Genomic DNA, 82,779 nt, shown 5'->3' with positions numbered 1-82,779 from the left:
CGCCAATGCCGTAATCAGGTCCGGACAGCCTTGGAAAGGCGCTAACGCCTCTTGACAGCTAACACGGTAGATCCCGGCTCAAGGCCGGGACGACGAGTGGAGAGGACTAGGAAACGCATTGGCAGCTACACATGCCCCATCATCCGCCGCTCCCGCGCATAACGCACCAGGGCGACGAACCGATAAATGCCATGCACAAATTTGCCATAGGGCATGGTGACGAACAGCGAGAACACCACGCCGAGATGCAGCGCCAGTAGCGGTCCCATCGCCGGTGTTGCGCGCAGGAACAAGAGCGCCATGCCGGTCAGGCTGGTCAGGAACAGCATCACGATGAACGCGACATCCATGCCGAGGCGTTTTTCATCGACCAGCACAGGATCGCGCTTCCATTTTTCGAGGAGCAGTCCCACGGGTCCAATCAACAGCCCAATGCCGCCAAGCGTGCCCAGCACGACAGGCAGGTCCCACCACGGGTAGGGCGCCTGACGCGCCAGAAAATAATGATAGAGCGTCGCGACACTGGTCGAGGCAAAGCACAGTCCAAAACCGTAGAAGGTGAGGTGGTGATAGATCTTGCGGCGGTCGGTCGGGCGGTCGTCCTCGTTGAAGCAGCCGACGCCGCCGCCATCGAGATAACGCAACTCGCCGGCGTCGCGGATCGCCTGCCAAATCGAGCCCGCATCGGCGCGCATGCCGACGGGCTCGCCGATATCGCGCCAGAACGCGCGCACGCCCATGAAAAGCGCCACGATCGCATAGAGGAAGGCGGCGCCGAACAGCGCCGCCATCGCATTGTGCGGCATCAATTTGTAGAACGCGCCCGGCCCGGTGTGGACGCCGAACAGCACTTGCCGGTCGTGGAAGGCGGCAAAGCCGAAGACGAAGGCGGCGACACTGAGCGCGGCAACGATGCTGATCACGAGGCCGTTGCGCGCGAAGGCGCCGGAGAAAGCACGCGGCCAGACATAGGCGGCGTAGGATTCGTTCCGCGCAACGGCCAGCGTCTGCGGCACATTGACGTTGAATTCATGCGGCGGCGAGAACTGGCAATCGGTGTAGCACGCGCCGCAGCTATGGCAGAGATTGGCGAGATAATTGAGGTCGCCGTCGGAAAACGCGCGGCGCATTTCCATCGCCGGAAACACCGCGCAGAGCCCCTCGCAATAGCGGCAGGAATTGCAGACCGTCATCAGGCGGTCCGCCTCCTCCAGAATTCTCGTTCCGTGCATCGCGCGGTGCTCTCTTCCCAAACGTGTCTGTTACTTGGTGAGACCCTTGCCTTCGAGCCATTTCTGGATCAGGGCCGCAACCTCGGCATTGTTCTTGTCCATCATCACCATGTGCGAATTGCCCTTGATGCCGGCTTTCGGCAGGTCGACGACATCGACGCTGCCGCCGGCCGCCTTGAGGCTTTCCGCAAAGGCGACGCCGGTGGCGCGGATCTTCGGCCAGCGCGAGTCCTGCTCGATATAGTCGCCATAGACCATCAGCGTCGGGATGTTCTTCAAGCTTTCGACCATGGCGGGATCGCCGACACCGGCGGGCTCGATCGCGATCAGCGCCTTGACCTTGTCGGGCCGCGCCTGCGCCACCTTGAAGCCGAAGCTGCCGGCCTGGCTGTGGAACAGGATGATGGAGGGCCCGACGCGGTCGATCTCGGCGATATAGGCGGCAATGATCGCATCATCCGTAGTGGTCCAGCGCGGCACGTTCTGCTTGACGAAATTCTCATAGCCGTCGTTGGGAAACTGACTGCCGGGCATGAGCTTGCGCTTGGCCGGATCGGCATCGTAGGAACCGGCGCCGTCGCCGATGCGAAAGCGCTCGAACGGATTGGCCGTGGTGAGGAAGACCGGCTCGCTCTTGAAGATGTCGGGATATTGCGCCCAGCCGGCGCGGCCGCGCTCGACGGCGTCGGAATTGTAGACGGCCCAGCCCTTGCGCAGAAAATAGTTCAGCCAGCCTTCGCGTCCGTCCGGCGTGGTCTCGTAGGTGACGCCGGTCAGCCCGCCGCCATGCCACATCAGCAGCGGATAGGCGCCCTTCTCAACGGCGGGCAGAAAATACTGCACGTACATCTGCTCGACCTGGTAGGTGCCGTTCGGATCGACCTTTGCGGGCACGCCGCCCGGCGTGAACGTCACTTCCTTCACCGGCTTGCCGGAGATTTCGACCAGCCGTCCGCCGACATGGAACGAGCCCATGTCGCGCAGCGCGATCGGCTCGGCGGCATTGGCCAGCGTTGCAGACATCAGAGCCGCAACTGCAGAAAATATCGCTACGCGTATCATCAAGCCTCCCATCGTCGTTATCTCCCTCTCCCCGCCCTTCGCGGGGAGAGGGTCGGGGTGAGGGGCTGTCTCCACAGACCGTGCTCGCGGAGAGAGCCCCTCACCCGGATTTGCGCGCGCAAATCCGACCTCTCCCCGCGAAGGGCGGGGAGAGGTAACTCACTAATTCCGCGCATTCTTGGCCGCTTCCCGTCCCGCCACCCGTCCGAACACGCTGCCGATGGTCATGCCGATGCCGGCCGCGTAGCCCTTGCCGAGCACGTTGCCGGCCATGATCTCGCCGGCGGCGAACATGTTGGCGGAAGGCTTGCCGTCCTTCATCAGCATGCGCGACTGCTTGTTCACGCGGGTGCCGAGATAGGTAAACGTAATGCCGGGCCGCACCGGATAGGCGAGGTACGGCGCGGCCTCGATCTTGCGCGCCCAATGCGTTTTTTGCGGCGTGATGCCTTCGGTGCGGCAATCGTCCAGGATGGTGTGGTCGAACGTGCCGGGCTGCACCGCGGCGTTGAAATCGGTGATGGTCTTTTCCAGCGCGACCGGGTCGAGCTCAAGCTTGGTGGCGAGCTCGGCGATGGTGCCGCCCGCGATCGGCGGGAACAGCGTCGGCATGAAGCTCGTGACGACAGCCGAATCGAAAATGATGTAGGCGATCTGGTCGGGCTGGGCCGCCACCAGCCGGCCCCAGATCGCGTAGCGCTTCGGCCAGATGTCCTCGCCCTCGTCGTAGAAGCGCTGGGCGTGCTTGTTGACGACAATGCCGAACACGACAGAGTCGTGTCGGGTGATGATGCCGCCGTCGAATTTCGGCGCGCGGGCGTCGATTGCGACCGCATGGCATTGGGTGGGATCGCCGATGTCCTGCACGCCCTTGGCCAGCAGCATTTTCAGGATCGAGCCGCGATTGTAGGGCGTGCCGCGAATGAGAAAGTTGTCGGCGGCCTCGCCCCAATATTCCTTGAGCCATTCGATGTTGGCTTCAAAGCCGCCGGCGGCGGCGACCAGCGCCGAGGCGCGGATTTCGGTGGCCCCATCGATCGGCTGCTTCAGGTGAGCCGCCAGGAACATGCCGTCCTCGATGTGGAGGTCGGCAACCTCGGCGTCATAGATGATCTGGACGCCGAGCTGTTCGGCGGTCAGATACAGCGCGTTCAGCATCGCGCGGCCGCCGCCGAGGAAGAACGAATTGGTGCGGCCGAGGCTGAGCGTGCCGCCGAGCGACGGCTGCCAGCGCACACCCTGTTCGACGATCCAGTTCAGGATGTCCTTGGACTCCCGGATCATGAATTTTGCCAGTTCTTCGTCGGTCTCGCCGCCGGTCACCAGCAACAGATCCTGCCAGAATTCCTCTTCGGTGTAGGGCCCGGTGAGAATGTCGGTCGCCGCGTCATGGGCGCAGCGCATGTTGCGGGTGTGCCGGGTATTGCCGCCGCGATAGAATTTCGGTGCGCCTTCCAGCACCAGCACCGAGGCGCCGGCCCGGCGGGCAGAGATCGCGGCACACAGCGCGGCGTTGCCGCCGCCGATCACCAGAACGTCGAACCTGCGTTTCAAATCCACCATGCGCTCTTGTTATCGTTGTTTGCATGGAAATCAAATTGGCTGCCGCGCGACATGCGACAATGTCGGATGCCGCACGCATCACGGAATTATCCGTTACAACTCCTGCGCCGCCGGGCAGTCCATTGCCCGGCGCATCCCGGTAATGCTCTACGCGGGAACAGCGTCGCGGGTCGCGATCGTTTCTCCGTCGCGATAGATGGCGAGCGCTGCGATGATGCCCAGCGCCGCGGCGCACATCAGCCAGTAGGCGGGGGATGCCTTGTCGCCGGTGTGACCGATCAGCCAGGTCGACGCAAATGGCGTAAACGTCCCGAACAGGCCTGCGGCGAGCGCAAAGGCCAGCGAGAAACAGGTGGTCCGGACGTTCGCCGGCACCACCTCGACCAGCGCGCCCAGCATGGTGCCGCTGTAAACGCCGAAGTAGAACGAGAACATCATTTCGACGGCCAGCATCTTGCCGAAGGTGGGCGCCGCGATCAGCCAGTGCAGCGCCGGATAGGCGGTCACCAGGGACAGGCATGCAATCGCCAGCAATACCGGCTTGCGCCCGATCCGGTCGGACAGCGCGCCGCCGACCGGATTCCAGATGAAATTGGCCACGGCCACCAGGAGGGTGACGAGGAGGGCGTCCGGCGTGGACAGCTTCAGCACGGTCTTGCCGAAGGTCGGCGTGTAGACGGTGACGAAGTAGAAGGTCGTGGTGGTCAGCACCGCCATCATCATGCCGAGAATGACGATGCGCCAGTTTGCCACCGCGGACGCGAACACTTCCGATGCGGTCGGATGCGTCTTCATGGCGAGGAAGGCGGGCGTCTCTTCGAGCGTCCGCCGCAGCACGAAAATGAAGGGAATGATGAGGCAGCCGATGAAGAATGGAATGCGCCAGCCCCACGCCGCAACCGTTTCTGCCGGCATCACCTCGCTCAGCACATAGCCGAGGATCGCGGCAACAAAAATGGCGACCTGCTGGCTGGAAGATTGAAACGAGGTGTAGAAGCCCCTGTTGCCGGGGGTGGCAATCTCCGCCAGGTAGACCGAGACACCGCCGAGTTCGACGCCGGCGGAAAATCCCTGCAGCAGCCGGCCAAGCAGCACGATGACGGGAGCGGCGATGCCGATCGTCTCAAACCCCGGACAGAAGGCGATCACGACCGTCCCGATCGCCATGATCCCGAGCGTCACGATCAAACCCCGGCGCCGGCCGATGCGGTCGATATAGGAGCCGAGCACGATGGCGCCGACCGGGCGCATCAGCGCGCCGAGCCAGAACACCCCGAACGCATTCAGCAGCGCCGCCGTTTCGTTCTGGGCAGGAAAGAACGCCTTCGCGATTGCGCTGGCGTAAAATCCGAACAGGAAGAAATCGAATTGCTCGAGGAAATTGCCGCTGGTCGCGCGCAGGATGGCGCCGATACGCGATTTGATTTGCGGTATTTCCGCACCACTTGCCTGCGCCATGACGCCGTCTCCCTGCTGTGTTGCCGCCGGCGCAAAAAGTCTCGTTCCCCGAGACAGTTAGCCTGCTTGATGCGACAATTTGGCACAGTGGGGCGTGGCGACAACCCGCAAAACGGCGGAGGTGCCCTGAGAACGCGGAATGTCGGCCTTTCAGGGCTTGTTCTGTACCGAGGCAATCAGCCATTGCCGGAACGCCGACAGTTTTGGCGGGTCCGTTCGTCCCGCGGGCGAGACCAGATAGAACCCGGCATCGGTCGGCAGCGTGATCTTGAAGGGCACGACGAGGCGGCCCTTGGCGATGTCGTCCTCGACATAGGCCGAGCGGCCCATCGCGACGCCGAGGCCGTCGATGGCGGCCTGCACCGTCATGAAGATGAGATCGAAGGTCACGCCCGGCTGCTTGGAAAAGTCCGCGGGCAGGCCGGCCGCTGTCAGCCACAGCCGCCAGTCGTCGCTGTTGAAATTGCTGGTGTGCAGCAGCACGTGGTCGCGGAGGTCTTCCGGGCATTTCAGCGGCTTGCTGCCCTTCAAGAGGTCCGGGCTGCATACCGGGAAAAGCTCGTCCGCCATCAGCCAGTCGGCGCGCAATCCCGCCCATTGGCCGCGGCCGTAGCGGATCGCGGCATCGACATTGTCGCGCTGGAAGTCGACCAGATTGGTCGAGGTGGTGATACGCACATCGATGCCGGGATGCGCTTCCTGGAACGCGGAAAGGCGCGGCAGCAGCCATTTGGCGGCGAGCGAGGCCAGCGTCGAGACCGTCAGCACGTGGTCGTCGTCCTTGCGCAGCAGCCGATCGGTGGCGAGCCGCAGGTCGTTGAAGGCGGCGCGGATGCCGGGCAGGTAATCCACCGCCTGCGGCGTCAGCGTCAGCGCCCGGTTCTGGCGCACGAACAGGCGAACACCGAGCTCTTCTTCCAGCCGTTTGATCTGATGGCTGATCGCGGTCTGCGTGACGTTCAGCTCGGCCGCCGCCTGCGTGAAACTCAGATGCCGGGCGGCAGCCTCGAAGGCGCGCAACCCATTCAGCGACGGCAGCCTGGTGGTCATCTCCAGCACTTCCCCAATATATGAGTTTTTATCATCCGAAGCGGTACAAAGTGTCGTTTGTGAAAGGCCTTGGGAGCGCAGATATTAGCGTCAACAGATTAGAGATAGGAGCTTCAAATGTCTACTTTCACACATGAATCGATGATAAATCATCATGGACAGAGCCTTTTCAGCCAAGTCGCCGAACTGATCCATGTCTGGCGGCAGCGCTCCGCGGCTCGCCGGGAACTGGCCAACTGGTCCGACCGGGAGCTCCACGACATCGGCGTCTCCCACGGCGATGCCATCTACGAAGCCTCAAAACCATTCTGGCGGGCTTAAACAGCAGCCAGGCCGGCGTCGCCTCATCAGGGGGACGCCGGCCATTTTTTCGGGAGCAATGGGAGCGTGCGATGACGACAATGCGTTTCGACGATCTCAAGCAATATTCGGACCTGCTGCGCGCGCGCAGCGGCGAGGCCCTGACCGTGCGTTTCGTCGAGCCGCGCGATGCCGAGGCATTGCAAAGCTATTTCCGCGCGCTGACCATCCGCTCCCGCTACAACCGCTTCCTCGGCGCCACGCGCGAACTGCCGCCGTCGGTGCTCGAGGATTTCATCCATATCGGCGAAGCCGATCGCTTCAGCGTGGTCGCGAGCATGCTGGTCGATGGCCATGAGATCATCGTCGGCGAAGCCCGTTACGCGTTCGAGGACGGCAGCATCGAATTCGGCATGTCGATCGACGACCGCTGGCAGGGCCACGGCATCGGCAAGGCGCTGTTGAAAAATCTCGAATGCCGCGCCGCCTCATTCGGCGCTGACCGTTTGTTCGGCGATACGCTGCGTTCCAATGAGGCCATGATCGGCCTCGCCCGCAAATCCGGCTACGCCTTCATGCCGACCCCCGGCGACTGGAAGCTGGTGCGCTTTGAAAAGCATATCGACGTCGAACCGCAAGACATCCCCTGTGCAAGCTGGCGGCTCGCCGCCCTCTCCCGCCAGGCCACTATGTCCTCGGTTGCGGTTTGACGAAACTAAGCCCGGTTCTGGCTGACCAGAACCGGGCTATTTTTATGCCTGCGGGTTCAGCAACATTTACGCAGCCTCTTCAGTCCAGTCGGTCGAGGTCGAAACCTCGCGCCAGGCCGCGAGCTCCTTGGATTGAAAATCGCGCCGGCCCCGTTTAGCCTTGCCCCACCGAGCGGAGGGCGGCGCATGTCAGTCGATGCTGAATTCGTGCGGAAGATCTTTGCCGGCCTCGAGCATGGCGATGGCGCAGCATTCTTTGGCCATGTCGCTGACGATGTCGACTGGATCGTGATGGGCACGCATCCGCTCGCGGGCCACTACACATCAAAGGCCGATTTCATTGCCGGGACCTTTGCGAAACTCGGCAAGGTGTTGCCCAATGGCGCGCAATTGCACGTCGACAATCTGATCGTGGCTGACGACGTGGCGATTGTGGAGCTGCATTCCGAAGCGACCGCCAGGAACGGATTTCGCTTTGACAACCATTATTGCTGGGTCTGCTATTTCAAGAACGACAGAATCGTGCGCGTGCGCGCCTACCTGGATTCGGTGATGGTGGCGCGGCTGTTTGACGAAAACCCGATAAGCTAAGTTCTCAGCCGCCCCTGAACACCGGCTTGCGCTTTTCGATGAAGGCTTGCACCGCCTCCTTGTGATCCGCTGTCACCTGGGTGCGGATCATGCGTTCGGCTTCATGGTCGCGCGCGGTGGCGAAATCGAACATCAGGGCTTCGTCGAGATTGTCCTTCATATAGCGGATCGCGATCGTCGGACCTTCTGCGATCGATTTGGCGAGCGCAAAGGCTTCGGCCTGAAGCTTGTCGTCCGGGACCACGCGGTTGACGAGGCCGATCGTCTCGCACCTGGCGGCGTCGACCCGTTCGCAGGTGAACATCAATTCGCGCGCCCGCGCGGTGCCAACCAGCCGGGTCAACAGCCAGGCGATGCCATAGTCGCCGCTCAGGCCCACCTTGAGATACCCGGTGGAAAGGAAGGCCGATTGTGCGGCGATACGGATGTCGCAGGCCATCGCGAGGGCAAGCCCGGCGCCGACTGCGGGGCCGGGCAAGGCCGCAATGGTCGGCTTGCGCACCGAGACCAAGGCGCCGGTCAGCAGGCGTTGCCGTTCCTGCAGATCGGCGACTCTTTCGTCATGCGACATTTCGAGCTTCTTCTTGTCGCGATTGGCGCCCATGCCCTTGACGTTGCCGCCGGCGCAAAATGCCGTGCCGGCGCCGGTGAGCAGCAGCGCGCCGACTTCCGGATTCTCGCCGCAGGTCTTGATCATGTTGCGCAGCGCCGGCGTCAGATTATCCGACATCGCGTTGCGCGCCTCGGGTCGGTTCAGCGTGATGATGGCGACGCGGTCGCGGATCACGCAGAGCAATTCATTGGTGCCGGTGTCGACGGTGATTTCGGTCATGTTTCCCCCAGTATTTCTTCTTGTTCGTCATTCCGGGATGGTGCGTAAGCACCAGACCCGGAATCTCGAGATTCCGGATTCGATGCTTCGCATCGCTCCGGAATGACGGTGTGCTAAAACTTCTCGACCCACGGCCGCAATTCCAGCTCCCAGGTCCAGGCGCTGCGCGGCTGCTGCAGCACGTTCCAGTAGCTCGAGGCAATGGCGTCAGGATCGAGCATCGAATCCGGCCGGTCGGCGGGCTCGGTGCGGGCGGCGCTGCGGATGCCGCCGTCGATGACGAAATGCGCGACGTGAATGCCTTGCGGCGATAGTTCACGCGCCATGCTCTGGGCAAGGCCGCGCAGTGCGAACTTGCCCATCGCGAACGGGGCTGACTGCGGATAGCCCTTGACGCTGGCGGAGGCGCCGGTGAACAGGATCGCGCCATGCTTGTTGGGCAGCATGCGCAACGCCGCCTGCTGCGCCACCAGGAAACCGCCGAAGGCGCTGACCGCGATCGCGTTGGCGACGTCGGCCGGCACCAGGTCGGTGAAGGGGCCGCGCGCCCGCCCGCTGGCGTTATAGACAACGAGATCAGGCGTAGCGATCTCGCGCTCGACCTGACCGAACAGCCGTTCGACCTCGTCGGCGTTGGTGGCGTCGCAGGCATACGCGCGGGCGCCGGTTTCGGTGCACAGCGCGCCGAGTTTTTCGATTTTGCGGGCGGCCAGCGCGACGCGGATTTTTTCGCGCGCGAAGAGCCGCGCCAGCGATGCGCTCAATCCCTCGCCGGCGCCGACGATCAGGGCGGTCTTGTAGGTTGGCGGGGTCGGCATGGCGGCTCTCCAGAAATGACCGGGAACACGTATTTAGGGGCGTAATTCCGCCAGACAACCCGCCGGGTCATGGCGAGGCTGATATCCGTCCGCCATGGGGTGACCCTCCAATTATGCTTGTTGACGGCTTGATCGCCTGCGTTATCGGTAGATGATCAATATCGGGCGGAACGAACAAGAGATAAAAATGCAGCAACCCCTCACGCATGATCGCAGCACGGCTCCGGCCGACAAGCCAGGATTGCTTGCGCCTGATACCTCGGGGATGAATTTCTACCGGGCCGATCCGGCGCTGACGGATCTGCTGCGGCTGCATTTGCCGGAGCCGCTGTTTCGCCACATCGAACCGCATCTCGACCGGCTCGGCGGGCTTGCCGGCGGTCATCTCGACGAATGCGCGCGGCTCGCCGATCGCCACACGCCGGTGCTGCACCAGCGCGACCGTTTTGGACGCGATTCCCAGTATATCGAATATCATCCGGCCTATCGCGAACTGGAGAAGGCCGCATTCGGCGAGTTCGGCATTCACGCGCTGTCGATCCGCAAGGGCATCATGGGATGGCCGGACAAATATCCCGTTGTCGCCAAGCACGCCTTTACGTTCCTGTTCAATCAGGCCGAGTTCGGGCTGGGCTGTCCGATCAACGTCACCGACGGCTGCGCCAAGCTGTTGAATAATTTCGGCAGCGAGGCCCTGAAGGCGCGATATCTCGACGGCCTGACGCAAACCGACATGAGCAAGCTGACCCAGGGCGGCCAGTTCATGACCGAGAAGGAAGGCGGTTCCGACGTCGGCACGCTCACCACGACGGCCGTGCAGGAGGGCGATCACTGGCGGCTGCATGGCGAGAAATGGTTCTGCTCCAATGCCGACGCCGAAGTGGTGATGTTGCTGGCACGCCCGGAAGGCGCAGGGCCCGGCACGCGTGGCGTCGGTCTGTTCCTGATGCCGCGGCGGCTCGAGGATGGGTCGCAAAACCACTACCGGATCGTCCGCCTGAAGGACAAGCTCGGCACCCGCTCGATGGCTTCGGGCGAGATCAAGCTGGAAGGCGCGATTGCCTATGCCGTCGGCAAGCTCGATCGCGGTTTCGTGCAGATGGCCGAGATGGTGAATTCGTCGCGGCTTTCCAACGGCGTCAAATCCACCGCACTGATGCGGCGCGCCTGTCATGACGCGATGACGGTGGCGAAAAATCGCGTGGTGTTTGGCCAGCGCATCATCGATCTGCCGCTGGCAAGGCGGCAATTGATGAAGATCATGCTGCCAACCGAACAGGCGTTGTCGATGAGTTTTCTCACCGCTGACGCGCTTGATCGCGCTGAAGCCGGCAGCCAGGACGCGGCAGCATTGCTGCGCATCCTGACGCCGACGCTGAAATTCCGCGCCACCCGCGATGCCCGCAAGGTCTGCGGTGATGCGCTCGAGATGCGCGGCGGCATCGGCTACATTGAGGAATTCGCGACCCCGCGCCTGTTGCGCGACGCACATCTCGGTTCGATCTGGGAAGGCACCGGCAATATCGTCGCGATCGATGCGCTGAAACGCGCGGTCGGCCGCCACGGCGCCGATGCGGCGCTCGCCGCCGATCTGCACGCCCGCCTCGATGACAGCGCCAATGTGCCGCAGGCCTGGCGCAACCGCCTGCGCGAATTGACCGACCGCGCTATCGGCTTTGCGCGCGAGGTCGCCAGCAAGTCGGATAACGAAGGCGATGCGCGGCGTGCGACCAGTCTGCTTTATCATGTCGCCAGCGCCGTGGCCTTGGCATGGGAGGGCGGCCGCATCCATGAGATGCGCGGCGATGCGAAGCGGCTGCTGCTCTCGCGCATGGTGATCGATCACCGGGTGGCCGCGTCTGATCCGTTCCGCTTGGCGGAAAATGCCACGCAGCGTGCGATCACGGAGCACCTGCTCGGCGAACGCGCGGTGGGCATGGCCGAGGTTGGCGAATTGCTCACCGCAGCGTAGGCTTCCGACCACGCTGATATTCAAGAAAAACAATCAAGGGAGTACCCGATGAAGGCCGCCGTTCTGCATGAAGTCAATCAGCCGCTCGTGATCGAGGATGTCAGCGTGCCGAATCCCGGCCCGCGCGAAGTCCTGATCCGCACCCGCGTCGCCGGCCTCTGTCACTCTGATTTGCATTTCATGGAAGGGCTTTATCCGCATCCGCTGCCTGCGGTGCTCGGCCATGAATCGGCCGGGGTGGTGGAAAAAGTCGGCTCCGACGTCACCTATGTGAAACCCGGCGATCACGTCGTGACCTGCCTGTCGGTGTTCTGCGGCACCTGCGACAATTGCACCACCGGACGCACCGTGCTCTGCACCGACACGACGGTAAAAATGCTGCCGGGCGTGTCCAACCGGCTGTCCTGGGCGCGCTCGGAGAAACTCAACCAGTTCCTTAATCTGTCGTCGTTCGCCGAGCAGATGCTGGTGCACGAAAACGCCATCGTCAAAATCCGCAACGATATGCCGCTCGAACTGGCCGCGCTGATCGGTTGCGGCGTCATCACCGGCTACGGCGCGGTCGTGAACACGGCCAAAGTCACCGCCGGCGAAACGGTCGCGGTGATCGGCTGCGGCGGCGTCGGCATGGCCGCGATTAACGGCGCTGCGATCGCCGGCGCCGGCCGCATCATCGCGATCGACACCAATCCCGCCAAGCTGCAGCTTGCGACCAAACTCGGCGCCACCGACATCGTCGATCCCCGCAACGGCGACGTCGTGCAGCAGGTGCGCGAACTCACCAAGGGCGGCGTCAACCATTCCTTCGAAGTGCTGGGCCGCAAGGAGACCGCGGAGCAGTCGTTCGCGATGCTGGCCGCCGGCGGCACCGCGACCATCGTCGGCATGATACCGTTCGGCCAGAAGATCGAGCTGCACGGCTTCGACTTCCTGCGCGAGCGCAGGATCCAGGGCTCCTCGATGGGCTCCAACCATTTCCGCGTCGACATGCCCCGCCTGGTCGAATTCTACATGCGCGGCAAGCTGCATCTGGAAGACTGGATTTCGGCCAAACTGAAACTGTCCGAAATCAACGAGGGTTTTGCAGCGATGAAGGCGGGCAAGACCGTGCGCAGCGTGATCATGTTCGATGCGTGAGTGAACTGCGCGTGTTGCGAACTTCACCTATGCGTCGTCCCGGCGAAGGCCGGGACCCATACGCCGCGGCCGACGTGGCTAAACAAGGAAGATAACGACCAGCGTGCAAAAGCAATCGCCGCTGGTGGTTATGGGTCCCCCGATGCGCAATTGCGCATCTGAGCTCAAGGCCGGGACGACGGCTGGTGTTCACCGCGACACATGCGCGGACACCGCGAGCCATTTCCCGTTCTGCTTCGCCCAGCAATCGGTATACCGCCCATGGGCTTCCTGCCCATCCGCCGTCGTATAACGCGTCGCGGCGTGGATGATGGCGAAGTCGCCGAGCACGCGGATTTTGACGTCGTCGGCCCGCAGATTCCGGATCGTCACCGGCACGGCGGTCTGCTTGAGAAAGCCTGATCGGTCGACCAGCGATTTGTCGGGATTGGAGCAGTAGAACTCCTGCGCCAGAATCTCGTCGAAGCGTTTGACGTCGCAATTCTGCACCGAGGCGACATAGTCGCGGTTCAGCGCGGTGAGTTCTTCGATGTCGTTGCTCATGGCTTTCCCTTCGGCTTGTTGGAGCGATTATGGGTCGCTTCGCACCACATGCAATGACGTTGCAGGTAAGTTTCCAGCTCAATCATCCAACATCGGCGGCGGCTTGAACCCGCCGAATTCGCGCTCGATCAGCTCGGCGAGCCTCAAGGGCGTGCGGTCCTCCAGCCAGGGGCCGACGATCTGCACGCCGATCGGCAATCCGTCCGGCGCGAAGCCGGTCGGTATCGCGGTGGAGGGTAGGCCGGGCAGGGTGGCGATGCCGGGCCAGGCGAGCTGATCGGAATAGACGTGGTCCTTGCCGTCGATCCTGATGCGGCGTTGTTCCTGGTCGGCGGAGTGATCGTGCGGATAGGCGGGCGTCGGCATGATCGGGCAGATCACGGCGTCAAACGTCTTGAACAGCTCGCGCCACTGCGCGCGCAGACGCACGCGCCCGCCGTCGGCCATCAGCCAGTCGCGATGGCTGAGCGCGATGCCGCGCAGGCGCTCGGCGGTGAGGCTCATATCGTCGGCCGGAAGGGATGCCGCCGCAGCCTGCGCGCCGGCATAGACCTCGGGCGCAAAGGATGCCGCGAGGAACGACATCAGCATTCGCATATAGAGCCGGGATGATGCGGCGAAGTCGGGCAGCAGCCGGCTTTGCCGTTCGACCCTGACGCCGGCCTTGGCGAGATTGGCGGCAAGTGTTTCCAGCGTTCCGCGCACAGTCTTGTCGGTCGGCATCAGCGGATCGGTATCGATCAGCAGCACGCGGAAATCCTTCAACGCGGTGTGGCGCGCCGCTGGCAGCTCCAGTCTGTAACCCTTGCCGGCGTCGAGCGGGTCGGGACCGGCCATCACGTCGAGCAGCAGCGAGAGATCGGCCGCGCCGCGCGCCATCGGCCCGATCACGGAAAGATCGCGGTTGGACGGCAGCGGCGGGAAGGGCGGCGGCGTGTGGCCGCGCATGGCCACGAGGTCGAAGGTCGGCTTGTGCGCATAGATGCCGCAGTGAAACGCCGGAACGCGCAAGGAGCCGCCGATGTCGGAGCCGAGCGACAGCGCGCCATAGCCGGCCGCGAGCGCCGCCGACGATCCGCCGGACGAGCCGCCTGGCGTTCGGCCGAGATCGAACGGATTGTTTGTCGTGCCGTAGATGTCGTTGTAGCTCTGCCAGTCGGCGAGCCCGAGCGGCACGTTGGTCTTGCCGAGGATCACGCCGCCGGCAGCCTTGATGCGCGATATGGGGAGCGCGTCTTCGGTCGGCTTGAAATCCTTCTGCGCCGGGATGCCCCAGGTCGTGGGCAGGCCCGCGATATTGAAGGATTCCTTCGCCGTCATGGGGATGCCGAGCAGCGGCTTGCTGACGCCGCGCGCCAGTTCCGCATCGGCGGCACGCGCAGCGGCGAGGCCGCTGTCGAAATCGCGCACGCAGATCGCGTTGATCTTGGCATCGTGCCGTTCGATGCGGCCGATCGCGTCCTGCGCCAGCTCGACGGCGGAAACCTTTTTTGCAGCGAGCGCTGCCGACAATTCAACGGCGGTCTTGAAGCTCCATTGCGATTTGGCCAAGGCTTGCTCCCGGTCTGTTCTTGATGCGGCGCGGATGATGCTCAGTTTGGCGAGGCGCCGCAAGAGCAATGGCTGTACAGCGGCAGGGCCGTCATGCTGCCAGTGCTATTGGCGCGCTCGCCTTTCGCGCGCTAGTCTCCCGATCAACAAAAAATGAAAAGACGGGGAGACGACCATGAGGACCACCTGGGTGGCAGCTGCCGCGATCGCTTTCGCCATCGGCCCGACGACGGCCGGTGCGGCCGAGATCAGGTTGGCCGAACAGTTTTCGATGGGCTACCTGCAATTCAACGTCATGAAGCGCGACAGGCTCATCGAGAAATACGCCTCGCAACGCGGCCTGAAGGACTTCAAGGTCTCCTGGCAGCGCTTCAACGGCCCGGTGGCGATGAACGAGGCGTTGCTGTCGAACTCTACCGACATCGTCAGCGGCGGCGTGCCTGGTCTGATCACGCTGTGGGACAAAACCAGAGGCACCTCGTTTGAGGTCAAGGGCATCTGCGCGCTCTCCTCGCAGCCGTTTCTGCTGAACACCGCCAATCCCGACATCAAGTCGATCAAGGATTTCAGCGAGCGCGATCGCATCGCGGTGCCTTCGATCAAAGTATCGGTGCAGGCAGTCCTGCTCCAGATGGCGGCGGCGGAAGCTTTTGGCGAGGCGAACTACGCCAAGTTTGATCCGCTGACGGTGTCGATGTCGCCGCCGGATGCGACCATCGCGCTATTGAGCGGCGCGGGCGGCGTCTCGTCGGCCTTCAGCGTGCCGCCGTTCCAGTTTCAGCAACTCGAGCAGAAGAACATCCGCACCATATTGACCTCGTTCGACGTGCTGGGGCCGCATACGTTCACGGTGGCATGGACCTCGGCGCGGTTCCGCAAGGACAATCCCGAACTCTACGCCGCTTTCCTCGACGCGGTGAAGGAGGCCACCTCGATCATCGCCGCAGATCCCAAGGGCACGGCGCAAAGCTGGATCAACGATTCCGGCTCCAAACTGCCGCTCGAGATGGTGACGAAGGTCGTCACCGGTCCCAATGTCGAATGGACCATGACGCCGGCGGCGACGATGAAATTCGCCAAATTCATGCGCAAGGTCGGCACCACCAGGAACGAGCCGATTTCATGGAAAGACCTGTTCTTTCCGGAGATCGGCGACCTCAACGGAAGTTGAAGCCCTTTGGCGACGGTGTCACAAGTCGGACATGAAGCTGTATTCCTGTGACGGCCGCGCGCCAACCGCGGGAGGCAAGATCGTGAATGTGTCGAGGTTCAACCGCCGGCAGGTTCTGGCCGGCGCGGGTGGGATACTGATGGGCCCCCTGGCCGGACCCGTTTCGGCCGCGGCCGCCGCCTGGCAGTCGATTTCGCTCCGCGAAGCCGGCTTCGATGATGATCTGCCGGCGCGCCTCGACAAGGCAATCGCGGACAAGCGGATATGGAACCTCCATGGCGTCGTCGTGGTGAGGCGCGGTCGGCTGGTGTTCGAGCGCTATTTCGAGGGTGAGGACACCGCGAGGGGAAACCGGCCGGTGGGCGAGGTTTCTTTCAAGCCGGATACGCTGCACGATCTGCGCTCGGTATCCAAGAGCATCGTCGGCCTGTTGTACGGGATCGCGCTGGCCGCCGGCAAAGTGCCGGCGCCGGAGGATCGACTGATGCAGTCTTTTCCCGAATATGCCGATCTTGCGGCCGATCCCGCGCGCAGCCGCTGGACACTGCATCATGTGCTGTCGATGACGATGGGCACCGACTGGAACGAATCGATGCCCTATACCAATCCGGCCAACAGCGAGACCGCCATGGACATGGCGCCGGATCGGTACCGCTACATTCTCGACCGGCCGATCGTGACGGAGCCCGGCCAGCGCTGGGTCTATAATGGCGGCGCCACCGCACTGCTCGGACGCCTGATCGCCAAGGGAACGGGCAAATCGCTGCACGCGTATGCGCGCGAAGCCTTGTTCGATCCGCTCGGGATCGGCCCGACCGACTGGCACGCAGACAATCGCGGCGAGCTGATCGCGGCGTCTGGTATCCGTATGACGCCGCGCGATCTTGCCAGGATCGGCGAACTGACGCTGCGCGGCGGTGTCTGGGAAGGCCGTTCCGTCGTGCCGGCGGAATGGATCGCGCGCAGCACCTCACCCGTGGTGCCGATCGAGGAAGAGCGCAAATACGGCTACCAATGGTACAATCTGGATTTCACCATGGAGACGCCGACCATGCCGCGCTCCAACCAGCACTTGTGGAACGCCGCCGGCAATGGCGGCCAGCGGCTGACTGTATTTCCGGGGCTCGATCTGGTGGTCGCAAGCACGGCCGGCAACTACAACACCAAGGATGCCAATTTGCCGCCGCGGCGAATCATCACCGACGTAGTGATGCCGAGCTTGCTGTGAGCTGAGCCTACGACGCGCCGATCAGGATGCCGACGCCGAGCACGGGCGATCGGTCAAAGCGCTAACGGGCAGCTTGGCCCTTTTCCAGAAACTGCAGCAGCAGCCGGCTCACTTCGGCAGGCTGCTCCTGTTGCACCCAATGGCCGGCGCCATCGACGAGATGGCAGCCGATCATGTTGGTGCAGGCTTTTGATTGCATGGTCTCGAATACGCCGGGGCGCTGGTAGGTGCCCCAATCCTGCTTGCCCGAAATGAAGGCCGAGGGCACGTCAATGGTGCGGCCCGACCAGGTCTGCAACTCGGCCACGAAAGCCCCCGAGGTGCCGCAGCGGTACCATTGCAGGCCGCCCTGAAAACCGGTGCGGGTATATTCGGCGCTGTAGAACGAAAGCTCGCTGTCCGGCAGCCATGTGTTCGCGGCGATCGCGGCGGCAGAGGGCATTTCCTCGGCGACGGTCGCGGCCATGTCCTTTACAAAATCCATCACATAATAGGTCGGCAGTTTGGCGATCTCGTCCGCCGTCCATGATTTCAGCGGATAGGGCGCGTTGTCTTTCCAGTCCGCGCTCTTGTGATGGTAGTAGGCGCGCAGGAAATCATGCACGCCCTGCGGCGCGTGGTGCATGTTGGCGTTGGCCTCGCGCGTCGAATAGTACCATTGATAATGTTTGCGCGGCCGCGGCAGCGCCGCCAGTTCGCGATGGATGGGGTCTTCCGCTGCAGGCTTGGCCGGTGCATCCGCGGTGTTGAACGGCAGCGCCGGCGGGCCGGCGAACGGCGCGCTCATCAGCGCGACCGAACGGAACACATCCGGCCGCAGGAGCGCGCACCAAGCGGCGACCGATGAGCCGAAGTCATGCCCGATCACGGCATCGACCGAACGGTAGCCGAACGCCGACACCAGCCCGAGCGCGTCGCGCACCAGATTGGTGAGCCGGAACGAGGCGAGGTCGCCATCGTAATTGGCATCCCACCCCGTGGTGCGGCCATAGCCGCGCTGGTCCGGCGCGATCACGTGATAGCCCGCGGCCGCCAGCTGCGGCATCACCTTGCGCCAGCTGAAGGCAAGCTCGGGAAAGCCGTGCAGCAACAGCACGCAGGGCCGGCCGCGTGTCTCGAAGCCGGCTTCCAGCACATGCATGGAGAGGCCGTTGATGTTTTCGACATAGCGCGAGCGAATGCCGGAGGGGAGGGGGATGTCGGGGAGGGCGGTCATGGCGTTTCCTCGTCATGGCCAGACTTGTTCCGGCCATCCACGTTCTTCTTGGTGAGACTGTAAAGACGTGGATGCCCGGGACAAGCCCGGGCATGACGGAATCTAAGACTCGCGTCGTCCCGGCCTTCGCCGGGACGACAGCGAGATATTACCCCTTCACCGCCGCCTTCGGCCAATATCGGTCCCGCAAATGCCGCTTCACCAGCTTGCCGGCCGACATGCGCGGCTCCGTTGCTTGCCTTGCCGCCCCGAACACAACGGCTTGAACCTTGGCCGCCTCCGGGGCCACTAACGACCGCAACACGAACTCGCAGGATGCATACCAATGCGTTGGCTGGGGCTGACAAATTTTCACGGCTGGATTTCGCGCCTCGTTCTGGTGATCGCGGCAGCGAGCCTGCTGCTTGGCTCCGCCGCGCGCGCGGCTGACGTGACGGATCTGACCCGGAATTTGCCGCGCGGCTTTTTTGGCGAGTTCAGTTGGGATGGTGACAGGAGGGTGCAGAACGTCGTCATTACCCTGGATTCGGTGCGTGCCCTGAACGAGAAGCACGTGGAAGCGTTGGGATGCGGCTCATACAGGTCGGACGCCAGGTGACGAAGATAAAGGTCCAGATGTTCGTCAGATTGTCGGATCTGCAGGTCGAAATCTTCGAGCTGTCGCCCGAGGGGAACGCCCCCTTCGAGACTGGCGGCAGCCATCGCGGAAAACTGTCGAAAGACTTTCAGCGAATCGAAGCACAATGGACCACTACTGCCACCAAGCAGCGCGGGCGAATGCATCTGCGCGCAGCGCAATCCCTCACCTGCTCGCCGGCAGCATCGATGTAATCTCGTCCCTGATGCAAAGTGCCCACCCTCCCAGGGAGTGTGCAAGCACGACTCACCCCTTCGCCGCCGGCTTCGGCCAATACCGGTCCCGCAAATGCCGCTTCACCAGCTTGCCGGTCGGGGTGCGCGGCAGTTCAGCCTCGAAGTCGATGCTCTTCGGGCATTTGATCGGCGAAAGATGCTTGCGGCAGAACAGGATCAGCTCGGCCTCGAGCTCCTTGCCGGCTTTGGCCATGTCGTGCGGCTGCACCACCGCCTTGACCTCTTCGCCCATTTCCTCGTTCGGCACGCCGAATACCGCGACGTCGGCGACGCCGGGATGGGTGATCAGCACGTCCTCGGTCTCCTGCGGGTAGATGTTCACGCCGCCTGAAATGATCATGTAGCTCTTGCGGTCGGTGAGGTAGAGAAAGCCCTCGTCGTCGAGATAGCCGACGTCGCCGAGCGTCGACCAGCCGCGGTCGTTGTAGGCGCGTTTCGTCTTCTCGGGATCGTTGTGATAGGCGAACACAGGCGCGTCGGCAAAGTACACCGTGCCGATCTGCCCGGTCGGCGCTTCCTGGTCGTTCTCGTCCAGAATCTTGACCTTCCCGACCACGGCGCGGCCGACGGTGCCGCGATGGCTCAGCCATTGCTGTGAGTTCGACACGGTGACGCCGTTGCCCTCGGAGCCGGCGTAATATTCGATCAGGATCGGTCCCCACCACTCGATCATCTTGGCTTTCACATCGACCGGGCAGGGCGCGGCGGCGTGGATCGCGCCCTTCAACGATGAAACGTCGTAGCGCGTACGCACCTCCTCCGGCAGCTTCAGCATCCGCACGAACATGGTCGGCACCAGCTGCGATTGGGTGGCCTTGTATTTCTCGACCAGTTTCAGGAATTCCTCGGCGTCGAAGGATTCCATGATGATGGAAGTGCCGCCGAGGATGGTCGCCATCATGTTGAAGCGCAAAGGTGCCGCATGATAGAGCGGCGCCGGCGACAGGTAGATGCTGTCGGCATTCATGCCGCACATGTCGCCGCAGAGGACTTTCAGGAACTGGTTGGGCACGTCGATCTTGTTGCCCTCGAACGCCTTCTTGATGCCTTTCGGCCGTCCGGTCGTGCCCGACGAATACAGCATGTCGTAGCCGGCGACCTCGTCCGCAATCGGCGTCGTCGGTTGCGCGATGGCTTCCTTGTCCCAGGAGCGGAAACCCGCTTGCGGCTCGTCGACCATGAAGAACAGCGGTTCGCCGGGCTCGCCCTTGATCAGGCCTTGCACCTTCTCGGCGCATTTCGGCGTGGTGATGAAGACCTTGGCGCCGCAATCCTTGATGATGTAGGCGATCTCATCCTCGGTCAGATAGCGGCTGATCGCGGTGTAATAGAGTCCCGCGCGCTGCGCCGCCCAGCAGATCTCCATGAACGCCAGGCGGTTCTCCATCAGGAACGCGATGTGGTCGCCGGCCTTGAGGCCGAGCGCGCGGAACAGATGCGCCCCCTGGTTCGAGAGTTCGTCAAGCTCGCGATAGGTGATCGCTTTTCCGGTGCCCGCCATCTGGTAGGCGATCTTGTTCGGAAGCGTGCGGGCGTAGATCGACGGATGGGTCATGGAAAAATCCTGAAACAATCACCGGTGTCGTCCCGGCGAACGCCGGGACCCATAACCACCGAGTTGAGTTGTTGAAATCGGCTGGAGCTCCAGCCCAGCATAACCACGAACTCCTGTGGTTATGGGTCCCGGCTCAAGGCCGGGACGACACCATTTATTGTCGCAGCAACTGTAAGCGCTACAGCTTACAGCCGTTCCACAATCGTCACGTTCGCCATGCCCCCGCCTTCGCACATGGTCTGCAGGCCGTAGCGCTTGCCCCGCTGCTTGAGCGCGTTGACCAGCGTGGTCATCAGCTTGGTGCCGGAGCCGCCGAGGGGGTGGCCGAGCGCGATCGCGCCGCCATTGACGTTGAGCCTTTCAGGATCGGCGCCGGTGGTCTTCAGCCACGCAACCGGCACCGCGGCAAAGGCCTCGTTGACCTCGAACAGGTCGATGTCGTCGACCGACATGCCGGCCTTCTCCAGTGCGCGCTTGGTAGCGTGCAGCGGAGCATCCAGCATGATCACGGGATCGCCGCCCATCATGGTGAGGTGATGGATGCGCGCCAGCGGCTTGACGCCGAGCGATTTGAGGCCCTTTTCGTTGACGACCATCACGCCCGAAGCGCCGTCGCAGATCTGGCTGGCGCTGGCGGCGGTGTGCTTGCCGTTCTCGGCGATCAGCTTGACGCCCTTGATGCCGTCGAGGCTGGAATCGAAGCGGATGCCCTCGTCGATGTGGTGGGTGTCGGTCGTGCCATCGGCGCGGGTGATCTGCAGCGAGACGATCTCGTCCTTGAACTTGCCGGCTTGCGTCGCTGCGATCGCGCGCTGGTGGCTGTTGTAGGAGTACGTATCGAGTTCGTCTTTGGACAGACCGTATTTCTCCGCCATCATTTCAGCGCCGGTGAACTGGCTGAACATGATGTTCGGGTAGAGCTTCTCGATGCCGGGGCTCTTGTAGTGACCAAAGCCGTTCTTGGCCGGCAGCGACGACGCAAGGCCCATCGGCACCCGCGTCATCGATTCAACGCCGGCTGCGATCACGCAATCCATGGTGCCGGACATCACCGCCTGCGCCGCGAAATGCAGCGCCTGCTGCGACGAGCCGCACTGGCGGTCGATCGAGGTGGCGGGCACGCTTTCCGGCAGCTTTGAAGCCATCACGGCGTTGCGGCCAATATTGTTGGACTGTTCGCCGGCCTGCATCACGCAGCCCATGATGACGTCCTCAACCTGCGCGGGGTCGGCGCCGCTGCGATCGATCAGCGAATCCAGCACGGAGGCGGCGAGATCGGCCGGATGCCATCCTGCGAGACGTCCCCCTTTGCGGCCCCCGGCGGTGCGAGCGGTGGCGACGATATAGGCCTCGGCCATGTCTGTTCTCCCTGAATTGTTGTTGGATGGTTTTTGAATGATGGGCCGGATTTAAGGGGTGGCACGGGATTTAGTCAATCAATCAATTAACTCTTGAGTGCAGCCGCGGCATGCGCTTATGTGCGGCCGGAATTTCCGGCAGGCAGTGATGGCATCAGGGTTGAATACCAGCATACCGACCAAACTGGCGGGCGGCAAAAATACCACCGCCGAGAAGCTGCTTGTGGCGGCTAGCGAATTGATGATCGAACGCGCCTCGATCGAGGTGTCGCTCTCCGACATCGCGCAGAAGTCCGGCGTCAACGCCGCTTTGGTGAAATACCATTTCGGCAACAAGGACGGGCTGTTGCTGGCGCTATTGGCGCGCGATGCCGCGACAGAAATGTCGCAACTCGAATATCTGATCAGCCAGCCGATCTCGCCGACCGCCAAACTCAAGCTGCATATCGGCGGCATCATCCGCGCCTATTACCAGTTCCCGTACATGAACCGGCTGATCCACTATTTGCTGCATGAAAGCAGCACGGAAGCGGCCGACGAGGTGTCGAAGTTTTTCGTCGCGCCGCTTTTGGATTTTCAGCGACGGCTGCTCGCCGAGGGCATCAAGGCCGGCGAGTTCCGCAACATCGATCCCGTGATGTTCTACACCAGCCTGGTCGGTGCCTGCGATCACCTGTTTTTCGGCCGCCACGCGATGTCGCGCGCGACCGGCGTCGGTCCGGTCACCGACGAAGTCTGCCGCCAGTACATCAAGCACATGGAAGCGCTGATCTGCGGCGGCATGCTGAGTGAAAAGAAAGCCGCGAATGGCGAGTAGCGAATAGCGAATGGAATTTTCCATTCGCCACTCCCTGTTCGCCATTCGCACGTCCAGAGAAGAAACGTCCAAGGAAAAGTTCAAGGAAAGGGTCTCAAAATGCAGTTGAATGATGTTGCCGTTCTCATCACCGGCGGTGGCTCCGGTCTCGGTGCCGCTACCGCCCGCGCCATGGCCGCCAAGGGCGCAAAAATCGGCGTGATCGACCAGAACAAGGAAAACGCCGAAGCAGTCGCCGCCGAAGTCAAGGGCGTCGCCCTGCATGCCGACGTCACCGACGAGGAAGCGATCAAGGCCGCGATCGCCAAGGCCGAAGCCGCGCACGGCATCGCGCGCGTACTGATGAACTGCGCCGGCATCGGCGGATCGCAGCGCACCGTCGGCAAGGACGGCGTCTATCCGCTGGCAAAATTCGTCCGCATCATCAACGTCAATCTGATCGGCACCTTCAACGTGCTGCGCTTGTTCGCCGAACGGCTCGCCACCGCGCCCCCGATCGGTGAAGAACGCGGCGTTGCGATCAACACCGCCAGCGTCGCGGCCTATGAAGGCCAGATCGGTCAGATCGCCTATTCGGCGTCGAAGGGCGGCGTCGTCGGCCTCACGCTGCCGGCCGCGCGCGACCTCGCCAGCCTGAAGATCCGCGTCAACACCATTGCGCCGGGCCTGTTCCTGACGCCGCTGCTGATGGGATTGAACGAGGAGGCTCGCAAGAGCCTCGGCGCGCAGGTGCCGCATCCGGCCCGCCTCGGCGACGCCTCCGAGTACGGCAACCTCGCGGTCCACATCGTCGAGAACCCGATGCTCAACGGCGAGACCATCCGCCTCGACGGCGCCATCCGCATGGCGCCGCGGTAGGCGGCGTAATCTCCGCGAGTCGTCCCGGCGAACGCCGGGACCCATACTCCGCGGCGGTTCTTGCTTAAGAAGGTCTCTACGACCGTGCCGTCACGCAGTGGCACGGCGTATGGGTCCCGGCCTTCGCCGGGACGACGATGGGTAGGAGCGCTTCGTGACTCAACCGCTGCTGATCGAACATGACGACGGGGTCGACCGGGTGATGCTCAATCGCCCGGATAGCCTCAACGCGCTCAACCCTGATATGATCGATGCGCTGAACGCCTATTTCGAAGGCCTGCAGCGCAACCGCACCACGCGCGTGGTGGTGCTGAAGGGTGCCGGCGAGAATTTCTGCGCGGGCCTCGATCTCAAACACGCCATGAAACGCCGGGCCGGGCAGCAGGAGCCGCCCGGCGTTACCGAGTCGCTGGATTCGCAGCGCCGGATTGCCGACATCGTGATGCTGATGCGGCGTTGCCCGCAGCCGATCATCGCGCTGGTGCAGGGCGCCGCGGCCGGCGGTGGTTTCGCGCTGGCGCTGGCGGCGGATATTCGCATTGCGACCAAGTCGGCGCGGATGAACTGCGCCTTCATCAAGCTCGGTCTCGGCGGCTGCGATATCGGCACCAGCTATTTCCTGCCGCGGCTGGTCGGCGTCTCCGTGGCGTCGGAACTGATCCTCACCGGACGCTTCATCGGCGCGGACCGCGCGCTCGCGGTTGGGCTCGTCTCAGAAGTGGTCGAGGAAGACGCGCTCGATGCGGCAGCGGAACCTTATGTCGAGGCGATGATGACGGCGTCGCCGGTGGGCCTCCGGCTTTCCAAGGAATGCCTCAATATGAGTGTCGATGCCGGCTCGATCGAAGCCGTGATCGCGATGGAAGACCGCAATCAGGTGCTGTGCAGCCGCTCGGAAGAATTCGGCGAAGGCATCAGGGCCTTCCTTGAAAAGCGAAAGCCTGTCTATATCAAACGATAGCAAGACAAGAACGAAGGATCCGAAAAAGGACCGAATTCCGGGAGACGCAATATGAGTGGGAACGCAGCCGAGGTGCTGACCAAGCCCGGCTTTCGCAAGATCGAATGGCTGAAGCGCGACATCGATGTCGCGCGGCGGCCGGACGGCGTCATCGTGCTGAAGTCGCGCATTCCGCTGCAGTCTTACGAGAAGCATATTCCGGCCTCGCTGGCGAAATGGGCAAAGCAAGCGCCCGATCGCATCTGGCTGGCGCAGCGCGGCGGCGCGGACCGGCAATGGCGAAAGGTTTCCTACGGTGAAGCCAGGCGCACCGTCGACGGGCTGACGCAGGGCCTGCTCAACCTCGGCGTCGCAGATGGTCGCCCGGTCACGATCTTGTCCGGCAATTCCATCGAGCACGCGCTGATGACGCAGGCCGCGATGCAGGCGCGCCTGCCGGCGGCGCCGGTGTCACCGGCCTATTCGCTGATGAGCCAGGATCATCTCAAGCTCAAATACCTCTTCAACCTGATCAAGCCTGCGGTCGTGATGGTGCAGGATGGCCCGACCTTCGAGAAGGCGCTGAAAGCGCTCGATCTCACCGGCGTCACCGTCGTGCATGTGCTGCGGCCCTGCGAAGGCATCAAGAGCGTGTCGTTTGCCGACCTCGCCGCGACGCCGGTGACGAAGGCCGTTGACGAGTCGATCGCAAAGATCACGCCGGACACCGTCGGCAAGCTGCTGTTCACCTCGGGCTCGACCGGCATGCCCAAGGCCGTCATCAACACCCAGGAGATGATGTGCGCCAATGCGGCGATGATGATGCAGGTGCGGCCGCGCGATCCGAACGGGCCGATCGCGACCATGCTGGACTGGATGCCGTGGAACCACACCATGGGCGGCAACGCGGCATTCCATCCCATCCTGGTCGATGGCGGCACGCTCTATATCGACGACGGGCGGCCGATGCCGGGCCTGTTCGAGGAGACCCTTCGCAATCTCCACGAGGTGTCGCCGACCTATTACGCCAACGTGCCAGCGGGGTATGCCGCGCTGGCGGCGGCGATGGAGAAGGACGATGCGCTGTGTCGTAGTTTCTTCAAGAATCTGACCGTCATGGCCTATGGCGGCGCGCGATTGCCTGACGATCTCTATGACCGCATGCAGGTGCTGGCAGTGAAAACCACCGGCGAGCGCATCGTGTTCTATACCGGCTGGGGCTCGACCGAGACCGCGCCGACCTCCACCGGCACCTATTGGGACACCGAACGCGTCGGCCTGATCGGGCTGCCGTTCCCCGGCGTCGAATTGAAGATGGTGCCGTGCGGATCGAAGTACGAACTGCGGCTGCGCGGCATCAACGTCACGCCGGGCTATTTCGGCCAACCCGATCTCACGAAGAAGATGTTCGACGAGGAAGGCTTCTACTGTATCGGTGATGCCGGCGTGTTCGTTGACGACAACGACCCGCTGCAGGGCATCATCTTCGCCGGCCGCGTGGTCGAGGACTTCAAGCTCACCACCGGCACTTTTGTGCACGTCGGCTCGCTGCGCACCGATGCCATCGCCGCCGCGACGCCCGCGGTGCATGACGCGCTGGTCGCGGGGCAGGACCGGGAATTCATTGGTCTTCTGGCATGGCCCAATCTGCACGCCTGCCGGCAACTCGTCGGCAATCCCGACGCGTCGTTTGAAGACGTGGTCAGGCATCCCGAAATTATCGCCTGCCTGAAGCGCGGGCTGGAAGCGCACAACGCCTCCTGCACCGGCAGCAGCATGCGGATCGCCCGCGCCATGCTGATGGCGGAGCCGCCCTCCATCGACGGCAACGAACTCACCGACAAAGGCTACATCAACCAGCGCGCAGGCCTCGAACGCCGCGCCGCGCTGGTGGAGCAGCTTTACGCCGACAATCCGGGAGAGGACGTGATTGTACTGAAATGAAAGCGAAACTCTCTCCACTCGTCATTCCGGGATGCGCCGTTAGGCGCAGGCCCGGAATCCATTGGGCCGCGCGTTCCTTGGCGCGATGGATTCCGGGCTCGCGCTTCGCGCGCCCCGGAATGACGGCAAATAAGATGACCGTAAGAAAAGGTAACACGCCATGAATTTCGATTTCTCCGACGAACAAAAGCAGATGCGCGATGCGGCGAGGAAGTTCCTTGCCGAGAAGTGCCCGCCGAAAGCGGTGCGTGAGGTGCTGGACGGCAAGACGACCTACGACAAGGCCTTGTGGAAGGGCCTCGCCGAGATGGGCTTTCTCGGCGTCGCGATCCCCGAAGAGTTCGGCGGCGCTGGTGCTGGTCATCTCGAGCTTTGCGTGATCGCCGAGGAAATGGGCCGTGCGCTGGCGCCGGTGCCGTTCTCATCGACGGTGTATCTTGCCGCCGAAGCACTGCTGCTCGCGGGCAGCGACGCGCAGAAGCAGAAATGGCTGCCGAAGATCGCCTCCGGAGAAGCGATCGGCACGCTGGCGCTGTTCGAGGGCAAGGGCAATCCATCGCCGCAGGCGATCAAGTTGCCGGCCTCCGGCGGTACGCTGAGCGGCGTCAAGAAGCCGGTGCCGGACGGCGCCATTGCGGACTTCGCCGTCGTTGCCGCGCGCACGGGATCGACCGGCCGCGATGCCGATATCTCGCTGTTCCTGGTCGACCTCAAGGCCGGCGGCGTCGAGGTCAGGTCTCTGACCAACATCGATCCGACCCACGGCCAGGCCGAACTGACCTTCAAGAACTGCAAGGCCGAGCCGCTCGGCGCCGCCGGTGAAGGCTGGGGCATTCTCACGCAAGTGCTCGACCGCGCGGCTGTCCTGATGGCGTTCGAGCAGGTCGGCGGTTCCGACCGCGCGCTGGAGATGGGCCGCGACTACGCGCTCGACCGTATCGCCTTCGGCCGGCCGATCGGCTCGTTCCAGGCGGTGAAGCACATCCTTGCCGACATGTATGTCTCGGCGACCTTGGCGCGCTCGAATTGCTATTACGGCGCCTGGGCGCTCTCGACCAACGCCTCGGAACTGCCGGAAGCCGCCGCCGCCGCGCGCATCAGCGCGACACAGGCGTTCCAGCATTGCTCCAAGAACAACATCCAGGTCCATGGCGGCATGGGTTTCACCTGGGAGTTCGACTGCCACATGTACTACCGCCGCGCCAACGCGACTGCAGTGACGCTCGGCAGTCTCTCCTATTGGGAAGATCAGCTGATCGACCGCATGCGCAAGAAGAACGCGGCTTGAATAGCCATGGTGTCGTCCCCGCGAAGGCGGGGACCCATACGCCGGGAACTATCGATGAGAAGATGCCGCCAGACGCCAGTGCCACATCGGGCATCGGTGGCTATGGGTCCCGGCCTTCGCCGGGACGACGATGGATTTGAAGGATGATTCGATGAACTTCGATGATACCCCGCAGGAGGCCGCGTTCCGCGCCGAGGCGAAGGCCTGGATCGGGGCCAATGCGCCGAAGCAGTACGAGGAAGAGCTGCGCAAATCCTCGCTCGGCCGCACCGTGCTCAAGGGCGCCAACATCCTCGAGGTCGCAAAGGCCTGGCAGAAGAAGAAAGCCGATGCCGGCTGGGCCTGCCTGCATTGGCCAAAGGAGTATGGCGGCCGTGGCTCGTCGCCGATCGAGCGCGTGATCTGGCAACAGGAGGAAGGCCCGTTCGGAAAACTCTCAGGCATGTTCATCATCGGCCACGGCATGTGCGGGCCGACCATGATGGCGTTCGCGGGCGAGGAGGAGAAGCGAAAGTACCTGCCGCCGCTGGCCTCGGGCGAAAAGGTCTGGTGCCAGTTGTTCTCCGAGCCCGCCGGCGGCTCCGATGTCGCCGGGCTTCGCACGCGCGCCGAGAAAAAGGGCGACGACTGGATCATCAACGGCCAGAAGATCTGGACCTCGGGCGCGCATTATTCGGATTACGGCATCCTGCTGACGCGCACCGATCCCAATGTGGCAAAACACAAGGGCCTCACCATGTTCTTCCTGGACATGAAGAGCCCAGGCGTCGAGGTGCGACCGATCAAGCAGGCCAGCGGCCAATCCGATTTCAATGAGGTCTACTTCACCGATGTGAAGATCCCGGATTCGCAACGGCTTGGCGCCGTCAATGACGGCTGGAACGTCTCGCTGACGACGCTGATGAACGAGCGCATGTCGATCGGCGCCGGCGTTTCCACCGGCTTTCCGGAGCTGTTCGATTTCTGCAACAGCCTGATGCTGGACGATGGTCCTGCGATCGAGGACCGCAACGTGCGTTCCAGGCTGGCGAACTATGCGGTCAAGGCGAGTGGGCTCAAATACACCAGCATGCGCGCGATCTCGGCGCTGTCGAAGGGCGATCGCCCGGGACCCGAAAATTCGATCGGCAAGCTGGTGGCCGGCTCGATGGTGCAGGAAGTCGCGATGTACGCGCTCGATCTGCAAGGCGCTGCCGGCGCGCTGAGCGGGCCCGAGGATGCGGAGGTGGCCGGAAAATTCCAGGCCATGCTGCTGCGTGCGCCGGGCACCCGCGTCGAAGGCGGCACCGACGAGATCATGCGCAACATCATTGCCGAACGCGTGCTTGGCCTGCCCGGTGACATCAGGGTCGACAAGGACGTGCCGTTCAACAAGATTCCGACCAAGGGACGCGCGTAACAAGAACCGTAGGGTGGGTTAGCGAAGCGTAACCCACCAACACCAAGCACCGACGCCAGAGAATTGGTGGGTTACGCCTTCGGCTAACCCACCCTACGCAGAAAAAGAGGTCCGCCATGAACTTCGACGATACCCCGCAGGAAGCCGAATTCCGTAGCCTCGCCCGCAAATGGATGGAAGCCAACGCGCCGAAAAAATACGAGGCGGAGCTTTCGAAATCCTCGCTCGGCCGCATCCGGCTGGAGAAGGAAGAGATCGTCGATGTCGGCAAGGCCTGGCAGAAGAAGAAGGCCGAAGGCGGCTGGGCCTGTCTGCACTGGCCGAAGGAATATGGCGGCCGCGGCGCCACGCCGATCGAGAAGGTGATCTGGCAGCAGGAAGAAGGTGTCTACGGCAAGCTGACGCAGCCGTTTCAGATCGGCGAGGGCATGTGCGGCCCGACCGTGATGGCGTTCGGCAGCGAGGAGCACAAGCGGCATTATCTGCCGAAGCTTGCGTCCGGCGAACATATCTGGTGCCAGCTGTTTTCGGAGCCGGCCGGTGGTTCCGACGTCGCGGGCCTGCGTACCCGTGCCGAGAAGCAGGGCGACGACTGGATCATCAACGGCCAGAAGATCTGGACCTCGGGCGCGCATTATTCGGATTACGGCCTGCTGATCACCCGCACCGATCCCAACGTGCCCAAGCACAAGGGCCTGACGATGTTCTTCCTCGACATGAAGAGCAAGGGCGTCGAGGTGCGCCCCATCAAGCAGGCCAACGGCATGCAGGAGTTCAACGAGGTCTATTTCACCGACGTGGTGATCCCGGATCATCAACGCCTCGGCGCGGTCGGCGACGGCTGGAACGTCTCGCTCACCACGCTGATGAACGAGCGCATGTCGATCGGCTCGCGGCTGGCGACCGGTTTTCCTGAAATGTTCGAGTTCTGCTCGAACCTGATGACCGATGACGGGCTCGCGATCGACGATCCAGCTGTCCGTTCCAAACTTGCGAGTTGGGCGGTGAAGGCCAGCGGACTGAAATACACCAGCTACCGCGCGATCTCGTCGCTGTCGAAGGGCGAGCGACCGGGACCGGAGAATTCCATCGGCAAGCTGGTGTCGGGCACGATGCTGCAGGACATCGCGACCTACGCGATGGACCTGGAGGGTGCAGCCGGTGCGTTGGCCGGGGCGGATGAAGAAGCCGCAAGCGGCCAGTTCCAGCAGATGCTGCTCTCTTCGCCGTCGATGCGTATTGCCGGCGGTACCGACGAAATCCTGCGCAACATCATCGCCGAGCGCGTGCTCGGCCTGCCCGGCGATATCCGTGTCGACAAGGACGTGCCGTTCAACAAGATCCCGACCAAAGGGCGATGACCATGGATGCAAAAGCGCCGAAGGCGCGCTACGCGGCCGAAGACCGCATCGGTGTGCTCGAGGAATTGCTCGGCGAACGCTACTCGGTGCGCGCCTTCCTGCCGCGCGAGGTGCCGCGCGAGACCATCGAGCATATTCTCACCGTGTCGCAGCGCACCGCGTCATGGTGCAACAGCCAGCCATGGCAGGTCTTGATTGCGAGCGGCGAGGCCAAGGAGCGGTTTCGCAAGGCGATCTATGCCGAGGCTTCCTCGGGCGGCAAGGACGACCATGATTTCACGCCGCCGCGCGAATATCTCGGCGTCTATCTCGAGCGCCGGCGCGAGAGCGGATTCCAGCTCTACAACACGCTCGGCATCGCCAGAGGCGACAAGATGGCTTATGCCAAACAGGCGCTGGAGAATTACAACTTCTTCGGCGCGCCGCATGTGGCTGTCATTCACACCGACGAGCCGCTCGGCGCTTACGGCGCGGTCGATTGCGGCGCCTATGTCGGCAATTTCATGCTGGCGGCGCAGGCGCTCGGTCTCGGCACCATTCCGCAGGCCGCCCTGGCGCGGCATTCCGGGCTGATCCGCCGGCACTTCAACCTCGCCGACGACCGCCGCGTGGTCTGCGGCATTTCGTTCGGCTTTGCCGACAATGCGCACAAGGTCAACAGCTACCGGACCTCGCGCGCAAGCGTGGCCGATACCGTGACCTTCTTCGACGAATAGCGCTATCGCGGCAAACGCGTGAGCGTTTGCGCGGAAACAGAGTGCACAGGAAAAGCCCCGATCGCCAATGGCGGCCGGGGCTTTTCGCTATCTAAATTCAGACGAGATCAGTAGGCGCAGACATTGACGGTGCGCAGGCGCAGACCGCGACGGGTTTCGACCCACTGCTGCCGGAGGCAGTCGTTGTAGCCATAGCCGGTGTTGAGGTAGACGCCACCGAAGCCGATGCCGATACCATGGCCCCAATAGCCGTGGTGGTGGTGATGATGGAAAGGGCCGGCGGCGGCGGGCGCAGCAGCGGCGAGGGTGAGGGCGGTGGCGGCGATCAGTCCGAGGGTAACCTTGCGAAGCATTGTATTCTCCAATTTGAAAGGCGCGGGGGCCGTTGTTTCGTCCCTGCACCTCTGTCGGCGCGACTTGAATATTCGTTCACGCCGGTTCCGGAGAATCGTGTTTCAGGAATGTTTCGTGGGGGCGGGGGGGACGACACCTTTTCTTCCCTTCTCCCCTTGTGGGAGAAGGTGCCTTCGCGCAGCGAAGGCGGATGAGGGGTTGCCTCCGCGGATAGAGACCCCTCATCCGGCGCCATAGCCGATGCAAAGCATCGGCGTTCTAAGAACGGCGGCCGAAGGCCGCCTATGCCACCTTCTCCCACAAGGGGAGAAGGCAGAATCAGAATCTTGGCGCCCTCTTTTCCGCGAAGGCCTTGATGCCTTCCTTGATCTCGTCGCCGCGCATGCTCTCGCGGTGGCGCTGGTTCGCGGCGGCCTCGTCGAGCTTGCCACGGGCGAATTCGTTAATGGCGCGTTTCATGCCGCGCATCGCGACAGGCGCGTTACCGGCGAGGATGTTCGCAAGCTTGCCTACTTCCTCGTCGAGCATCGCAATCGGCACCATCGCGGTGAGATAGCCGATCCGCAGCATCTCGGGCGCCGAGATCTTCTGCGCCGTCAGAAACAACTTCTTGGCGTTGTCGACGCCAAGCCGCGTCACGTAACGCTCGATGCCGCTCTTGTAATAATGCAGGCCGAGCCGCGCCGCCGGCATGAACATTTCAGCCGTATCGACGCCGATGCGGAAATCGCAGGCCAGCGCCAGATCGGTCGAGCCGCCATAGACGCCGCCATTGAGCCGGCAGATCGTCGGCACCCCAAGATCTTCCAGGCGGTTGACCACCACCTCGAACGCCGAGCCCGCGCTCTGCTCTTCCCTGGCGCTGGTGGCGCGGTCGGCGACCGAATTGAGATCGTAGCCGGCCGAGAAGGCGCGGCCGGTGCCGGTCAGCACCAGCACCCGGATGTCAGGATCGGCCTCGATCCGGTCGAACAGTTTCACGAGTTCGCCGAGATCCTCGCTCTGCAGCCGGTTCAAATGTTTCGGCCGGTTGAGGCGGATGGTGGCGCGCGCGCCGCTGATGTCGAGTACCGGCGAGCTCGCCGCCGCGGCTGAACTGGGCATATCGTTCTCCATTCTTGTTATTTACTTGTTCTCTTTGTTTTCTTGCGCGCGCCGTTTGGCCTCGGCGTCGATGGTCTGGGCGAGGTCAGGATGCCGTGCCATCAGCAGGCGAAAATCGACGAGGTCAAGCACCAAGAGCTTCGACAGCCGCGTGGTGGTGACATCGGCGGAACGCAGATTGTTGCGCAAAGTGCCCGCCGCAGGGAAGGCCGTCAACGACGGCCGGCAAACCGCGATACCGCGTCGAATTGCCCGCCGGCGAGGCTGCGCGGCAAGCCCGGCGGGGGGATGAATTTTCTCGAATCCCGACAAATCGTCGTTTTTTCCCCGTATATGAAAAATAGCCTGCGGCCATTACGATAGTGGCACTGCGACACAATCGCGAAAAAATTCACTCCGTTAAAATTGGTTGGCTTCCAATGGATCCGTCTCATCTGGCACAACACGCCGGCACGGCCGGCACGCTCTTCGCGTCGATCTTCGTGGTTGCCACCGCCACGATGCGGACCATGATCCCTTTGCGGGTGTTCGGCATTCTCGCCAATATCGTCCTGTTCCTGACCGCCATCCCATCCCGTAATTATCTGGTCATGGTAGTTCAGGTGGCGATGCTGCTGGTCAATTCCTATCGGCTGCACCAGATGCTGCAGCTCGTGCGCGACGTGAAAAAATCGGTCAACAGCGACCTGTCGATGGAGTGGCTGAAGCCGTTCATGACCGAGCGCGATTGCGTGGCCGGGGAAATGCTGTTCTACAAGGACGAGAAGGCCGAAGACATGCTCTACATCGTCAGCGGCAAGTTCAAACTGGTCGAGTCCGGTATCGTCTTGCCGGTCGGCGCCATCGTCGGCGAGCTTGGCATGCTGTCGCCGTCGAACATGCGCACCCAGTCGCTGGAATGCATCGAGGCCGGCCTCGTGCTGAGCGTCAGCTACAGCAAGGTCGAGGAACTCTACGTTCAAAACCCGGCGTTCGGCTTTTACTTCCTTCGCCTCGCCAGCGCCCGGTTGTTTCAGAACCTCGAGACGCTGCAGCACCAGCTGGCCCAGCAAACGGCGGCATCTGCCGCCGGGCCGAAACCTGCGTAGAGGCCGGAGCTAAGGGAGTGTCAGACCGCGGTTTCATGTCGTCGTTGCGTTATCTGTTCGCCGATTTCATCGGTGAGGAGGACGACACCCCGCCATTCCTTCCCGAGAGCTTGCCAGAAGCGGTGACCGATGTCGCGAGCGATGCCATCCATCTGCTGATCGACTATCAGAGCACGAGTTATGCGCAGCTTTACGTCGACCGGCTGCGGCGGTTCGTCGGCCGCAATGGGGTCGATGATGCGATGCTGGTCGAGATCGCGCGGCTGATGGCGGTGCGCATGAGCTACGAGGATCCGATCCGGATAGCGCAGCTCAAGCTTGCCGAATTCAACGAGGGGTCCGGCGGGAACTACAATCCGGTCGTCGATATCAGGAAATTCCGGGTCGACGAACTGGTGAGCGCGCTCCCCGCCATTATCGCGGAATATCTGATCGATGCGCTTAACTGGGTGGGGTGGGCGCACAAGCGGATTTCCATTCGATTCAGCGCGGCAAGCCGTCTCGGCGTTCGCCGCCTCAAGATTGAAGCCGGGTTGAAGCGGTGGCGGCGCTATTCGGTGCGTTACGCCAAGGAGCGGCTGTGGGTCGAACGCTGGCTGCACATGATCAGCCGCAGCCTGGACAAACAGCCGGCCGCGGCTTCTGAAATCGTGCGGACCGCGACCATGATCGAGAGCTATGGCGACGTCTACCGTCAGGGCATGGCGGACTGGAACGCGATCATCGACGGCCTGGCCAAGCCGACCTTCGACGGTGTGCTGGCGCTATCAGATCTCGCCGGAGCGGTAGCGGAAGCGCGCGCAGCGGCGCTGCCCGATCCGCGGCAGGCCGCGCTCAAGCGCAAGATCGAGGAAATCAGGGCGCAGGTGCCGGCCAGCGGCTCGAGCGCCGCTGCGGGGTGATTTGCTTCACTTCTCCGCAAGCGGGAGAGGGAACGCAGCTTCATCGTGGATGCCATGCGATCTGATCTTGGCCCGGTAGCGTGATTACGCGCTTTGCGCGGTCTTCACGGCTACCACCTTGTCGTCCTGGGGCGGCGGGTGCCGTTTCAGATGATCGCGGCGCATGCCGATTTCGTCGCGCACGAATTCATAGCCGAGCTTGAACGTATCCAGCCCGTCGCTGGAGATGGTGCCGTCGCGCAGCCCTATCACCACGCGCCGAATAATGGCTTCAAGCTCGTCCTGCAGTTTGTCGAGCGCGTCGAGGGATTTGGCATCCGCCATCCGCTCGCCGATATCGAGAATGGCGGTGGCCAGCTGGCTGGCCTTTTCGGGCGCGATGCGTGTGACCTTGGTGTAGATGGTGGCGAACAGCGAGCCGATGATGCCGAGCGCCGCGAGGGCAACATACATCAGGTCACTGTAGCGCTCCACGAACGACTTGATCTCGTCGTTGATGTATTCGGTAGCCCCCGGATGCGCGACAATGAAGGCATCCTTGTCGGTCGCGGCCGGTTCGATCTTGGAGGCGAAGCCGCCGTCGAGCGCGAGTTCGGCCTTGTTCTCGTAGATGATGCGCGCGAGGTCGCTGACGGTTGTCGTCGACAGATTTGACTGCGCGACCAGCAGCCATTGCAGCCCGATGGTCTCGATATCTTCCTCGGGCAACGTCGGCGCCGCCGACAGCATGCCGGTCGTGACCGTTTCCTCCGAAAGGGCAGGATATTTCCGGGTGATCGCCTTCGCGGCGTCGATCGCGTTCAGCGTGAAGCCGCCGCGCCTGGCATGTTGCTCGTAACTCCTGTCCTTCACGACCTTCGAGGCATGGACGACCGCGACCACGGCGCCGAAGCCCGACGCGAACAGCTTGTCGAAGGTCGACCCCGGCGGGGCCAACTGGATTCGCGCCGCTGCTTCCGGCTGCTCGGAAAGTTCGAGCATATTCCGGATCAGCGTGACGCTGCTCTCGCGGTCGGCGACGACGGCGATCTTCTTTTTCTTCAGCTCGGTGACGGTCTTGATCTTTTTGCCGGCGGGACTGATCAGCAGCAGCAGGTCGTGTTCAAGGATCGCAACCGCGCGCGCCCGGGACGGGATTTTCGCGTCGGTGCGCAAAATCGCCAGGTTGGCTTCCTTGCGGTCGAACTGGGCGACCGCCTTGGCGTTGTCGGCGTTGGGCACGATCTTGAGGCGCAGCCGCGACGAATTGTTCTTCAGGACGGCGGCAAGCCGGGCCGCAAAACGCGCCTCGGGCCCATTGGCTTCGCCGACGGCAAAGACCAGCGTCTCCGAATTTCGCACCAAAGCCCGGCCGCCCCACATCGTTGCGGCGGTAAGAATCAGGGTCAGGATCGAGAACAGCACGATCTGGGAGCGGTTGCTTTTGACGACCGGCATACGGAGGCGCCGTGGCATACCGGGTTTTGGCGTGGGGGCTCCAGCACTCATGGCTATACCCGGTCGGAGGACATCCCGCCGCCAAATCTGCGTCGCAGGCCATCCAAATGAATTCGTAAATGCCTAGAAACGAACGACAATTTCCCTGTGCGGCAATGATATCCTGCCCCCGCCGGATTGCAAATCGCCCCCCCGCCGGTAACCTTACCCGCAAAAGCCGCGCGCCGATGCCGCAGTATCGCCGTTGGGCCACACCATTTTTTTTCCAACCACCCACAGGTGCATTCCGGTCCGGGAGGTGCCATAAATAACGGCAACGTTCACGTCCGGGTTCGAGAAGAAAATTCGCTGACAGCCTAGACCCCCGGTTTTATTGCCACCTCGTTAGTCCCAGCAAAGGGCGTCAGCTTTGTTGTTTCCTTCCATGTCGTCGTCGGTCCCGGTTGCTGCGCTGGTGGGATGGATGTTGCTTCTCACGGTGAAGCACATCATTGCCGACTTCATTTTTCAGACTTCCTGGATGGCGATCGGCAAGGACCAAAAGACCGGCTGGGCGATGCCGTTGCTGGCGCACTGCTCGGTGCATCTCGTGACATCGTTGCTGCTGATCATGGTGGTCGCGCCGCGGTTCTGGTTCGTCGCCTTTATCGACTTCGCCATCCACATCACGATCGATCGCGCCAAGGGGATCTGCGCATCGTCCTTCGGGGTGACGCTGGAGAATGAGCATCCCTGGTTCTGGACGCTGATCGGCGTCGATCAGGCGCTGCACCATCTCACCGGCTTCGGCCTGGCGATCTTCATGGCGGCGAACTGATCCGGCCTACGGACCGGAGTATTCCGGATAGGCACCAGCCTCCCTCACGCATAGCCTGCCCTGGTCTGCACGTGACCGTCGGCCAGCCCGTGGCGGCGGGGGTTTAGGCGCAATTCGCGCCAGGCGAATCACCGGCTGCGCCGGTCCGATTTGGTCGAAACTGGCAAGAGCACCGGAACACTACTGGTACGGGTGGTTAACCTTTCGTTAGAGTATTGCACTGCATCTTCCGCATAGGGAGAACCGCAATGTTTTCAAGCCGCGACGCCTTCGAGAACGATTTCTGCCCGGTCCGGGACGAGTTGCTCGGCGAGATGTACCGCGCCAACGCCAACGGCCTGCCGCTTCTGGTGGAGAGTGTCTCCTCCGAGACGCGCGCGATGCTGGCGCTGTTCTGCTACCGCCGCAGCCACCTGCACTCGCTGGCCCTCGCCATTGCCGCCAGCTGCACCGAGCGCGAGCTGATCTCGCTGGGCGGGCGCGTCGGCTCGACCCTCTACGCGCTGTCCCGCGAGCCGGCCGCGCGCTCCGCGCCCTCGTCGTCCTACGGCAACCGCAAGCCGATCACGCTTTCGACCAAGCCGCTCTCCACCTTCGCTCCGGTTGAAGACGAAATCGACGACGAAGACCTCGCCGAAGCGGTGCCGGCGTAAGCTCTTTCCATCCGTCGTCCCGGCGAAGTCAGATGCGCAATTGCGCATCTGACTGCGCCGGGACGACAGCAGTGAGCTACACCAGCGCCGCCAGCCCATGCCTCTTCCGCGCCATCGCGCATTCGGGATCGCCGGGCATGCAGGTCCGGCATACCTCGGGCCGCACCGCATAGATGGTGCACGCCGTCGCCTCGCCGACCTTGCCCGACAACGCCGAACAGCGGTCGCCGTCGCAGCGCATTCCCGACAGCCGGTCGTTGACGAACTTTTCCGGGATCAGGTCGAGGTCGGCATCGTCCTCGGTCGTGAAGCGCGGCCAGTTCTGCGAATAGCTGCAGCAGGCGCCGCAGGCCTGGCAGGGGCTTTCGCTGGCAATCGTTGATCCGGCTTCATCCATCGCTGCCGTTTAGCGCGGAATGATGCGCCCGACCAGTCGCGGCCGGAGCATGACGAGAAGATCGAACTGCGCCCGCGATGGAACTGCACTCCCTCTCCCGCACTTGCGGGGGAGGGCTGGGGTGGGGGTGCTGCCGCGATTCGTACGGTTCGTGTGGAGGTTGCTCTACGTATCCTTCGGGGCTTCCCAGACCAGGCTGCGCCGCCATTTCGCCCGCAGCAAATCGCGCCGCTCCGGATATTTTTCGTCGTGGTACACCGCGTCGACGACCCGGTCGGTGCGAAAGCTCCGAAAATCCTTCCGCAGCTCGCACCACGCCGCCATGATCCGCACCGCCTCGTGATAGCCGATCGCAATCGGCCAGATCGTGCGTTTGCTCTCGCGGCCATGTTCGTCGCGATAGTCCAGAGTGATCTTCTTGCCCTCGTGAATCTGGGCGCGTGTCCGCACCATGTCGATACGATCCGGTTCCCGGTTCCAGACCGACCGCGCGCGGCTTGCAGGTTCGAGAACGAAAGGCCGCAATCGTTCCGGGACCGTGTCGGCGATCTTCGCCATCAGGTCCTGCGCGGCGCGTGCCAGCACGGGATCGGCATGGCCTACGACCCATTGCGCGCCGAGCACGGCGGCTTCGATCTCGTCGGGCGTCAGCATCAACGGAGGCAGGTCGAATCCCTTCTCCAGGATGTAGCCCATGCCGGCCTCGCCGCGGATCGGCACGCGCTGTTCGATCAAGGTGGCGATGTCGCGATAGATGGTGCGTTTCGAGGTCTCGAGTTCGGCCGCGATCGCGTCCGCCGTCAGCGGCTTTCGCGTGCGCCGGAGCACCTGAATGATCTGGAACAGCCGGTCGGCGCGTCTCATGGCGAGTCTCTTTTCTTGGCTCTTTTCGTAAGCCCGCCTGGCTGATGCTGACAGCATGTTGGCAGCAGGGGGTCGGTATATCGGGACAACACCTCAACTGAAGGGAATTTGTCCATGACGATTTTCAGCGAATTTGGTCCCCTGGGAAGCCGCAGGCGTCTTACGAATACCCAGGCCTTCGCCCTGGAACAGCTGGTTTCCATCCACTGCGTCACGTCAGATCTGCGCTGGGCGATGGTCGAGCTGGCATGGCGTTCATTCACAGCAATGTGCGGCTTTGCGCAAGGGCGGTTGCTGTCGTGGGCCCGTGGGCGCCGTGCGCCGCGGGAAGAAGAAGGTCGCGGCCGGCATTGCTGCTGCTGACACCACGGTGGCAGCAGGGCGCCATTAGGCTTCCCCCACGTTCTTAAGGAAATCAGGAGTTTTTCGGATGATCACGCTTTATGGCTTCGGCACCGGCTTTGGCTTGCCGGAAATCAGCCCCTTTGTGACCAAGACCGAGGTCCAGCTGAAGATGGCTGGACTTGCGTATCGCAAGGAGAAGGCGATGCCGCCGGCCTCGCCCAAGGGGCAGCTGCCATACATCGTCGACGAGGCCGAGAGCATCGCCGATTCCACCTTCATCCGCGCCCATATCGAGGGCAAGTACGGCTTCGATTTCGACGCGCCGCTGTCGCTGCAGGCGCGGGCGCAAGCCTGGGCGTTCGAGCGGATGATTGAGCACCATGTCTATTGGGCGCTGGTCGGCGCCCGCTGGGTCGATACCGAGAATTTCGCCAAGGGACCGGCGCACTTCTTCGACGGCGCGCCGGATCACCTGCGTGAGAAGCTGCGCGAGGACGCGCAGTTCCGGGTGGCGGAGAACTACTTGCTGAGCGGTCTCGGCCGCCACGCTCCGGAAGAGGATGTCGACCTTGCGGTCCGCTCGCTGTTTGCGCTGTCGGTTCAGCTCGGCGACAAGCCCTATCTGTTTGGCGACACGCCTTGCGGCTCCGATGCCACCGCCTTCGGTGCGATTGCCGGCATCCTGACGCCGTACTTCGAATCGCCGCTGCGGCAGCAGACCGAGAAGTTCGGCAACCTGACCGCCTATGTCGACCGGATGATGCTGCGATATTATCCCGAATTCGGCTGGGCGCCGCTGCAGCAGGAGGCTGCGTAAGGATGAACTCTGAGATCGGCGACGGGCAGGTTTGCGCGTCGTCCGCTTCTCCGACGCAGATTGGTCTGTTGTTTCGCCAGCACGCAGCTATTTTTGGGCCCGGGAGAAAGCCGTTTCGAGCACGTCGCCGATCGGTTGCCAGCTACGGCCGTCGAATTGAACCAGTCGCAGGTGTTTGATCGGCCGGAAATCCCAACGTCCAGTGTTGATTTTGATTCCGGGTAGCAAGATCGAGCCCTGGTAGTCTTCGAGGGCCGCTGCCTGCTTCATGACGTTGTCGCGAGACAGGTCATCGCCGCATTGTCTGAGCACCTGGGCGAGTGTCTCGGCGGCCGCGTAGCCGAACATGGCGGCGCTGTCGTCGTTGCCTCCGGCCCGGTTGTATTTTTGAATGAAAGTCTGCCAGTCCTTGACGGCTTGTTCGTCCTTCCAGACCGGATCATTGGCATCCTTCAGGAAGGTAGCGGTGATGACTCCCAGGGCCTTTTCCGGGCCGGCAGGCTTTAGCACCGTCGCAATCGACGACGACATGTGGTTCAGCAGGAACACCGGGTGCCAGTTCAGTTCCGCCGCGCTTCGGATCACTTTCGTCAGGTCGGCAGGCGCGCCCGCAAATACAAAAATCTCGGCGCCTGATCGCTTCAGGACCGATACGTGAGTGCCCAGATGCTCGTCTGCGACATCGTAGGCGATGTCGACCTTGATCATCCGGGCGATGTCTCCGAGCCCGTCTTGCAGCCCCCTGAACAGTTCACGACCAAAATGATCGTTCTGCCAAAGCGCGACGATCCTTTTTCCGGGGTAGAACGCCTGGATGTAGTTGGCGTAGATGCGCCCCTCTTCTCGAATCGAGGGTTGCCAGCCCATTGTCCAGGGGAACAGGGTTGGATCGCTCAAATGATCGTCTCCGGAGGCGACAAAGAGTTGAGGAATTTGCCGCTCGTTCAGATATGTGCGGACGGCAAAATTCCCCGGAGTTCCGAAAGAACCGAACATCAGCAGGACATTCTCTGTCTCGATCAGGTCGCGTGTAAGTTCCAGGGCGGTCGACGGATTGGATTTGTCGTCACGGGAGATGAAGCGCACCTTGCGGCCGTTGATCCCGCCACGCTCGTTGATCATCTCAAAATACGCGGCTTCGGCCTTTCCGATCGCTCCGAACGCCTCCAAATTCCCGCTATAGGGCATAACGTTCCCTATGCGAATTTCAGTGTCGGTGACATCAGGCTCGCGCACCCGCTCGGTGATCGCGCCCAAAGACGCGAGCGCCACCACGATCGCAATCGGTGTTCGGATCCAGATCTGCATCGGATGAACTCAATTACAAAAAGAGTGCAGCCGGATTTCAAGGCAGATTGAAGGCGATCAACTTGATCTGGATCAAGGACCGGAAAGCGGCGCGTGGAGGCTTCGGCACCCTGGTTACAAATCAGGTTGCAAACCGTCAGAGGTGTCGTGGCGCGCACGCAGCCGCGCGATGTTTGGCGGGGGTAGACCGGAAGTCGCCGGCGTTCGATCAAACCGCCGCGAATGACGCGAAGCCAATTCTCCGCATCTCCGGCGTGCCGGGTAGGACCGGCACGCTCCAGCGGCCTGAGTGATCTCCGTCACATCGCGCGACTTTGAGCTTGGCTACGTTCCCGATCACAGCAGGCGGTACTCGCGCTGCACCAATCGGGAGAATGACTATGACGAAGATCAAGAAGCTCATTGTTTCGGCGATTGCAGTTCTCGCTCTGAGCACTGCCTCGCTGTCTATCAATAGCGCGGCGTTCGCTGGTGGGCACGGGCATGGTGGCCACGGCGGGCACGGTGGCCACGGCCATGGCGGCCATGGCCATCACGGCCATCACCACGGCCATCACCATCATGGCCACCATCATCATGGCCATCACCACCACGGCCACCACCATCACGGTCATCATCATCACGCCCATGGCTACGGCTGCTGGCGGGTGACCTCGTACGGTGTGATCAACGTTTGCTCGGTCTATTGATCGGCTGACGCGTAAGAACTCGCCCGTAGACGAAACGGGCGAGTTTTTCATTGTGGGTCCAGCCGAACTTGCTCTGACGTGGGCCCGTTAGCGCAACCATACGCGCATGGATGCTAGCTGGACGAGCCTCCGTTGCCGCTATCGGCATGCCCTCAGTTGAGATGGCGATCGAGAAACCGGTGCAGGCGCTGACTTGCATTGCCCGCTGCCTCGCCGTCGTATTCCAGCCAGTGACCAAACAGGGTCGTGCCGGGCTTCAGGTGCGGGTAATAGAATCCATGGTACGCGCCGGGATAGACAACGAGCTCGACTGGCGGTCCGTCGTTGCCCCAGCTGGCGATCTTACCGGAGCAGTCTGCCGCCGGCGTCCAATCGTCGAGGGCCCCAGTGAAAATGAGCGTGGGTATCCCCGGACGCGCCATGGCCTGTTGACACGGAGGATAGAACGCCGCCGCCGCCCGGACTGCAGAGTGCTTGGAGGGCCGAACAGTTCGAACGAATTGGGCTCCGCCACAGAGAGGGCAACCCGAGCGCCTGCCAAGAAGCCGACCGCAGCCACACGGCGCGGATCGACGAAGGTTTGCCCAGCCAGGAAGACGAGCGCCCCGTAAGCATCCGGCCTGCGCCTGACGAAGGTGGCAAACGCGCTTGATGTGCAGGCGTGATCGGTACCAAGACGCGTTGCATAGCTGTCGACGAGCAGGACGACATAGCCTCGAGCGACAAGTTCATCGGTCAATTTTTGCTTTGTCGTGTCGTGCATCCCGGCACAGCCGTGCAGTCCGACGACCGCGGGAAAAGGCCCTGCGCCATCGGGCTTGGCCAGATCGCCCTGGATGCGCTCGCCCGGAATGAGCGTGCCTGAAACGAGCCGCTGAGAGGCGCTTTCAAACTCTACGCGCTCCAGCGGTGTCGCCCATGCGTCAGCCATCAGCGCACCTACGCCGCTCCAGAGCATCAGCAATGCCGCGGCTCGGGAAGCGACTGTTCCAGGCAATGGCGTCTCCCCTTGAATGTTCGCCTGGTCGTCCAGCGGGTGCCGAAGCCTTCCGGTTTCCAGGTCCGGGCCGCTTCAGCCTGATACTACCGCGCCTGGCGGCCAAGCGGACATGATCGATTTATGAGTGCACCGCTCAGGTCCTCGATGCAGGCTGGCCCTTCAACGCGGCCAGTTCCGCCTCGAGCTCGGCGATGCGGGCGTCGCGAGAGGCCAAGGCCGTCGCAACGTCGCCCGCGTCGAATTTTTGCGGGATGTGCTGCGGACAATTGGTGTCCCATGCCGAGATCCGGAACAGGATGACTTGTTCGGGCCGCGCCTTATAGCCCTTCGGCATCAACGCCTGCGTCAGCGCCGGGTCGTCATCGACCACGCGCGCCTCGCCCCAGATCTTGACGCGCCTCCGGTGCGCATAGTCCATCACGAAGATATGCGCTTGCGGGTTCTCCGAGAGATTGCCTTGCGTGATGTATTGCCGGTTGCCGCTGTAATCGGCGAACGCGATCGTGTTCTTGTCGATGATTTTGACAAAGCCCTTCGGGCCGCCGCGATGCTGGATGTAGGGGTGGCCGGCGCCCGAGGCGGTGGCGAAATAGAAACTGTTGGTTTCGCCCAGGAAGCCCGCGAGGTTTTCATCGATCTCGGTGCGCCAGCCGCCGTTCTGTTCGACGCGGGCATAGGCGTCGCGCGATCCCTTGCGCGACTGCACCGCCTTCACCGCCGGGGTGAAGGCAACGTCGCTGGAATAGGTGTGAACGTCTGACATTGGAGTTGCTCCTGCCAAGTTCGATGGCGCCGGTGCGCCTCTGCTGGTCAATAAGATGCTATCTCCCGAATTTAAAACAATCATCCAGATTGACACGACACTATTGCAATATATGAAATAATGGGCATGGACCGTATCGAAGCCATGCAGGCCTTTGTCACCGTCGCCGATTTGCAGGGCTTTGCCCCTGCCGCGCGCAAGCTAGGGCTGTCGCCATCAGGCGTGACGCGGCTGATCGCGGCGCTGGAGGACCGTCTCGGCGCCCGGCTGCTGCAGCGGACCACCCGATCCCTGACGCTCACGGATACCGGCGCCCGCTACCTCGAGCGCGCCCGCCAGATCCTCAGTGATGTCGAGGAAGCCGAAAGCGCCGCCGAGGGCGAGCGCACCAGGCCGGGCGGCCGGCTGGCGGTATCCGCCCCGAACGGCTTTGGCCGGCTTCACGTCAGCCCTGTGATGACGGCCTATCTGAAACGCTATCCCGACGTCTCGGCCGAACTGCGGCTGTCGGACCGCATGATCAATCTGGTGGAAGAGGGCGTCGATCTGGCGGTGCGGATCGGCCATTTGCCGGACTCGACGCTGGTCGCGCGCCATGTCGGCGAGATGCGGCGGATCGTGGTGGCCTCGAAGGATTATCTCAAGCGGCGCGGGGAGCCCAAAACGCCGGAGGCGATCGCTACGCACGATACCATCCATTTCGGCGCCATGACCGCCGCACCGGACTGGCGCTTTGCCGCCGAAGGCCGTGAGATCCGCGTCTCAAGCACGCCGCGGTTTACCTCCAACAGCGCCGACGCCGCGATCCAGTACGCGGAAGCGGGCGGGGGCCTGACCCGGGTGCTGGCCTATCAGGCCGCCGATTCACTGAAAGCGGGAAGGCTCCGAATCGTGCTGGCGGAATTCGAGCAGCCGGCGCTGCCGATCCACATCGTCTATCCGACCTCGCGGCTGCTGTCGGCCAAGGTGCGGACATTCATTGATCTCGTGACTGAGACTGCGGATTGGCATTTTGGCTAGACAGAAATCTCGTGCCCCGGACGCAGCGCAGCGCGCTTGCGGTGCGCTGCAGAGCCGGGGCCCATCTCTGCGCGTGGGTCCCGGTTCTGCTGAGCGGCGTAAAGAACGCCGCACCGCGCCCGGGACACGAGGTAAGCCCCTACGCATCAACTTTCTTCGGCACCACGCGGAACGTCGCATTGGCTCGCGCGATCACGACGTCGTCGGCTTTGATCAGGCTCTGCGCAAAGCAAATCGTGCGGCCGGTCTTGATCACCTCGGTCTCGATCGCAAGCCATTGCCCGATCTCAGCGGTGCCGACGAAGTCAACCGCGAGCCCGATCGTCACGAATGACGTCGTCCAGTTCGTCGCCTGCGCGCAGCTATAGCCCATCGCGTTGTCGGAGAGGGCCGCGATCAGCCCGCCATGAATCAGGCCGCGGCCGTTGGTGTGCGGTTTTGCAAGTCGCAGCCCGATGACCACGGCCTTGTCGGTCCGCTTGGCATAAAGCGGCTCCCACGGCTCGGTGAGCGGGCTCTTGCGGGTGTGAAGCTCAAAACCATCGGGGATTTCGGTCGCGGTCATGTGTGGCTCACGTGCTGACGATGTCTCTCGTCATTGAACGCAACGCGCCTGCGAAGTCACCGCCTACAAAGTTTTAAACGGGATTTCGGCACCCGTTTGAAACGCCTGCGGCAGAGCCGTGATTGTGTCGTAAGCGCAGGCAGAGTCACCCGAGCCAGCAACAAACTCAGCCTCATCCCCGCGCAACGGCTTCGCCGTTGTCGCTGGAGGAGCCGCGAAGCGGCGTCTCGAAGGATGGGCCGCGGGCCTCATGGTTCGCTCGGCGATGCGGAGCATCGTCCGGAGACGCGCGAAGACGCGCTCCTCACCATGAGGGATAGCCACCACGCGAATGTCTACAACGGCAACCCCACATAATTCTCCGACAGCGACGCCGACGCGGCTTTTGAGCTGACCAGATATTCCAGCTCCGCGAGCTGAATCCGCGCGCCGAACTCGCCCTGATCCGGGAATTTGTGCAGCATCGACGTCATCCACCACGAGAACCGCACCGCCTTCCAGACTCGCGTCAGCGCCTTCGCCGAATAATTGTCGATCCCGGCACTGGATTTCTCGTCGTAATATTCGCGCAGCGCGCTCGAGAGGTAATGCACGTCGCTGGCCGCCAGATTCAATCCCTTGGCGCCGGTCGGCGGCACGATGTGCGAGGCGTCGCCGGCCAGGAACATTTTTCCGAACCGCATCGGCTCGGCGACGAAGCTGCGCAACGGCGCGATGCTCTTTTCGATCGACGGCCCGGTGACGAGTTCATCGACCGCCTTCTGGTCGAGCCTGCGCTTCAACTCGTCCCAGAACCGCTCGTCCGGCCACTGGTCGATATGGTCGTCGAGCGGGCATTGCACGTAATAGCGGCTGCGCTGGGTCGAGCGCATGGAGCACAGTGTAAAGCCCCGCGCATGGTTGGAATAGATCAATTCGTGGCTGACCGGCGGCGTTTCGGAAAGAATCCCGAGCCAGCCGAACGGGTAGATCCGCTCAAAGGTCTGGATCGCCGAGGGTTTGACGCTGGCGCGGCTGACGCCGTGAAATCCGTCGCAGCCGGCGATGAAGTCGCAGTCGATTTCGTGGGCAACCCCGTCCTTGGTGTAGGTGACGCGCGGACGGTCGGTATCGAAATCATGCGGCTTGACCTCGCTGGCCTGATAGACCGTGGTGAGGCCGGCCGCCTTGCGTGCGTTCATCAGGTCGAGCGTCACCTCGGTCTGGCCGTAGATCGTCACCGCCTTGCCGGTGGCGGCATGCAAGTCGATGCGGTGCCGCACGCCGCCGAAGGCCAGTTCCACGCCATGGTGCACCAGGCCCTCGCGATGGACGCGTGTCCCGGCGCCGACCTCGTCGAGCAGCGCCACGGTGCCGGCTTCCAGCACGCCGGCACGAATGCGGCCGAGCACATATTCCGGGGTCTGGCGCTCGAGAATGACGTTATCGATGCCGTAGCGGTGAAGTAGTTGCCCAAGCAACAATCCAGCCGGCCCGGCACCTATGATTGCGACTTTAGTCCGCAATTGCTTGCTCCCATGGTCTGATACAGATTGGCACGCCGACGCTTGCGCGAGGTGTTGAAATGATAATTATATCATATAACAATTTTCGCAACGGGCGTGGGCGCGAAACATTGTCGTTTGTTGCGCTGCACCGCAAGGCCGTCCTGCCGACGGACGAACGGAAGCGCCGCGGCAAACGTCCGGCTTGAAAAGCCGCGCCAACTATATAACATGTTAAATAACGAGACCGGGCGCCAAGCCCGCCTTCATGCGCAAAGGGAGAGAATGCCGATGAGAAAAGCGTTTTTGGCGCTGCTGCTCGCCGCCAGTGTGACGCCTGCGATGGCGCAGGAAAAAAACTTCGAATTGAAATTGTCGCATTGGGTGCCGGCGTCGCACCCGCTGCAGAAGGCGCTGGAAGACTGGGGCTCCGCGGTCGAAAAGGAATCCGGCGGCACCATCAAATACAAGGTGTTCCCGGCCCAGCAGCTCGGCAAGGCGTTCGACCATTACGACATGGCGCGCGACGGCATCGCCGACGTCACCTACATCAATCCGGGTTATCAGCCCGGCCGCTTCCCGATCATCGGCGCCGGCGAATTGCCGTTCCTGATGTCGGACGCCAAGGGCGGCTCGATGGCGCTCGACGCCTGGTACCGCAAATATGCCGAGAAGGAGATGAAGGACGTCAAGTTCTGCCTCGGCTTCATTCACTCGCCCTCCACGTTCCATTCGCGCACCAAGAAGATCGTGGTGCCCGACGACATCAAGGGCATGAAGATCCGCCCCGCCCACGCCACCATGGCGAATTACGTCACCCTGCTCGGCGGCACCAACGTGCAGTCGTCGGCGCCTGAGGTCCGCGACATTATCGAGCGCGGCGTCGCCGACGCCGTCACCTTCCCGTGGGGATCGGTGCTGCTGTTCGGCATCGACAAGGTGACGAAGTATCACATCGAGGCGCCGATCTACGTCACGACCTTTGCCTTCGTGATGAACAAGGACAAGTACAACCAGATGTCCGATCGCCAGAAGAAGGCGATCGACAACAACTGCAACACCGAGGCCGCCGGCCGCGTCGGCGAACCCTGGGGCATCTACGAGAACTCCGGTGTCGCAAAGATCAAGGCGCTGCCCGACCACGAGGTCTACAAACTGTCGCCGGAGCAGACCGCGCTGTGGAAGAAGGCGTCCGAGCCGCTGGTCAAGACCTGGGCGGACAATGTCAAGAAAGCCGGCGGCGACCCGGATGCGGCGATGACCGAGCTTCGCGCCGAACTGACCAAGCACAACGCCCTGGCGCAGTAAAAGACTCGTGGTCTCCCTCTCCCGCTTGCGGGGGAGGGCGGGGTGGGGGTGCCGCCGCAGTGAGAATCTTCGTGTGGAGAGAGCCCCCACCCGGCGCTTCGCCATAGCCGAAGCTTCGCTTCGGCGTTCCTGTTAACCGCCGAAGGCGGCCTGTACCTCCCCCGCAAGCGGGAGAGGTGAACTGAGTTCTAGGCGCCACCGAATTTTCATCAACTCGCTTAAGTCTTAGGACCTCCCCACATGAATCGAGCTTCGATGGATCGTTTCATCGATACGATCGAATGGATAGCGGCGGCATTTGTCGGCATCGTCGCTGCCAACATTTTCCTGGCCGTGCTGCTGCGTAACATCTTCAACTATTCGATCCCGGATTCCTTCGACATCGGCCGCATGATGCTCGGCATCCTGATCTTCTGGGGCATCGCGGCGACCAGCTATCGCGGCGGGCACATCACGGTCGATCTGGTCTGGGCCAATGTCGGTCCGAAATACCAGCGGATGATCGACGTGTTCGCGACGCTGGTGCTGCTGTTCGTGGTGGCGGTGCAGACCTGGACGCTGTTCGACAAGGTGCAGGGCACCTACAACGACAACGTCCTGACCTTCGACATGCGGATGCCGACCTGGCCGTTCTTCGCGATCGCGTGGGCCGGCGACGCCTCGGCGGTGCTGCTGATCGCGATCCGCACCTACCGCCTGATCTTCCATCCGGAAGACATCCATGATGCCAAAGAAACCACGGTAGAGTAGGGCATCATGAGCACCGACGCCGTCGCCATTCTCGGATTTGTCGCGCTGTTCGCGCTGATGCTGCTGCGCGTGCCGGTGGGCATGGCGATGGGCCTCGTCGGCGTCACCGGCTTTGGATATCTCGTCGGCTTTACCCCGGCGCTCAAGATGGTCGGCCAGACCTCGATGCGCACGGTGACCGACTACACCTTCGGCGTCATTCCGATGTTCCTCTTGATGGGCGCCTTCGTCAGCAATTCCGGAATGAGCCGCGAGCTGTTTCGCGCCGCCAACGGCTTTGTCGGCCATCTGCGCGGCGGCCTCGGCATCGCCACGGTCGCGGCCTGCGGCGGCTTTGCCGCAATCTGCGGCTCGTCGGTGGCGACGGCCGCGACATTCTCCGCCGTCGCCTATCCGGAAATGCGCCGCTTCGGCTATCCGCAATCCTTCGCCACCGGCGTGATCGCGGCCGGCGGCACGTTGGGCGCGATGCTGCCGCCGTCGACGGTACTGGCGGTCTACGGCATCATCACCGAGCAGGACATCGGCAAGCTGTTCATGGCCGGCATCATTCCCGGCCTGCTCGCGATGGCCATGTACATGATCACGATCTCGCTGATCGGCTGGTTCCGGCCGGATTTCCTGCCGAAGGGACCGCAAACCACCTGGCGCGAGCGCTTTGCCGGCCTGAAAGACATCTGGGCGCCGGTCTTGTTGTTCGTCTTCGTGATCGGCGGACTGTACGGCCTGCCGTTCCTGCCGCGCTTTACCCCGACCGAAGCCGGCGGTGTCGGCGCCACCGGCGCGTTTCTGATCGGCGTGCTCACCGGGCGGCTGAACAAGGAAAAAATCCTGAACTCGCTGCTGCAGGCAACCCGCACCGCGGCGGCGGTCTTCACCGTGCTGATCGGCGCGCTGATTTTCGGCTATTTCCTCACGGTGACGCAGACCCCGCAAAAGGTCACCGAACTGCTCACCGGCCTCGGGCTCGGCCCCTACGGCATCCTCGCGCTGATCATGGTGATGTACCTGGTGCTGGGCTGCCTGATGGACGCGATGGCCATGATCATCCTGACGGTGCCGATCATCTTCCCGGTCATCATGCATCTCGGTTTTGACCCGATCTGGTTCGGCGTCATCATCGTGATGACGGTGGAACTCGGCCTGATCCATCCGCCGGTCGGCATGAACGTCTTCGTCATCAAGAGCGTGGTCAAGGACGTGTCGTTCACCACCATCTTCCGCGGCGTGATCCCGTTCGTCGTGACCGACCTGATCCGCCTCGTGATCCTGATTGCATTTCCGATCCTGGCGCTCTGGCTGCCACAACGCATGATGGGGTAACTTCATGAAGCCTCAGCTTGAGACAAAGTATGTCTTCACACTCACCGTCCGCATCGGCGAGGTGACATCGGCCGGCGAGACCGGCCACGGCGTGCGGCGGATCATCCCGATCCTGGGCGGGGAGGTACGCGGCGAGGGCGTCAACGGAAAAATCTGCGCGTTCGGCGCGGACTTCCAGATCATCCGGCCCAATGAACTGATCGAACTGGAAGCCAAATACGCCTTCGAGACCGACGACGGCGCGACCGTCTATGTCGAGAACAAGGGCCTGCGTTTCGGCCCGGTCGATCTGCTGCAGAAGCTGAAGCGCGGCGAGCCGGTCGATCCCAAGCTGATCTACTTCCGCACCGTGCCGAAATTCGAGACCGGCCACGAAAAATACCGCTGGCTGATGGAAAACCTCTTCATCGGCTCCGCCGCCCGCCACACCGACCGCGTCGTCATCGACGTGCATCAGGTGTTGTAGGATTCGTCAATGTGGGATTGTAGGATGGGTAGAGCGAAGCGAAACCCATCACCTGGCTGCTCAAGTGGGCCTGCATGATCAGCAACCTGCGCAACTCTATTGCTGCTCTCTTGTTGTTTGGCGTCCTTATAGCCCCGCAGGAGGCGGAGGCGCTGGATTGCCCTATGATGCCACCAAGTTCGTGGTATCAGCCCGTCAATGGAGGCGAGATATCGCCCGAAAAGCAACGCAGCGACACAGAGGCCAGAGCCGCGCTCGAAATCTTGGATCGCACGCCCATCGTATTCCGAGGACGAATCGCCTCGGCGCGTTATTTGTCCGACCTTCGCAAAACAAACGTTCCGAGCAGCTTGATTGTTTTCGATCAAGTTGAAATCTTGAAGGGCCGCTTCTTCAGGTCACCCACTGATCGGAAAGCGTTCATCATCAAAGAAGAATGGTGCGATGGCAGCTGCAGTCGCAGAATCGAAGATACTTGGCCTCATGGCAAAATCGTCGTTGTTGGCGCGCATCCGAACCGTTTCGCTGATCCATCGAAGGCGGTGGACTTCGACAGCAAGCGGATTATTTATAAAGGTCGAATAGATGCCGTCTTGGGCATGTGCGGAAGCTATACACTGCTACCGCCTGTGGCGGTGCAGCTTCTGAGCGCTCCCAATGAGGAAAATGCACGCTTGAAGCGCGAATACGTGCTGCGCCGTCCCGGTCCGTGAAGGGCTTTTCAAGAGGTTCGTAGCCCGCATGAGCGCGTGCGATATGCGGGATCAATCTCGTAGGATGGGTAGAGCGAAGCGAAACCCATCATCGTCCGCCAACAGCAATTGATGGGTATCGCTTCGCCCCACCCATCCTACGCACTGCGTGCTGCGTCGCCTTGTATGCAAGCCCAATTTCGATGCGTGCATGCGACAAAACAACCCGCCGGGCAAATCAGTTCTGATTTACGGAAATGATGTCAAGCCCTGAAATCGGAAATATTTCTGTTTACCAGAATGAAAATCAGGTGCATGTGTTTGCCCATCCCGTCCTACTCAGAAGGGCGTCGGCCGTCGTCACGGACGTTGGACGGGTTGCGGTGGACGCTGGTTCACGCCTGACGATGGCGTGGATAAGCGTACGGCAAAACCGTGTGGTCCTGGCGCCCGTTGCTGGCGTCAAGCCGTCGGCTAAGCGTGAGCTGAACCGGCGGTGACGGAGTCAACCAAGAACTCGTCTCCGGGGAGATCACGGCATAAGCCGTAAAGCCATTGCGCAGGGAAGGCCGGGTGTTCTCCGCTGCCCTGTATGCTCGTGTGCAGCATTTCTTGTGCTAACCGCACACGGGACCGCGGGTGCAGCGCGCACCCGGTCTTCCCTGCGCCCTCTTGATGAGAGGGCACGGAAGTTTCTGGCAAAGCTCGGGTGCAATGCGCCGCGAGAAGGTAAAAGTGCGTTCAGTGCACGGTGCAGCTACAAACACCGCCGTCGTCCCGGCCTTGCGCCGGGACCCATACTCCGCGGCCCATCCGTTAGAGCGCTGGCGTTAGAGACCTTCTACTACCATGAGCGCCGCGGCGTATGGGTCCCGGCCTTCGCCGGGACGACAATAGTTAGAGGATTGACTCCCTCGCTAATAGTTATAAAATATAACTATTCTGGACGGGAAACAATAATCCATGGGAAACGCCGCTTCCGCAACCGCTGACCAGGCTGGATTGCTGACCATCGAGAAATCAGGCGCGGTGCTGACCGTGGGTCTCAACCGCCCCGCCAAGCGCAATGCGCTGAACGATGGCATCATCCTCGCGATCCAGGATTGCTTCGCCAATCTTCCCGAAGGGACCGGCGCCGTGGTCATCCATGGCATCGGCGACCACTTCTCCTCCGGCCTCGATCTGTCTGAACTGACCGAGCACGATGCGACCGAGGGCCTGCGGCACTCGCAGATGTGGCATCGGGTGTTCGACCGCATTCAATACAGCCCCGTGCCTGTCATTGCGGCGCTCAAGGGCGCGGTGATCGGCGGCGGGCTGGAGTTGGCCTGCGCCGCGCATATACGCGTCGCCGAGCCATCAGCCTATTTCGCGCTGCCCGAGGGCCAGCGCGGCATCTTCGTCGGCGGCGGCGGCTCGGTGCGGCTGCCGCGGCTGATCGGGGTGGCGCGGATGACCGACATGATGCTGACGGGCCGGGTCTATTCCGCGACCGAAGGCGCCGCCTATGGCTTCTCGCAATATCTCACCGAGGCCGGCGGCGCGCTGCCCAAGGCGCTGGAACTGGCCGAACGCGTTGCGGCCAATGCGCCGCTGACCAATTTTGCGGTGCTGCAGGCATTGCCGATGATCGCGGAAGCCAATCCGCAGGCCGGCCTGCTGATGGAGTCGCTGATGGCCACGGTGGCGCAGAGCGACAAAGAGGCAAAGCGCCGGATCCGTGAATTTCTCGATCGCAAGACCGCCAAAGTGAAACCGACCTGACATGAGCGCCAAGCCCAACATGTCCCCAATTGAAAGCGCCACGCGCACCGGCAGCGCCCATCCGCTGCGCGCGATCTCGTTCGGCAATCCCGACGTCACGGTCGATCGCCGCGATGACGGCACCATCTATCTGCGGCCGAAGCTCAAACTGCGCGACTACCCGGTGCGCATCACCGATCGCCTGCATCATTGGGCCCGGGAAGCGCCCGAACGCGTCTTCATGGCGGAGCGCGACGCGACGACCGGCGGCTGGCGAAAAATCACCTACGCGCAACTGCTGACCTCGACGCGGCGCATCGCCTCGGCGCTGCTGGCGCGCGGGCTTTCGGCGGAAAAGCCGATCGTGATCCTGTCAGGCAATTCGGTCGACCATGCGCTGCTGGCGTTCGGCGCGCTCTATGCCGGCATTCCCTTTTGCCCGGTGTCGCCGGCCTATTCACTGGTGTCGCGCGATTACGGCAAGCTGGCCTTCCTGATGAAGCTGTTGACGCCCGGCCTCGTCTTCGCCGACGACGCCACGAAGTTCGCCGATGCGCTTGCCACCAACGTCTCATTGGGGACGGAGATCGCGGCAACGCGCGGCGAGGTGCCCGGCCGCGACGTGACGCTGCTGTCGGACCTGCTGGCGACGCCGGAGCATTGGCGCCTCGACGCGGCCCACGAGGCCATTGGCCCGGACACCATCGCCAAATTCCTGCTGACGTCAGGCTCCACCGGTAATCCCAAGGCCGTCATCAACACCCAGCGGATGATCTGCGCCAACCAGGTGATGCTGCGGGAAACGCTGGCGTTCCTGATGGACGAGCCGCCGGTGATCATCGACTGGCTGCCGTGGAATCACACATTCGGCGGCAACCACAATATCGGGCTGACGCTGTTCAACGGCGGCTCGATGTATCTCGACGAGGGCAAGCCGATGCCCGGCGGCATCGAGGAGACTGTGCGTAATCTCGGGGAGATTTCGCCGACGGTCTATTTCAACGTCCCCAAAGGCTATGAATCGCTGCTGCCTTATCTGCGCGAGGATGCCGCGCTGCGCGCAAAATTCTTCGGACGGCTGCATGCGATGTTCTTCTCCGGTGCGGCGCTGTCGCCGTTCATCTGGAACAGCCTCGACGAGCTCGCGGTGCAGGAGACCGGTTTTCGCATACCGATGCTGACCGGCCTCGGCGCCACGGAAACTTCGCCGTTCTTCATGTCGGTACGTCCCGACACCAGCCGCTCCGGTCATGTCGGCCTTCCCGTGCTCGGCAATGACGCAAAATTGCTGCCCAACAATGGCAAGCTGGAAGTCCGCGCCAAGGGTCCGAACGTCACGCCGGGGTACTGGCGTCAGCCCGAACTGACCGCCGCGGCATTCGACGAGGAAGGTTTTTACAAGTTCGGCGACGCGCTCAAGCCGGTCGATCCCGACAATTTCGACGCCGGCTTCGACTTCGATGGCCGCATCGCCGAGGATTTCAAGCTCGCCAGCGGCACCTGGGTCAGCGTCGGTCCCTTGAGGGCGCGGTTCGTTGCGGCATGCGCGCCTTTGGTGCGCGACGTCGTGATTGCCGGCATCAACCGCGACGAACTGTCGGCGCTGGTCATGCTCGATCTCGACGGCTGCCGTCTGATCAACCCGAAACTCCCGGCGAACGACCTCGCGGCAGCGGCATCCGATCCGCTGATCCGCGCGGCGTTCCGTGAGCGGTTCCAGAAGCTGCTGGCGGATGCCACGGGCTCGTCGACCCGGATCACGCGCGCGGTGCTGTTCGATGCGCCGCTGTCGATCGATCGCGGCGAAGTCACCGACAAGGGCTCCATCAACCAGCGCGCGGTGATCGAGCATCGCAGCGCGCTGATCGAGCAGATCTATTCACCGGCGCCGCCGGCGCAGGTCATCACGCTGAAATGAACTCCAGAAACCCAACTTCGAGAAGACTCTACCAGGGAGAAACACAATGCAGTTGAAGGACCAGGCCGCCATCGTCACCGGTGGCGCATCCGGATTGGGCGCCGCCACCGCGCGCCGGCTTGCCGCGCAGGGCGCCAAGGTCGCGGTTTGCGACCTCAACGCCAAGCTCGCTGAAACCGTCGCCGCCGAAATCGGCGGCGTCGCCGTTGTCTGCGACGTCTCGGACGCCGCCTCGGCAGAAGCGGCGGTCGCCGCCGCCGCGAAGGCACATGGCCCGGCTCGCGTGCTGGTCAATTGCGCCGGCATCGGCGTCGCCAAGCGCGTGATCGGCAAGGAAGGCCCGATGGCGCTCACCGATTTCGACCGCGTGATCAAGGTCAATCTGATCGGCTCGTTCAACATGCTGCGGCTCGCGACAGCAGGCATGTCGAAGCTGGAGCCGCTTGAGTCAGGCGAACGCGGCGTCGTGATCTCGACCGCCTCGGTCGCGGCCTATGACGGCCAGATCGGGCAATCAGCCTACTCGGCTTCCAAGGGCGGCATTGTCGCGATGACGCTGCCGATCGCGCGCGAGCTGGCGCAGTTCGGCATTCGCGTGCTGACCATCGCGCCCGGCCTGTTCCTCACGCCGCTGCTGGCCAATTTGCCGCAGGAGGCGCAGGACTCGCTCGCCGCCTCGATCCCGTTCCCGCGCCGGCTCGGGCAGGCCGACGAGTTTGCTTCGCTGGCGCTGCATATGATCGACAATCCATATCTCAACGGCGAAGTGGTGCGGCTCGATGCCGCGCTCCGCATGGCCCCGCGCTAAGTATGGTCCGTTTACTTCTCCCTCGCCCCGCACTTGCGGGGAGAGGGTCGGGGTGAGGGGCTCTATCCGCTAACCCCGGTGTCAATTGCTGGACCTGTACAATTCAACGTCATGAGGCTCTAGGGATATCCAATGTTCGTTAACCGGCGCGACGTGCAGATCCAGTGGGGCGATTGCGACCCCGCCAACATCGTCTACTACCCGCGCTACTTCGCGATGTTCGACGATTCGACCTCGATCATGTTCGAAGCGGCCGGCTTTTCGAAACAGGACATCATCCACAAATACGGCCTCGTCGGCATTCCCATGGTCGATACGCGGGCGAAATTCCACATCCCCTCGACCCATGGCGACTGGATCAGAATCGAAAGCCGGATCGAGAGCTTCAAGCGCTCCAGCTTCGAGGTGGTCCACAACGTGTTCAAGGGTGAAGCGCTGGCGATCGAGGCGTTCGAGACCCGCGTGCTGGTCGGCAAGCATCCGGACGATCCCGCGCGGCTGAAATCGGCTCCGATGCCGCCGGAAATCATCGAGCGGTTCATGCGTGGTTGAGGCATAGATGGCTGACTTGTTAGCTGACTTGGCGCGTTGCATGACCTAAAGAAGGGGCTGAATTGGCGACCAATTTTTGATCTAAAATTAAAACAATATCCAAGGGAGGAATGAATGAAGAAGTTTTATCTGTCCGCTGCCGTGATTGCGGCGTCGCTGGCGCTGCCGGCCGTGCCCGCGTTGGCGCAAGCCAATGAAATCGTCATCGGCATCACCATCGTCACCACCGGCCCGGCCGCGGCCCTTGGCATTCCCGAGCGCAATGCGCTGGAATTCGTGCCGAAGGAAATCGGCGGCGTGCCGCTGAAACTGATCGTGCTCGACGACGGCGGCGATCCGACCGCCGCCACCACCAACGCGCGGCGCTTCGTCACCGAATCCAAGGCCGACATCATCATGGGTTCGTCGACCACGCCGCCGACGATTGCCGTCTCCACCGTCGCCAACGAAGCCGGCATTCCGCATTTCGCGCTGGCGCCGCTGCCGATCAACGAGGCGCGCATGAAATGGTCGGTCGCGATGCCGCAGCCGATCCCGATCATGGGCAAGGTGCTGTACGAGCACATGAAGGCCCACGGCATCAAGACCGTCGGTTACATCGGTTACTCGGATTCCTACGGCGACCTCTGGTTCAATGATTTCAAGGCCCAGGCCGTTCCGATGGGCATAGCCATGGCGACTGAAGAGCGTTATGCCCGTACCGATACGTCGGTCACCGGCCAGGTGCTGAAGCTGCTCGCCGCCAATCCCGACGCGGTCCTCGTCGGCGGCTCCGGCACCGCCGCGGCCTTGCCGCAGGCCGCGCTGCGTGAGCGTGGCTACAAGGGCCTGATCTATCAGACCCACGGCGCCGCCAGCATGGACTTCATCCGTATTGCGGGTGCGGCGGCGGAAGGCGTGATCATGTCTTCCGGTCCGGTGATGTCGCCGGAAACCCAGCCGGACTCAGCACTGACCAAGAAGCCCGGCCTCGCGCTCAACACCGCCTATGAAGCCAAGTACGGCGCCAACAGCCGCAGCCAGTTCGCCGGCCATTCCTACGACGCCTTTGAAGTTCTCAAGCGCGTCATTCCGCCGGCCCTGAAGGCTGGCAAGCCCGGCACGCCGGAATTCCGTGAAGGCATCCGTCAGGCCCTGCTGACCGAACGCGACATCGCCGCCAGCCAGGGCGTCTACAACTTCACCGAAAAAGACCGCTACGGCCTCGACGACCGCTCCCGCATCATCCTGACCGTGAACAACGGAAAGTACGTTCCGGCGAAGTGAGGGACTTCGTAGGGTGGGCAAAGCGAAGCGTGCCCACCAACGGAGTTGAGTGGCGAAGATGGTGGGCACGGCGCAAGAGCGCCTTTGCCCACCCTACCGCTAAATCGCGCTCTCGCCCTCGTGCGTGAAGCCGAGATAGCTTGCGGCGACGCGCGCGTTGGTGGCAATGTCGCTGGCCGGGCCGCTCAGGACGAATTCGCCGAGCTCCATCACATAGGCGCGGTCGGCGATCTTCAATGCTGCTTGCGCATTCTGCTCGACCAGCAGCACCGAGACGCCGGCGGCGCGGAGTTCGCCGATGGTGCGGAAGATGTCGGCGACGATGATCGGTGCGAGGCCGAGGCTTGGCTCGTCCAGCATCAACAGTTTTGGGGCGCCCATCAACGCGCGGCCCATCGCCAGCATCTGCTGCTCGCCGCCGGAGAGCGTGCCGGCCAGTTGCTTGCGCCGCTCCTTCAGCCGCGGAAACAGCGTGTAGACCCGCTCGAACGATCTCGCCGCAATCGCCTTCGGAATCCGGAACGCGCCGAGTTGCAGATTGTCCTCGACGTTCATCGTGCCGAACAATTCGCGGTGCTCGGGCACGAGGCTCAGTCCAACAGCGACGCGGTCTTCGATGTCGAGGGAAGCCATGTCCGCGCCGGCGAAAGCCGCCGATCCCGTGAGCGGCAGGATGCCCATGATGGCGTTCAGCAGCGTCGTCTTGCCGGCGCCGTTGGCGCCGATGATGGTGACGATCTCGTTGTCGGCGACTTCGAGCGATACCGAGCGCACCGCCTCGACCTTGCCATAGGCGACATGCGCATCGCTCACCTTCAACAGCGCGCTCATGTGGTGGCTCCGAGATAGGCCTTGATCACGTCGGGGTTGGTCTTGATATCAGCCGGCGTGCCCTCGGCGATCTTGGTGCCGAAGTCGAGCACCACGATCCGGTCGGCCAGATCCATCACAAAACCCATGTCGTGCTCGACCAGAAGCACCGACATGCCGCCGTCACGCAACTGGCGCAGCAATGCGGCGAGCCGCTGCTTCTCCATGTGGCGGAGGCCCGCGGCGGGCTCATCGAGCAGCAGCAGCAGCGGATCGACGCACAGCGCGCGCGCGATTTCGACGATGCGCTGCTGGCCGAGCGACAGGCTTCCCGCCAGCTGGTCGATCTGGTCGCCGAGGCCGACGCGCTCGATCTGGCGCGCGGCTTCCGCCAGTAATCGGGCTTCATCTGATCGGTCGAGCCGGAACATGCTGGAGATCGCGCCGGCATGGCCGCGCAGATGCGCGCCGATCGCGACGTTCTCGAGCACGGTCATGTCGGGCACCAGCTTGACGTGCTGGAAGGTTCTGCTGACGCCGAGCTTGACGACTTCCTGCGGCGGCGCGTTGTCGACTTTGGTGCCGAGCACCGAGATCGCGCCGCCGGTCGACGTCAAAACCCCCGTGATCAGGTTGAAGGTCGTGCTCTTGCCGGCGCCGTTGGGGCCGATCAGGGCAACGATCTCACGCGCCCCGACGTCGAAGCTGACGTCGTTGACGGCGATGACGCCGCCGAATTGCTTGCGCGCCTTGTCGATATGCAGCAGCACCGAAGGTGTCGACGGCGCCCGCACCCGCGCAGGCAGCTCGAGCGAGGTGTCAGGGATCTTGCGGGCCGGCTTGAATGGCAACCTCGACATCAACCAGGGCCACACCCCGGTGGGCGCCAGCTGCAGCAGCACGACCAGCAGGATGCCGAACACGATGGTCTCAAGCTGGCTCTGGCCGCCGAAAATATACGGCAGGTAGCTCTGCAGGATCTCCTTGAGGATCACCACGATGCCGGCGCCGAGCACAGCGCCCCAGACATAGCCGGCGCCACCGACGACGGCGATGAACAGATATTCGATGCCGGCCTGTGCGCCGAACGGCGTCGGGTTGGCGGCGCGCTGGAAGTGCGCATAGAGCCAGCCGGAAAGCCCGGCCAGCACCGCCGCGTAGATGAACACCAGCAGCTTGGCGCGCGGCGTCTGTACGCCGAACGCTTCGCCGGCGATATGCCCGCGGCGCAGCGCGCGGATGGCGCGGCCGGTGCGGGAATCCAGCAGGTTCATGGTCAGCAACGCCGAGAGCAGCACGGCGATCCAGATGGCGAAATAGATCGTGCCGGGATCGAGCATCCGGAAGCCGCCGATGCTCAGCGGCGGAATGCCGGAAATGCCGTCATTGCGGCCGAGGAATTCGAGCTTGCTGAACAGATAAAACAGCCCGATGCCCCAGGCGATGGTGCCCAGCGGCAGATAATGGCCGGACAGCCGCACCGTGACGATGCCGAGCAGGACCGCAGCGATGCCGCTGACGAGCAGCGAGAGCGGCAGCGTCAGCCATGGCGACACGCCGTAGGCGGTGGTCAGCACCGCGGTGGTGTAGGCGCCGAAGCCGCAAAACGCCGCTTGGCCGAACGAGGTGAGGCCGCCGACGCCGGTCAGCAGCACGAGCCCCATCGCAACCAGTGCGGCAAGGCCGATATTGTCGAGCAGCACGATCCAGAACGGCGGTATGCCCGGGATGAACGGGATCACCGCCATGACGATCGCGAAGGTGATGAGGGGAAGCCGTTGCGTCATCGCCGTCAGTCCTTCTCTTCCTCGACCGCGGGGGCTGCGAGCGAACGCAGCACCAGCACGGGAAGGATCAGCGTGAAGACGATGACCTCCTTGAAGTTACTGGCGTAGAACGAGGAGAAGGCCTCGACGCTGCCGACCACCAGGGCGGCGACCGCCGTCAGCGGATAGCTCACCAGCCCGCCGATGATGGCGGCGATGAAGCCCTTCAGGCCAATCAGGAAGCCGGTGTCGTAATAGAGCGTCGTGATCGGCACGATCAGGATTCCCGAAATCGCGCCGATCACGGAGGCGAGCAGGAAGGCGATCTGTCCCGACAGCGTGGTCCTGATGCCGACGAGGCGGGCGCCGAGGCGATTGACGGCGGTGGCGCGCAGCGCCTTGCCCATCAGCGTGAAGCCGAAGAACAGCCACAGCGCGATGATGAAGGCGACGGTCAGGCCGTAGACGGCGATGCTCTGGCCGGTGAAGCGCAGCGGTCCCACCGTGAACGCCGCATTCGACAGCGCAGGTCCGCGCAGGCCTTCGGCGCCGAAGAACACGAGGCCAAGGCCCTGCAGCGCGAGGTGGCAGCCGACCGAAGCGATCAGCAGCACCAGCACCGAGGTGTGCGCGAGCGGCTGAAAGGCGATGCGATAAAGAAACAGCCCGATCGCCGCGACGATCAGCAGCGACAACGCGATATTGATAGCAATCGGTGTTTTGGGACCGGCCAGGGCGTAGGTCAGCGCCAGGATCGCCACCGGCAGCACGATGTTGAGCAGCACCGAGCGCACCACCAGCTTGAAGCGGAGCGAGCGCCGTGCCGCATACAGATCGAGGCCGAAGGCGACGACGCCCATCGCGACCGCCAGCCGCGCCGTGCCCGGCACCTGGCCGGTCGCCAGCATGGCGTAGCTCAGCGCGCCGAAGGTAACGAATTCGCCCTGCGGGATCAGGATCACGCGCGTGACGGCAAACACCAGCACCAGCGCAAGCCCGAGCAACGCATAGATCGCGCCATTGGTGATGCCGTCCTGCAGCAGGAACAGCATGATCGTCGTGTTCAAGACTGGCGCTCCCCCTCACGCGTCGCGCCGGTCTCGACCCTTAAGGGCTAGCCGGCGGTCCGATATCGGCAGTTGAAAGAAGCCGACATTTGATATAGTCTATAACAATTATCAAACATAACCTCAAGGCCCGGACCACAGGCGGACCTTTTTATCGGGATTGCGAGCCCCCTGCGATGACAGTTTCCAAGGCGGCCACTGACGCCGTCAAGCCTTCCCGCGCCCACGGCAAGGAAGCGGTCGACGGCGCTGCGGAGAATGCCGCCCTGCAAATGGGCGAATTGTCCGACCTGCTCGGCTATTCGCTGAAGCGCGCGCAGCTGAGGGTGTTCGAGGACTTCCTGCGCTGCGTCGCGCCGCTGCAGCTGACGCCGGCGCAATTCTCGGTGCTGCTGCTGCTCGACAAGAATCCCGGCCGCAACCAGACCGAGATCGCCAATACGCTCGGCATCCTCCGGCCGAATTTCGTGGCGATGCTCGACGCGCTGGAAAGCCGCGATCTCTGCACGCGGATGCGTTCGACCAACGACCGCCGTTCCCACATCCTGATGCTGACCGACAAGGGCCGCGCGGTGCTGGCGCGCGCCAAGAAGCTCGTCGCCACCAAGCATGAAGCCCGCCTCAACGAAGTGCTGGGGCCGGCCAATCGCGTCGCGCTGCTCGATATGCTGTCGAAGATCGCAGCGGAGTTTTAGCTACGCTGTCATTCCGGGGCGTCGCGCAGCGATGAACCCGGAATCTCGAGATTCCCCGATGTGCAATTGCACATCTGAGGTTCATCGCTGCGCGATGCCCCGGAATGACAAACAACAATTAATCAAGCCGCGACGATACGTCCAGCGATTGCCTTCGCCCCATTCCCGTTCAGGAACAGCCGCTCGATCTCACGGGCGGGAAGCGGCTTGCTGAACAGGAAGCCCTGCATCTCCGTGCATCCTTCGGACGCGATGCTGTCGAGCTGTTCCTTGGTCTCCACGCCTTCGGCGGTGGCCGTCATGCCCATGCCATTGGCGAGTGCTGCGACCGCCCGCACGATGTTGAGCGAGCCCGAATTCTCGGTGATGTCCTTGACGAAGGAGCGGTCGATCTTGATCTTGTCGAACGGAAAACTCTGCAAATAGGTCAGCGAGGAATAGCCGGTGCCGAAATCGTCCATCGCGATCCGGATGCCGAGTTCCCGCAACTGATGCAGCACCGCGAGTGTCGCTTCCTTGTTGTGCAGCAGCACGGTCTCGGTGATTTCGATCTCCAGCCGGGCCGGGTCCAGTCCCGAGGCGGTAAGCGCGCCTGTTATCACCTGCATCAGGCCGGGGTTGCGAAACTGCACCGCCGAAATGTTGACGGCGATGTCGAGGTTGCCGGGCCATTGCGCCGCGGTGGTGCAGGCCTGGCGGATCACCCATTCGCCCATCGGGACGATGAAGCCGATCTCTTCGGCCAGCGGAATGAACGCGGCCGGAGAAATCATGCCCTTGGTCGGATGATTCCAGCGGATCAGGGCCTCAAATCCGCTGATCTCGTTGCTCGCCAGATTGACGACGGGCTGATAGTGCAGTTCGAACTCGCCCGCCGGCAGCGCCTTGCGCAAATCCTGCTCCATGACGCGGCGCGTCTGCATCTGCAGATCCATCACCGGCTCAAAGAAGCGAAACGTGCCGCGCCCGTCGCCCTTGGCGCGGTACAGCGCGAGGTCTGCACTCCGCAACAGCTTGTCGGGGCTGTTGCCGTCGCCGGGTCCGACCGAGATGCCGATGCTGGCGCCGATCACGGCCTGGTGACCATCAAGGTCGTAGGGTTCGCTCAAAAGGCCGATGACGCGCTGCGCCAGCGACGTTGCGTCGGCCGGGTCCGCGATCGGGGCCTGCACGATGACGAACTCATCGCCACCCATTCGCGCAATGGTGTCGGTGTCGCGAACCAGCCCGCACAGGCGCTCGGCGACGATCTTCAGAAGCTTGTCGCCGGCGTGATGGCCAAACGTGTCGTTCACGGCCTTGAACTGATCAAGATCGAGGTGATGAACCGCGACCGTTTCCTCGCGGCCCATGGCGTGTTCGAGCCGTTCGTTGAGCAGCACCCGGTTGGCGAGTTCGGTGAGCGAATCATGGTGGGCCATGTATTCGATCTTGACCTCGGATTGCCGCTGCTCGGTGATGTCCTCGTGCGTGGCGACCCAGCCGCCGCCGGGCATCGGCCGATGGCGGATCTTGAAGGTGCGTCCGTTCTGCAGTTCGACGATGCTGTCTTTGGCGACGTTGGAAACCGCCACATTGGTACGCCAATGGAGATATTCATCCCGGGTCATCGCGGGGAAGCTGCCGGCTTCAAAGCGAAGGTCGACGATGTCCGTCAGCGGCGTGCCGGGTCCGACGCGGCCGAACGGGATGTCGTACATCTCGACGAAGCGGTCGTTGCACACGATCAGGCGGTGGTCGGCATCGAAGAAGCACAGCCCCTGCGACATGTTGTTGATCGCGGTGTCGAACTGGAAGTTTCGTATCCGCAGCGCCTCTTCCTGCTCCTTTCCCAGCTCGTACTGGGTCTTCAGGCGGGCATGGAGTTCTTCGCGCTCGGTGATGTCCTCGTGGGTCGACATCCCGCCGCCGCCGGGCATCGGGTAGACCGTGTAGGCGATGATCCGCCCGTCGGTGAACTCCTGAAACGTGGTGTCGAGCGCGATGTTCTGTCCGACGCGGGCGCGAACGTAATCATCCGGCGCCACCGCCACCTTCAGGCCGAGCTTCAGCCGGTGCCGGATCAGTTCGCTGGTCGGCGTGCCCGGCTTCACCTGTTCCGGCGAAAGCCCGTACATCTCCGCGTAACGTCTATTGCAGAAGACGACTTTCCGCTTCTCATCGAAGACGACAATTCCAAGCGACAGATGATTGATCGCCTCCTCGAGCCGCGCACTCAAGTGAGCGGGCTCGGGACGGATAGGTCCCGCAAAAGAATGCACCATTTCCCGTGTTCCCCTGCCGCGATTTGCGGCACCCCGGCAATAAGGAGGGTCCTATTAAGGACGAGGCTGGTGAATTGCAGCTTTGAGAGGCGGCAATTGTTCGTGCATTCCCGCGAACGTCCTCAACAAAACGTTAATGCCATCGGCCTGGGCGGATATCAAATCGAAGGACCACGGCCCAAATTCAATCGACCAGGATCACCCTGACGTCGTTGACATTGGTGAGCGTCGGACCGGTCAGCAGCAGATCGCCCGTTGCCACAAAGAAGGCGGTGGCGTCGTTGTTGTCCAGATAGGCCCTGGGATCGAGACCAAGCGATTTCATCTTCGCAAATGTGGTCTGGTCGATCACGGCCCCGGCGGGATCGCTCGCGCTGCCGGCGCCGCCATCGGCGCCGTCGGTATCGCCGGCCAGCGCGCAAATGTCCGGTATCTCTTTCAAGAGGTCCGCCAGCGCCAGCGCATATTCCTGGTTGGGGCCGCCGCGGCCATTGCCGCGCACGGTCACCGTGAGTTCGCCGCCCGACAGGATCGCGGTGCGCTTGCCTTCGCTGCGCGCTTTCAGCGCCAGTTGGACGTGAGCGGCAGCGACCTCGCGTGCCTCGCCTTCGAGGTCGGCGCCGAGACCGATGATGGCGTAGCCCGCATCCTGTGCGATCCTGATCGCCGCATCGAGCGAGGCCTTCGGCCGCGCGACCAGTTCGAACCGCGCGCGCGTGAACGCGGGATCGCCGGGCTTGCAGCTCTCGTTTTTCGGGTCGTCCAGCGCACGCCGAACCGCATCGTCGACGGCGAGATTGTACTTCGCGACCAGCGCGCGGGCGTCCGCCAGCGTGGTCGGATCCGGCACCGTCGGCCCGGACGCGATCGCGGACGGATCGTCGTGCGGCACGTCGGAGATCGCCAGCGTGACGATTTCGGCGGCGCGGTGGCCTGCGCGGGCCAGCCGGCCGCCCTTGATGCGCGACAAATGCTTGCGGACGATATTCATCTCGCCGATCGGCGCGCCGGAACGCAGCAGCGCGCGGTTCACCTGCTGCTTCTGCGCGAATGAAACGCCCTCGACCGGGGCGATCCAGTTCGCCGAGCCGCCGCCCGACAGCAGCACCAGCAACAGGTCGTCGGCGGTTGCCTCGGCCGCGAGACGCAGCGTGTCGTCGGCCGCTTTCAGCCCGGCTTCGTCGGGCACGGGATGGCCGGCTTCGACGACCCTGATCCGCCGCGTCGGCACGCCGTGGCCGTGCCGCGTGGTGGCAATGCCGGTGAGGCGCTCCGGGTCGAGCGCGAGCGTATCGAGATAGTATCGCTCGGCGGACGCGGCCATGGCAGCGGCGCCCTTGCCGGCGGCGAGGCAAATCACGCGGCCCCTGGGTGCGGGAGGCAAATGCGCCGACAGCACCACATCGGGATGGGCGGCTGCGACGGCCGCATCGAAGATCGCACGCAGGAGGGGACGTCGGTCGGTCATCGGTTCACGGCAAGCCAGAGATCGCGAATGGAAGACCGGTTATCCATCCAATCGCCGCAAAAGAAAACCCCCGCGGGCGGGCCGCGGGGGCGCTTGAGGCCGCAATGGGCCGATCGGCATTTGGAATAACTAGAGCGTTTTCCAGCGAAGTGGCCACCGGTTCGCGTCAAGAAAACGCGTCAAATCAAGAATCTAGAGTCCCGTTCCGATTTTAATCGGAACGGGAAAGGCTCTAGCCGCCGACGTCACCGGAGAGGATTTCGCCGAAGCGTTCCCAGGTCTCGCCCTTGAACTTGATCAGTTGCACCTGCGAGATCGGCGCAAAGTCGGTGGGCGAGGTGTTGACCTTGATGCCCGGCAGCAAGCCTTCGAGTTCGAGGTTCTTGATGTTGGCCGCCTGCTTCATGACGTTCTCGCGCGTGAGATCGTCGCCGCAAGCCTTCAACACATGCACAAGACCCTGGGCGACGGTATAGCCGAAGATCACCGACGCATCGGCGCGGTTGGCCTCCGGATAATACTTGTCCAGGAACGCGTTCCAGGCCTTCATGCCGGGATCGTCCTTCCACTGCGCATCCGTCGGATCCTTCAGGTATTGCGACGAGATAATGTCCTGCGCGTTTTCCATGCCGGCCGGCTTGATGACGCTGCCGATCGAGGCCGAGACGTTGTTGAGGAAGTGCAGCGGCTTCCAGCCGATTTCGGCGTTCTTCTTGATCGCCTGCGCCGCGAATTTCGGCGTGGTGATGTTGATGAACACGTCGGCGCCGGTCGACTTCATCTTGACGATGTGGGAATCGATCGTCGGTTCGGAGACTTCATAGCTCTCCTCGATGACGATCATCGATGCGGCCTTGGCGCCGAGCCCGTCCTTGAATCCCTTCAGATAGTCCTTGCCGTAGTCGTCGTTCTGATACAGCACGGCGATCTTGGCGTTCGGCTTCTCCTTCAGGATGTATTTCGCGTAGATCTGCGTTTCGCTCTGATAGTTGGGCTGCCATCCCATGGTCCAGGGGAAGTTCTTCGGATCGTTCCACTTGGTGGCGCCGGTGGCGACGAACAGCTGCGGCACCTTCTTGCTGTTCAGATATTTCTGGATCGCCGAATTCGGCGGAGTACCGAGCGGATTGAATACCAGCAGCACTTCGTCGCTCTCGACCAGCTTGCGGGCCTGCTCGACGGTCTTCGGCGGTGAGTAGGTATCGTCATAGCTGATGAAGGTGATCTTGCGGCCGTTGATGCCGCCTTCGGCGTTGATCTTCTTGAAGTAGGCCTCTTCGGTCTTGCCGATCACGCCATAGGCGGATGCAGGGCCGCTATAGGGCATGATGTTGCCGATCTTGATTTCAGTATCGGTGGCACCGCTGTCGTATTTTTTTTGAGCGAGCGCGCCGTTGCTCGTGGCTGCGAACGCAATGAGCGCGGCCGAGGCAATGGCGAGTCTGCTGGTAGCAATAGGCATTTCCGAGTCTCCCCTTTTGAGATTGTCTTTTTGTGCAAGCGTCACGCTCTGTTGTTGATTGCAGTTCGCGCATGACGTGGAGGGATTGAATACGATTTAGCGGAAAGCATCAAGAAAAAGCCCCTGCGGCGATGCCGCAGGGGCTGCTCCTTTAGTAGTCAGGCGCTAGAGAACCGATCGCGGATTAGCCGCCGACGTCGCCGGTGAGAATTTCGCCGAACAGTTCCCAGCCCTCGCCCTTGAACTTCATGAGCTGCAACTGCGAGATCGGGGCGAAGTCGGTCGCCGAGGTATTGACCTTGACGCCGGGCAGCAAGCCGCCAAGCTCGAGGTCCTTGATGCTCGCGGCCTGCTTCATGATGTTTTCGCGCGTCAGGTTGTCACCGCAGGCTTTCAGCACGTGCACGAGGCCCTGGGCCACGGTGTAGGCGTACATGACTGACGCGTCGGCGCGGTTGGCTTCGGGGTAGTATTTGTCCAGGAACTCGTTCCAGGCCTTCATCCCCGCATCGTCCTTCCATTGCTTGTCGGTCGGATCCTTCAGGTAATTCGACGAAATGATGTCCTGCGCGTTTTCGAAGCCGGCAGGCTTGATGACGCTGCCGATCGAGGCCGACACGTTGTTGAGGAAGTGCAGCGGCTTCCAGCCGATCTCCATGTTCTTCTTGATCGCCTGCGCCGCGAATTTCGGCGTCGTGATGTTGATGAACACATCAGCGCCGCTCGCCTTGAGCTTGACGATGTGGGAGTCGATGGTCGGCTGCGAAACTTCGAAGCTCTCCTCCATGACAATCATCGACGCCGCCTTGGCGCCAAGTCCGTCCTTCAGGCCCTTCAGGTAATCCTTGCCGTAATCGTCGTTCTGGTACAGCACGCCGATCTTGGCGTCCGGCTTGTGCTTCAGAATGTACTTTGCGTAGATGATGGTTTCGCTCTGGTAGTTCGGTTGCCAGCCAATGGTCCAGGGAAATTCCTTGGGGTCGTTCCATTTGGTCGCGCCGGTGGCGACGAACAGTTGCGGCACCTTCTTCTGGTTCATGTATTTCTGAATCGCCGAGTTCGGCGGCGTGCCGAGCGGATTGAAGACGAGCAAGACTTCGTCGCTCTCTACCAGCTTGCGCACCTGCTCGACTGTCTTCGGCGGGCTGTAGGCGTCGTCGTAGGAGACGAAGTTGATCTTGCGGCCATTGATGCCGCCTTCCGCATTGATCTTCTTGAAGTAGGCCTCTTCGGTCTTGCCGATCACGCCGTAGGCGGATGCGGGTCCACTGTAGGGCATGATGTTGCCGATCTTGATTTCGGTATCGGATGCGCCGGTGTCGTATTTCTTTTGGGCAAGCGCCCCGCTGCTGGTGGCGGCGAGCAATGCGAGAGCGGCCGAAAAGGCCCCCAATCGCAAGTTGATAGCAGGCATGTTTTTCTCTCCCTGGAGACCACGATGAATGTGTCGTTTCTTCTTGAAGTTGGAGCACTTTCCGGCTCCTGCCATCATTCAATACCTTTCGGTCGCGCCGGGCAACAAAAAGCCCCCCGCGACGGTGTCGCGGGGGGCGATATTTTAGTCTCAAGTCCCGGGCGGACTGCCCGTGACGCGGAATATTAATTACTGAGTTCGCCGCTGATGATGTCGCCGAACAGCTCCCATTTCTCGCCCTTGAACCGCTGCATCTGAAGCTGTTCGATCGGGGCGAAGTCCTTGGCTGACGTGTTGATTTTGACGCCGGGCAGCAGGGTGTCGGGCGCAAAGTCCTTCAGGCTGGCAGCCTGCTTCATCACGTTGGCGCGGGTGAGGTCGTCACCGCACATCTCCAGCACCTTCACCATGGTTTGCGCCGCGCCGTAGCCATAGACCACGGAGCCGTCGAGCTTGTTGGCTTCGGGATAATACTTGGCGAGGAATTCGTAGAACTTCTTCATGCCGGGATCATTGTCCCATTGCGCGTCCGCGCCGTCCTTGGCGTAGTTGGCCGAGAGAATGCCTTGCGCATTCTCGAAGCCCGCCGGCTTGATCACGCTGCCGACCGAGGCCGAGACGTTGGAGACGATGTGCAGCGGCCTCCATTCGACTTCGGCGATCTTCTTGATGGCCTGGGCGGCGAACTTCGGCGTCGTGATGCTGATGAAGACGTCGGCGCCGGTGGCTTTAAGCTTGACGATGTGGGAGTCGATTGACGGCTCCGAGGTCTCATAGCTTTCCTCGGCGACGATCATCGACGCCTTGGCGCCGAGGCCGTCCTTCAGGCCCTTGAGGTAATCCTTGCCGAAGTCGTCGTTCTGATAAAACACTGCGATCTTGCCATCCGGCTTTTCCTTCATCAGGAACTTGGCATAGATCCGCGCTTCGCTCTGGTAGCTGGGCTGCCAGCCGATCGTCCAGGGGAAGTCCTTCGGCTCGTTCCATTTGGTGGCGCCGGTCGCGACGAACAGCTGCGGTACCTTCTTCGAGTTGAGATACTTCTGGATCGCGGAATTGGACGGCGTGCCGAGCGGATTGAACACCACAAGCACTTCGTCGCTCTCGACCAGCTTGCGGGCCTGCTCGACGGCCTTCGGCGGGCTGTAGCTGTCGTCGTAGGTGACGAAAGTGATCTTGCGGCCATTGATGCCGCCTTCCGCGTTGATCTTCTTGAAGTATGCCTCTTCGGTCTTGCCGATCACGCCGTAGGCGGACGCCGGTCCGCTATAGGGCATGATGTTGCCGATCTTGATTTCGGTATCGGACGCGCCGGTGTCGTACTTCTTCTGGGCGAGGGCACTGCCGCTGACGGCAATAGAGCCGATGAGCGCCGTCGCGAACGCGGCGCTTCTTGTTGTCGAAAGCATCATTATTTCAGGTTTCCGGATTCGAGTTTGAGGTTAGTTCTTCTTCGTCAGTTTGCCGAGCAAATGCTGGGCGACCATTGCGACCTGCCTTGCGCCGTGCGGCACCAGGAAGATGACAAGGAACAGCAGCACGCCGAACACGGCGCCGGAGAGGCCCTTGGAGATGCTCTCGGCGATGTTGGGCACGAAGATGATGAAGGCGGCGCCGACGAACGAGCCGGGCAGCCAGCCCACGCCGCCGACCACCATGCCGAGGAACAGCGCGATGGCCAGGTTGATCGTGTAGCTGTCAGGCGCCACGAACGCCACGACGATGGCGCTGAGCCCGCCGGCGATGCCGGTGATGCCCGCTGACACGCCGAAGGCGAGCGTCTTGTACTGCGCGACGTCGACGCCCATGGCCGAGGCCGCGATCTCATTGTCGCGGATCGACATGAAGGCGCGGCCCGAGCGCGAGCGCAGCAGGTTGATCGACCCGATATAGATCGCCAGCGAGATCGCCAGTGTGAAGTAATAGAGCCACTTGTCCTGTCCGATCGGCAGGCCGAACGGCGCATCGGGTTTCATGACGGTGAGGCCCTGCACGCCGCCGGTCCAGTGCTCGAGGAAATGCAGCTTCAGGAGCTGCGGCATGGCGACCGCCAGCGCGAAGGTGGCAAGGGCAAGGTAGATGCCGGAAAGCCGCAAGGCGGGCTTGCCGAACAAATAGCCGGCGCCGAACGCCACAAGCCCCGCAATCGGCAGCGTCAGCGCGTAGTTCATGTTGGCGACTTCCATCAGGACCGCCGACGTATAGGCGCCGAGCGCGTAGAACGCGCTTTGGCCGAGCGAAAACTGCCCGCTTCCGCCGGTCAGGATGTTGAGCGCCAGCACCGCGATCCCGTAGATCATGACCATCGTCATCTGGAAGACGACGAAGTTCTTCACGAACATCGGTGTGACGAGCAGCGCCGCCAGGATCACCAGCGAGGTGCCGGTGCTCAGCGTCATGGCGCGCTTCGGAACGGCCTCGACGGCCGGGGCTTCTGTAACGGCGTCTTCTGCAGCTGCGCTCATGATCAGACTCGCTTGACGATGGCTCGGCCGAAGAGACCGGCAGGTTTGAAGACCAGGACGGTGATGATCAGCGCAAGCGCGATCGGCAGTTTCAGTTCATTACCCACGCCGGGGATGTAGGTGCCGGCGAGGTTCTCGAAGACGCCGACCAGGAAGCCGCCGATGACGGCGCCAAGCGGCGAGGAAAGCCCGCCGAGCACGGCGGCGGCGAAACCGTAGACCAGGACGCCGCCCATCATGTTCGGTTCGAGGAACACGACCGGGGCGATCAGGATGCCGGCGACGGCGCCGATTGCGGAGGCCATGCCCCAGCCCAGCGCGATCATCCAGGAGGTGTTGACGCCGACCAGCCGCGCCGATTCCGGCAACGCCGCAGCAGCGCGCATCGCAAGGCCAATCCGGGTGAACTGGAAAAAGAGGTAGAGCCCGACCAGCATCAGGAGAGTGACACCGATCATCCCGGCCTGGTGGGTCGAGATCAGCTGGCTGCCGAGGAAGGGCGAGGATCCGAAAGGCGTCGGATACTGCTTGATGGTAAAATCCCAGATCAGGCCGGCGATCGAGTTGACGATGGCGAACAGGGCGATGAAGCCGGCGACGTTGGTCAGGACCGGGGCCTTGGAGAGCGGCTTGAAGAGCAGCCGCTCTATCATGATGCCGCCGGCAAAGGAGATGATCAGCGTGGCCAGGAAGGCCCACCAGTACGGTATGCCCCACTGCATCAGCTGCCAGGAGATGAAGGTCGAGAACATCGCCATTTCGCCCTGGGCGAAATTCAGATGGTCGATCGCCTGGTAGATCATGACCACCGCGAGCGCCATACAGGCATAGATCGCGCCTGTGGCGATGCCGGCCAGGACTTGGTTGGTAAGTAGTTCCACGGCCGTGCTCCTCAGTAGCCCAGATAGGATTTGCGGACGTCTTCGTTGCTCGCGATTTCCTTCGCGTTCCCCGACATCACGATTTTTCCGGTTTCGATCACATAGGCCTGGTCGGCGAGCTCCAGCGCCAGTTGCGCGTTCTGCTCCACCACCAGAATGGTAACCTTGTCCTCACGGTTGATCTTGCCGAGGATCTTGAACAGGTCGCGCACGATCAGGGGGGCGAGACCGAATGACGGCTCGTCCAGCAGCATCAGCCGCGGCCGCAACATCAGCGCACGCGCGACCGCGAGCATTTGCTGTTCGCCGCCCGACAGCGTTCCGGCCTGCTGGGTATGGCGTTCCTTCAGCACCGGGAAATGCGCGTACATGCGCTCGATGTCGGAAACGATGTTCTTGGAGTCGCTGCGCGTGATGGCGCCGAGCTGCAGGTTCTCTTCCACCGTCATGGTGGTGAAGGTGCCGCGGCCCTGTGGCACATGCGCAATGCCGAGACGGACGACGTTTTCGGTCGAGCGGCCGGAGAGCGACTTGCCCTCGAATTCGATCGCGCCGGTGGAGCGCACCATGTTGCAGATCGCCCGCAACGTGGTGGTCTTGCCGGCGCCGTTGGCGCCGAGCAGGGTGGTCAGGCTGCCCTCGCTGAGGGCAAAGGACAGGCCATGGAGCGCCTGGACCTGGCCGTAATAGGCCCGCAAATCCTTGACGTTGAGCATCGCGGTCATTGGTCGTCCTTGCTCCCCAGATAGGCTTTGATGACATCCGGGTCGGCCTGGACCTGGGCCGGGGTTCCCTCGGCAAGCTTGCGGCCGAAGTTGAGTGCGACGACATGGTCGGCGATCGACATGACAAGACCCATGTGATGTTCGACCAGCAGCACGGTCATATGGCGATCGTCGCGAATGCGGCGGATCAGATCGCCGAGCACGTGAACTTCCTCGTGGTTGAGACCGCCGGCGGGCTCGTCGAGCAGCAGGATTTTCGGATCGGCGGCCAGCGCCCGCGCCAGCTCGACGCGCTTCTGGGTGCCGAAGGGCAGGCCGGATACCACGGTGTGCGCGACGTCACCGAGATCCAGATAATCGAGGATCTCATGAACCTTCCTGTTGATCTCGGCTTCGCCGCGGCGAACCCAGGCGAGCTTGAGCGAATCCGAGATGATGTCGCTGGAGGAGCGCGCGTGGCAGCCGACGCGAACGTTGTCCATCACCGAGAGGTTGGGAAACAGCGCGACGTTCTGGAACGTGCGGCCGATGCCGATCTCGGCGATCTTGTGCGCTGGCCGCGTCAGGATGCTGGCGCCTTCCATCAGGATGTCGCCGGTGCTCGGCTGATAAAGCCTGGAAAGGCAATTGAAGAGCGTTGTCTTGCCGGCGCCGTTCGGTCCGATCAGGCCGAGGATGGCGCCCTTGTGCATGTCAAAGGACACACCATTCAACGCGATGATGCCGCCGAACACGACGCTGACGTCGCGAACCGCAAGCAGGGGAGCATTTCCCTGCGCGAGCTGTGCCTGCGTCATCGCGTCCCGCCCAAATGACTCACTGAGTAACTCATGGAGCGGGAATGACCGCGCGAAAACTTGCGCCGGTCATGATGATGGCTACCTGATCCCCTCGACCACACGTGCAACTTTCCCTCCTGCTTTCAACTTCTTGTTCTCTTCTTTTTTGGATTGCGGGGCTGCGCCGCCCAGCGCCGCCTCGATGTTCCTTACCATCGTCACAAGGCGAGGTCCAATGTCGTTGATCAAGCGATCTTCCGTGAAACGGAAAGCGGGCGCGCCACAATTGAAGGCATACGGTCCGGTTCCATCGCTGAGCTTCAACGCGACGCCTACCGCGTGCACATCGTCTTGCCATTCGCCGGCGGAGATCGTGAATCCCTGACGCGCCACCATTTCGCCCGCGCGTTCGATGCCGTCGCGCATTCGCGGCCAGCGGCTGCTGCCGTAATGGTCGCGCAGTTCGCGCAACAAAGCGGCACGCTCGTCATCGGGCAGCGCCCAGATATAGGCACGTCCCATCGCGGTGGTCACTATCGGTACCCGCGAACCGACGTCGAGCTGCACGCCAAGCAAGCCGGTCCGGCTCTGGCCGAAATAGATCATGCTGTGACGGTCGCGGCCGCCGACCGCAACCGCGCCGCCGGTCTCGCGCATCAGCGCTTCACGGTAGGGTTCGGACAAATGCCGAACGCCGAGATTGGCCAGCGCGGCATACCCCAGGGCCATGGCTGATGGCGCGAGCTGATACTTTTCGAACCGCGGAACGGGTGTAAGATAGCCCAGCTTGGTCAAGGTGTAGGTCAGCCGGGAAATGGTTGGCTTCGGCAATTTAGTACGGGCAGCAATCTCTTGATTGCCAAGAAGCCCGTCGTTGGGTTGGAATGCGCGCAACACATCAAGTCCGCGGGAGAGCGCGACGACGAAGCTGCGATCAGTCGCCGCTTTCTTCCCTGGACGTTTCATTGCCTGCTGCTGTGCCGAGCTCGTTGACAAGGGACGTGCTTCAAAATAACCCTCCCTGTCAAGATGTGGAATTGAATTTCGCAGTGCGAAATCAACAAAACGCCGTAGCCACTCAACGCAAGTTCGAGCGGCAATCAAGAACAGGCATTCAGGGAGAGTCCCGTGAACGAAGTCGTAACACTCGAACGTCATGACGCCATCGCCATCGTCACGGTCAACAGCCCTCCGGTGAACGCGCTCAGCGCCGCCGTGCGTGGCGGCATTTTCGACTGCATGAAGGCTGCGATCGCTGATCCCGAGGTAAAGGCGATCGTGCTGACCTGCGGCGGCCGCACCTTCATCGCCGGCGCCGACATCACCGAATTCGGCAAGCCGCCGAAGCCTCCGGGTCTGCATGAAGTGCTGGTCGCGATGGAGAACTCGCCGAAGCCGATCATTGCCGCCATCCACGGCACCGCGCTTGGTGGCGGTCTCGAAGTCGCGCTGGCATGCCACTACCGCGTGGCGACCAAAGAGGCAAAACTCGGCCTGCCTGAAGTGAAGCTCGGCCTGTTGCCGGGCGCCGGCGGCACGCAGCGCCTGCCGCGCGCGATCGGCCCGGAAATGGCGGTCAAGATGATCGTCAGCGGCGATCCGATCGGCGCCGCTGAAGCCCTCAAGAACGGCCTGATCGAGGAAATCGTCGAAGGTCCGGCCTCGGGCGGCGAAGCCTTTGCCCGCAAGGTGCTGGCGGAGAAGCGCCCGCTGCGCAAGCTGCGCGACGACGATTCGAAGCTCGCCGCGGCGAAAGCCGATATTTCGATCTTCACCAACGCGGTCGCGGCCCTCACCAAGAAGGCGCGCGGACTGGAAGCGCCGTTCGCCGCCGCGGATGCCGTGCGCGCCGCGATCGAATTGCCGTTCGACGAAGGGTTGAAGAAGGAGCGCGAAGGTTTCCTCAAGCTGGTGTCATCAGACCAGTCGAAGGCGCAGCGCTACGCCTTCTTCAGCGAACGCGAGGCGGCAAAAGTCGCCGGCGTTCCCGAAGGCACAAAACCGCGCAATGTCGAGCGCGTCGCGATCATCGGCGCCGGCACCATGGGCGGCGGCATTGCGATGTCGTTCGCCAATGCCGGTATCCCGGTGACGCTGATCGAGACCGGCGAAGAGCAGCTCAAGCGCGGCATGGGCGTGATGCAGAAGAATTACGAGGCGACCGCCGCGCGCGGTGGCATCCCGGCAGACGCGCCGGCCAAGCGGATGGGCCTGATCACCGGGGTGGTCGGCCTTGAGAACGTCAAGGACGCTGACCTTGTGATCGAAGCCGTGTTCGAAACCATGGCGATCAAGAAGGAAGTGTTCACCGCGCTCGACAAATACGCCAAGAAGGGCGCCGTGCTCGCCTCCAACACCTCCTATCTCAACATCGACGAGATCGCGAAGGTCACCAGCCGTCCGCAGGACGTGCTCGGCATGCACTTCTTCTCCCCGGCCAACGTGATGAAGCTGTGCGAGATCGTCCGCGCCGACAAGACCGCGCCGGATGCTTTGACCACGGCCGTCTCGATCGCGCGCAAAATTGCGAAAGTTCCGGCGGTGGTCGGCGTCTGCGACGGTTTTGTCGGCAACCGCATGCTCGCGCAGCGCGGCAAGCAGTCCGAAAAGCTGTTGTTCGAAGGCGCATTGCCGCAGCAGGTCGATGCCGTCGTGACGAAATTCGGCATGCCGATGGGCCCGTTCGCGATGGGCGATCTCGCCGGCCTCGATATCGGCTGGCGTTCGCGCAAGGACCGCGGCCTCAAGTCGGAAATCGCGGATGCGCTGTGCGAAGCCGGCCGCTTCGGCCAGAAGACCGGCAAGGGCTATTACAAATACGAAGGCGGCTCGCGTTCGCCGATGCCGGATCCGGAGGTCGAGAAGCTAATCACCGAAACCCTGCAGCGCCTCGGCCGCAAGACCCGCGTGGTAAGCGACGACGAAATCCTCGAGCGCATGATGTACCCGATGATCAACGAGGGCGCGCGGATCCTGGAGGAGGGCATCGCGGCGCGTCCGAGCGATATCGACGTGATCTGGCTCTATGGCTATGGCTGGCCGATCTATCGCGGCGGCCCGATGTTCTATGCCGACCAGGTCGGCCTCAAGCACATCGCGGATCGCCTGTCGTACTACGCCAAGGAGACCAACGATCCCTCGCTCGAACCGGCGCCGCTGCTCAAGCGTCTCGCCGCGGAGGGCAAGACCTTTGCGTCGCTGGCACAGTCGAAAGCGGCTTGATGGGGCTGGACGTCCTCTCAGTGTCGTTCCGGGGCGCGCGCAGCGCGAACCTCAGATGTGCAATGCACATCAGGGGACCTCGAGATTCCGGGTTCGCTCGCTGGGTGCGAGCGCCCCGGAATGACGATGTGGGGCGAGCATGACCCATCCCGGCGAACAGTTCTATCCGCAAGGCGTTCGCTGGGACGATCCGCTTCCGCGCGGCACGCTGCCTGATTTGTTGTCGGCAGCCGCCGCCGAGTTCGGATCGCGTCCCGCGGTTGAATTCCGCGACCGGCCGATCAGCTACGCCGCGCTCGAATCCCTGGTGGAGACGGCAGCCGCGGCCTTCCTGCGCGCCGGCTACGGCAAGGGCAGTTCGGTCGCGCTGTTCCTCGGCAATTCGCCGGATCATCCGGTCAATTTCTTCGGTGCGCTGAAAGCCGGCGCTCGCATCGTGCACCTGAGCCCGCTCGACGGCGAGATCGCCCTGTCGCACAAGCTCTCGGACTCCGGCGCGCGCGTGCTGGTCACCAGCAATTTGTCGGCGTTGTTGCCGACCGCGCTGAAATTCCTCGACAAGGGCTTGCTCGATCGCCTGATCGTTTGCGAGGACGATGATTGGGGCAAGGTCGGCACGCCGCAGACGGCGTTGCCGAACAATCCGGCCGTCATCACCTACAAGCAATTCACCGATGGTGCGTCGAGGCCTTCGCAATGGCCTGTCATGAGCGCCGATGATGTCGCGCTGCTGCAGTATACCGGCGGCACCACGGGCCTGCCCAAGGGCGCGATGCTCAGCCACGGCAACCTGACCTCGGCGGTGTCGGTCTATGACGTCTGGGGTGCGCCGTCGCGCGCCGAGCGCGACGCGATCGAGCGCGTGATCTGCGTGCTGCCGCTGTTCCATATCTATGCGCTGACGGTGGTGCTGCTGTCGTCGATCCGGCGCGGCAATCTGATCTCGCTGCACCAGCGTTTCGACGTCGAGGCTGTGATGCGCGACATCGAGACGAAGCGCGCCACCGCGTTCCCCGGCGTGCCGACGATGTGGATCGCGATCGCCGCATTGCCCGATCTCGACAAGCGCGATCTGTCCTCGCTGGTCAGCGTCGGCTCGGGCGGCGCACCGCTGCCGGTCGAAGTCGCGCGGATCCTCGAACAGAGGGTCGGCATGAAGCTGAAGAGCGGCTGGGGCATGACCGAGACCTGCTCGCCCGGCACCGCCCATCCCAAGGAAGGCCCGGACAAACCCGGCTCGATCGGTTTGATGCTGCCGGGAATCGAGATGGACGTGGTGTCTCTCGACGATCCCAAGCAACTGATGCCGGTTGGCGAAGTCGGCGAGATCCGCATCCGCGGACCGAACGTCACCAAAGGCTACTGGAACCGGCCGAAGGAAACCGCGGAAGCCTTCGTCGGCGACCGCTTCCTGACCGGCGACATCGGCTACATGGATGGCGACGGCTATTTCTACCTGGTCGACCGCAAGAAGGACATGATCATCTCCGGCGGCTTCAACGTCTACCCGCAGATGATCGAGCAGGCGATCTATACCCATCCCGCCGTGCAGGAAGTGATCGTGATCGGTATTCCCGACGATTACCGCGGCGAAGCCGCAAAAGCCTTCATCAAGCTGCGCAGCGATGCAAAACCGTTCGCGCTGGAAGAGCTGCGCGCCTTCCTCACCGGCAAGCTCGGCAAGCATGAAATCCCGGCCGCGGTCGATTTCGTCGATGAATTGCCGCGCACGCCGGTCGGCAAGTTGTCGCGTCATGAACTGCGTCTGCGGCAGCCATCGCCGCAGAAGCAACAGCTCGTATCAGGAGGACGGTCGTAACGACACCCGTCGTCCCGGCGAAGGCCGGGACCCATACGCCGCGGCTTCGCCTGGGGGCACAATGGGAGACGGCTTTCGCAATATCAGAGTTCGGTGGTTATGGGTCCCGGCCTTCGCCGGGACGACGATGAGAGATAAGTAAGTCAATTCGCTCACAGGAGGATCCGATGGATCTCGCTTTCAGCAAGGAAGAAATAGCGTTTCGTGAGGAAGTGCGGGCCTTCTTCAGGGATAACGTGCCGCCGGATACACGGCGCAAGCTGCAGGAAGGCCGCCACCTGTCCAAGGACGAGATGGTCACCTGGTGGCGCATCCTGAACAAGAAGGGCTGGGGCGTCTCGCACTGGCCGAAGGAATATGGCGGCACCGGCTGGAGCTCCGTGCAGCACTACATCTTCAACGAAGAACTGCAGATGCACCCGGCGCCGGCGCCGCTCGCCTTCGGCGTCAGCATGGTCGGCCCGGTCATCTACACCTTCGGAAATGAAGCGCAGAAGAAGCAGTATCTGCCGCGCATCGCCAATGTCGACGACTGGTGGTGCCAGGGCTTTTCGGAGCCGGGCTCCGGATCGGACCTCGCCTCGCTGAAGACCAAGGCCGAGCGCCGTGGCGACAAATACATCATCAACGGCCAGAAGACCTGGACCACGCTGGCGCAGCACGCCGACATGATCTTCTGTCTCTGCCGCACCGACAACAACGCCAAGAAGCAGATGGGCATCTCCTTCATCGTGTTCGACATGAAGTCGAAGGGCATCACGGTGCGCCCGATCGAGACCATCGACGGCGGCCACGAGGTCAACGAAGTGTTCTTTGACGACGTCGAGGTGCCCGTCGAAAATCTGATCGGCGAGGAGAACAAGGGCTGGGATTACGCCAAATTCCTGCTCGGCAATGAGCGCACCGGCATCGCCCGGGTCGGCGTTTCCAAGGAGCGGCTGCGCCGCATCAAGGAGCTCGCCTCCAAGGTCGAGTCCAACGGCAAGCCCGTGCTCGAAGACCAGGGGTTCCGCGAGAAGCTCGCGGCCTGCGAGATCGAGCTGAAGGCGCTCGAACTGACGCAGCTCCGCGTCGTCGCCGATGAAGGCAAGCACGGCAAGGGCAAGCCCAATCCGGCGTCCTCGGTCTTGAAGATCAAGGGCTCGGAAATCCAACAGACCACCACCGAACTCCTGATGGAAGTGATCGGCCCGTTCGCCGCGCCCTATGACGAGCATGGCGACGACGGCTCCAACGAGGCGATGGACTGGACCGCGCAGATCGCGCCGAGCTACTTCAACAACCGCAAGGTCTCGATCTACGGCGGCTCCAACGAGATCCAGCGCAACATCATCACCAAGGCGGTGCTGGGGCTGTGATTTCTTCTCCCTCGCCCCGCGCTTGCGGGGAGAGGGTCGGGGTGAGGGGCTCTCACCGCGAGCGCTGAACTAACGGTGAGTGCGGTACCCCCTCACCCGGATCGCAAGGGCGATCCGACCTCTCCCCGCAAGCGGGGAGAGGTTAAGAAACGAGCGATCGGTTAAAGGAACGAAACAACATGGATTTTGATTTGTCCGAGGAGCAGCGGCTTCTCAAGGAAAGCGTCGACGGTCTCCTCAACGATTCCTACGACTTCGAGGCGCGCAAGAAGTACCGCACCGAGAAGGGCGGCTGGAGCAAGGCCGTCTGGGGCAAGCTTGCCGAACAGGGCCTGCTCGGCCTTCCGTTTTCGGAAGAAGACGGCGGCTTCGGCGCCGGCGCGGTGGAAACCGCGATCGTGATGGAGGCGATGGGCAAGGCGCTGGTGCTGGAGCCTTATCTCGCCACGGTCGTGATCGCCGGCGGCTTCCTGCGCCATGGCGGCTCGGCCGAGCAGAAGGCCGCGCATATCCCTGCTATCATCGACGGCAGCAAGACCTTTGCGTTCGCGCAGCTCGAGAAGAACTCGCGCTACGATCTCTCCGACGTCGCGACGACGGCCAAAAAGAAGGGCGCCGGCTGGGTGATCGACGGCGAAAAATTCGTCGTGATCAACGGCGAGAACGCCGACACCCTGATCGTCACCGCGCGCACCAAGGGCGAGCGGCGCGACAAGAGCGGCATCGGCGTGTTCCTGGTGCCCGCCAACGCCAAGGGCATCAGCCGCAAGGGCTATCCGACCCAGGACGGACTGCACGCCGCCGACATCACGCTGACCGGCGTCGAGGTTGGCGCCGAGGCTGCGATCGGCGACCCCGAGAACGCGCTTGAACTGATCGAGCGCGTGGTCGACGACGCCCGCACCGCGATGTGCGCCGAAGCGGTCGGGGCGATGGATGAATCGCTGAAATCCACGGTCGAGTACCTGAAAACGCGAAAACAGTTCGGCGTCGCGATCGGCACCTTCCAGACCCTGCAGCACCGCGCCGCCGACATGTTCGTCGCCGTCGAACAGGCCCGCAGCATGTCGATGTTCGCGACCATGGCGGCCGATTTCGACAACGCCAAGGAGCGTGCGACAGCTGTGGCTGCCGCGAAAGTGCAAGTTGGAAAATCGCTGAAGTTCGTCGGCCAGCAGTCGATCCAGCTCCATGGCGGCATCGGCATGACCCAGGAAGCCAAGATCGGCCACTACTTCAAGCGCCTGACCATGATCGAGAACAGCTTTGGCGACACGGATTATCACCTCCGCCGCGTCACGGATGCGGGCGGGTTGATCTGACTTCGTCATTCCGGGGCACGACGAAGTCGTGAACCCGGAATGACGAGATTCTGGGTCTGGTCCGTCGGACCATCCCGGAATGACGAATATAATTTGTCGTCATGGCCGGGCTTGTCCCGGCCATCCACGTCTTGGCCTCAAAGAAAAGGAAGTCGTGGATGCCCGGGTCAAGCCCGGGCATGACGGATAGAGAACGGCAACGACAACGAACAAACAAAAAGGGAGCGCATCGTGAAGGGAACCCCGTTCGATCTCACCGGCAAGGTCGCCGTGATCACCGGCTCGAGCCGCGGCATCGGTCGCTCCTCGGCGGAACTGTTGGCAAAGCTCGGCGCCAAGGTCGTGATCTCCAGCCGCAAGGCGGATGCCTGCGTTGAGGTCGCCGAAGGCATCAAGAAGGCCGGCGGCGACGCCCATGTCATTCCCTGCAACATCTCGCGCCGCGAGGAAGTCGACGCGCTGATTTCGGGCACCACAAAGCATTTCGGCAAGGTCGACATCCTCGTCTGCAACGCCGCGGTCAATCCGTATTACGGCCCATTGCTCGACATCAAGGACGAGGCCTTCGACAAGATCATGGGCTCCAACGTCAAGAGCAACATCTGGCTGTGTGCGCAGGCGATCCCGCAGATGGCGGAACGCGGCAGCGGCTCGGTCGTGATCGTGTCCTCGATCGGCGGCCTGCGCGGCTCCACCGTGATCGGCGCCTACGGCATCTCCAAGGCGGCGGATTTCTCGCTGTGCCGCAGCCTCGCCGGCGAATGGGGCCCGAAAGGCGTCCGCGTCAATTGCGTGGCGCCGGGCCTCGTGAAAACCGACTTCGCCCGCGCGCTGTGGGAAGACCCTGATAATCTGAAGCGCCGCACCGCCACCACGCCGCTGCGCCGCATCGGCGAACCCGACGAAATCGCGGGTGCAGTGGCGTATCTCGCCTCCGACGCGTCGACGTTCATGACAGGGCAGACGATTGTGGTGGATGGCGGCGTGACCACGGCGGCGACGTAGCTTCAGCCCTAGCTCTCTCAACGCGTCGTCCCGGCCTTGAGCCGGGACCCATACCGCGTTGTGCTCTCGGTTGAGACGAGGTGGCCGATACCCTTCGCAAAACCGACGCCGGTGGCTATGGGTCCCGGCCTTCGCCGGGACGACGTTGAGATATTGACCTTCTCCCGCCAATCCCCTTTCCTTGCCCCAACCACCAACTTTTCCGGGAAGCACCATCATGTCCTTTGTGCTGGCGATCGATCAGGGCACCACATCCTCGCGCGCCATCGTGTTTCGCAGCG

At 62.7% G+C, this 82,779-nt stretch carries 77 protein-coding genes and 2 pseudogenes (1 of these 79 cut by a window edge); 41 read left to right on the top strand and 38 right to left on the bottom strand.

The window, feature by feature from the left end:
* Nucleotides 1-125 precede the first annotated feature (125 nt).
* The 5 genes from tcuB to JQ611_RS23195 all read right to left on the bottom strand — a co-directional run bounded on the left by tcuB (nt 126) and on the right by JQ611_RS23195 (nt 6,365).
* Nucleotides 126-1,232 (bottom strand): tricarballylate utilization 4Fe-4S protein TcuB, encoded by a 1,107-nt coding sequence (gene tcuB / locus JQ611_RS23215; RefSeq protein WP_212466699.1) that lies wholly within the window; start codon nt 1,230-1,232, stop codon nt 126-128.
* Nucleotides 1,233-1,262: 30 nt separating this feature from the next.
* The gene (locus tag JQ611_RS23210) at nt 1,263-2,294 is read right to left on the bottom strand and encodes an esterase (protein WP_212466698.1); all 1,032 of its coding nucleotides are present in this window, start codon (nt 2,292-2,294) and stop codon (nt 1,263-1,265) included.
* Nucleotides 2,295-2,456: 162 nt separating this feature from the next.
* A complete protein-coding gene (gene tcuA, locus JQ611_RS23205; protein WP_212269715.1) occupies nt 2,457-3,857 on the bottom strand; it encodes an FAD-dependent tricarballylate dehydrogenase TcuA in 1,401 nt (466 codons plus the stop codon).
* A 147-nt stretch (nt 3,858-4,004) separates the two neighbouring features.
* Nucleotides 4,005-5,315: an MFS transporter gene (locus tag JQ611_RS23200; RefSeq protein ID WP_212269716.1), complete on the bottom strand. Its 1,311-nt coding sequence runs from the start codon at nt 5,313-5,315 to the stop codon at nt 4,005-4,007.
* A 150-nt stretch (nt 5,316-5,465) separates the two neighbouring features.
* The gene (locus tag JQ611_RS23195; protein ID WP_212466697.1) at nt 5,466-6,365 is read right to left on the bottom strand and encodes a transcriptional regulator GcvA; all 900 of its coding nucleotides are present in this window, start codon (nt 6,363-6,365) and stop codon (nt 5,466-5,468) included.
* Between the two features lie 117 nt (nt 6,366-6,482).
* Here JQ611_RS23195 and JQ611_RS23190 point away from each other — a divergent pair, with 117 nt between their 5' ends.
* From JQ611_RS23190 to JQ611_RS23180, 3 genes are all read left to right on the top strand, one after another.
* A complete protein-coding gene (locus JQ611_RS23190) occupies nt 6,483-6,686 on the top strand; it encodes a DUF1127 domain-containing protein (protein ID WP_212269718.1) in 204 nt (67 codons plus the stop codon).
* 71 nt (nt 6,687-6,757) lie between these two features.
* On the top strand, nt 6,758-7,375 hold the full coding sequence (locus JQ611_RS23185) for a GNAT family N-acetyltransferase (protein ID WP_212269719.1): 618 nt from the start codon (nt 6,758-6,760) through the stop codon (nt 7,373-7,375).
* Between the two features lie 186 nt (nt 7,376-7,561).
* Nucleotides 7,562-7,966, top strand: coding sequence for a nuclear transport factor 2 family protein (locus JQ611_RS23180; protein ID WP_212466696.1), 405 nt, complete (start codon nt 7,562-7,564; stop codon nt 7,964-7,966).
* Between the two features lie 4 nt (nt 7,967-7,970).
* Here the strand turns inward: JQ611_RS23180 and JQ611_RS23175 are convergent, their stop codons facing one another.
* Both JQ611_RS23175 and JQ611_RS23170 read right to left on the bottom strand, forming a co-directional pair.
* Complete coding sequence (locus JQ611_RS23175; RefSeq protein ID WP_212037827.1) at nt 7,971-8,798, bottom strand: enoyl-CoA hydratase; 828 nt, start codon at nt 8,796-8,798, stop codon at nt 7,971-7,973.
* A 113-nt stretch (nt 8,799-8,911) separates the two neighbouring features.
* Nucleotides 8,912-9,616, bottom strand: coding sequence for an SDR family NAD(P)-dependent oxidoreductase (locus JQ611_RS23170; RefSeq protein ID WP_212466695.1), 705 nt, complete (start codon nt 9,614-9,616; stop codon nt 8,912-8,914).
* 187 nt (nt 9,617-9,803) lie between these two features.
* On the opposite strand from JQ611_RS23170, the gene JQ611_RS23165 reads away from it, so the two are divergent.
* Together JQ611_RS23165 and JQ611_RS23160 are read left to right on the top strand one after the other, a co-directional pair.
* The gene (locus tag JQ611_RS23165) at nt 9,804-11,588 is read left to right on the top strand and encodes an acyl-CoA dehydrogenase family protein (RefSeq protein WP_212466694.1); all 1,785 of its coding nucleotides are present in this window, start codon (nt 9,804-9,806) and stop codon (nt 11,586-11,588) included.
* A gap of 48 nt (nt 11,589-11,636) precedes the next feature.
* On the top strand, nt 11,637-12,725 hold the full coding sequence (locus JQ611_RS23160) for a Zn-dependent alcohol dehydrogenase (protein WP_212269724.1): 1,089 nt from the start codon (nt 11,637-11,639) through the stop codon (nt 12,723-12,725).
* 189 nt (nt 12,726-12,914) lie between these two features.
* Here the strand turns inward: JQ611_RS23160 and JQ611_RS23155 are convergent, their stop codons facing one another.
* Together JQ611_RS23155 and JQ611_RS23150 are read right to left on the bottom strand one after the other, a co-directional pair.
* The gene (locus tag JQ611_RS23155) at nt 12,915-13,268 is read right to left on the bottom strand and encodes a nuclear transport factor 2 family protein (RefSeq protein WP_212269725.1); all 354 of its coding nucleotides are present in this window, start codon (nt 13,266-13,268) and stop codon (nt 12,915-12,917) included.
* A gap of 78 nt (nt 13,269-13,346) precedes the next feature.
* Complete coding sequence (locus JQ611_RS23150) at nt 13,347-14,819, bottom strand: amidase (RefSeq protein ID WP_212466693.1); 1,473 nt, start codon at nt 14,817-14,819, stop codon at nt 13,347-13,349.
* A gap of 175 nt (nt 14,820-14,994) precedes the next feature.
* On the opposite strand from JQ611_RS23150, the gene JQ611_RS23145 reads away from it, so the two are divergent.
* Together JQ611_RS23145 and JQ611_RS23140 are read left to right on the top strand one after the other, a co-directional pair.
* A complete protein-coding gene (locus JQ611_RS23145; protein ID WP_212466692.1) occupies nt 14,995-15,990 on the top strand; it encodes an ABC transporter substrate-binding protein in 996 nt (331 codons plus the stop codon).
* A gap of 31 nt (nt 15,991-16,021) precedes the next feature.
* A complete protein-coding gene (locus JQ611_RS23140; protein WP_212466691.1) occupies nt 16,022-17,218 on the top strand; it encodes a serine hydrolase in 1,197 nt (398 codons plus the stop codon).
* A 61-nt stretch (nt 17,219-17,279) separates the two neighbouring features.
* Here the strand turns inward: JQ611_RS23140 and JQ611_RS23135 are convergent, their stop codons facing one another.
* On the bottom strand, nt 17,280-18,434 hold the full coding sequence (locus JQ611_RS23135; RefSeq protein ID WP_212466690.1) for an alpha/beta fold hydrolase: 1,155 nt from the start codon (nt 18,432-18,434) through the stop codon (nt 17,280-17,282).
* A gap of 325 nt (nt 18,435-18,759) precedes the next feature.
* Here JQ611_RS23135 and JQ611_RS41825 point away from each other — a divergent pair, with 325 nt between their 5' ends.
* Nucleotides 18,760-19,032, top strand: coding sequence for a hypothetical protein (locus JQ611_RS41825; RefSeq protein WP_249133387.1), 273 nt, complete (start codon nt 18,760-18,762; stop codon nt 19,030-19,032).
* Nucleotides 19,029-19,265 carry a hypothetical protein gene (locus tag JQ611_RS41820; protein WP_249133386.1) on the top strand — a complete coding sequence of 79 codons (237 nt, stop codon included), beginning with the start codon at nt 19,029-19,031 and terminating at the stop codon, nt 19,263-19,265. The genes JQ611_RS41825 and JQ611_RS41820 overlap by 4 nt, the downstream gene beginning before the upstream one ends.
* A 52-nt stretch (nt 19,266-19,317) precedes the next feature.
* Here the strand turns inward: JQ611_RS41820 and JQ611_RS23125 are convergent, their stop codons facing one another.
* Nucleotides 19,318-20,862, bottom strand: a complete 1,545-nt coding sequence (locus JQ611_RS23125; RefSeq protein ID WP_212466689.1) for an acyl-CoA synthetase — start codon at nt 20,860-20,862, stop codon at nt 19,318-19,320.
* 185 nt (nt 20,863-21,047) lie between these two features.
* On the bottom strand, nt 21,048-22,220 hold the full coding sequence (locus tag JQ611_RS23120; protein WP_212269732.1) for an acetyl-CoA C-acetyltransferase: 1,173 nt from the start codon (nt 22,218-22,220) through the stop codon (nt 21,048-21,050).
* 148 nt (nt 22,221-22,368) lie between these two features.
* Between JQ611_RS23120 and JQ611_RS23115 the strand changes: the two genes are divergently transcribed.
* The 8 genes from JQ611_RS23115 (at nt 22,369) to JQ611_RS23080 (ending at nt 31,543) form a co-directional block, all read left to right on the top strand.
* Nucleotides 22,369-23,037: a TetR family transcriptional regulator gene (locus tag JQ611_RS23115; RefSeq protein ID WP_212390107.1), complete on the top strand. Its 669-nt coding sequence runs from the start codon at nt 22,369-22,371 to the stop codon at nt 23,035-23,037.
* A gap of 99 nt (nt 23,038-23,136) precedes the next feature.
* Nucleotides 23,137-23,895, top strand: coding sequence for an SDR family NAD(P)-dependent oxidoreductase (locus tag JQ611_RS23110; RefSeq protein WP_192737070.1), 759 nt, complete (start codon nt 23,137-23,139; stop codon nt 23,893-23,895).
* Between the two features lie 154 nt (nt 23,896-24,049).
* Nucleotides 24,050-24,856 carry an enoyl-CoA hydratase/isomerase family protein gene (locus JQ611_RS23105; protein ID WP_212466688.1) on the top strand — a complete coding sequence of 269 codons (807 nt, stop codon included), beginning with the start codon at nt 24,050-24,052 and terminating at the stop codon, nt 24,854-24,856.
* A gap of 51 nt (nt 24,857-24,907) precedes the next feature.
* Nucleotides 24,908-26,779, top strand: coding sequence for an AMP-binding protein (locus tag JQ611_RS23100; RefSeq protein ID WP_212466687.1), 1,872 nt, complete (start codon nt 24,908-24,910; stop codon nt 26,777-26,779).
* A 160-nt stretch (nt 26,780-26,939) separates the two neighbouring features.
* A complete protein-coding gene (locus JQ611_RS23095) occupies nt 26,940-28,067 on the top strand; it encodes an acyl-CoA dehydrogenase family protein (protein ID WP_212466686.1) in 1,128 nt (375 codons plus the stop codon).
* Nucleotides 28,068-28,218: 151 nt separating this feature from the next.
* Nucleotides 28,219-29,466, top strand: coding sequence for an acyl-CoA dehydrogenase (locus JQ611_RS23090; RefSeq protein WP_212275905.1), 1,248 nt, complete (start codon nt 28,219-28,221; stop codon nt 29,464-29,466).
* A gap of 116 nt (nt 29,467-29,582) precedes the next feature.
* Nucleotides 29,583-30,827 (top strand): acyl-CoA dehydrogenase, encoded by a 1,245-nt coding sequence (locus JQ611_RS23085; protein ID WP_212269738.1) that lies wholly within the window; start codon nt 29,583-29,585, stop codon nt 30,825-30,827.
* A 2-nt stretch (nt 30,828-30,829) separates the two neighbouring features.
* Nucleotides 30,830-31,543 (top strand): nitroreductase, encoded by a 714-nt coding sequence (locus JQ611_RS23080; RefSeq protein ID WP_212466685.1) that lies wholly within the window; start codon nt 30,830-30,832, stop codon nt 31,541-31,543.
* Nucleotides 31,544-31,650: 107 nt separating this feature from the next.
* Here JQ611_RS23080 and JQ611_RS23075 read toward each other — a convergent pair whose 3' ends face one another.
* From JQ611_RS23075 to JQ611_RS23065, 3 genes and pseudogenes are all read right to left on the bottom strand, one after another.
* Complete coding sequence (locus tag JQ611_RS23075) at nt 31,651-31,896, bottom strand: hypothetical protein (RefSeq protein ID WP_211999365.1); 246 nt, start codon at nt 31,894-31,896, stop codon at nt 31,651-31,653.
* Between the two features lie 319 nt (nt 31,897-32,215).
* Nucleotides 32,216-33,001, bottom strand: a complete 786-nt coding sequence (locus tag JQ611_RS23070) for an enoyl-CoA hydratase/isomerase family protein (protein WP_212269741.1) — start codon at nt 32,999-33,001, stop codon at nt 32,216-32,218.
* Between the two features lie 21 nt (nt 33,002-33,022).
* Nucleotides 33,023-33,190: pseudogene (locus JQ611_RS23065) on the bottom strand (cyclic nucleotide-binding protein); the annotation flags it as partial.
* Between the two features lie 230 nt (nt 33,191-33,420).
* Here JQ611_RS23065 and JQ611_RS23060 point away from each other — a divergent pair.
* A complete protein-coding gene (locus JQ611_RS23060) occupies nt 33,421-34,089 on the top strand; it encodes a Crp/Fnr family transcriptional regulator (protein ID WP_212466684.1) in 669 nt (222 codons plus the stop codon).
* 35 nt (nt 34,090-34,124) lie between these two features.
* The gene (locus tag JQ611_RS23055; protein ID WP_212466704.1) at nt 34,125-34,991 is read left to right on the top strand and encodes a DUF6537 domain-containing protein; all 867 of its coding nucleotides are present in this window, start codon (nt 34,125-34,127) and stop codon (nt 34,989-34,991) included.
* Nucleotides 34,992-35,075: 84 nt separating this feature from the next.
* Here JQ611_RS23055 and JQ611_RS23050 read toward each other — a convergent pair whose 3' ends face one another.
* Nucleotides 35,076-36,479 carry a TAXI family TRAP transporter solute-binding subunit gene (locus JQ611_RS23050; protein WP_212269743.1) on the bottom strand — a complete coding sequence of 468 codons (1,404 nt, stop codon included), beginning with the start codon at nt 36,477-36,479 and terminating at the stop codon, nt 35,076-35,078.
* 412 nt (nt 36,480-36,891) lie between these two features.
* On the opposite strand from JQ611_RS23050, the gene JQ611_RS23045 reads away from it, so the two are divergent.
* Together JQ611_RS23045 and JQ611_RS23040 are read left to right on the top strand one after the other, a co-directional pair.
* The gene (locus tag JQ611_RS23045) at nt 36,892-37,245 is read left to right on the top strand and encodes a DUF3307 domain-containing protein (protein ID WP_212269744.1); all 354 of its coding nucleotides are present in this window, start codon (nt 36,892-36,894) and stop codon (nt 37,243-37,245) included.
* A 248-nt stretch (nt 37,246-37,493) separates the two neighbouring features.
* Nucleotides 37,494-37,898 carry a hypothetical protein gene (locus tag JQ611_RS23040; RefSeq protein WP_212466683.1) on the top strand — a complete coding sequence of 135 codons (405 nt, stop codon included), beginning with the start codon at nt 37,494-37,496 and terminating at the stop codon, nt 37,896-37,898.
* A gap of 76 nt (nt 37,899-37,974) precedes the next feature.
* On the opposite strand, the gene JQ611_RS23035 is transcribed toward JQ611_RS23040, so the two are convergent.
* On the bottom strand, nt 37,975-38,295 hold the full coding sequence (locus tag JQ611_RS23035) for a YkgJ family cysteine cluster protein (RefSeq protein WP_212466682.1): 321 nt from the start codon (nt 38,293-38,295) through the stop codon (nt 37,975-37,977).
* A 165-nt stretch (nt 38,296-38,460) separates the two neighbouring features.
* On the bottom strand, nt 38,461-39,159 hold the full coding sequence (locus JQ611_RS23030; protein ID WP_211999372.1) for a YafY family protein: 699 nt from the start codon (nt 39,157-39,159) through the stop codon (nt 38,461-38,463).
* Nucleotides 39,160-39,273: 114 nt separating this feature from the next.
* On the opposite strand from JQ611_RS23030, the gene JQ611_RS23025 reads away from it, so the two are divergent.
* Nucleotides 39,274-39,522 carry a hypothetical protein gene (locus JQ611_RS23025; protein ID WP_212466681.1) on the top strand — a complete coding sequence of 83 codons (249 nt, stop codon included), beginning with the start codon at nt 39,274-39,276 and terminating at the stop codon, nt 39,520-39,522.
* Between the two features lie 67 nt (nt 39,523-39,589).
* A complete protein-coding gene (locus tag JQ611_RS23020; RefSeq protein WP_212466680.1) occupies nt 39,590-40,321 on the top strand; it encodes a glutathione S-transferase family protein in 732 nt (243 codons plus the stop codon).
* Between the two features lie 87 nt (nt 40,322-40,408).
* Here JQ611_RS23020 and JQ611_RS23015 read toward each other — a convergent pair whose 3' ends face one another.
* From JQ611_RS23015 to JQ611_RS23000, 5 genes and pseudogenes are all read right to left on the bottom strand, one after another.
* On the bottom strand, nt 40,409-41,629 hold the full coding sequence (locus JQ611_RS23015) for an ABC transporter substrate-binding protein (protein WP_212466679.1): 1,221 nt from the start codon (nt 41,627-41,629) through the stop codon (nt 40,409-40,411).
* Between the two features lie 299 nt (nt 41,630-41,928).
* Nucleotides 41,929-42,258 carry a hypothetical protein gene (locus tag JQ611_RS23010; protein WP_212466678.1) on the bottom strand — a complete coding sequence of 110 codons (330 nt, stop codon included), beginning with the start codon at nt 42,256-42,258 and terminating at the stop codon, nt 41,929-41,931.
* A gap of 212 nt (nt 42,259-42,470) precedes the next feature.
* Nucleotides 42,471-42,971 carry a dienelactone hydrolase family protein gene (locus tag JQ611_RS43055; RefSeq protein WP_409411293.1) on the bottom strand — a complete coding sequence of 167 codons (501 nt, stop codon included), beginning with the start codon at nt 42,969-42,971 and terminating at the stop codon, nt 42,471-42,473.
* Nucleotides 42,872-43,249 (bottom strand): annotated as a pseudogene (locus tag JQ611_RS43050) (dienelactone hydrolase family protein); the annotation flags it as partial. The gene JQ611_RS43055 and the pseudogene JQ611_RS43050, both read right to left, overlap by 100 nt.
* A gap of 202 nt (nt 43,250-43,451) precedes the next feature.
* Nucleotides 43,452-44,081 carry a pyridoxamine 5'-phosphate oxidase family protein gene (locus JQ611_RS23000; protein ID WP_212390122.1) on the bottom strand — a complete coding sequence of 210 codons (630 nt, stop codon included), beginning with the start codon at nt 44,079-44,081 and terminating at the stop codon, nt 43,452-43,454.
* 126 nt (nt 44,082-44,207) lie between these two features.
* On the opposite strand from JQ611_RS23000, the gene JQ611_RS22995 reads away from it, so the two are divergent.
* Complete coding sequence (locus tag JQ611_RS22995; RefSeq protein WP_212415687.1) at nt 44,208-45,101, top strand: LysR family transcriptional regulator; 894 nt, start codon at nt 44,208-44,210, stop codon at nt 45,099-45,101.
* Between the two features lie 139 nt (nt 45,102-45,240).
* Here the strand turns inward: JQ611_RS22995 and JQ611_RS22990 are convergent, their stop codons facing one another.
* Both JQ611_RS22990 and pobA read right to left on the bottom strand, forming a co-directional pair.
* Entirely contained in the window at nt 45,241-45,666 is a 426-nt protein-coding gene (locus JQ611_RS22990; protein WP_212466676.1) for a PaaI family thioesterase, read from the bottom strand.
* A 335-nt stretch (nt 45,667-46,001) separates the two neighbouring features.
* On the bottom strand, nt 46,002-47,171 hold the full coding sequence (gene pobA, locus JQ611_RS22985) for a 4-hydroxybenzoate 3-monooxygenase (protein ID WP_212269755.1): 1,170 nt from the start codon (nt 47,169-47,171) through the stop codon (nt 46,002-46,004).
* Between the two features lie 270 nt (nt 47,172-47,441).
* Here pobA and JQ611_RS22980 point away from each other — a divergent pair, with 270 nt between their 5' ends.
* The 10 genes from JQ611_RS22980 to JQ611_RS22935 all read left to right on the top strand — a co-directional run bounded on the left by JQ611_RS22980 (nt 47,442) and on the right by JQ611_RS22935 (nt 57,976).
* On the top strand, nt 47,442-48,458 hold the full coding sequence (locus tag JQ611_RS22980; protein ID WP_212269756.1) for a TRAP transporter substrate-binding protein: 1,017 nt from the start codon (nt 47,442-47,444) through the stop codon (nt 48,456-48,458).
* 240 nt (nt 48,459-48,698) lie between these two features.
* On the top strand, nt 48,699-49,208 hold the full coding sequence (locus tag JQ611_RS22975) for a TRAP transporter small permease (protein WP_192737094.1): 510 nt from the start codon (nt 48,699-48,701) through the stop codon (nt 49,206-49,208).
* A 6-nt stretch (nt 49,209-49,214) separates the two neighbouring features.
* On the top strand, nt 49,215-50,531 hold the full coding sequence (locus tag JQ611_RS22970; protein WP_211999387.1) for a TRAP transporter large permease: 1,317 nt from the start codon (nt 49,215-49,217) through the stop codon (nt 50,529-50,531).
* Between the two features lie 4 nt (nt 50,532-50,535).
* On the top strand, nt 50,536-50,997 hold the full coding sequence (locus JQ611_RS22965) for a DUF3237 domain-containing protein (RefSeq protein ID WP_212466675.1): 462 nt from the start codon (nt 50,536-50,538) through the stop codon (nt 50,995-50,997).
* 74 nt (nt 50,998-51,071) lie between these two features.
* Nucleotides 51,072-51,710 (top strand): hypothetical protein, encoded by a 639-nt coding sequence (locus JQ611_RS22960; RefSeq protein WP_212466674.1) that lies wholly within the window; start codon nt 51,072-51,074, stop codon nt 51,708-51,710.
* Between the two features lie 942 nt (nt 51,711-52,652).
* On the top strand, nt 52,653-53,453 hold the full coding sequence (locus JQ611_RS22955) for a crotonase/enoyl-CoA hydratase family protein (RefSeq protein ID WP_192737098.1): 801 nt from the start codon (nt 52,653-52,655) through the stop codon (nt 53,451-53,453).
* A 1-nt stretch (nt 53,454) separates the two neighbouring features.
* On the top strand, nt 53,455-55,350 hold the full coding sequence (locus JQ611_RS22950) for a feruloyl-CoA synthase (RefSeq protein WP_212466673.1): 1,896 nt from the start codon (nt 53,455-53,457) through the stop codon (nt 55,348-55,350).
* Between the two features lie 46 nt (nt 55,351-55,396).
* Nucleotides 55,397-56,158 (top strand): SDR family NAD(P)-dependent oxidoreductase, encoded by a 762-nt coding sequence (locus tag JQ611_RS22945; protein ID WP_212206156.1) that lies wholly within the window; start codon nt 55,397-55,399, stop codon nt 56,156-56,158.
* Nucleotides 56,159-56,290: 132 nt separating this feature from the next.
* Nucleotides 56,291-56,710, top strand: a complete 420-nt coding sequence (locus tag JQ611_RS22940; protein ID WP_212264977.1) for a thioesterase family protein — start codon at nt 56,291-56,293, stop codon at nt 56,708-56,710.
* 114 nt (nt 56,711-56,824) lie between these two features.
* Nucleotides 56,825-57,976: an ABC transporter substrate-binding protein gene (locus JQ611_RS22935; RefSeq protein WP_212466672.1), complete on the top strand. Its 1,152-nt coding sequence runs from the start codon at nt 56,825-56,827 to the stop codon at nt 57,974-57,976.
* 99 nt (nt 57,977-58,075) lie between these two features.
* Here JQ611_RS22935 and JQ611_RS22930 read toward each other — a convergent pair whose 3' ends face one another.
* The 3 genes from JQ611_RS22930 to JQ611_RS22920 are packed head-to-tail and all read right to left on the bottom strand — an operon-like array spanning nt 58,076 to nt 61,619.
* A complete protein-coding gene (locus tag JQ611_RS22930) occupies nt 58,076-58,807 on the bottom strand; it encodes an ABC transporter ATP-binding protein (protein WP_212390126.1) in 732 nt (243 codons plus the stop codon).
* Nucleotides 58,804-60,573, bottom strand: coding sequence for an ABC transporter permease subunit (locus JQ611_RS22925; RefSeq protein WP_212466671.1), 1,770 nt, complete (start codon nt 60,571-60,573; stop codon nt 58,804-58,806). The genes JQ611_RS22930 and JQ611_RS22925 overlap by 4 nt, the downstream gene beginning before the upstream one ends.
* A gap of 5 nt (nt 60,574-60,578) precedes the next feature.
* Nucleotides 60,579-61,619: a branched-chain amino acid ABC transporter permease gene (locus JQ611_RS22920; protein ID WP_212466670.1), complete on the bottom strand. Its 1,041-nt coding sequence runs from the start codon at nt 61,617-61,619 to the stop codon at nt 60,579-60,581.
* Nucleotides 61,620-61,795: 176 nt separating this feature from the next.
* Between JQ611_RS22920 and JQ611_RS22915 the strand changes: the two genes are divergently transcribed.
* Nucleotides 61,796-62,314: a MarR family winged helix-turn-helix transcriptional regulator gene (locus JQ611_RS22915; protein WP_212264982.1), complete on the top strand. Its 519-nt coding sequence runs from the start codon at nt 61,796-61,798 to the stop codon at nt 62,312-62,314.
* Between the two features lie 122 nt (nt 62,315-62,436).
* Here the strand turns inward: JQ611_RS22915 and JQ611_RS22910 are convergent, their stop codons facing one another.
* The 10 genes from JQ611_RS22910 to JQ611_RS22865 form a co-directional block, all read right to left on the bottom strand.
* Nucleotides 62,437-64,578: an EAL domain-containing protein gene (locus tag JQ611_RS22910; protein ID WP_212466669.1), complete on the bottom strand. Its 2,142-nt coding sequence runs from the start codon at nt 64,576-64,578 to the stop codon at nt 62,437-62,439.
* Between the two features lie 184 nt (nt 64,579-64,762).
* Nucleotides 64,763-66,046, bottom strand: a complete 1,284-nt coding sequence (locus JQ611_RS22905; RefSeq protein ID WP_212466668.1) for a glycerate kinase — start codon at nt 66,044-66,046, stop codon at nt 64,763-64,765.
* Nucleotides 66,047-66,278: 232 nt separating this feature from the next.
* Nucleotides 66,279-67,508, bottom strand: a complete 1,230-nt coding sequence (locus JQ611_RS22900) for an ABC transporter substrate-binding protein (protein WP_212038496.1) — start codon at nt 67,506-67,508, stop codon at nt 66,279-66,281.
* A 184-nt stretch (nt 67,509-67,692) separates the two neighbouring features.
* Entirely contained in the window at nt 67,693-68,922 is a 1,230-nt protein-coding gene (locus tag JQ611_RS22895) for an ABC transporter substrate-binding protein (protein ID WP_212264986.1), read from the bottom strand.
* Nucleotides 68,923-69,107: 185 nt separating this feature from the next.
* Nucleotides 69,108-70,331 (bottom strand): ABC transporter substrate-binding protein, encoded by a 1,224-nt coding sequence (locus JQ611_RS22890; protein ID WP_249133382.1) that lies wholly within the window; start codon nt 70,329-70,331, stop codon nt 69,108-69,110.
* A 33-nt stretch (nt 70,332-70,364) separates the two neighbouring features.
* Nucleotides 70,365-71,387, bottom strand: coding sequence for a branched-chain amino acid ABC transporter permease (locus tag JQ611_RS22885; RefSeq protein ID WP_212264988.1), 1,023 nt, complete (start codon nt 71,385-71,387; stop codon nt 70,365-70,367).
* Nucleotides 71,388-71,389: 2 nt separating this feature from the next.
* On the bottom strand, nt 71,390-72,268 hold the full coding sequence (locus tag JQ611_RS22880; protein ID WP_212264989.1) for a branched-chain amino acid ABC transporter permease: 879 nt from the start codon (nt 72,266-72,268) through the stop codon (nt 71,390-71,392).
* 11 nt (nt 72,269-72,279) lie between these two features.
* Nucleotides 72,280-72,993 (bottom strand): ABC transporter ATP-binding protein, encoded by a 714-nt coding sequence (locus JQ611_RS22875; protein ID WP_212264990.1) that lies wholly within the window; start codon nt 72,991-72,993, stop codon nt 72,280-72,282.
* A complete protein-coding gene (locus JQ611_RS22870; protein ID WP_212264991.1) occupies nt 72,990-73,790 on the bottom strand; it encodes an ABC transporter ATP-binding protein in 801 nt (266 codons plus the stop codon). Before JQ611_RS22870 ends, JQ611_RS22875 begins: the two co-directional genes overlap by 4 nt.
* A gap of 81 nt (nt 73,791-73,871) precedes the next feature.
* Nucleotides 73,872-74,738 carry an IclR family transcriptional regulator gene (locus tag JQ611_RS22865; protein WP_212265151.1) on the bottom strand — a complete coding sequence of 289 codons (867 nt, stop codon included), beginning with the start codon at nt 74,736-74,738 and terminating at the stop codon, nt 73,872-73,874.
* 162 nt (nt 74,739-74,900) lie between these two features.
* Here JQ611_RS22865 and JQ611_RS22860 point away from each other — a divergent pair, with 162 nt between their 5' ends.
* From JQ611_RS22860 to glpK, 6 genes are all read left to right on the top strand, one after another.
* Nucleotides 74,901-76,994: a 3-hydroxyacyl-CoA dehydrogenase NAD-binding domain-containing protein gene (locus JQ611_RS22860; protein WP_212264992.1), complete on the top strand. Its 2,094-nt coding sequence runs from the start codon at nt 74,901-74,903 to the stop codon at nt 76,992-76,994.
* Nucleotides 76,995-77,133: 139 nt separating this feature from the next.
* A complete protein-coding gene (gene pimA / locus JQ611_RS22855) occupies nt 77,134-78,813 on the top strand; it encodes a dicarboxylate--CoA ligase PimA (protein WP_212466667.1) in 1,680 nt (559 codons plus the stop codon).
* A gap of 167 nt (nt 78,814-78,980) precedes the next feature.
* Entirely contained in the window at nt 78,981-80,171 is a 1,191-nt protein-coding gene (gene pimC / locus JQ611_RS22850) for a pimeloyl-CoA dehydrogenase large subunit (protein WP_212264994.1), read from the top strand.
* 179 nt (nt 80,172-80,350) lie between these two features.
* Nucleotides 80,351-81,493: a pimeloyl-CoA dehydrogenase small subunit gene (gene pimD, locus JQ611_RS22845; protein ID WP_212466666.1), complete on the top strand. Its 1,143-nt coding sequence runs from the start codon at nt 80,351-80,353 to the stop codon at nt 81,491-81,493.
* Between the two features lie 231 nt (nt 81,494-81,724).
* The gene (locus tag JQ611_RS22840; RefSeq protein ID WP_212264996.1) at nt 81,725-82,498 is read left to right on the top strand and encodes an SDR family NAD(P)-dependent oxidoreductase; all 774 of its coding nucleotides are present in this window, start codon (nt 81,725-81,727) and stop codon (nt 82,496-82,498) included.
* Between the two features lie 217 nt (nt 82,499-82,715).
* Nucleotides 82,716-82,779 carry the beginning of a glycerol kinase GlpK gene (gene glpK / locus JQ611_RS22835; RefSeq protein ID WP_212264997.1) on the top strand. 1,439 nt of this gene lie beyond the right edge of the window, so only the first 64 of its 1,503 coding nucleotides appear in the window; it begins with the start codon at nt 82,716-82,718; its stop codon lies beyond the right edge, outside the window.

The sequence above is a fragment of the Bradyrhizobium sp. AUGA SZCCT0182 genome (genome assembly GCF_018130185.1).
Taxonomy (GTDB): domain Bacteria; phylum Pseudomonadota; class Alphaproteobacteria; order Rhizobiales; family Xanthobacteraceae; genus Bradyrhizobium.
This window is presented reverse-complemented; position numbering and strand designations above follow the sequence as displayed.

Coding starts and splice junctions, on each gene's coding strand:
- JQ611_RS23090 (WP_212275905.1), top strand. CDS start 28,219: ATGAACTTCGATGATACCCCGCAGGAGGCCGCGTTCCGCGCCGAGGCG.
- JQ611_RS23085 (WP_212269738.1), top strand. CDS start 29,583: ATGAACTTCGACGATACCCCGCAGGAAGCCGAATTCCGTAGCCTCGCC.
- JQ611_RS23200 (WP_212269716.1), bottom strand. CDS start 5,315: ATGGCGCAGGCAAGTGGTGCGGAAATACCGCAAATCAAATCGCGTATC.
- JQ611_RS22955 (WP_192737098.1), top strand. CDS start 52,653: ATGGGAAACGCCGCTTCCGCAACCGCTGACCAGGCTGGATTGCTGACC.
- JQ611_RS23155 (WP_212269725.1), bottom strand. CDS start 13,268: ATGAGCAACGACATCGAAGAACTCACCGCGCTGAACCGCGACTATGTC.
- JQ611_RS23135 (WP_212466690.1), bottom strand. CDS start 18,434: ATGACCGCCCTCCCCGACATCCCCCTCCCCTCCGGCATTCGCTCGCGC.
- JQ611_RS22940 (WP_212264977.1), top strand. CDS start 56,291: ATGTTCGTTAACCGGCGCGACGTGCAGATCCAGTGGGGCGATTGCGAC.
- JQ611_RS22960 (WP_212466674.1), top strand. CDS start 51,072: ATGATCAGCAACCTGCGCAACTCTATTGCTGCTCTCTTGTTGTTTGGC.
- tcuB (WP_212466699.1), bottom strand. CDS start 1,232: ATGCACGGAACGAGAATTCTGGAGGAGGCGGACCGCCTGATGACGGTC.
- JQ611_RS23015 (WP_212466679.1), bottom strand. CDS start 41,629: ATGCAGATCTGGATCCGAACACCGATTGCGATCGTGGTGGCGCTCGCG.
- JQ611_RS22925 (WP_212466671.1), bottom strand. CDS start 60,573: ATGACGCAACGGCTTCCCCTCATCACCTTCGCGATCGTCATGGCGGTG.
- JQ611_RS23050 (WP_212269743.1), bottom strand. CDS start 36,479: ATGAGTGCTGGAGCCCCCACGCCAAAACCCGGTATGCCACGGCGCCTC.
- JQ611_RS22935 (WP_212466672.1), top strand. CDS start 56,825: ATGAAGAAGTTTTATCTGTCCGCTGCCGTGATTGCGGCGTCGCTGGCG.
- JQ611_RS23020 (WP_212466680.1), top strand. CDS start 39,590: ATGATCACGCTTTATGGCTTCGGCACCGGCTTTGGCTTGCCGGAAATC.
- JQ611_RS22910 (WP_212466669.1), bottom strand. CDS start 64,578: ATGGTGCATTCTTTTGCGGGACCTATCCGTCCCGAGCCCGCTCACTTG.
- pimD (WP_212466666.1), top strand. CDS start 80,351: ATGGATTTTGATTTGTCCGAGGAGCAGCGGCTTCTCAAGGAAAGCGTC.
- JQ611_RS22965 (WP_212466675.1), top strand. CDS start 50,536: ATGAAGCCTCAGCTTGAGACAAAGTATGTCTTCACACTCACCGTCCGC.
- JQ611_RS22875 (WP_212264990.1), bottom strand. CDS start 72,993: ATGACCGCGATGCTCAACGTCAAGGATTTGCGGGCCTATTACGGCCAG.
- pimA (WP_212466667.1), top strand. CDS start 77,134: ATGACCCATCCCGGCGAACAGTTCTATCCGCAAGGCGTTCGCTGGGAC.
- JQ611_RS23055 (WP_212466704.1), top strand. CDS start 34,125: ATGTCGTCGTTGCGTTATCTGTTCGCCGATTTCATCGGTGAGGAGGAC.
- JQ611_RS23125 (WP_212466689.1), bottom strand. CDS start 20,862: ATGACCCATCCGTCGATCTACGCCCGCACGCTTCCGAACAAGATCGCC.
- JQ611_RS23175 (WP_212037827.1), bottom strand. CDS start 8,798: ATGACCGAAATCACCGTCGACACCGGCACCAATGAATTGCTCTGCGTG.
- JQ611_RS22930 (WP_212390126.1), bottom strand. CDS start 58,807: ATGAGCGCGCTGTTGAAGGTGAGCGATGCGCATGTCGCCTATGGCAAG.
- JQ611_RS22865 (WP_212265151.1), bottom strand. CDS start 74,738: ATGAAACGTCCAGGGAAGAAAGCGGCGACTGATCGCAGCTTCGTCGTC.
- JQ611_RS23145 (WP_212466692.1), top strand. CDS start 14,995: ATGAGGACCACCTGGGTGGCAGCTGCCGCGATCGCTTTCGCCATCGGC.
- JQ611_RS23210 (WP_212466698.1), bottom strand. CDS start 2,294: ATGATACGCGTAGCGATATTTTCTGCAGTTGCGGCTCTGATGTCTGCA.
- JQ611_RS23040 (WP_212466683.1), top strand. CDS start 37,494: ATGTTTTCAAGCCGCGACGCCTTCGAGAACGATTTCTGCCCGGTCCGG.
- JQ611_RS22945 (WP_212206156.1), top strand. CDS start 55,397: ATGCAGTTGAAGGACCAGGCCGCCATCGTCACCGGTGGCGCATCCGGA.
- JQ611_RS22905 (WP_212466668.1), bottom strand. CDS start 66,046: ATGACCGACCGACGTCCCCTCCTGCGTGCGATCTTCGATGCGGCCGTC.
- JQ611_RS22975 (WP_192737094.1), top strand. CDS start 48,699: ATGAATCGAGCTTCGATGGATCGTTTCATCGATACGATCGAATGGATA.
- JQ611_RS23115 (WP_212390107.1), top strand. CDS start 22,369: ATGGCATCAGGGTTGAATACCAGCATACCGACCAAACTGGCGGGCGGC.
- JQ611_RS22980 (WP_212269756.1), top strand. CDS start 47,442: ATGAGAAAAGCGTTTTTGGCGCTGCTGCTCGCCGCCAGTGTGACGCCT.
- JQ611_RS23035 (WP_212466682.1), bottom strand. CDS start 38,295: ATGGATGAAGCCGGATCAACGATTGCCAGCGAAAGCCCCTGCCAGGCC.
- JQ611_RS23045 (WP_212269744.1), top strand. CDS start 36,892: ATGTTGCTTCTCACGGTGAAGCACATCATTGCCGACTTCATTTTTCAG.
- JQ611_RS22995 (WP_212415687.1), top strand. CDS start 44,208: ATGGACCGTATCGAAGCCATGCAGGCCTTTGTCACCGTCGCCGATTTG.
- JQ611_RS23120 (WP_212269732.1), bottom strand. CDS start 22,220: ATGGCCGAGGCCTATATCGTCGCCACCGCTCGCACCGCCGGGGGCCGC.
- JQ611_RS23025 (WP_212466681.1), top strand. CDS start 39,274: ATGACGATTTTCAGCGAATTTGGTCCCCTGGGAAGCCGCAGGCGTCTT.
- JQ611_RS22870 (WP_212264991.1), bottom strand. CDS start 73,790: ATGACGCAGGCACAGCTCGCGCAGGGAAATGCTCCCCTGCTTGCGGTT.
- JQ611_RS23195 (WP_212466697.1), bottom strand. CDS start 6,365: ATGACCACCAGGCTGCCGTCGCTGAATGGGTTGCGCGCCTTCGAGGCT.
- JQ611_RS23030 (WP_211999372.1), bottom strand. CDS start 39,159: ATGAGACGCGCCGACCGGCTGTTCCAGATCATTCAGGTGCTCCGGCGC.
- JQ611_RS23185 (WP_212269719.1), top strand. CDS start 6,758: ATGACGACAATGCGTTTCGACGATCTCAAGCAATATTCGGACCTGCTG.
- tcuA (WP_212269715.1), bottom strand. CDS start 3,857: ATGGTGGATTTGAAACGCAGGTTCGACGTTCTGGTGATCGGCGGCGGC.
- JQ611_RS23180 (WP_212466696.1), top strand. CDS start 7,562: ATGTCAGTCGATGCTGAATTCGTGCGGAAGATCTTTGCCGGCCTCGAG.
- JQ611_RS23100 (WP_212466687.1), top strand. CDS start 24,908: ATGAGTGGGAACGCAGCCGAGGTGCTGACCAAGCCCGGCTTTCGCAAG.
- JQ611_RS22915 (WP_212264982.1), top strand. CDS start 61,796: ATGACAGTTTCCAAGGCGGCCACTGACGCCGTCAAGCCTTCCCGCGCC.
- JQ611_RS23000 (WP_212390122.1), bottom strand. CDS start 44,081: ATGTCAGACGTTCACACCTATTCCAGCGACGTTGCCTTCACCCCGGCG.
- JQ611_RS23095 (WP_212466686.1), top strand. CDS start 26,940: ATGAATTTCGATTTCTCCGACGAACAAAAGCAGATGCGCGATGCGGCG.
- pimC (WP_212264994.1), top strand. CDS start 78,981: ATGGATCTCGCTTTCAGCAAGGAAGAAATAGCGTTTCGTGAGGAAGTG.
- JQ611_RS41825 (WP_249133387.1), top strand. CDS start 18,760: ATGCGTTGGCTGGGGCTGACAAATTTTCACGGCTGGATTTCGCGCCTC.
- JQ611_RS23160 (WP_212269724.1), top strand. CDS start 11,637: ATGAAGGCCGCCGTTCTGCATGAAGTCAATCAGCCGCTCGTGATCGAG.
- JQ611_RS23010 (WP_212466678.1), bottom strand. CDS start 42,258: ATGGGCGTGATGATGATGACCGTGATGGTGGTGGCCGTGGTGGTGATG.
- JQ611_RS23070 (WP_212269741.1), bottom strand. CDS start 33,001: ATGCCCAGTTCAGCCGCGGCGGCGAGCTCGCCGGTACTCGACATCAGC.
- JQ611_RS22900 (WP_212038496.1), bottom strand. CDS start 67,508: ATGCCTATTGCTACCAGCAGACTCGCCATTGCCTCGGCCGCGCTCATT.
- JQ611_RS22970 (WP_211999387.1), top strand. CDS start 49,215: ATGAGCACCGACGCCGTCGCCATTCTCGGATTTGTCGCGCTGTTCGCG.
- JQ611_RS23170 (WP_212466695.1), bottom strand. CDS start 9,616: ATGCCGACCCCGCCAACCTACAAGACCGCCCTGATCGTCGGCGCCGGC.
- JQ611_RS22895 (WP_212264986.1), bottom strand. CDS start 68,922: ATGCCTGCTATCAACTTGCGATTGGGGGCCTTTTCGGCCGCTCTCGCA.
- JQ611_RS22890 (WP_249133382.1), bottom strand. CDS start 70,331: ATGCTTTCGACAACAAGAAGCGCCGCGTTCGCGACGGCGCTCATCGGC.
- JQ611_RS23165 (WP_212466694.1), top strand. CDS start 9,804: ATGCAGCAACCCCTCACGCATGATCGCAGCACGGCTCCGGCCGACAAG.
- JQ611_RS22950 (WP_212466673.1), top strand. CDS start 53,455: ATGAGCGCCAAGCCCAACATGTCCCCAATTGAAAGCGCCACGCGCACC.
- JQ611_RS23060 (WP_212466684.1), top strand. CDS start 33,421: ATGGATCCGTCTCATCTGGCACAACACGCCGGCACGGCCGGCACGCTC.
- JQ611_RS22885 (WP_212264988.1), bottom strand. CDS start 71,387: ATGAGCGCAGCTGCAGAAGACGCCGTTACAGAAGCCCCGGCCGTCGAG.
- JQ611_RS23140 (WP_212466691.1), top strand. CDS start 16,022: ATGAAGCTGTATTCCTGTGACGGCCGCGCGCCAACCGCGGGAGGCAAG.
- JQ611_RS23080 (WP_212466685.1), top strand. CDS start 30,830: ATGGATGCAAAAGCGCCGAAGGCGCGCTACGCGGCCGAAGACCGCATC.
- JQ611_RS23075 (WP_211999365.1), bottom strand. CDS start 31,896: ATGCTTCGCAAGGTTACCCTCGGACTGATCGCCGCCACCGCCCTCACC.
- JQ611_RS23190 (WP_212269718.1), top strand. CDS start 6,483: ATGTCTACTTTCACACATGAATCGATGATAAATCATCATGGACAGAGC.
- JQ611_RS23110 (WP_192737070.1), top strand. CDS start 23,137: ATGCAGTTGAATGATGTTGCCGTTCTCATCACCGGCGGTGGCTCCGGT.
- JQ611_RS22990 (WP_212466676.1), bottom strand. CDS start 45,666: ATGACCGCGACCGAAATCCCCGATGGTTTTGAGCTTCACACCCGCAAG.